The following is a 115,343-nucleotide window of genomic DNA, read 5'->3' as shown; positions in this document are numbered from 1 at the left end:
TATTGGATCACATGACAAAGCCGCATCATGTTAAAGAATTCAGGATTTATGCGGCCTTGCGAAAGAAAAGGAACTGAAATTTATTGAGATTGATTGTTAGTTGGTAATGCTGCTAACAGGGCTTGCTTTTGAGTGGAGAAATCTTTTTTTGTGATAACACCCTCATTAACAAAATCATTTAACCTATCTAAATCCTCACACAATGTTTTTATGTTTACCGTGGCTAACCTATTGTCAAGGTTCGATTCCAAGATGTAATTTTTTAGTATGTTAAATTCTTTGTTATTGATAGTTTCAAAATCTTTCAATTCTTCAATGAGTTCTAATTTTTCTACCAAAGAGCTTGTATCTAAAATAGATGGCTTAGATTCGTCTGAATGCAGGGAGGTTATCTCAGGTTGAGAGGTGGGAGCTTGCTGCTCATCTTGTTCATATGATAAAGCTTCATAAGCAGTGATAGATTCATTTAAACGGGGAAGAAACTTATCCAGAGCCTTTTTCTCAATATTGCTGAAAACATACTCTTGCTCATGATTAATATTGAATATGATTTTTGAAAATAACAGCCCTTTCTTATCGTCACACTTCGTTATCAATACTATAGGGAATTTATCGTGATGTATTTTTTTGAACAGGCTGATTCTTATGAAATGAATATTAATACTGGTCAGTAAGATCAATGTCCCTTTCTTGCCATCTAAATCACCAGATAGAACGGCTATGGCGCGTTCGTCAGTTTCCAGATGTCTAACCACATAAAGAAACTCTTTTTTTCTGCTTGATATGCCAACAGAGCTATCACCCGATAGCTTATTAAGTTCTGCCAGTAATTCAGAGTCAGATGCTGCCTTGTAATTCATCATGTGAATCATCCTTTAGATAAATATCCGATATACACAAAAAACTACTGCTAATTGAGATTGATTGAAAAAAAACATTAAACGAGAGGTTGTATGTAGAGAGTCATTAAATCTCGTGCGACACTTTTGCGACACTGTCTCACAGACACAAAAAAGCCACTCATCTAAGAGTGGCCTAATATGCTGATTTAACAGCTAAAATTTGGTGGCCCCTGCTGGACTTGAACCAGCGACCAAGCGATTATGAGTCGCCTGCTCTAACCACTGAGCTAAGGGGCCGTTGAACAGGGAGGATTATACGGCACAGTTTGATGCCAGGTCTAGCCCCAAAAATTCATATGCGTGTTTTATATACAATAATTAGTATCTTTTAATGTATTTCAGCCGATTGGAAGTAATCTGAAAATCTTTTTTAGTGATGTTGGTAGCTTTTATAATAAATATTTCTGATTGTTTTTTGCTCTCTGACCATAATGTGGTCAAGAAAATCTTGTTAGTTTCGTTTTGTGTTTTTCATTGATTTTCCAACGTTCTTATACTTTTCAAAAAAATTTGGTAAATAAATATGAAAAAACATCAGCTATCGGCTGCTATTTGGTGCCATCACCAAATAGAAGATTACTTTTTTTCGTCTATTAGCCAAATGTCCCAACAACATATTAGTGAAAGTGTTCGAGCCTATGTGACAGGGGTTGAAACGCGTTCATTGAATTTTTTGTTGGTGATTGATGTTAATTAACAGACTGCTGGAGATGTACAAAAGGGAATTCGATTACTGGAAGAGAAAACTTATGTTCCTTTTACGATTGTTGCTGTAGAGCCAGATAGTCAACTTTTAGGGGTGATTCAGCAGGCTGGATTTGTGTTGGATGCTGATAGCATAACTACAGCTATGCAACTTGATTTGATGAATTGGCAGATGGACAATGTCTCAGTCATGAAATATGACATCCGGTGTGTTGACCTCTGTTTGGATGATTGGGCTATCCCGGTAGAAAGTGCATTTGAGTCAGATGATGCTATTTCTGGACAATACCAAAAATGCCATCAGGCGGCTTTGGATGCAGGAAAGAATTTGCAACATTATGCCTTGTATATTGATGAGTTGCCGGTCTGTTCTTTAACTCTATCAAGATTAAATAATTTTGTCCGTCTTGATGAGATTAGTACGGTGGTGGGAAAACAGAGAAGAGGATATGCTTTTGCTTTGATCAATCATGTGCTGAATAAAGCTAAACAAGATGGTGCAACTGCGTGCTATTTAGATGCCTCTCACTATGGTAATGGATTGTACAGGCGTATTGGGTTTCAGCCATTGTTTGAATATCAGGGATTTAGCCGAAAATAATAAAAAAGCGCCTGCAAAAACAGACGCTTTCAGGTTTATTAGCAAACTCGTTGATTAGTCATCAAGGAAACTACGTAGTACTTCAGAACGGCTCGGGTGGCGTAGTTTACGTAGTGCTTTTGCTTCGATCTGACGAATACGTTCGCGGGTTACATCAAATTGTTTACCCACTTCTTCCAGGGTATGGTCAGTATTCATATCGATACCAAAACGCATACGCAGAACTTTCGCTTCACGTGCAGTCAAACCTGCCAGCACATCGTGAGTTGCTGCGCGCAGGCTTTCTGACGTTGCTGAATCCAGCGGCAGTTCGAGAGTGGTATCCTCGATGAAATCGCCCAGATGTGAATCTTCATCATCACCCACAGGCGTTTCCATGGAGATTGGCTCTTTGGCAATTTTCAGTACCTTGCGGATCTTGTCTTCAGGCATCATCATACGTTCTGCCAGCTCTTCCGGTGAAGGTTCGCGGCCCATTTCCTGCAACATCTGGCGGGAAATACGATTGAGTTTGTTGATGGTCTCAATCATATGCACTGGGATACGGATAGTACGTGCCTGATCTGCGATAGAACGTGTGATCGCCTGACGGATCCACCATGTCGCGTAAGTTGAGAATTTGTAACCACGACGGTATTCAAATTTATCAACCGCTTTCATCAAACCGATATTACCTTCCTGGATCAAATCGAGGAATTGCAGACCGCGGTTGGTATATTTCTTCGCAATCGAAATAACCAGACGCAGGTTGGCCTCAACCATCTCTTTTTTCGCACGGCGAGCTTTCGCTTCACCAATTGACATGCGACGGTTGATGTCTTTGACCTGTTCAATAGTCAGACCTGTCTCTTCTTCGATCTGGCGTAACTTTTGCAAGCTACGCATAATTTCTTCTTCAACTTCCAGCAATTTATCAGACCATGGCTTGTTCATTGCTTTTGCAGCGGTGAACCATGTATCAGTGGTCTCATTGCCAGAGAATAGCGTGATGAAGATTTTCTTCGGCATTTTGCACTGTTCAACACACATCTTCATGATTTGACGCTCTTGAAGACGTACGCGATCCATCATGGAACGCATGTTGTTAACCAGATGATCAAACTGCTTTGGTACCAGGCGGAATTGTTTAAATACTTCAGATAACGTTAAGATTTCTGCTGCGGAATTAGGATGACTACGACCGTATGTCTTAATCGCCTGACGAGTCAGTTCATGCTGTTCACGCAGATCCGAAAATTTCTGGCGAGCGAGTTCCGGATCGATGCTGTTATCCTCTTCGCTATCAGCATCATCATCACTATCTTCTTCTTCATCGTCATCATCATCGTTGTCCAATTCTTCCTGAGGAAGTTCTGAACCAACGTGAGTGGCGGTTGGGGCAAGGTCTTCTTCTGCGTTAGGATCAACGAAACCTGTGATCAAATCGGACAGACGACTCTCGCCGGATTCAACACGGTCGTACTGTTCCAGTAGGTAAGTAATCGCTTCAGGGTATTCAGCAACGGAGCACTGCACTTGGTTGATGCCATCTTCAATGCGCTTTGCAATGTCAATCTCACCTTCACGAGTCAAGAGTTCAACCGTACCCATTTCGCGCATGTACATGCGAACCGGATCGGTGGTACGACCGATTTCTGACTCAACACTAGATAGCACTTGCGCAGCCGCTTCCACTGCGTCTTCATCTGTGTCGTTTGTGTTTTCTGCCAACATGAGATCATCGGCATCAGGTGCTTCTTCCATTACCTGGATGCCCATGTCATTGATCATTTGGATGATATCTTCTATCTGATCAGAATCGACGATATCTTCCGGCAGATGGTCATTGACCTCAGCATAGGTCAGATAGCCTTGCTCCTTACCTCTGGTGACAAGTAGCTTTAGCTGTGACTGCGGGTTTTGCTCCATAAGACGGTATCCACACTTCAGAGTATTGGTTGGTGTCGGTCGGCGAAACAAATATGCCAACAATAATATTTAGGGGCGTTTTCATGATATTGCCGCTGCCCTCAATTGCGGCAATTGTAGGGTTACCTGCCCTACCTAATGCGGCATCTAAGCCGTGAATTCTATATCTGTGATTTTAGGTTTTGGTTTAAAACCTGTCTCACCAAGCTATATTTTTATTGAGCAATGGTTTTATCAATAATAATTTTATCGACAATAGTTTCAGCAAACCATATGAGGGAAATAAACCTATATAAGTAAGCCAAATAGTATAACCTCCAAGTTAATATAATCTTGAAGTGATATAGCTTTGCTGAGACAGATTCTTATTTCCTCGCACCAGATACTGTAATTAGTCGAACTTCTTCGCGCTCTTCTGGTGTTAGGCCTTCCGTTCTCTCTTTAGCCATTAGAAAATTAAAACGTTCATCAAGTGCTGACGCAAAAAGATGGCTCAGTGCATCGCTAAAAGTTTTTTCAGCAATCTCTTCTATCTGTATATCGTTCCATGCAGCGAGTTTTTCAAGCTGTTTAGCGTACTTATTATCGCGATATTGCTCCAACAGTTGTCCGGTGGTTAAGCCCGGTTGGGCAAGACATGTGTCGACAAGCTCTATGAATAATGGCAGTCCTGCTATCTGAGTAGGAAACATTCCCTGTAACGGGGGAACTAATGTCGCTAAATGCGGATTCTGTACCAACAATGCGATCAGTATGCGCATTGTTGTTGGTTTCAGTTTTAGCGCCTGATAAGTATTGGTATCTTTTTTGACAAGTTTCGCCAAAAATCGTTCCAATTGTGTTGTCTCAGGAGTACCTAACAGGTTTCCAAGCTCTTTAAGCAGATAGAGTCGCAGTGTTTCTCCTGGGATTTGACTGATCAGTGGCATAGCTAGTGAACTGAGCTTAGTCGCTCCTTCTGGATTACTTAAATCAACCTGCGGCAAGAGTGATTCAAACAAAAATGCAGATAAGGTTAATGCTTTTTCCATTCGCTGCTCGAATGCTTCCTGTCCTTCTTTGCGAATCAATGAATCAGGATCTTCGCCATCAGGCAAGAACATAAAACGTAATTGCCGACCATCATTTAGATAAGGCAGCGCCGTTTCCAATGTACGCCATGCGGCATCACGACCTGCTCGGTCACCATCGTAACAGCAGATAACATTATCGATTGTCCTGAAAAGTAACTGAACGTGTTCGGCTGTCGTGGATGTTCCCAGCGAAGCTACGGCATAATCAATACCAAATTGGGCTAGCGCAACAACATCCATATAACCTTCAACCACCAATAGCCTTGTCAGGGTACTGTGGCTTTGCTGTGCTTCATAAAGGCCATATAACTGGCGCCCTTTATGAAAAATTTCTGTTTCCGGTGAGTTCAGGTACTTGGGAAGCGCATCTCCCAGCACTCGACCGCCGAAAGCAATTACCCGACCACGACGATCACGAATGGGAAACATCACCCGCTCGCGGAAACGATCATAAGTGCGGCCATTGTCGTTTGTGACCAGCATTCCGGCATCGTTTAGCTGTTTACGATCTTCCGCATTATGGGCAAACCGTTTTAAGACGTTATCCCATCCCGCAGGCGCAAAACCAATGGCGAAACGTTGGATAATCTCTTCACTAAGTCCACGTTGAGCTAAATATTGTCGGGCTGATTGGGCGCTGGAAGTATTTAGTGAATGCTGATAGAAGCTATTGAGTTTCTCCATTAGCTGGTAAAGGTTTTGCCTTTGGTGACGCTCGATTTGACTGTTGCCGGAACCTGCTTCGTAGGGAACTTCCAGACCATGCATTGCTGCCAGTTCTTCGATGGATTCGACAAAGTCCAGCCTGTCATAATTCATTAAAAAATCAATGACATTGCCATGCGCTCCGCAACCGAAGCAATGGTAAAACTGCTTATCACCATTAACAGTGAATGAAGGGGTTTTTTCGTTATGGAAAGGACAACACGCTTGATGGTTTTTACCTTTTTTTTTCAAAGGCACCCTAACATCGATCAAATCAATGATATCGGTTCTTGCTAATAAGTCATTGATAAATGCGCGTGGAATTCGTCCAGCCATAAGCCCTTTTTCGCCTGTTGATGAACGAGAATAAGCCGCGCTTCCTTTGGGAAAGCACGGCCTTTAACTGCAGTAGTTTGTTAATACAATCACTAAGCGGACTGACCGCGAAGATTAGTACAAACGAGTGCGGCGTGCGTTTTCGCGAGCTAGCTTCTTAGCATGACGTTTAACAGCAGAAGCTTTAGCGCGCTTGCGCTCAGTCGTTGGTTTTTCATAGAACTCACGACGACGAACTTCTGCTAATACGCCTGCTTTCTCGCAAGAACGCTTGAAGCGACGCAGCGCTACGTCAAATGGCTCGTTTTCACGTACTTTAATTACTGGCATGTGCCTCTCACCTCAATAGAAATCGGGTTTGTCGCTGGCGTGATAGTGCCAGCCGTCTTTAAAATGGTGCGGAATTTTACTTCAATGAACACGGCCTTGTAAAGTGCCGAGGAAAATTGAAACCGATAACGCCACGGGTTATAGGCTACTTTTTTGTACGTAAAACAAGCGGCCTGATGTTGGCGTTATTAACATTAACCACACAAGATATTCAAGTAGGGCATTGATTATAGACTAAACAGAAAAAATAGCCAGCCTGTAATGGACGCAGTGGTGAGAATGTTGGTATGGAAAGCGCATCGGCAGAGAATTTAACAATAGATGGTGTTACACTGTTGCGCGTTGAAAGGAATGCGAATGTATATGACCAAACAACGAAACGTAAGATAACGAGACGAATAGTGCAATGCGAGTTTTAGGTATAGAAACGTCCTGCGATGAAACCGGAATCGCAATTTATGACGACAAAACCGGTCTGCTAGCCAATCAATTATACAGTCAGGTCAAGCTGCATGCTGATTATGGCGGCGTTGTGCCTGAACTGGCGTCCCGTGATCACATTCGTAAAACGGTTCCTTTGATTCAGGCAGCTTTGAAGGAAGCGGGTCTGACGAGTAAAGATATTGATGCAGTTGCTTACACCGCAGGGCCGGGATTGGTTGGTGCATTGCTGGTTGGGGCAACGATTGGGCGCTCACTGGCATTCGCGTGGGATGTTCCCGCTATTCCCGTGCATCATATGGAAGGCCATTTACTGGCACCGATGCTGGAAGAAAACAGCCCTGAGTTTCCTTTTGTTGCCTTATTGGTTTCAGGTGGTCATACCCAGCTTATAAGTGTGACGGGTATCGGTGAATATAAACTGTTGGGTGAATCTATTGACGATGCCGCTGGCGAGGCTTTTGATAAAACAGCAAAACTGCTTGGGTTAGATTACCCAGGTGGGCCAGTACTTGCCCGTATGGCACAGCAAGGTAAGGCAGGACGTTTTGTCTTCCCGCGTCCGATGACAGACCGTCCGGGTTTGGATTTCAGTTTCTCTGGCCTGAAAACGTTCGCAGCTAATACGATCCGCGATAACATTCATGGTCACGATATGGCTGAGGATGAACAAACCAAGGCAGATATTGCCCGTGCATTTGAAGATGCAGTCGTGGATACTTTGGCAATTAAGTGTAAACGAGCGTTGGTACAGACTGGATTCAAACGTCTGGTGATGGCCGGTGGAGTAAGTGCAAACCGAACATTGCGTACCAAAATGCAGGTAATGATGGAAAAGCTGGGAGGCGAAGCCTTCTACGCTCGACCTGAGTTCTGTACTGATAATGGAGCAATGATCGCGCTGGCTGGTATGATCCGTTTGCAAGGCGGTACTGCCGGTGAATTAGGCGTAACGGTGAAAGCGCGTTGGCCGCTAGCGGATCTTCCTGCTTTGCAAAAATGATAAAAAACGTTGCTTGATATGGGCTGAGTGCTATTTGCTACTCAGCCTTTTCATTATTCATAGGCTTTCTCTACGTCAATCCTCTTGCTGCTCTTGCTCTTTAGCGACTTGAATTTTCTCTTTATCGGTCATTTCCTGTTTCTTTTTCAATTTTTGCCAGATACGGCTTTCTTGTCCTCGCCATAGGCGTTGAATATTATCGTGATGACGTACAAGTACCAGACATGACAGCATGGCAACAGGAAACGTGAATTCAGGTTTGAACCACCAGACGTAGAAAGGTGCAATTAATGCACTGACGATGGCACCCAATGAGGAGTAGCCGCTTAACAGCACAGTTAGCATCCATGTCCCTGAGATAAGCCCCATCAGATCCCAACCGATGGCAGAAATGGCACCAAAAGCAGTTGCAACGCCTTTTCCTCCCTTGAAATGGAAGAAGACAGGATAAATATGTCCCAGACAGGCAGCAATGGCGGTAATACCTAAATAAAATGGGGAAATGTTGAGTTTGTATGCCAACCAAACTGGTATTAGTCCTTTTAGGACATCGCAAACCAGCACTGCTAATGCAGCCCATTTACCACCAATGCGCAGTACATTTGTTGCCCCAGGATTGCCGGAACCATGCTGACGGGGATCGGGAAGTCCTGCCAAGCGGCAGATCAATATCGCGCTGGATATAGAGCCACATAAGTACGCGAAGATGATCATGCCAAGCGCGATTGCACTCATAAGATATCTCCAATGAATAAGGGTCGTTTTCTTAAGTCTAACAATGGATAATACGCACATTTCGTCGGAAGTGGTATCTGGCGAACTGAAAAATGGGGAAAAGGTCGTGATGGATATCGTATTTATTGAAGAATTAACCGTAATTACCACTATTGGTGTTTATGACTGGGAACAAACAATTAAACAGAAATTAGTGTTCGATATCGAAATGGGATGGGACAACAAACTAGCCTCTTCCAGTGATAATGTTGAACACTGTCTGGATTATGCCAAGGTTAGTGAGGCGATTATTAATCATGTGGCAAGCCAACGTTTTGCTCTGGTCGAACGGGTCGCAGAAGAGGTGGCCGGTATCTTGTTGAACCAATTTCACTCTCCTTGGGTTAAGGTTAAAGTCAGTAAACCAGATGCGGTTGTACACGCAAAAAGCGTAGGTGTAGTGATTGAGAGAAATGCACGCTAATTGAAAAAGCGTCCCAGTTTAATAAATAGTCTGGGACGCTAAATTGATTGATAAACTTAATCAATCGATTGTTGTTTCCAGTCTGCGATGGCAATGTGCCGTTGACGTTCTAATTCTGTGCGAATCTCAGCTCCCTGAAATCCACGGGCAATCACTTCCTGAACACTGACTTGGCTGGCAATGGCAAATACTTTTCGCAAATAATCGGCTTGTGGGTAGGGTGAAGTTTCTGCACCTGGGTATCCACGGTTGTCTGCTTCGCTACAGGTAAGTAGTTGTTCAATGCGTTGCGGTTTACGCCAGGCATCCACGGCATTAAACAGGGTTAGCAGGGTTTCTGGAGGCAATTGTTTTATGGTATGTACCCAATGGTGATATTGCGTCACAATCGTGGCTAAATCGCGTGCCGAGTTGGGAATGCGCAGTCGTTCGCACATTTGTTGCAGCGGTATCATTTCGACATGGCTACATAGTGAAGCGAAGCGAATGTCTATCTCTTCGCTCAATTGGGTGGATATTTGTAAAACCCGCAATGAATGCAGCCCTGCATCATATTCAAGCAGAGGAACGCCAAACAGGTTATCGATCTCAGGAAAGAGTACAGCCAATGCTCCACAATCACGCAAAACCTGAAAGTAGATTTGTGGTGATTGTGAAGTGAGAGCCTTTTCAGTTTCTCGCCAAACACGCTCAGGAGTTAATGAGGACAATTCCCCATCTACGACCATCTCCGTAATGAGCGCTTGCGTCTCTGGTGCAATTGAAAAGCCTAGATGGGCAAAGCGAGCAGCAAAACGCGCCAAACGCAGCACACGTAATGGATCTTCTGTAAACGCAGGGGAAACATGGCGCAAGATACGATTTTTGAGATCATTGGCACCATGATAAGGATCGATTAATTCACCTTCACGAGTTTGTGCAATAGCGTTGATCGTTAAATCACGGCGCAGCAGATCTTCTTCCAGCGTTACATCGGGGGCGGTATAACATGTAAAACCGGTATATCCCTGACCTGATTTCCTTTCAGTACGTGCCAGCGCATACTCGTCATGGGTTTTGGGGTGCAAGAAGACAGGAAAATCCTTACCAACTTGTTGATATCCCTGAGATAGCAGCTCCTTTGGATTGCTTCCAACAACAACCCAGTCCCGTTCAGTGACGGGCAGACCCAATAATTGATCGCGAACTGCGCCGCCAACCAAATAGACTTTCACTCTTGTTTCCTTAAATCAGCTCATCCAACGATCTTTCTTTTTCCGGCGAGGGATAATGTGTGGCAATATAAGCCCCAAAATCAGGCCAATCCCCGCAACCCCACCGCCATAAGCAAACCACTGTAAGATGATCTCTCTTTGTCTATCATCCAACTGCAAATTGGCAACTTCGACCTTTTTTTCAGCCACAATTAATTTATTCTGGAGCTGGACATTCTCTTTTTTCAGATCACTGATGATCTTATCGCTGTTTGCCACTTTGTTCTGTAATTCAGCGGTACGCTTATTCCACTTATCATCAATGGTGGCCAGATTCTCAGTCAGTGTTTTGATCTCTTGTTCCATTGCAGGAAGACGCTCACTCAGGCTTGGAATGGCGCTGAGCTCACTTGCGAGTATCCAGCTTGTGCGCCCTTTATTGTCTTGAATTTGCAAGAAACCATTATCTGATTTAGGGCTGATTAATGTGACTTCTTCGCCGGCATTTAATGAACCAATAATCCGGTTTTTAACGCTTGGGCCGCTACGAATGTAAGCTGATAACTCATCGGAAACATAGCGTTTTTCTTCAGCATGTACGGATAATGGAAGAGTAAAACTCAATAACAAGATAAATAATCGATGTAGTTTTTGCATGCTGTGCTCAACTGTTCTCTGTGTATGGATCAATTAAGTGTGGATTAATCGTAATTTAAACTACCTAATGGATAGTAAAGAGTTAAGTTTGTTGGTGCAATCAGTAAACCAGAATGAATGCTATATCAACTGACCGAATACATGCCTTTTGCGGTTTTTTTTGGTGAAGTGAAAGTGATGTTTGTTGAGATAACACACTATTGTGGTTTATTTTTCTCTTCTGTGAAAAATTTTTCTTCTGGGCAAGAAAATGTGAACAGGATTAAGAAAAAATTCTGTAGTATTAATTGAGGAATAAAAAATATGAGTTCTGTAGAGATAGAATTGAAACTGTCCGTGAAGCCTGATGCTATACCGGCAGTGCGCCAGCAGTTATTTCAGTTTCCTCATGATTACACTTCACCACAACACCTGACTAATATTTATTTTGAGACGCCAGATAATCTATTGCGACGCTGGGATATGGGGCTGCGTATCCGTGGGTTTGACGGGCACTATGAGATGACCATCAAAACCGCGGGTAAAGTGCTAGGTGGGTTACACCAACGCCCTGAATTCAATATCCCTTTGCATCAACCTAAATTAGATCTGGCACTGTTCCCCGCCCATATCTGGCCTGAAAATACCGATCTTGCATATTTGCAGACACAATTGACTGAATTATTCAGCACCGATTTTGACCGTGAAAAATGGCTTGTGACGTATGGAGAAAGCGAAATTGAAGTGGTGCTGGACAGAGGAACTATTTTTTCTGGAAATAAAGATGCAGGAGATAAGACATCACCTATTTGTGAATTTGAGCTGGAACTAAAAAATGGAAATATCATCGATATTCTGTCATTGGCAAACAAACTGGCATCACAAAATGGCCTGCGTTTAGCAAATAAAAGTAAAGCTGCACGGGGATATGCACTTGTTCATGGTTTATCCCATAAAACATTACCAAAATTACCGAAAGAGTTGGAATGGCAGCAGCCATTGTCTGTGCTTCTGTCTGAAATTTTGACGCAATGGCAGGAGCAAGAAGAAGCATGGCTGGCGGGCTTGCCAGAAGGTAAAACGGAATTGGTGCAGGTTTTGCAGTGGATAATCAAATTGACTGAAAGACAGGACGAACGTTTGCCGATATTGGATTTATTGCCAGAATTAATGGCTGCTTTATCCATAGACAGTTCAGAAGCTGAAACGTTGTGCTACAGCCCATCTTGGTTGCAATGCAAGCTGGCGTTAATGCAGTGGCTACTGACTTAGTTCCGATAATCTCCTTTTATTATTAACGTATTATTAAAAAACGGTTATAAGGAAAAAACAGTTATGCGGCCACTTTCATCACCCTTAGCCCGACAATTGCAGCATATCATTGCGAATTTTCCGCCATTAGAGGAAACGCTAGAGTCCTTTTCACTTGATGAACAAGCGGTGCTGTCATTGAGTGAGTTTGTGGCGGAAAACGTGTTATCACATCCTGCATGGCTGGAGGATATTCGCCAGAATCCCCCGCAATCGGAAGAGTGGCAATATTATTCCCACTGGCTGGGGCAAGCGTTGCTGGCGGTCAATGATGAAAATGGTTTGATGCGGTGTTTACGTCTTTTCCGTCATCGGATTCTGGTCAGGATTGCATGGTCGCAGGCATTACAAAGCAGTACGACAGAACAGACATTGCAGCAATTAAGTATGTTGGCCGAAACTTTGATTATCGCTGCCCGTGATTGGCTTTATCTGCGTTGTTGTCAGGATTGGGGAACGCCTACTAATAGCGAGGGAGTGGCACAACCGCTACTGATTTTAGGAATGGGAAAATTGGGAGGCGGAGAGCTTAATTTTTCCTCTGACATTGACCTCATTTTTGCTTATCCAGAAAATGGCGTAACGCAAGGCGGGCGTCGAGAAATGGACAATTCTCAGTTCTTCACTCGATTAGGGCAGAAATTAATTAAGGTGTTGGATCAACCAACCGTAGACGGATTTGTTTATCGTGTTGATATGAGATTACGTCCATTTGGTGACAGTGGACCTTTGGTATTCAGCTTTCCGGCATTGGAAGATTATTATCAGGAACAAGGACGGGATTGGGAACGTTATGCTTTGGTGAAAGCGCGCATTTTGGGCAATGATGATCAAGTTTATTGTCAGGAATTGCGCCAGATGTTGCGTCCGTTTGTTTTCCGCCGTTATATCGATTTCAGTGCAATTCAATCCTTGCGCAATATGAAGAGCATGATTGAGCGGGAAGTCCGTCGTCGGGGATTAAAAGATAATATTAAATTAGGCGCAGGCGGGATCCGTGAAATTGAGTTTATCACTCAGGTCTTTCAGCTTATTCGGGGGGGAAGGGAGCCTAGCCTGCAATCCCGCTCATTATTACCAACATTGAAGGCCATAAATGATCTGGCTTTATTGCCAACGGAAAAATTAAAACAGCTTGAAGAAAGTTACCTGTTTTTGCGGCGGCTTGAAAACCTGCTGCAATCTATTTATGACCAACAAACACAAACTTTACCGGATAATGAATTGGATCGTGCTCGTCTCTCTTGGGGGATGAATTTTGCCAATTGGGATGAATTGATGGCAGAAACCGAACGTAAAATGAGTGCGGTGCGAAGTATTTTCCAACAGTTGATCGGCGATGAAATAGAAGAGCAGAGTGAAGAGTCCAGCCATATCCCGTTTAAGAGTTTATGGCAGGAAGCCTTGCATGTAGATGAACTTAGCGCGTTGCTTCCTCATCTTGATAAAGAAAAATTCCAGAAGATGCTTGATATAATAGCTCTTTTCCGTCGGGACGTCAGTAAGCGCACCATTGGCCCACGGGGAAGGGATGTGCTTGACCAGTTGATGCCACGTCTGTTGGTAAAAATTGTGGCCAGGGAAGATGTCAATATCGTTTTAGAGCGGATCACTTCCCTGTTGCTCAGTATTGTCAGTCGCACAACTTATCTGGAACTGATGCTGGAATCAGAACTGGTCATGATCCATGTTATCCGGCTCTGTGCGGCTTCTCCAATGATTGCCAGCCAGCTTGCACGTCATCCTTTGTTGCTGGATGAGCTGCTCGATCCTAAATCGCTATATCAACCGTTGCCGATGGAAGCTTATCGTGATGAGCTTTATCAATATTTGCTGCGTATTCCTGAGGATGATGAAGAGCAGTTGCTGGAGGCTTTACGTCAATTTAAGCAGGCACAACTATTGCGGATCGCAGCAGAAGATATTGCGGGCGTCTTGCCTGTGATGAAAGTAAGTGATCACCTGACTTATCTGGCGGAAGCCATTATTGAGGCTGTTGTGCGGCTGGCGTGGAACCAAATGGTAAAACGCTATGGCACACCTGCCCACTTATCCCAGCGGCAGGGCTTGGGATTTGCCATTATTGGTTATGGCAAATTGGGTGGCTGGGAACTCGGTTATGGCTCTGATTTGGATCTGGTGTTCCTGCTGGATTGCCCTATGGGGATAATGACGGACGGTGCTCGTCCTATTGAGGCTCGCCAATTTTATTTGCGCCTGGCTCAACGCATCCTTCATTTGTTCAATACCCGAATGACATCGGGAGTATTGTATGACGTTGATGCCCGTTTGCGGCCATCCGGTGAGTCGGGCATGTTGGTCAGTACCCTTGAATCCTTTGATGACTACCAAAAAAATGAAGCATGGACCTGGGAACACCAGGCACTGGTTCGTGCACGCATGGTTTTTGGTGATGAAAAAATGCGCCGTGATTTTGAACGCATTCGCCGTGAAACATTATGCCTTTCCCGCGATCCCGATCTTTTGCGCCAACAAGTGCGTGAGATGAGAGAAAAAATGCATCGGCATTTGGGCAGCCATCGGCAAAATCAATTTGATATCAAAGCTGATCCAGGAGGGATTACGGATATTGAATTTATTGCTCAGTATCAGGTGCTGCGTTATGCACCAGAAAATGCCAGTCTGACTCGCTGGTCTGATAATGTACGAATTTTCGAATTAATGGCGCAGCATAATATTATGGACGAGCAGGAGGCGATGGCGTTAACACAGGCTTACATTACCATGCGTGATGAATTGCATCATTTAGCGTTGCAAGCGTTATCCAGCCGAGTTTCAGTTGGACATTTTAGCCAGCAGCAAGCATTGGTACGTGATAGCTGGCAAAAATGGTTAGAACATGACCTGCGCATATAAATGATCTCAGGCAGTCACTTTTCCTGAGCGAGTTTGCTGGCACTGAGTTTGGTTATGGTAATATCCGCAACAGTTTATTTTGATACTTGGAGTATGGGATGAAAGTAACACTCCCCGATTTTCACCGCGCAGGTGTTTTGGTTGTCGGCGATGTCATGTTAGATCGCTACTGGTATGGTCCAACTAGCCGCATTTCACCGGAAGCACCGGTTCCTGTGGTTAAGGTAGAAACCATAGAAGAGCGTCCTGGAGGAGCGGCTAACGTAGCCATGAATATTGCTTCATTGGGCGCGAATTCACGTTTGGTAGGCTTGACGGGCATTGATGATGCAGCGCGGGCATTGAGTGAGAAACTCAGCAGTGTGAAAGTCCGATGTGATTTTGTTTCTGTCCCAACTCATCCAACTATCACGAAACTGCGTGTTTTATCGCGTAATCAACAATTGTTGCGTCTGGACTTTGAAGAAGGCTTCCAGAATGTAGATGCCCAGCCGCTGTTAGAAAAAATTCAGCAATCCTTACCCCATATTGGCGCGTTAGTGCTGTCAGATTATGCTAAAGGGGCGCTAAGTCAGGTTCAGGCCATGATTAAGCTCGCCAACGAAGCCAATGTTCCTGTGCTTATTGATCCAAAAGGCAGCGATTTCAGCCGCTATCGTGGCGCAACATTGCTAACGCCAAATATGTCAGAGTTTGAAGCGGTTGTAGGGCACTGTACGGATGATGATGATTTAGTGCAGAAAGGCACAAAATTGGCGCAGGATTTGGAGCTGCAAGCACTGTTGATCACGCGCTCTGAACGAGGCATGAGCCTATTGCGGGTTGGGCAGCCGCCCTTGCATTTGCCAACTCAGGCACAGGAAGTTTTTGATGTCACTGGTGCAGGAGATACTGTAATAGGTATATTGGCAACGGCATTAGCTGCCGGCAAACCGTTGAACGAAGCCTGTTACCTTGCCAATGCGGCAGCAGGTGTAGTGGTTGGCAAACTGGGAACATCCACCGTGTCACCGGTTGAACTGGAAAATGCAGTACGTGGACGTGCAGAAACCGGCTTTGGCGTAATGAGTGAAGCCAAACTGAAAGAAGCCGTTGCACAGGCACGTCAGCGTGGTGAATGTATTGTCATGACGAATGGTTGTTTTGATATCCTCCATGCGGGACATGTTTCATATCTGTCTAACGCGCGCAAATTGGGTGATCGTTTGATCGTTGCCGTTAATAGTGATGCTTCCACTAAGCGTCTGAAAGGGGAAACCCGTCCGGTAAATCCGCTGGAACAGCGCATGACCGTGTTATCGGCGCTGGAATCTGTGGATTGGGTTGTGCCATTTGAAGAAGATACACCGCAGCGCTTAATCGCGGATATCTTGCCGGATATTTTAGTCAAAGGTGGTGATTACAAGCCGGAAGAGATTGCCGGTAGTACAGAAGTTTGGGCTGCGGGTGGCGAAGTTAAGGTACTGAACTTCGAAGATGGCATTTCCACGACCAATATCATCAAAACCATTAAGAGCCAGTAAGCTTGGTATCATGTGCCGTTATGCTTTTTGATGCATAGCGGCATATCTCCTTACACAATTCTCTTCACAGTACTTCTCTTACACCACATCATTCAGCCTGCTGTGATTTTTTGTCTGCTTCTGCGAGACGAACTTCCAATTCATTCAAGCGTTGTTCCATTGCAGCCAATTTTTCACGGGTGCGCAACAAGACTTGTGTCTGAACATCAAATTCTTCACGGTTAACAAGATCTAACTTGCTCAACTGGGATTGCAGAACAGCACGCAATTTTTTTTCCACATCGTCGCCAAACTCTTTGACACCTTTCGGCATGGCGTTGTGGAGTTGGCGAGCAATTTGTTCAATTTTCTTTGGATCGAGCATGATGATCATCCTTTATGTAACGTAATTGTGTTTTATAGCGTAAGCCTATTGGTAGTATTTTAATACCCCATGACGAAAGCATAAATGATTGAGAGTCAGGTTTCATATTTGATTTTGTAGATTGCTCCTGCGGATTATTAGCGCTATAGTGAAATTGTTTATCTCAGGGCAGGGTGAAAGTCCCTACCGGCGGTAACATGAAATATCGAATGATCATTTTATGAAGCCCGCGAGCGCTCTGTTTGTCGTCATTATCTCTTGGTTGTTTTGGCATAAATTCTGGGGATAAAACAGAGGTCAGCAGATCCAGTGTGATTCTGGAGCCGACGGTGATAGTCCGGATGGGAGAGAATAACAGCATCAATCGAGTGCTCGCACTCGTCTGTTGTTTTTGTTGCCGTATTTTTGTGCAGCATGAACTCCTCAAAATTGCCCTGATTCTGGTAATCCATACATTTAGAGAGGTTTCTTTACCATGAATCAGACGCTACTTTCCTCATATGGGACACCATTTGAACGTGTTGAACGTGCGCTTGCTGCTTTGCGTGCAGGTCAGGGCGTAATGGTACTGGATGACGAAAATCGTGAGAATGAAGGTGACATGATTTTCGCCGCCGAAACAATGACGGTAGAGCAAATGGCGTTAACTATTCGCCACGGCAGCGGGATTGTTTGTCTGTGCTTGACTGAAGAGCGACGTCAGCAGTTAAAACTACCCATGATGGTAGAAAACAATTCAAGCCAATATCAAACTGCTTTCACCGTTTCAATTGAAGCTGCACAAGGCGTGACAACAGGTGTATCTGCGGCAGATCGCATTACCACGATCCAGGCCGCTATTGCAGATGATGCACAACCCAGTGATCTGAGCCGACCTGGACACGTTTTTCCTCTGCGCGCGCAACCAGGAGGGGTTTTAACCCGCCGCGGCCATACTGAAGCGACCATTGATTTGGTCAAAATGGCAGGGTTCAAACCAGCGGGAGTGCTATGTGAATTGACGAATGATGATGGTTCAATGGCTCGCGCTCCTGAAGTGATTGAATTTGCAAGACAATATAATATGCCGGTAGTGACTATTGAAGATTTAGTCGATTACCGCTTAAAAATGGCAAAGGCGGCTAGCTAATGGGCTTTTCCATATAAACGCGTAACATTTTAGCGGCGAGGGACGCGCCGTATTCGCCTGTAATACTGTTTTTTAAATTTGGATAGAGAACAAATTGGGGCAGGCAATATCGGTTATACTCACAGATTTTGAGTTGCTATGCAGTTGCATGGTAGCTTGAAAGACGGGGAGACATACGCATGTACTTTGAAGGGCTACAGTCCACACCCTGTAGCCTTTCAGTATTCCTAAGACACTTCATCATTTTTGATTGACGATATTCAAGGAAAGAATGTCTTAATCCTGTCATAATTTTTTTATCATAATCCGAATTTATTATTCGAATGTTTAATTTGTTGTATAAGGGGCGAAAATGAGTCTCCTGAGAATGCCTGCTCTGTTCATTGGTCATGGCAGTCCAATGAATGCCATTGAAGATAACTATTACTCACGCGCTTGGTTTGAACTAGGGAAAAAATTACCCAGACCAAGGGCAATTTTGGTGATTTCTGCGCACTGGTACACAAGTGGTACGGCCGTAACGGCGATGGCACAGCCCAGAACTATCCACGATTTTGGTAACTTTCCCAGAGAATTGCATGAAAAACAGTATCCGGCGAAAGGTTTTCCTGAACTGGCTGTACTGGTACAGGATATTCTTGAACCGATTGAGGTTGAAACTGATTTTGAAAAATGGGGATTGGATCATGGATCATGGGGGATATTGGCAAAAATGTATCCTGATGCCGATATTCCGGTTATCCAAATGAGCATGGATCGCAACCAACCAGCTTCTTTTCATTATGAAATAGGTAAAAAATTAGCCTTACTGCGAGACGAAGGCGTCTTAATCATGGGGAGTGGAAATATTGTACATAACCTGCCGGCCACAAAACTGGGGATAAAATCTTTTCCTTGGGCACTCTCTTTTGAGCAGTTTGTGCGTGAAAGTTTAACCAGTCTGGAAGAGCCTCATCCCCTGTTTAATGCTTTGGACAGGGAAGATGGTCAATTGTCTAACCCAACACCAGAGCACTTCCTGCCATTGTTGTATGTGATGGGAACATGGAATAAAAAAGAGCCGGTTTCAACACCCGTTGAGGGAATTGAAGACGGCTCTTTAAGTATGTTATCGGTTCAGATTGGCTGATTGAATCAATCCAAAATAATATGCGGGTAGAAGCGTGATAAATCTTGAGTAATCAACTCACGGTCTTCACGGATACAGATACCCGCAGATTGATCATCGACTAACCAGCTACCAACCAGCGTATAGTTACCATCAAATTTCGGCAATTCGTGGAACTGCTGGATGATCATGCCTTCTTCCCCATAAGGGCCATCCGCACTGGCGATTTCACGGCCATTTTCAATGATGCGAATATTGGCCCCTTCGCGGGAGAACAGAGGCTTAATGACATAGCTGTTCATGTCTGAAGGGCGTTCATCCGCAAAATAGGCAGGCAGCAAGTTAGGATGATTTGGGAACATTTTCCACAGCATTGGCAGCAGCGCCTTGTTAGAGATAATGCTTTTCCATGCTGGCTCCAGCCAACGGACACCTGCATCCGCCAGCTTGGTAGAGAACATCTCACGCAGCATAAACTCCCACGGATACAGCTTAAACAGGTTACTGATCACTTGATCCTGCAAATCAGTAAACTGCCCTTTCTCACCCAGCCCGATATCCTCAATAAACAGGAACTCTGTGGGAATATCGGCTTCCGCAGCACAATCCTGCAAATATTGGATTGTGCCTCTGTCTTCTTCAGTATCCTGACAACAGGCCATGTGCAGCAGACCAAATCCATGTTTTTCACGTAACTGGGCAAAACGCTCAATCAGCTTTTCTTGCAGGCTATTGAACTGATCGGCATTGGACGGCAGGTTGCCGGCATTAATCTGGTCTTCCAGCCAGATCCACTGAAAGAAAGCCGATTCATACAGAGATGTTGGGGTATCGGCGTTGTTTTCCAGTAACTTGGGGGATTTTTGCCATCATAGGCTAAATCCAGACGGGAATAGAGCGAAGGTTGGCTGGTTACCCATGAAGAGCGGACAAATTCCCAACAGTGTTTTGGGATCTGGAATTTGGTCAGCAATTCTTCACTATCGACCACTTTTTCCACAACCTGCAAACACATTTGGTGCAGTTCTGCGGTTACATCTTCAATTTCTTCAATTTGGTTCAGGGTGAACTGGTAATAAGCTTCTTCACTCCAGTAAGGTTGGCCATACATGGTATGAAAATTAAAACCAAACTCTGCTGCTTTTTCGCGCCAATCCGGGCGCTCGGTAATACCAATGCGTTTCATCTTTAATTAACCACCCATAGAACGGGAAGAACTGGAACTTGAGCTGGCAGACGAACGCTGCATGGCAGATTGTTTCGCCACGGATTCACCAAACCCACCACGGGTAATTGTGGTTGTAGTTGCCGGTTTTGGTGCCATTGCCGTTTTTGGTACGGTCATGCTGCGACCACCTGCGGTCGCAGGGCCATAGCTTTTACCTGTCGCATCAACAAACTTGCCATTCGCTGGGCTGGAAGCCGATTGTGATGTGAACAGCGGTTGCGATGGTGCAGAGCTGCCGCCCATTAAGCGTCCCATCATATAACCTGCCATCAAAGGCATCCAGAAACTGCTGCTACTGTTTTGTGCCTGAGCCTGGCCGACTCCCGCTTGAGCAGGGGTTTGCGTACATTGTTGTTCACCGAATTCAGCCACACACTCTTCGCGAGTTGCATATTTCGGTGCAGTTTTTTCCGCTTCTTTCAGGGCATTATTGTAGGCAGTCTTGCATTGTTCACTTTGAGAAGGATTCGCCTGGGAACACTCATCGGCATTCGTATAAAGTGATACCGTTTCATCGTTTTGTTCACAGGCAGAAAGCATGAAGACAGCACTGACAGCAAGCGCTACAGGTGTCAGGCGATAGCTTCGCCACGTTTTACGGAAAGAATCGCGGTTTATCTCTTTTGTCCGTTTCATTATCATAGGGGGCATCCATCTTGAAGGTATCTGATTAAGATTAAGAGCCGTACCCCATTTTATTGTGCTCAAGGGTGTGGCTCTCAGGGATGTGCTAAAAAGCAGCCCATAAAATCGCAGGCTGCTTTCTTTATTAGTATAGCGTTTTTAATATAACGTTTTTCAATCGAGAACGATAGGGCATTAAATCAGCGAATTGACGGCGTTTTCATCTCTTTAATAATGTTGCTGGCAGAGGTTGAAATTTGTGCACCTAACATTTTGTTCAACTCTATTACATCATTTTCATTCAAGGTGCCACGCGCCTGTTTGTTCTGTAACAGGGAAAGCAGGTAAGCGTAACGTGCTTTGGACAGATTTTGTTTAGCTTGGTACAGCTTGGTTGTCGCGTCCAGTACATCCACGATAGTACGAGTTCCCACTTGATAACCTGCTTCCATTGAATCTAACGAACTTTGCGCAGAAAGTACCGCCTGTTTGTTGGCATCAACACTACTGATAGCAGCAGAAATATTATTGGAGGAAGAATGCACTTCTTGTATTACCTTGCGGTAGGTGTTTTCCAGGTCTTGGCTGGCGCTGACAAAATTATATTTTGCCTGTTCTACCTGAGAGTAGGTAGCTCCGCCATTAAACAGAGGTAAACTCAGGGATAATTTAACCGAATTATCTCCAGTATAGTTATCTCTTCGCTCGATTCCGCGTTGATGGCTGTTAGAGATCTCTGTGTTTGCGGTTAAATTGACCGTAGGCATATAACCTGTCTGTGATTCTTTGATCTGCTCGCGCCTTAAATCCTGTGTTAAGCGCGCTGACAATAGATTCAGATTACGGTTCTCAGCTTCTTTCAGTACAGCATTAGCTAGCTCAGGCTGTTTGGTCTTGAACTGGTTAATATTCAATGAGGCCAGTTGTGGGTAGTAAATACCCGTGATCATGCGCAGTTTTTCCAACGCATTTTCTAGGTTGTTACGATAGGAAACTTCCTGCGCCTGAATGGCGTCGTATTGAGCGCGGGCATTTTGTACGTCAGTAATGGCAACTAAGCCGACATTAAAGCGTTGGGTAGTTTGATCCAACTGGCGGTACAGTGAGGCTTTTTGCGCCTCCGTATACGTTAAGGCATCAATACTATTCAGAACGTCAAAATAGGCTTGGGCGGTGTCTATAATTAATTTCTGTTGCGCGGATTGGTAATTGATATCTGCGATACCGGCACTTTTCTCAGATTGGTTTAGTTTGTTCCATTTCGCCATATCGAAGATAGTCTGAGCCAAGCTTAAGCTTGCACCTGTGTCATGAGATTCTGAATCTCTGTTGCCACGAAAGGTTTTCCCATAACTGGCGTTAGCATTCAGACCCAATTGAGGCAGTAAACTACTACGCGCTATATTAATATTTTCAACCACTGAATTGCGGTCAGCTTGTGCTTTAAGTAATTCGGGGTTTGTTTCTTTCGCCTGCTGATAAATCTGGAGCAAATCGGAGGCATGGCCCGAAGTACTAAAACCTACCAGATTCATAGCGATAAAAAGAGAGAGCAATTTTTTCATTTGCGTTCCTTGTGTGCAGCTATTTTGCTTAGGTTGCCTCTGCATAAAAACTAATACCACAGATTCTAGCAGAGAATGCCAGCAGGGTAGGGTGGCTGTTTGTGCCATATTGCCTCATTTTTCTGCTTGTTTGTATCATCAAAATCAATTTATTTAGATCAATATGAAAAAATACTTTTTAATAATAGGAAATTTTAAAAACTAATTAGGGGATTTTATGAGTAAAAATCTTGCTTCACCATATACTTTTACTAAACAAGATGTCGAAATTATTTCTCAAAAAACGCTTTATCGCGGTTTTTTTAAAATGACAGAATATCAATTCAAGCACCGTTTATTTCGTGGTGGTTGGAGTGAAACGATCAAACGTGAAGTCTTTGAACGGGGCCACGCCGGCGTTTTACTACCTTATGATCCGGTGTGTGATCAAGTTGTTTTAATTGAACAAGTCCGTATTCCGGCGATTGAAACCAGTCATACGCCGTGGTTGCTGGAAGTGATTGCCGGCATGATCGAAGAGGGAGAAGACGCTGAACAGGTCGTTCGTCGCGAAGCAGTAGAAGAGGCGGGGATTGAGGTTAAGCGCTGCCAGCCTGCATTAAGTTATCTTTCCAGCCCTGGCGGTACGACAGAGCGCATGCATATCTTTGTCGGTGAAGTCGATGCCGCCACTGCATCAGGGGTTCATGGTCTGGAAGGTGAGCATGAAGATATCCGTGTTCTGGTTGTGAGTCGTGAACAGGCTTATCAGTGGGTAGAAGAGGGCATTATCGATAATGCGGCCTCAGTCATTGCATTACAGTGGTTGGCATTGCACCATGAAAAGCTTAGGAAAAAGTGGTTGGGGAATAACGCCTAATTTACGTTGGAAAATGGGAAGTGTGCCCCAGTCAGCAGATCTTTTGCATAAAGACACGTTAAAATAATTTTTATGATCGACAGGAAAAGGAAACCTTTTGGAAAGCCTGCTTGAAGTACCTGTGGCAGAAGGAGCCACAGCCAGAATACTGCAAATCACCGATATGCACCTTTTTGCCAATAAGGAAGATTCATTGCTGGGAGTCAATACCTATCGCAGTTATCATGCGGTCTTAGATATGATTTTGCAGCAAAATCTCAATATTGATTTGATCGTTGCGACAGGTGATTTGGTACAGGATCAGACCATCAATGCCTACCAGCATTTTGCAGAAGGCATTGCTCGTTTGCCTGCACCTTGCGTTTGGTTACCCGGTAATCACGATTACCAACCAGCGATGGTTGACTCGTTGGCAGCAGCAGGCATTTCACCTTCTAAACAGATATTCATCGGGCAGCATTGGCAGTTGATTATGCTGGATAGTCAGGTACAAGGTGTTCCTCATGGTGAATTGACGGATTATCAGCTTGAGTGGATGAAAAAATGCCTGGATAAACACAATGATCGCCATGCGATTATTATGCTCCACCATCACCCGATTCCGTCTGGATGCACATGGCTGGATCAGCACAGTCTGCGTAATGCGCCGGCATTATCAGAATATTTGAAAGGCAAAACCCAGGTGAAAGCTATATTATGTGGTCACATCCATCAAGAAGTTGATGAAATGTGGAACGGCATCCGTGTTATGGCAACACCGTCAACCTGTGTGCAATTTAAGCCACATTGTACTAATTTTATGCTTGATACGGTGGCTCCGGGATGGCGTTATCTCGAACTGCCTGTGGCTGGGAATACGAAAGAAGTGGAATTGCAGACACAAGTTCACAGGCTTAAGAATAACGAGTTTTGCCCGGATTTAGATTCGGACGGGTATTAATGTCGATTTTACTTTACTTACATGGCTTCAACAGTTCTTCTCAATCAGCGAAGGCGAGTGCGCTGAAAACGTGGTTGCACCAGCAGCACCCTGAAATTGACATGCTGGTGCCGCAATTACCCCCTTATCCTGAAGATGCGGCCATCTTACTGGAAGAACTGGTAATGGAGCACGCGGGTGAAAATATCGGGCTGGTAGGCTCTTCCCTGGGCGGCTATTTGGCTATCTGGCTTTCTCAATGCTTTGGTTTACCCGCCGTGGTGGTCAATCCTGCGATACGTCCTTTCGACTTGCTTGAGAATTATCTTGGGGAAAACGTGAATCCCTATACCAAAGAGCGTTATACTCTCGAACCAAGCCACATACATGATCTTAAAGTGATGCACATTGACCCGCTGGAATCGCCTGATCTTATTTGGTTATTGCAGCAAACAGGGGATGAAGTGCTCGATTACCGTCAGGCCGTTGCTTACCTGATGCAGTGCCGACAGACGGTCGAATCTGGTGGGAACCATACTTTTATTGGCTTCGAATATTATTTCCCTCAAATCATTGACTTCTTGGGGCTAACCAGTGGCAATAGTAAAAAAATTGCCAAAAATAGGTAAGCGACTGGTATTATCAACAGTAGATCAATACTGATTGGCCCTCTAATAACGAAGCAACCGACAGAATTACAACATGACTCAATCTAGTTACAACGCAGAGGCCATTGAAGTCCTCAGTGGCCTGGAGCCAGTTCGTCGTCGTCCCGGAATGTATACTGATACAGCCCGCCCGAACCATTTGGCACAGGAAGTGATCGATAACAGTGTGGACGAAGCTCTGGCTGGTCACGCGAAGCATATTGAAGTAATCCTTCACAGCGATCAGTCTCTGGAAGTGATAGATGATGGCCGTGGTATGCCGGTTGATATCCATCCTGAAGAAAAAGTTTCTGCTGTTGAATTGATTTTGACCCGCCTGCATGCGGGCGGAAAATTTTCCAATAAAAATTACCAATTTTCTGGCGGCTTGCATGGGGTTGGGATTTCGGTGGTTAACGCCCTGTCCAAGCGCGTGGAAGTGACTGTTCGTCGTAACAGTCAGGTACACCAAATCGCCTTTGAAAATGGTGAGAAAGTACAAGAGCTGGAAGTCATCGGCAGTTGTGGCAAACGAAACACTGGAACGAGTGTCCATTTCTGGCCAGATGAAAGCTATTTCGATACGCCCCGTTTTTCTGCCACTCGCTTGACTCATTTACTGAAAGCCAAGGCGGTACTGTGTCCGGGTGTTGAGATTGTTTTTAAGGACAAACTCAACGATACCGAGCAAAAATGGTGTTATGCCGATGGGTTGACCGATTACCTGTTAGAAGCTGTCAACGGGCTGGTAACATTGCCACAAGCGCCTTTTGTCGGCACATTAAGTGGAGATACTGAAGCGGTCGATTGGGCAGTGCTCTGGCTACCGGAAGGCGGGGAATTATTGACGGAAAGTTACGTTAACCTGATCCCAACGGTACAAGGCGGTACCCATGTTAACGGCTTGCGTCAGGGTTTGTTGGATGCTATGCGTGAATTCTGCGAATTCCGCAATATATTGCCACGTGGGGTTAAACTCTCTGCCGATGATATCTGGGATCGCTGTGCTTATGTGCTATCGCTTAAAATGCAAGATCCACAATTTGCAGGTCAAACCAAAGAGCGCCTTTCTTCTCGTCAGTCTGCGGCTTTCGTTTCCGGTGTGGTGAAAGATGCATTCAGCTTGTGGTTGAACCAGCATATTCAAGATGCAGAGCAACTCGCTGAAATGGCGATTGCCAGTGCGCAACGTAGAATGCGTGCGGCGAAGAAAGTAGTACGCAAAAAGCTGACTAATGGCCCTGCTTTGCCGGGTAAATTGGCAGATTGTACGGTACAAGATCTCAATGTTACTGAACTGTTTTTAGTGGAAGGGGATTCCGCAGGTGGTTCTGCGAAACAAGCTCGTGATCGTGAATTTCAGGCGATCATGCCACTACGTGGAAAGATCCTGAACACATGGGAAGTCTCTTCGGATGAAGTGCTGGCTTCGCAGGAGGTTCATGATATTTCTGTTGCGATTGGTATCGATCCGGATAGCGACGATCTAAGCCAACTGCGTTACGGTAAAATCTGCATACTGGCGGACGCGGACTCCGACGGATTACACATTGCAACATTGCTGTGCGCCCTGTTTGTCCGTCACTTCCCGACATTGGTGAAACGCGGGCATGTGTACATGGCAATGCCTCCACTGTATCGCATCGACCTCGGCAAAGAGGTGTATTATGCGCTGGATGAAGGGGAAAAAAGCGCCATTCTGGATCGTTTGAGCCGCAAACGGGGTAAGCCGAACGTTCAACGCTTTAAAGGATTGGGGGAAATGAACCCAATACAGTTGCGCGAAACCACGTTAGATCCTAACACTCGCCGTTTGGTGCAATTGACTATCAACGATGAAAATTATCAAGAAACTCTTTCAGTCATGGATATGCTTCTGGCGAAGAAACGTTCAGAAGATCGCCGAAATTGGCTGCAAGAGAAGGGCGATTCCATCGATATCGAAATTTAGCGTCTGAATTTAGTGCATCAGATTAAGTACATAAATACAGCGCAAAGGTAGTCAATACAGATCCTGAGGAAATTAATACATGAGTGAGATAACTCACGACGGTGTTGAGCGCCAGCCGCTTCACACATTCACTGAAAACGCCTATTTGAATTACTCCATGTACGTCATCATGGACAGGGCGTTGCCTTTTATCGGTGATGGCTTAAAGCCTGTTCAGCGTCGTATTGTCTACGCGATGTCAGAACTGGGGCTGAGCAGCAGCGCCAAATTTAAAAAGTCTGCCCGTACCGTCGGTGATGTTCTCGGTAAATATCATCCGCATGGCGATGGGGCCTGTTATGAAGCTATGGTTTTGATGGCCCAGCCTTTCTCATACCGTTATCCATTAGTCGATGGACAAGGAAACTGGGGGGCGCCGGATGATCCGAAATCCTTTGCGGCGATGCGTTATACCGAATCCCGTTTGTCCAAATATGCTGAATTGTTACTGGCTGAATTGGGACAAGGAACAGTAGGTTGGGTGCCAAACTTTGATGGGACATTGCAGGAGCCTAAGTGTTTGCCTGCACGTTTGCCGAATATCTTGCTCAATGGCACCACGGGCATTGCCGTTGGTATGGCGACCGACATCCCGCCACACAATGCCCGTGAGGTGGCGAATGCACTGATTGCCATGCTGGATAAGCCTGATCTATCGCTTGATGAAGCGATGGAATATGTCAAAGGGCCGGACTATCCGACAGAAGCAGAGATCATCACGCCAAAAGAAGATATCCGCAAGATCTACAAAAATGGCCGCGGTTCGGTGCGGATGAGGGCGATTTGGTCGAAAGAAGAAGGTAACGTAGTTATCACGGCTTTGCCTCACCAGGTATCTGGCGCGAAGATATTAGAACAAATTGCCAGCCAAATGCGGGCGAAGAAGTTACCGATGGTGGATGATTTGCGTGACGAGTCTGATCATGAAAATCCAACGCGTTTGGTGATTGTTCCGCGTACTAACCGTGTGGATATCGAGCAGGTGATGAACCATCTGTTTGCAACCACCGATTTGGAAAAAAGCTATCGCGTCAATCTCAATATGATCGGTCTGGATAACCGTCCTGCGGTTAAGGGTTTGGTTGAGATCCTCAGTGAATGGCTGGTTTTCCGCCGTGAAACAGTGCGTAATCGCTTAAACCATCGGCTGGAAAAAGTGCTTAAGCGTTTGCATATTCTGGAAGGTTTACTGGCGGCATATCTTAATATTGATGAAGTTATCCATATTATTCGTAATGAAGATGAGCCTAAGTCAGTATTGATGCAGCGTTTTGACTTAACCGAAACGCAGGCAGAAGCCATTCTTGAACTGAAATTGCGCCACCTGGCGAAACTGGAAGAAGTCAAAATCCGTGGCGAACAGGATGAACTGGCGAAAGAACGTGACAAACTTCAGGCGATTTTGGGTTCTGAACGTAAGTTAAATACGTTACTGAAAAAAGAAATTATTGCCGATGCAGAAAGCTACGGTGATGACCGTCGCTCCCCACTGAAAGAGCGCACGGAAGCGAAGGCGATGAGTGATCACGACATCCTGCCATCTGAGCCTATTACTGTCATCATGTCAGAGATGGGGTGGGTGCGTAGTGCGAAAGGGCACGAGATTGATCCGGCTGGCTTGAATTATAAATCTGGTGACAGTTTCCGCAGTGCGGTGCGTGGTAAGAGTAACCAGCCCGTGGTCTTTATTGATACCACAGGACGCAGTTATTCCGTTGATCCGTTGGATTTGCCATCAGCCAGAGGGCAGGGAGAACCGTTAACGGGTAAATTGGCGTTGCCGGCAGGGGCATCGGTTGAGCATCTTTTGATGGCGCAAGAAGAACAGAAATTCTTGATGGCATCTGATGCGGGATATGGTTTTATTTGTACTTTCAACGACTTGACTGCTAAAAACCGAGCGGGTAAGGCCATGATTACTTTGCCTGAAAATGCCAAGGTGATGCAGCCATTGGCGATCAACAACGAACAGGACGATATGTTACTGGCGATTACCAAAGCGGGTCGTATGTTGATGTTCCCAGTGGCTGATCTGCCGCAACTTTCAAAGGGTAAGGGCAATAAGATTGTTTCCATTCCGGCGACACAGGCTGCATCAGGCGAAGATATGTTGGCTTGGTTACTGGTGTTGCCGCCACAATCTTCAATTACGCTTTATTTTGGTAAACGCAAGTTACTGCTTCACCCTGAAGATTTACAGAAATTCAGGGCTGAGAGAGGGCGTAAGGGAACGCTTCTGCCTCGTGGATTACAGCGCATTGAGCGCGTTGAAGTCGTTTGCAGTACAAACAATTAAGCTGCCAATTGGCAGGATAAAAGATATCAATCATCATTTCAGGCCAGTTTTATAACTGGCCTTTCAGCAAGGGGCAGCTATGCTAGCAATCATTCGGGGCATTATTGTTATTCTGTTTACGATACTGATCTTTATTTTTGGAAGTATTTACTGTTTATTCAGTCCACGTAACCCACGTCATGTTATGACTTTTGGGCGTGCATTTGGCAAGTTACATAAAGTGCTTGGCATCAAGCTGCTGGAGCGTATTCCAGAGGAGGCACGGGAATATGGACCTAGCATTTATGTCGGCAATCACCAAAATAATTACGACATGGTTACGATGTCGAATGCGGTACAGCCACGTGCAGTCACCGTAGGTAAAAAAAGCCTGATCTTTATTCCCTTCTTTGGCCAGCTTTATTGGTTGACAGGTAATATTTTGATCGACAGGGAAAATCGGACAAGAGCGCATGGTACGATTTCACAGGTTGTCAAACAGATCAAAAAAAATCGGGTTTCGATTTGGATGTTTCCAGAAGGAACGCGCAGTCGTGGCCGTGGCTTGCTGCCCTTTAAAACAGGTGCCTTTCATGCTGCCATTGCCGCAGGTGTACCTATCGTGCCGGTCTGTGTTTCTACAACTCACGATAAAATAAAACTAAATCGTTGGGATAATGGCACCGTGATTGTTGAAATGTTGCCTCCGATTGACACCACGAAATATACCAAAGAACAGGTTCGTGAATTGGCTGAACATTGCCGACAAATGATGAAAACGAAAATTGAAGAATTGGATAAAGAAGTCGAGGCACTTAATAAGCGCGGATAGCTAAATGATGGTTAATTAGCCGAATTATCAAATATGTTTTCCTGCATGTTGGACGGATTATCGCTATAGTTTTTAGATAGTTTTAGAAATTCTCTCCTATTCGCGATATGATTGCGTTTAATAAATTAACGTTTTTATTAAACGCAATCGATAGAATAATAAATCCTGATAGCCACAATATCAGAGTATCCATCTCGGTTATTTTTTTGAATTAAACAACTATTGGGAATGGTTATTCTTGTTGTGAAAATTATTTCTATCATAGAGAGATTATTCCTTCTGTGGAGACCTTCTGTGGAGAAAATATGTCACTGAGTCGGCGCCAATTTATTCAGGCTTCTGGTTTGGCAATGTGTTTAGGGGCGCTTCCTTTTGTAGTTCGGGCCAATAAAAACCAACAAACAAAATTGCCGCTCCCTCCCTTACTGGAATCCCGCAGAGGGCAACCACTGTTTTTAGCTATACAAAGAGCAACCTGGTCGTTTAATGGTCAGAATAAAGCTCAAGTCTGGGGCATCAACGGACATTATTTAGGGCCAACCATTCGGGTTCACCGAGGAGATGATGTCAAACTGATCTATAGCAATCGGCTGTCTGAACCAGTTTCAATGACAGTTGGGGGATTACTGGTGCCAGGAACCTTGATGGGTGGCTCGGCTCGTTTGATGGCGCCCGGGGAAAGCTGGTCGCCGGTGATTCCGATAGATCAAGTTGCAACGACCTGTTGGTATCATGCCAATACCCCAAATCGCATGGCGCGGCATGTCTATGCAGGCCTTGCAGGAATGTGGCTGGTGGAAGATGAAAGTAGCCGTAGCCTGCCTTTGCCAAGACATTATGGTGTCGATGATTTTCCTGTTATTTTGCAAGACAAGCGATTGGATAATTTTGGTGTACCGCAATATAACCCGCCAGCCAATCAAGGCTTTCTTGGTGATACTCTGCTGGTTAATGGTGTCGAAAATCCTTTTGTGGAAGTAGCCAGAGGCTGGATCAGGTTACGTTTCCTGAATGCATCTAATGCCCGACGATATCAATTGCAGCTCAGTGATGGTCGTCCTTTCTACATGATTGCCACTGATCAAGGTCTGCTGCCTGCTCCGGTGGCAGTACAATTATTGTCACTTGCACCGGGAGAACGTCGTGAAGTTTTGATTGATATGTCGAAAGTGGAGAGTGTTACCATTACCGCGGGGGAATCTGCTGGTGTAATCGATCGTTTGAAAGGCTTGTTTGAGCCTTCAACTAAACTGTTATCAACAACAGTATTAACCCTGAAAGCCAGTGGGTTACTTCCTTTGGTGACAGAGCAACTACCGACTCAGCTTATCGTTGATAATCCACAAATCAACTCTTCCATTCAAAGTCGTCAGATTGATTTGGGAGATTATTCTCAAGGGATTAATGGCTCACTGCTGAATGAACATCGAATCGATATCACAAGCCAACAAGACGCATGGGAACGTTGGGTCGTCACAACGTCAGTGCCCCAGCCTTTCCATATTGAAGGGGTAAGGTTTAAAGTCATCAGCCTGAATGGTAACCGTCCAGAACCACAGGATTATGGCTGGAAAGATACTGTCTGGATTGATAGTCGTGCTGAATTGCTGGTTAATATGATGCAGCCCTCTTATGAGCATTTTCCTTTCATGTATTCCAGCCAGATATTGGAGATGGCAGATCGTGGCGTTGCCGGACAGTTAGTTGTTGAACCTGCTGGTTTTTAAGTTAAATATTTTCTTTGGCTTTACTCGTTTCCAGTGCTGGTTTAGACAAAAATTCTGTTAAATTAAATAAAGTTGTTATTTTGATGCCTGATTATTAAGTAATAAGCTGTTAAACAACGGCTTGTTTAACTATTCTTGGGTAAACTAACTATTTGTTTGTAATAAATTGTTAATCATATCGACTGAGAGTAACCCTTTCCGTATAGTGTCCCAAATTTTCATACTACTTGGCTGTAAGGTGATTTAATGATTATCAGCTTGATTGCTGCGATGGCTATGGATCGAGTTATCGGTATGGAAAATGCCATGCCGTGGACTTTGCCGGGTGATTTAGCCTGGTTTAAACGCAACACACTCGCAAAGCCGGTTGTAATGGGACGAGTGACTTATGAGTCGATTGGCCGTCCTTTGCCAGGACGCTTGAATATCGTGATTAGCAGTCAACCTGCAAGTGATGATCGGGTGACTTGGGTTAACTCTATCGAAGCTGCTTTAGCAGCCGCTGGCGATGTTAAAGAAGTTATGGTGATGGGAGGAGGAAAAATTTATGAGCAGTTTATTCCTCTGGCTCATCGTATGTATCTGACTCACATTGATGCAGAAATAATTGGTGATACGAATTTCCCTGATTATGAACCTGATGAATGGAATTCAACGTTTACTGAATATCACGATGCAGATGAAAGCAATTCTCATAGCTATTGTTTTGAAATTCTGGAACGCCGAGAGTGAACTAATATTATCTTACTTACGGAGTGCTTTAAGGCACTCCGATGTCACGGCCAGGTTTATCATTTTTCAGGCTTATGATTTAGTGAATAATGAATCCTGTCTGAAATACTGCTTATCTTCCCAACGAAGCAAGGTCAATTTACCTCCCCAACAACACCCCGTATCCAGAGCATAGATGCCAGCGGGAGTGCCCTGACCTTCCAGGGCTGCCCAGTGACCAAAGGCGATAGAATAGCCTTCAGGAATGCTGCGCGGTAATTCGAACCAGGGTCTTAGAGGGGCAGGAGCATTTTCTGGTTTGGATTTACAGCTCATATCTAATTGACCATGTGGAAAACAATAACGCATGCGGGTCAAGGCATTGGTACTGTAACGTAATCGGGCAAGCCCGCTTAACTCTGGCGTCCAATTATTCGGCATATCCCCATACATTTCATTGAGAAATAAGGGATAACTGTCACTGCGAAGAATGGCTTCTACTTCACGGGCACATATTTTGGCTGTTTCCAGATCCCATTGTGGGGTGAGTCCTGCATGTGCCATGACGAGTTTCAGTTCGTCATCGACTTGCAACATTGGTTGTTTTCTCAACCAATTTATTAATTCATCAGCATCTGGCGCCGCGAGTAATTCATCCAGCAGGTCTTTCGGTTTATTGCGGCTGATTTTAGCGTAAACCGCCAACAGATGCAGATCGTGATTGCCCAATACCAGTTTAGCTGCGGAGCCGAGTTGCTTGATGTAGCGGAGTACTGCCAATGAATCAGGGCCACGGGCAACCAGATCGCCTGTTAACCATAAAGTGTCTTCACTGGGATTAAAATTGACTTGTTCTAACAAGGAACGAAATTCACGATAACAACCGTGAATATCGCCAATAAGGTATGTAGCCATAATTAATTTATCAGTGTTGGGATCGCCAATCGGAACACGGGAATGGCGACACGGAACGGGCGACCATCATGATCAATCATATTATAGTGGCCTTCCATCGTTCCCAGAGGTGTTTCCAAAATAGCGCCACTGTTGTAGCGATATTCTGTTCCCGGTGGGATCAAAGGTTGTTTTCCCACAACCCCTTCACCCTGGACTTCGGTTAGGTGACCATCACTGTTGGTAATGCGCCAGTAACGGCTAATAAGTTGCACAGGGGAATGCCCAAGATTACGAATTGATACGGTATAAGCAAACACAAAACGTTGTTGTTCCGGCTGTGATTGACTTTCTACGTAAGTACTTTGTACTTGAATATGAATTCTTGGTTCATTGAGCATAGATACCTCCTGCTACTGCAACGTCTGTTTATTTGTTTAGGCAATTTCAGGTTGAGATGATAACCAATTCGCCATCTTACAGTATTGCTCGACAGAGATGTTTTCAGCCCGCGTGCTTGGATCAACGCCCAATTCAGTTAACTGTTCAACAGAAAAAATGTTCCCAAGGCTATTGCGGATCGTTTTTCTCCGTTGGTTAAATGCCTGAGTGGTGATTCGGGCTAACATACGAATGTCCTGAACAGGATAAGGCATGCTCTTGTGTGGGATCAAACGCACAATAGCAGAATCCACTTTCGGCGCTGGTGTAAATGCCGTTGGCGGTACTTCAAGAACAGGGATTATCTGACAGTAGTATTGTGCCATCACACTTAAGCGTCCATAGGCTTTACTGTTAGGCCCTGCGACAAGACGATTCACGACTTCTTTTTGTAACATAAAGTTCATATCAGCGATAGCATCAGTATAGCTGAAAAGATGGAACATTAACGGCGTAGAGATGTTATAAGGCAAGTTACCAAATACACGCAAGGATTGTCCATGTTCTTTGGCAATCTGACTAAAATCCACTGTCATTGCATCTTGTTGAATGATTGTCAGCTTATCTTTCAGCTTGGGGTGGACATGCAGACGAGCCGCTAAATCACGGTCAAGCTCGACGACAGTCATTTTATCCATGCGTTCACCTACTGGCTCAGTCAGTGCTCCCAGACCTGGGCCGATTTCCACGATGGCCTGGCCAACCTGTGGATTCATCGCATTGACAATGCTATCAATGATAAGCTGATCGGTTAAAAAGTTTTGCCCGAAACGTTTACGGGCATGGTGCCCCTGATGGACTTTATTATTCATTACTGTTTTGTATCATTTTAATTGCTAGATTTAATGCGGTGATAAAACTACCCACATCAGCTTGACCTGTCCCCGCCAGCTCCAGAGCTGTGCCATGATCGACAGAAGTTCGGATAAATGGCAGTCCTAAGGTAATATTCACGGCTCTGCCAAAACCCTGGTATTTTAACACGGGTAACCCTTGATCGTGATACATCGAAAGCACGGCATCTGCATGATCTAAATATTTGGCTTGGAACAGTGTATCCGCAGGCAATGGGCCTTCCAACCATATCCCTTCTGCTCTCAGGCTGTCTAAGGCGGGAATGATGATATCTATTTCTTCATGTCCCATATGTCCCCCTTCACCAGCATGAGGATTCAGGCCGCACACATAAATATGAGGACGGGGGATACCGAATTTGGTTTTTAGATCATGATTGAGAATGGTGATCACTTCCCGTAGAGAATCAAACGTAATTGCTTTGGGGACATCCAGAATTGGCAGATGTGTGGTTGCCAGTGCTACCCGTAGCTCTTCCGTTGCCAACATCATAACCACTCTTGAGCATTGGCTGTGATCAGCAAAAAATTCAGTATGTCCGGTAAAAGGCACGCCTGCATCATTAATGACACCCTTATGTACCGGTCCGGTCACCAATGCTGAAAATTCTCCGTTCAGGCAACCATCGCAAGCTCTTGCTAAGGTTTCCGTGACGTAAGTACCGTTTTTCCGGTTTAACTCCCCTGCAATCGTTGGGGAGTGGAGGTTAACGGGCAGGATGGTCAGGGTTCCGGCGGTTTGTGATGAAGAAAGGTGTTCTGGAGAATAAGTTTGCAGTTGCAGAGGTAAATTCAGTTGCTTAGCACGAGAGAGCATCAGCTCTGGATCGGCACAGACAACCAATTGGATAGGCCACTCTTTTTGAGCCAAGGCAATGACTAAGTCAGGGCCAACCCCGGCAGGTTCGCCGGGGGTAATGACGATGGGTTTATTATTGTGCATCGCTACCATCTAAAATTTTCACATAAGCAGAGGCGCGTAATTCTTGCATCCAGCTTTGTGCCTCTTCATTGAATTTACGGTTGAACAGCAAGCGGTAGGCACGATCTTTCTGTGCAGCATCTGTTCTGTCAACTTTACGGCTATCCAGCAGTTGGATTAAGTGCCAGCCGAAAGAGGAGTGCACTGGTTGGCTGATCTCACCTTTTTGCAATTTCATCAACGCATCACGAAAAGCAGGATCGTAAGCACTCGGCAAATTCCAACCCAATTCTCCTCCACGCATGGCTGAACCTGGATCTTCAGAATGTTCTTTTGCTGCTTCTTCGAATGAGGTTTTGCCACTTAAGATCTCTTCCCTGAGTTTCATCAGCTCGTTGCGTGCCTGCTCATCATTCATAATAGGTGATGTTTTCAGCAGAATATGGCGAGCATTCACTTCGGTGACGGCAATAGACATCTGACCACCACGAATATCATTTACTTTCAGAATGTGAAAACCAACACCGGAACGAATTGGGCCAATAATCTGTCCCTTATGAGCAGATTGGAGCTGTGCAGCGAACAGGGATGGCAATTCTTGCAGTTTGCTCCAACCCATATTTCCCCCTTTCAGGGCTTGCGCATCACCGGAATAGGAGAGGGCTAATTTGCCGAAATCCACACCACTCTGAAGTTCAGATAAGATTTTTTTGATCGTGGTTTCCGCTTTTTCTACCTGCTCCTGGCTTGGGTTTTCTGGCAGAGGGATCAGGATCTGGCTGATATTCACCTCAGAGTCCTGACTGTTTTGGTTGCTGATTTGGTTAGCCAGTGAATCAACTTCCTGTGGCAGGATAGAGATTCGGCGGCGTACTTCATTGTTACGTACTTCTGCAATCATCATTTCCTTGCGGATCTGATTACGGTAAGCATCAAAACTCATACCCTCTGCGCTCAGATTTTGTTTTAACTGGGCAAGGTTCAAGTGATTTTGAGCCGCAATATTCGTGATCGCAGAATCTAAGGCTTGATCAGGGATAGTTATCTGCATTTGGTTTGCCATTTGCAGAACAATATCATCCATAATCAGGCGTTCAAGGATTTGGTGACGCAATGTTTTCTCATCCGGTAATTGCTGGCCTGCATGTTTTGCATTGAGTTTAACGGATTGTAAAAGGCTGTTGACGTCACTTTCCAGTACGACATCATTGTTAACAACGGCTGCGACCTTATTCAACTCTTGTGGAGCCGCCATTGCGACAGAGTTTACTGAAAACATCAATCCGAAAATCAGCGATCTCCAGTTCTTCATACATTTCCCATCATATCAATCCCGCCTTGGCGGGGTTATTTTGTTTACATTGCGTTTAGCGGTATTAGAATGCACGTTGGTATGGAAGAATACCTTGCTGCAACATTTTCTGACTACCCAAACTATGATTGTTACTTAAGCCACGAAGTTCAACATTGAATGACCATTTGTTGTCATATTGACTGCTGTCAAAGCGCCAGTCGGTGATCTTGCGTTCATAACCCACACTTACTGCCCAGCAGCAGGTGTTGTATTGCAAACCTACCATCTGGCTTGCTGGTTGCTTTTCTTTGGTATCGTAGTAATAAGCCCCTACAAACGCCCAGCGATCTGACAATGGCCAGCTTGCCACCATACCAATCTGAGAAATTCCCTGCTGGTAAGCGGGTGCGCCTCCTTTTAGTGTGGCTTGAATATAATTGCGGTCAACAAAACGATAGTTTAACTGCAACATGCGGTCAGCATCATGACGGTACTCCATTACGGCATTACTCATAGTTAAGCTGTCCAGGCGATTATCATATTGCAGCCCGCCTTTGATACCCCAGGAATCATTGATTCTCCAGTGCACATCTCCAGCCCAGGTTATCGCTCCCGTTCCTTTTTTATTTCCAATGATATCCTTGCTATCTAAAACAGACTCAGTATCTTCGGTACGCGGGCGTTCAAAGTAGTAGATTTGACCTATGGACAGACTAAAACGTTCAACTAAATCTTCATCATAGATACGGGTAGTCACGCCCGTAGTAAATTGATTGGCCGATGAAATGCGGTCTAAACCGCTGTAGAAACGATCGCGGAACAATCCGGTATAATCTGTCTGTAATAGGGAAGAATCAAAGTTATTGATGTTATTTTGATTCTTATAAGGCACATAGAGATACTGAACGCGCGGCTCCAGCGTTTGGGTGTAACCCTGATTAAAATACATGGAGCGTTCAAATACTACCTTCGCATCTGATTTAAACACGGGCAAAACACGGTTTACTGACTTCTCCAGCAGAGGATTGTTCTTTTTTGCTTCATCAGAAATATCCTGCTCGTAATGAGTGGCCATTAGTTTAAATTCATTATTGATGCTCGCCCAACCATTAGAGAGGGGTAAATTAAAAGCCGGCTCCAGATGCCAGCGGGTAGCATCAGGCCATAGGTTACCTACGCTGGTGAATTTGGCTATTTGAGCATAGGTACGAAAATCAAATACGCCCAAATCATTTTTATAATAATTGAGATCTAACTGAGGTTCGGATCGGTAGGCTCTTTTCCTATCATCAATGGTAAAAAGCTGGAATTGTTTGGTTGTTAGTGTGGCATTCCAGTTCTGTTGTGCATATCCCACACTGAATTTCTGGGTTGCGTAGCTGTCGGTACTGGAGCCATATTGTGATGTGAAATCACTGAAATAGTTTGGATCACTGACTTTGGTATAATCAGCACTGAAACGCCAAACCTGATTAAGGACACCGCTGTGGTTCCAGTAAAACAACCAACGGTTATTACTATCACGATCCAACGACGTTTTACCGAGTCTCTTATCATCGGCATATAAACGGTCGTGATCAATCCAATCCAGCGCAACTGTACCTGCACCCGCGTTGGTTAAGTAACGGAATTCATTATCCAGCTTCAAACCTCGCATCGTGATGAGATGCGGGGTAATTGTGGCATCATAGTTGGGCGCAATGTTCCAATAATACGGCAGCAGGAACTGGAAGCCCTCCTTATTGGAAAAACTGGCATTCGGGATTAAGAAACCAGAACGGCGTTTATCCCCAATAGGTAATTGCAAATACGGAGTGTAAAACACCGGCACATTGGCAATGCGAAAACGGGCATTCCAGATCTCAGCAACTTCTTCTTCACGATCGAGGATGACCTCTGAACCCACGACACTCCAGCTATCATTACCGGGTAGACAAGAAGTGAATATCCCATTATTCAAGATGGTATAGCGGTTCTCACCACGCATCATCATCTTGTCTGCATGACCACGTCCTTGACGACCAACCATCTGGTATTTGCCTTGTTCCACGTCGGTATCTTTATTGCTCAGATTTGCCCAGGCGCGTGGTCCCTTCAAAATGATTTGAGGATCATCATAGCTGACATTACCGACTGCGGTAACAGTGCGAACAGGTTCTTTATCCAGTTCTTGTGTTTGTTCAAGCCTAACCTTATCGGCTATCAGCGTTTTATTTCCCTGTTGGATATTAACATTACCAATGAACTCAACCGCATTGGGATATTCACCATGAGTATCATCGGACTGAATGTAAACTGGCAGTTTATTGGGATCGCCTGTGATAATCGGCTTATCGTAAACAGGTACACCCAACATACATTGTGCTGCAAGGTCAGCATGAGCTTGCTGACTATAAATTGCTGCCCATACCATTGTGGCCAGCAGGGTAGGATAACATTTATTCATAGATGTTTATGCGGTTCCGTCATCAGTGGCATCGTGCCGGCAAACGCTCAGAGACTAACGTAGTTGAGAGATATGAGCCAGAGTAAAGTTTAACTTTACTAATCTTGTTGTTAGGCACAGAGCTTAATGGATAGTATGATAATGCAAAATTGCGCTCAGGGCATTGGGGAATTGAAGACTATATGCAGTATTGGGGAAAATTATTCGGATTGATATTTGGGATTGCATCTGGAGCTGGTTTTTGGGGGATTGTGATTGGCTTAGTGCTTGGTCATACCTTTGACAAAATCAGGATGCAAAAATTGGGGAAAACGACTAAAGGCCCAACCCGACAGGCGCTGTTTTTCCGCAGTACTTTTCAAGTATTAGGGCATTTAACCAAAGCAAAAGGTCGGGTCACAGAAACAGATATTCAGCTCGCTACCCAATTGATGAACAGAATGCAACTGCATGGAGAAGCACGGCTTTCTGCACAGCAGGCATTTCGTGAAGGTAAACAGCCGCAATTCCTTTTGCGTGAAACAATGCGACAACTACGCCGTGCTTGCTTCGGTCGCTCTGACCTGATCCGCATGTTTCTGGAAATTCAGTTACAGGCTGCATTTGCTGATGGTGAACTGCATCCTAATGAAAGAAAAGTGTTGTTTGTCATTGCTGAAGAGTTAGGCATTTCCCGTGTTCAATTTGAACAATTCCTCGCCATGATGGAAGGTGGGCGCCATTTTGGTGGAGAGCACCAACAGCATGGGCATTATCAAGGCCATGAGCAGCAGCGTGCAACATTGGAAGATGCCTGTAAGGTATTGGGCGTCAATAAACAGGATGATGCGACCACCATTAAGCGGGCTTATCGAAAACTGATGAGTGAGCATCACCCCGATAAACTGGTGGCAAAAGGTTTACCACCAGAAATGATGGAACTGGCGAAACAGAAGGCGCAGTCCATCCAGTTGGCTTACGATTTGATTAAAAAAGAGAAGGGCTTTAAGTAGCTCTTATCCAAAAGAATCAAGAAATCTGCGTCAGAATTCGGCCTTACATTCAAAATGCATCGGTGTGCCATAAGCCGGATGAGCAATAAAGAGTTCTTGAGCATGTAGTTGCAGGCGAGGAGCCATTTCCCTTGCCTGCGTATGGGCATAGAACTTATCTCCCAAAATGGGATTACCAAGAGCCAGCATATGTACCCGAAGCTGATGCGATCGCCCTGTGATAGGCGCCAGCCTGACGCGTGTTGCCTGAGCCTCATATTCCAGTACCTGATACTCAGTTTGTGCTGACTTGCCCGTTTCAAAACAGACTTTTTGTTTCGGGCGATTCGGCCAATCACAGATTAAGGGCAGATCCACCAAGCCTTTTTCCTGCGCCAGTTTTCCCCATACCCGTGCGATATAAACTTTTTTCGGCTCACGCTCGCGGAACTGGCGTTTCAACTCACGCTCGGCGGCCTTAGTCAGCGCCACAACCATGATACCGCTGGTCGCCATATCCAATCGATGGACTGATTCGGCGGTAGGAAATTCAGCTTGTATCCGCGTCATAATACTGTCTTTGTGCTCTTCTGCTTTACCCGGCACAGAAAGTAACCCACTGGGTTTGTTGACAACCATAATGTGCTCGTCCTGGTACAGCACATATAACCAGGGATCTGTCGGGGGGTTATAAGACTCCAGCATAGTGGCTCCAATGAGTCGGAAAAACAAAACTCAGGAGCATCTTGTGGAAAGTGCTCCTGAGTTTACTACAGGTCAACTCTTTTCTCTTTCAAGCTTCCCTTTTGTCGGTGTCGACTTGAAATCTAGCGGAGAATGACAGGTTATTGACGTCTGCTTATTGATGAGAAACAACCACCAAACGAATGGCATCCAGACGCCAGTTGGCTTGGTCAAGATTGAGCAGCAGATGTTTATGCTCGGAACCGATCGCTTCCAGCTCATCATCACGGATATTCGGGTTAACCGCTTTCAGGGCTTCAAGACGCGACAATTCAGCCGACAGTACTTCATCAGCTTCTTTTTTCGCTTGCTCAATCAACACACGCGCTTGCTCTTCAATCAGAGGTTCAGATTGACGCAAAATAGCATGAACCTCTTTCTGTACCGCATTAACCAGCTTGCTGGCGTTATGGCGGTTTATCGCATTGAGTTGGCGGTTGAAACTTTCAAACTCGACCTGAGGAGCCAGATTGGTGCCTTTCAGATCCAACAAGAGGCGCACGGGGGTTGGTGGCAAGAAACGCGTCAATTGCAGGTGCTTCGGTGCCTGAGCTTCAACAACATAAATTAACTCAACCAGCAGCGTACCTACTGGCAGTGCTTTGTTTTTCAGGATAGAAACGGCGCAGCTTCCCGTATCCCCCGACAGAACTAAATCGAGACCATTGCGGATGATAGGGTGTTCCCAGCTCAGGAACTGAGTATCTTCGCGGGAAAGTGCTTTCTCACGGTCAAACGTAATCGAGCAGCCATCTGTAGGTAATCCCGGGAAATCAGGCACCAGCATATGATCGGATGGATGCAGGGCAATAATATTGTCGCAGCGATCTTCCTGATTGATCCCAATGATATCAAACAAATTCAGGGCAAAATTCACCAGATCCGTGTCGTTATCTTGTGCAGCAATCTTTTCTGCCAGTTTCTGGCCTTGCTCGCCCCCGTTGGAGTTCATCTCCAGCAAACGGTCACGCCCTTGTTCCAATTGCTGTTTAAGTTTTTCATGATGCCCGCGACATTCAGCAATAAATTCACTGAAACCAGTTTGCTCATTGGGTTTGGCAAGAAAATTGAGCAGGGTTTCATAATATTTGTCATAGATAGAACGGCCTGTTGGACAAGTATGCTCAAAGGCATCCAGCCCTTCGTGATACCAGCGCAGGAGAATGGATTGCGCAGTGTTTTCCAGATAAGGCACACTAATTTTAATATTACGGTTTTGACCGATACGATCCAGTCGACCAATACGCTGTTCCAGTAAATCAGGATTGAATGGCAAATCAAACATGACAAGCTGATTGGCAAACTGGAAATTACGCCCTTCTGAGCCAATTTCAGAGCAGAGCAGCACTTGCGCACCTTCTTCCTCAGAAGCGAAATAAGCGGCGGCACGGTCACGCTCCAGCAAGGACAAGCCTTCGTGGAACACCGCACTGCGGATGCCTTCACGTTCACGCAGAATTTGCTCCAGTTGCAGCGCAGTTTCTGCCTTGGCACAGATCACCAGCACTTTTTCATCGCGGTTTGCCATCAGGAAGCCCATCAGCCATTCTACACGGGGATCGAAATTCCACCATGTGGCATTTTCCCCTTCAAATTCCTGATAGATCCGCTCAGGATAGAGCATATCTTTGGCACGAGACTCCACGGTCTTTTTGGCTCCCATGATTTCAGAAACCTTGATTGCCGTCTGATATTGGGCTGGCAGTGGTAACTTGATCTCGTGCAATTCACGATGCGGGAAGCCTTTCACACCACCACGGGTGTTACGGAAAAGCAGTCGGCTGGTGCCGTGGCGATCCATCAGCATGGTAATCAGTTCACGACGCGCATTTTCGCTCTCTTCATCCTGATTACTGTTTGCTGCTTTCAGCAGAGGTTCAATATCCTGCTCACTGATTAGTTCAACGATGGCATTTTGCTGATCATTATTCAGAATTTCACCAGACAACAGTAACGTCACGGCATCCGCGACAGGACGGTATTGCTGTTGTTCATCAATAAACGCCTGATAATCGTGAAAGCGATTTGGGTCCAGCAGGCGCAGGCGGGCAAAGTGGCTTTCTTGCCCCAACTGCTCTGGTGTTGCAGTTAACAACAAGACAGATGGGATTTGCTCTGCCAATTGTTCGATAACTTGATATTCGCGGCTTGGGGATTTTTCGCTCCATGCCAGATGGTGAGCTTCATCCACTACCATCAAATCCCAGCTTGCTTCCAGCAGAAGTTCAAAACGTTGCTTATTGCGGCGAACAAAATCTAAGGAACAGATAATCAACTGTTCGGTTTCGAACGGATTATCACTGTCATGCAGTGCTTCGCTATATCGGCCATCATCAAACAGCGAAAAGCGCAGGTTGAAACGGCGCAGCATTTCTACCAGCCATTGATGTTGCAGGCTATCTGGTACAATGATTAACACACGTTCAGCCCGTCCGGCCATCAATTGCTGATGGATAATCATCCCGGCTTCAATGGTTTTACCCAGACCAACTTCATCTGCCAGTAATACACGTGGTGAGTGGCGTTTACCCACTTCATTGGCAATATGCAATTGGTGTGGGATCAGACTGGCACGAATGCCACGTAATCCACTTTCTGCCAGACGGAACTGCTCGCTTTGGTGTTTACGGGCGCGAAAACGCAAAGCAAAGCGATCCATGCGGTCAATTTGACCTGCAAACAGGCGATCTTGTGGCTTGTTGAACGTCAGCTTGCTATCCAGAAAAACTTCCCGCAGGCAGATATTTTCTTCTTCAGTATCCAGACGCGTACCGACATAGATCAGCAGGCCATTATCTTGTTGGACGTCATCGATCTTGATTTTCCAGCCTTCGTGACTGGTCACAGTATCGCCTATATTAAACATAACGCGGGTGATGGGGGAGTCATTGCGTGCGTAAAGGCGGTTTTCTCCGCTGGCAGGGAAGAGCAACGTTACCATGCGCGCATCAAGCGCCACGACTGTTCCTAATCCAAGTTCGCTTTCTGTATCGCTTATCCAGCGTTGACCAAGAGTAAATGGCATAAATTTTGGCTCAGTTTTCTGTTAGACAATATTATTTTATGGTTGCAGGATGGCTGCTTTTGTCGGATATCGTTCGTTATTGGTTATCGATAGGGATAGTTTTCAATTGCACTCTACAACGCCCGTTTTTCGATAAAGGGATCGCAAAAGTACAGTAGCCCATTAGAGGGACGATATGTTAATTGAAGCGGGGCAAGTCGTCACCTGCAAAAATATCCATTATTCGAAAGACATGTTCATTTGCCCTGTTAACAGGGGCATAAAATCATCTTGAATGAATGGCAAGATGGCGTCAGCAATCGGTTTTAATTGCTTATTGATATAGTGTTCATAATCGGGTGCTGAGGTTTGGTTCTCTAATGGTTCAGGGCCGGCCTGAGTGATGATGTAGCTGATCCAGCCCCCATTTTGGTACTGTAGAGGACGATGATGCTGTTGATTATATTCATCTGCCAAACGTGCTGCCCGAACATGGGGAGGGACATTGCGCTGGTAATCAGACAACTTACGGCGTAACCGCTTACGATAAATCAGACGGTCATCAAATTCCCCCGCTAGCGTTTTAGTAATATATTCACGAATATAATTCTGATGGGGTTGTTGATCAAAAATCAGAGTATACAGCTCCTTCTGAAATATTTGTGCCAGCGGCGTCCAGTCAGTCCTTACCGTTTCCAGCCCTTTGAAAATTACCTTATCACCGCTTAATCCGGCATAACGTTTTTTACTGCCTTGCTCTGCCCCGCGTACCGTTGGCATCAGGAAACGCCGATAGTGTGTTTCAAATTCCAACTCCAATGCACTCTCAAGATTGAATTCACTTTTGAGATGGTCTTGCCACCATTGGTTGACAAATTGCGTCAGAGAATGCCCGATTTGGCAGGCTTCTTCTTCTGAATGCGGGCGTTTTAGCCAGATAAATGTTGAGTCCGTATCGCCATAAATTACCTGATAGCCCTGTGATTCGATGAGTTTACGGGTTTGGTGCATAATTTCATGGCCACGCATCGTAATTGATGAAGTCAGACGAGGATCGAAAAAATGACAGCCAGAGGCACCGAGCACACCATAAAATGCATTCATAATAATTTTCAGGGCTTGGGAAAGCGGCGCATTTTGTTGCTTTTTGGCTTTTTCACGTTCATGCCAGATTTGCGTGACGATATCCGGCAGGCAATGTTGCGTACGGGAAAAAAATGCCTGACGAAAGCCAGGGACGGCGTATTTATTGTCTGGATTGGCAAGGCCTTCAACCATGCCGACCGGATCAATCAAAAACGTGCGAATAATTGAAGGATAGAGGCTCTTGTAATCCAGCACTAACACTGAATCGTATAATCCTGGAAACGAATCCATCACAAAGCCGCCTGGGCTGTTATCATCGAAGTATGTTGGCTGGACGGGCGCAACATAGCCAATACGGTGCATTTTGGGCAGATAAAGATGCGTGAATGCCGCTACAGATCCACCACTACGATCCACCGCCAACCCTGTTACCGTGGCACGTTCCAATAAGAAGGCCATCAAATCTGTTTTCTTAAAGATACGATTAACCAGAATACAATCCTGCAAATTATAATGGGCGAGGGCAGGCTTATCTTGCTGAAAGCGGCGGTTGATCTCATCCATACGGTCATAAGGATTATCGACCGCTTTTCCTTCCCCTAAAAGTTGTTGTGCCACATATTCAAGACTGAAAGAAGGAAAATTCCAGGTTGCGGTTTTCAGTGCATCAATGCCGTCAATAATCAAACGGCCTTCTGCTGAGGCGAAAAAATGCCCTGCCTTGAAACCATGTTCTCGCCATTCAAGCAAAGCCCGATTGCGCCCAAATTTTAACGGCACGTTATAGCGTTCAGCATGTTGCTGTAACACTTTCAAATCAAACTGAACCAGATTCCAGCCAATAATGGCATCAGGATCATAATGAGCCAGCCATTCATTGAGTTTTTCCAGCATCATCGGACGACTGGCAACATACTCTAATTTGAAATCAATATCCTGTTGATTATCCTGCGCTGGCCCTAACATAAATACGGTTTTCTCGCCGCATCCAGCCAAGCCAATGGAATACAACTCACCATGCTGGCTGGTTTCGATATCCAGTGACACCCATTGCAAATTTGGCCGATAGGTGGAATTGGGTTTCATTTGATAACTGCCGTCGGGTTTCTGGCTGAACCAAACGGGAGCAGTGATAAAGCGTTCCATCATAAACCTGTCCGGTGGACGGATATCGGCTTCATAGAGGGGAATATTTTGCTCTTTGAAAATTTTTTCCAAGTGTTGCAATTGATAATAATGCGGGCAATACAGCGCAGCAACAGGCTGGCGATTGAAATCTTTTAATGGCAACGCCTTTAATTCGCAATGCCGTTCCTGTGTGAGTAAAAGTTTTGCTTTAGGCAGAGCATGTTGAGGCACAAAAGCAACCGCTTTTTGACGAGGAATAGTAATGCGGCGTGCACCCGCTTCCGTTGCCAGCCAATACACTAATTCAATACCAGATGGTGCATCTTTCCAGTGACGAGTCAGAATAAAGCCTTGTTCAACATGATTTATCTGCATAATCTTTCTCTTATGAGAAACCAACCATATTTAGTCCTATAGAAATCATTTCAATGATAGCATTAATTATGGTTATTTATACAGCGTTTTGGTTGGATCATTTTCGATAGTTATGGTGACTTATTATTATTTTATTATTAATGAATTTTCCCCAGAGGGATATTAACCTTTTTAAATAATCATAATGATTAATTGTTTTTTTCGAGCTTAAGCCTCTTTTGTTGTTATTATTAATTGGGTGATATTCAACTATTTTTTACTGAGAAAATGAAACATTAACTGAATCTGGTAAATATTAATGAACAACCCGAATAAATTGACACAAACAGATATCAAAGCCTTACTATTATTTATTGCTTTTACTCTGCTGTATTTGTTACCAGGTGTTTATGGACATACCCCTTGGAAACAAGATGAAAATTACAGTTTTGGTATTATTCATACTATGTATGAAACAGGGAATTGGTTGGTAACAATGAATGCCGGTCAACCTTTTATGGAAAAGCCTCCCCTATATTATTGGACAGCTACTTCATTTATTCATCTGTTATCCCACTGGCTTCCGATACACGATGCAGCCAGAACAGCTTCTTTATTTTTTTCAGTGATCAATTTTTCCTTTTTTATTCTGTTGTCGCGTCGCATATTTGATGTCAAAAACTTTACAGACACTCGAATATGGATAGCTTTTGCTTTGTATGCCAGTGCACCTGGATTAGTTCGCCACAGCCACGATATGTTTACTGATACCTCACTGATAACAGGAACCACTATCGGGTTATATGGCTTACTGGGATTAATCAAAAACGAAAAAACAGCTTACTCTTGTTTATGGTTAATCATTGGTACGACGGTAACACTCTTATCAAAAGGGGTATTTATTCCGGGATTATTATGGATTTGCCTCGTTCTGGCTCCTATCTTCCTTAGACATTGTCGAACTAAACAATATTGGCTAAATGCTTTATTGTCAGGGATCATTGCACTGGTTTTAATCCTGCCGTGGCCGGTCATGTTATTTATTGAGCATCCTGATTTATTTAAAATCTGGCTTTGGGATAACAATATCGGTCGTTTTTTAGGGTTTTCTGTTGAAGATCTTGGGGCAAGAGGGAATTTGACCATGATCCCTGAGGCAGTGCTATTGTTTGCTTTGCCATCAGGGATATTGGCTTTTATTTTTATATTGATAAACCCAATTAAAGTTCTGTCGGATAAACATTATTTTCTGTGTGCAGCATTTGTTGTATTAGGCGTTATTCTATTACAAATATCTGCCTCTGGACGTGCATTATATTTACTGCCTTTTATTGCGCCAATGGCGATCCTGGCTACAGGGATTTTTATTAAAATACCGCAAATAATTTATAAATATTTATCTATATTCTCTTCCCTATTTTGGTCTGTTCTGGTTATATTTTTATGGGCTTGTTATTTTTTGTCACTTTCCACGGATTATCAGCATTGGTTAACGCCATTTAGCCGATGGTTGCCAATGAGTTATCAAATGCATTTTTCGGGATTTATTGTTGCTGCTGCTGCCTTGATCACTGCGATATGGATAGCTAAAAGTTGGCTCCTTTCTAAATCACCAGACTTGCGCGCTGCCCAAAATTGGGTTTTAGGTATTGCTACAGTTTGGGGATTAGTATTTACATTATTTGTTGGCTGGATTGATTACACCAAGGGATATAAAGAGGCGTTTCTTGACCTAAAGCAGAAGCTGACGGGAGTGTATAAAGAGAATGACTGTATGGCATCGTATTATATTGGGGAATCTGAAGCACCAATGCTTTATTATTTTACCCGTGTTTTGCATCAACAACAGAGTAAATTTGAAACTCCTGAAAAATGTGATTGGTTGATTGTATTATCCAAAGAAATAGAACCTGCCCCCGAAGGGATGACGTTATTTTGGCATGGACATAGGCCAAATCGCGATCGTGAGAATTTGGTTGTTTATAAGAAAGTGGAATTGGGTGACATAAAGAACAATGGATAATTTATGTTGGACTAGTGGCCGTTTAAGCGGCTACTTCATTGGCTTGTTTCCAGACGATTTCTTCCCAACGGGCGAATCTCATTTCACTGGAACGGACAAATGTTAATAAACCCGAATTCTGGATAAGAAATTGACGAGAAGCCGGTTCCAGGAGCAAAGTGTAGCGGTCAACTTGCCGGACAATTTGCTATCGAGAAGTGCTGGGCGCGGGATCTGTGGCACTTGAGTAATCGAATAGCCAGAAAACTGATTTCTCATACGTTGGGAATTTTTGTTAATTTTAAACAAGGTAAAAGTCAACGCGACTGGCTTTAACAAGCTAACGTTATAGGGTGTTAAAGTCGAGCATTTCGTAAAGTATATAGATGATTTACCTGAATTTATTGTTTTTTTTAAAATCGAACAAAGGTATATTTATGGATAATTTTAAATTAAATTTCCGAAGGTTAGTATGCATTTATTAGAGAGTAGATCTGATTATTTTGATATATCTTTCTCGAAAGCAGATTTTTCAGATTCAAATGTCGAAGATACGATCTTTGAAGCTTGTGAATTCAATCATTGTAATTTTTCTTCTGCAAAACTTTCCCGCTGTAAATTCAATAACTGTACTTTCAACCACTGTAATCTTGGTGTTATTGAGATTCCTGATACTCGATTCTATGAGATTTATTTCAATGAGTGCAAACTATCAGGTATAGATTGGACAAGGGCCATCTGGCCTAACTTCAATCTGGATTTCGAACTACATTTCACAAAATGCATTTTAACTAACTCTTCCTTCCTTGGGTTAAAATTACATAGCTTAAAGATGGAAGAATGTAGGTTAGTTGATGTTGACTTCAGAGAAAGTGATTTATCTAACTCTGTTCTAACAGGTTGCGATTTTTCGGGAAGTTTATTCAATAAGACAGTTTTACGTTCTGTCAACTTTACCTACTCATGGGGTTACAACATAGACATTTTAAATAACACTGTTGTTAAAGCAAAGTTCTCAAGATTGGAAGCTCTTTCACTTCTTGAGAGTTTAGGGATTGAACTAGTAGATTAGAGATATCTTGGTCGCGGTAGGAATAGCCGTTATAGTAAAATCATCATAACCTGACATATTCAATATGCTCCGTAAACAACTCATCAACCGAACATCTTTTTTGCCTCCTGATCGCTTTTGCTCCGCCCCATTTGTGTTCTATTGGATTCAAATCCGGACTATAAGCGGGAAGCCATTCCAGTTGACATCTGCTGTCTGCTATCGCTTGTGTCGTATCATTCCGTTTATGGAAAGATGCATTATCCATCACTATCACGGCGCCGTGTGGAAGCTTTGGCAGCAAATCTTGTGTCATCCACGCATAAAAAACATCGGCATTAATATTCTCGGTAAACAAGCTTAAGGTGACGAAGGTATTTTCGAGAATGGCACCAATGACATTGATACGGCCTTTTGCGTGCCAGTCATGCGAACCAAAACAGCGTAACCCTTTTTCCGAATAGCCATGTTGACGTGGCATCGACTGAGCAAAACCACTTTCATCCAAATACACAATCGGCCTGCCAGCCCGCTCATAGTCGCTGATGCGCTCGATAAATGCCAGACGAGCCTGAAGATCAGCACTCGTTTGTTCAAAAGTCAACGAATGCTTGTCTTTGTATGCCAATACTCTTTTTCGAAAATCTAAGCTGTAGCCCATCTCATTTTATGCCTTGTTATCTTAGGGTTAGATATTATGTCATATTGATATGATTTAGCTATAAAGGAGCAGCTATGTCATTTCAACTCACCACGAAAGTCGAGCATCGCGTGAATATAGGTGTTAGCTATTTCCTGAATGGTATTTATCAGGGATTTCACACCATTGAGCCTTGAGCCACTGAGTTGTTGTTCAAGGCCGAGGTTTTGGAATAGCTCGGTCAAAGGCGTTTGCACAATTTGTTCTGGTGTTTTGCCTTCTACGGCGGTCAGCAGAATGGCTAATAATCCTTTGACAATACGGCCTTCACTATCGCCATAAAAATGCAATCGGCCATCTGCAAATCGTTGATGCCCTAACCAAACACGATTTTCACAGCCGGATCTTTCGATATTTTGTTGTTTTAATTCACCAGCTAAAGGAGGCAGCTTTTTGGCCAGACCGATAAGCTGTCGATAACGATCTTCCCACAATTTACATTGCTGAAAGTTTTCAATAAGTTGCTGTTCTGTAATTTCTGTTCCGAATGGATGCGGAGCCAGAATGTTGTCTGAGAATTGTGTCATTGGCTATTTATCTTGCAATATATTCATCGTTTACTGATAGGACTGCATGACAGGACAATATCAATCATCCATCAGCAGCGCTAGCGCAAACTTTACGGCACTGATCAATCTATCCGCGTCTTGCTGGTTATTATAAGGCATGAACGAAGTGCGCAGACAGCCGCTGATCCCAAGAGTATCCAGCAATGGTTGGGCGCAGTGTTGGCCTGAACGCAGGGAAATATTTTGTTCTGCAATCAGTGTCGTTAAATCACTGTGGTGTATTCCGGCGATATTGAAAGCCAGCAAGCTGGAACCCGCGACACGGTAACTGATAAAACCCGCCAATGTGCTGAGTTGTTGTTCGGTGTAATCCGTCAGGGCAATCGCATGGGATTCTGCGAGCTGGATATCAATCGTTTTCAACCATTCCAGGGTTGCTGCGAAGCCGATCACGCCAACAACATTGGGTGTTCCCGCTTCAAAACGATAAGGTACTGCTTCCGGTGTGAAACCATCGAATGAGACTTGAGTCAGCATTTTGCCGCCGCCATGCCACGGTGACATCGCATTCAGCAATTCACTTTTACCATACAACACACCCAATCCATTTGGACCATACAGTTTATGGGCAGAAAAGGCATAAAAATCGATATCCAGTTGCTGTACATTGACAGGTGTGTGAACGATACCCTGAGCACCATCAACCAGAACACAGCAATCATATTGATGGGCGAGAGCAGTGACTTGTGCCAAATCTACTGCGGCACCAGTAACATTAGACATTTGGCTGATGGCAACTAAGCGGCTTTTTTCATTCAATAGTTCTGCCAGAGTATCGATTTCTGGTTGGCGCTGATTGCCAATCGTCCATTTAACGATTTTGGCGCCGGTTTGTTGCGCCAGAATCAACCACGGTAATAGGTTAGCGTGGTGTTCCTGTTCGCTGACAATGATCTCATCACCAGCGTTCAGACGAGGGCGAAAGTAACTTTGGGCAACCAGATTGATAGACTCAGTGGTTCCTTTTGTCCAGATGATATCTTCAGATAATGGTGCATTAATTAATTCCGCTACCAGTGAACGAGTTTGCTCATAACGAGCAGTCATGGCTTGCGCAGTGGCATGTTGGCTGCGGTGTACTGTTGCGCTGTGGTTCTGGTAATAGTGCTCGGTTGCCTCAATCATACATGCTGGTTTCAGTGCTGTGGCTGCACTGTCCAGAAATGTGGTGGATTGTTGCAGGGCAGGGAATTGCTGGCGGAATTTTTCTGAGTCAAAGGTTTTCATAAACGGCGCTAATTTAATCGTTGTGTGATAAAGAATAAGTTTTTCTTTAACTAAGAGAAGAGGAATTCTACAGGAGAAAGTTGGGAAAAAAAGCACCGCAATTGCGGTGCAATAAAAAATCACTATGGACAGACAGGGTAAATGTACAGGAAGTGAAAAAAAACAGTAGCTTATGCTACAAAGCCTGGTTTCCCAGACAACTTGCAAACACAACATCACAACCACAAAGCCAAAAGCTTCAATGTATCGCTACAGAGAGACTTTTCGTTCCGGCTTAGGAAGTGCGCACACTATAGGGATTTGCTGGTATATCATCAATGGACAAATTATAATGCTTCGGATTATAAAAACTAATAACTGAATGAAAAGAGTTACCGGTATCGTCACCACTACATAAGAAATGAACATGTCTAAACGTTTACCTCCACTCAATGCGTTACGCGTTTTTGATGCTGCGGCCCGTCATTTAAGTTTTACTAAAGCGGCAGAAGAATTATTTGTGACTCAGGCCGCTGTTAGTCATCAAATGAAAAGTCTGGAAGATTTTCTGGGATTAAAGCTTTTTCGTCGCCGTAACCGCTCGATATTGTTGACGGAAGATGGCCAGAGTTACTATCTCGATATTAAGGAAATTTTTACCGCCATCAATGACGCGACCCGCAAACTTCAAGCCCGTAGTGCCAAGGGAGCGTTAACGGTGAGTTTATCCCCCAGTTTTGCGATCCAGTGGTTAGTGCCTCGGCTGTCAGGTTTCAATCAGAGTTTTCCGGGGATTGATGTTCGCATTCAGGCAATAGATCGGGAAGAAGATAAACTGGCTGATGATGTCGATATCGCTATTTTTTATGGCAGAGGCAACTGGCCGGGGTTGCGAACCGATCGCCTTTATCCTGAATATTTACTACCTGTCTGTTCTCCTGCGTTACTGACGGGAGATCGCCCATTGAGAACTCCTGAAGATCTCGCTAATCATACTTTGTTGCATGATTCATCCAGACGGGATTGGCAAGCCTATGTTCGCCAGCTTGATATGCAGCAACAAATTAATGTCCAGCAGGGACCAATATTCAGCCACAGTGCGATGGTGATCCAGGCGGCTGTACATGGTCAAGGTGTTGCGTTAGCTAATAATGTTATGGCACAAAATGAAATTGATGCGGGGCGTCTTGTCTGTCCATTTAATGATGTTTTGGTCAGCAAGAATGCATTTTATTTGGTTTGCCACGATAATCAGGCAGAATTGGGCAAGATCGCGGCTTTCCGCAAATGGATACTAACCCAAGCTGCGGTTGAGCAAGAAAGGTTAGGATTTATTACCCAACACACTTAATAGTTATACCTAATAGCTGACAAACAGAAACAGGAGCTGTGTGATGAACAGTCGAGCCATGCTTATTTTTGTTGGGATCAGTGGTTTTTTCTACGTGGCATTGGGCGCGATGGGAGCACATATGTTGGCACCTATCCTGACACCACGTCAGATGGAATGGATCCATACCGGCCTGCAATACCAAGGGCTGCATACCCTCGCAATGATGGTTCTGGCAGTTTTGTTGATGCGCCAGCCTGTAGTACCGTTTGGCTGGAGTGGGATTTTTTTCACGGCGGGAATTGTGCTGTTTAGCGGCAGCCTTTATTGTCTGGCCTTTTTACCGCTAAAATTTCTGGTTTATTTGACACCAATCGGTGGGTTCAGTTTTCTCATTGGTTGGTTATGTGTATTAATTGGCGCTCTGCGTCTAAGGAAATCGGCGCTTAGCCATGAATAAAGTTGCTTTATATTGCCGCCCAGGTTTTGAAAAAGAGTGTGCGGCAGAGATTACCGATAAGGCGGGTAAAAAAGAAATTTACGGTTTCGCCCGCGTGAAAGAGAACAGTGGATATGTACTGTTTGAGTGTTATCAGCCAGATGATGCGGATCGCCTGATCCGTGAAATACCGTTTGGGGAGTTGATTTTTGCTCGTCAAATGTTAGTTGTGGGCGAATTGCTAAAAGATTTGCCACAGGAAGATCGCATTACCCCGATTGTTGGCATGTTGTTCGGCGTGATTGAGAGGGCGGGTGATCTGCGTGTCGAAGTGCCGGATACCAATGAAAGCAAAGAGTTAATGAAATTTTGCCGTAAGTTTACGGTGCCATTGCGTAATGCGATGCGTCAGGAAAAACTGTTGCTGGCAAAGGAAAATAACAGCCGCCCAGTGATTCATGTCTTTTTTATCGCTCCGGGCTGTTGTTATGTCGGGTATTCCTACAGCAATAATAACTCTCGTTTTTATATGGGTATTCCTCGCCTGAAATTCCCCTCTGATGCACCGAGCCGTTCAACGCTGAAACTGGAAGAAGCCTTTCATATATTCATTCCTTATGACGAATGGGAAGAGCGTTTGGGTAGCGGCCTGCATGCCGTGGATCTCGGTGCTTGTCCGGGAGGATGGACTTACCAGCTTGTAAAACGCAGCATGATGGTTCATTCGGTAGATAATGGCCCGATGGCTGATAGCTTGATGGAAACAGGTCAAGTAAAACATCATCGTGTGGATGGCTTTAAGTTTGAGCCGCCAGTGAAAAACATTTATTGGCTGGTTTGTGATATGGTTGAAAAACCTGCCAAAGTGGCCCAATTGATGACGGATTGGCTGGTAAAAAGCTGGTGCCGTGAGGCGATCTTCAATCTTAAGTTGCCGATGAAAAAGCGTTATGAGGAAGTCGCTCATCTATTGCAGAAAATAGAACAGCAATTGCGAGAAAATGGTGTGAATGCGCAGATTCAGGCGAAACACCTGTATCACGATCGTGAAGAGATTACCGTACACGTTCGTCGTATTTGGTCCCTGTATGCAACTGATCGGGATTATTGATACAATCCTTTATCGTTAAATATGCTGCCTTGTTGGCAGCACTATTTATCGTTTTATCGTCTTATTTCATTTATATCCTTATTTTATTTATCTTCCTCTCCAATTTAATTTTTATCACACCGTTTAATGCAATTATTTCAGTTAATGCTATCCCGAATACAATATCGTTGCTCTGATATGGAATTAATTTCAGGTTGTGTAAAAAACAATCCAATTTTAAAAGGGTGGGTAAAAAAACAGGTAAAGAGATAATTCTCTCTTAGGATCAATTTTCAGCAGATAAAAATGACTTTATTTATAACTAAATAATGTTATTTTTTTATTATCAAAAAATTTAATTAGATGGTTAATAATTAATTGCATAAATTAAATTTATTCAGTATGTATTCTAAAAAAGTATATTGATTATTTTTACACAGACAATAACTAACGCTATTTTATGCTGGAGTTTTATTTCTAAGAGAACCTTAGAAAGAATTTAAAACTATTACTCCCGTTATTATAAAAATTTCGGGTTTTAAAATGGCTGTCTTGTTTTTACAGGAGATTTATAATGACCTCAAAGAAAAAAGATACTTATTCGGGGTTATCTGATTCCCACTCTGTTCAGGATGTTAACTCGCTGCTCAAAGCCTACGTACCAAATTCGGATCCCCATATTCGTGTTGCGCATAAGGTATTAGGTGATGAAGCGCCTGATGAGCTTTTGCGTGGCCATTATAAGTGGTCCAATAAATATATTGACTCTTCTGGCACCCTGGAATTGTCATATCATTTCCTAGAGTCGGCACCTTATGTTATGCCGTATTTTGATATTTCTGGTTTTAGTGCGTTTAATGAAGAACAAAAAGAAGCGGCAAAACTTTCTTTACAATCCTGGTCTGATGTTGCCAATATTAAATTTACCGAGGTGAATAAAGAAAGTAAGGCAAATATCACTTTTGGCTTCTTTGATCATAGCGATAACGATGATTATGCATTTGCAAACCTGCCACAGGGATATAAAACAGCTTATACCTGGTATCATGCTAAAGACGATACTTTTGTAGACAATGACATCGGTGTGAATGGTTATGCCCGTCAGACTTTCACTCATGAAATTGGACATACATTAGGGCTGGAACATCCTGCCGATTATGATGCTTCTGATAAAATACGTCCAAGTTATATCAGATCAGCGGAATATTTCGAAGATTCCCGTGCTTACACCGTGATGAGTTACTTTGGTGAAAAATTTACGGGTCAAGATTTCAAATATCACTTTTCATCAGCACCTCTGCTGAATGATATTTCTGCCATTCAGGAGCTGTATGGAGCGAATATGGAAACCCGTAGTGGGGATACCATATACGGTTTCAATTCCAATACTGACCGCGACTTTATGACAGCAACCGATGCGAACAGCAAACTGGTATTTAGTGTCTGGGATGCGGGTGGTGAAGATACCTTTGATTTCTCCGGCTTTACTCAAAATCAGCGTATCAATCTCAATAAAGGCGCTTTTTCAGATGTGGGTGGTTTGAAAGGCAACGTTTCTATTGCCCGTGGTGTTGTTATTGAGAACGCGATTGGCGGCAGCGGCGACGATATTCTGGTGGGTAACAGCGCAGATAACATCCTGAAAGGCGGCGCAGGCAATGACATTATTTATGGCGGTCTGGGCGGTGATCATCTGTGGGGTGGTGAAGGTAACGATACCTTTGTTTACCTGGATGGCAAAGAATCGCTGCAAGACAATCCAGACTGGATCCACGATTTCGTCTCTGGTGAAGATAAGATCGATTTGTCTGAATTCAATTTCGGTGGTACTGGCGATATCAAATTTGTGGATTCGTTCTCAGGTAAAGCGGGCGAAGTGCTGTTCACTTATGATGAAGTGACCGAGGTAACTGATTTGGAAATCAGCCTTGGTGGTGATTTGGCGGGCAACGATTTTCTGGTGAAAGTGGTCGGTCAACCGTTAACTGAAGCAGATTTCATCGTCTAATTGATGTCATCACATTAATAGAATATTGCCGTGTTCCCCTCAGGATACGGCAATATTATGGACATGATGGAAAGGTGGAAATGGTGGATTTCTTGCTTTGTGGCTGTCGGTTTTATAGATCGAAATTGCTCTTATCGATAATTTTCTCTCTTTTTTTGGCAGGAGGATGTATGGCGAGTAGTTTGAGGCTTCCAACCGCAGGTGAGTTGAAAGGATTATGGCAACTCTCCGATGGAAATAAGCTGTGCAGTATTGAATTGACCGATGTCCGTTTACCCGAAGGCTCAATTTGGGCTTTAAAAGGTAATGCGTGTGTGACTGAGTTGATTGGGCAGCCTGTTGAAGGATGGTATCCATCTCCAGATGGCATCACATTGACTGATGATGATGGCAATAGTGTGGCTTTTTTTAGTCATGAGTCAGAACAGTGGATTGCTTACTTTGTTGATGGCAGGGAACTGGTCATGACATTCTCCCCATTTTCAGCGTATTGCCAGTGAACGATCAGCCGCTATCACGGTGTTGACCAAAATTATACGTATGGCCTTGCAGTCGTTGATCCTTGGCTTAGGTGGCTGGTTGGCAATTATCAATATTTTTATTGAAAATGATTTCTATTATCATTAGCATTCCCTCAGGGTGAGATGAGATTTCTTTAACTTTCAATAAGGAAACAGTTATGCCAGTTTTTCCATTTCAATTTACGCCATCTGGGCCTATGTCACCTATAACAACTAAGCCTTGGTCACCGACATCGATACCATCTGGACCTATGTCACCAATACCATCTGGACACTCATATGGATTTATTGGAGCCTACGACGTCATGCGTGGAATGTCTCCAGGCACATATCATAACAGAACTGACGCCGACTTATTGCCATACCGTAGTGGTATAACAATAAAAATAGCTCCATCAGGGACGAAATATACGAATGAAGCAGGTAAAGTTAGCGAATCTCGTTTTGGACATGCATGGGTTGAATTTCAGGGAGAATCTATCGGATGGGGTCTAGGTGTTGACAAAAGAGTCGGAGGAGTTGATAACCTAACATTTAGAGACTCTACGGCATACGATGCATCAAAGGTTGTCAGTGTCACATATCCATTATATTCAGAGAATGTTGTTGGTAATATAGAGAGATACATTTCTGAATTGAAAAATGGTAATTTTGATAATAACTGGGCGAAATCTTCAGGTTTCAAAAAAAATTATAATCTCCTTACCAATAATTGTATAGATTTTGTAAACTCTATTTTAGCAGTCACAGAGGTAGATAATGATGTACATTATTTAGATTATATTCAACCATTACAAGGATTAACTCCAGATGGGATAATACATCTTTTAGATTTAGATTTAAATCAAGTGAAAGAGATTATTGAACAACACATTAATGAATTTGAAAACAAAGAAACCCCACTTGTTATTGATCTCACTGGTGGTGGTATTACGACTATAGCAGAAAACGGTAACCTCTTTTTTGATCACGATAATAACGGAATTATTGAAAGCTCAGGATGGATAGAGTCAAACAGTGCATTTTTAGTATGGGATAAAAACAGAGATGGGAAAATAAACAATGGAAATGAACTGTTTGGGAATAACTCGATCTTAAAAAATGGCACCAAAGCAGATCATGGATTCGCGGCATTAGCCGATCTCGATGATAATAATGATGGTATTTTTGATCAAAATGATAGCCTGTGGAACTCATTAGAGTTATGGATTGATGCTAATCGTGATGCGATAACTGACAGCGGAGAGTTACATAAATTAAGTGAATCAGGGATTTCTTCTATCAATCTTGTGCATAAGGAAAATGGATTCAAAGATATTAACGGTAACGTCCATGAATTGGAAAGCACCGTGAACTGGGATAATGGAAATGTGACTAAGATAGTTGATGTGTATTTTGCAGTGGATAAAAATAAGATAATTGAATCAGTTACCTCTCACATTGACATAGTAGGAGTAAATGATACTTTTAGCGAGGCTATATTATGATTGGTTTATTTTTTAAAAATAAAAAGAATTTCATTTATTCCATATTATTTTTATCTTTTATGGCGCAGAGTTCAAACATGATCAAGCATAACATTCCATCGGCTATATTTAATTATCCGGATGATTTTTTATCAGCATTACCTATCCCAATGCCTAAAAATGAAAGTGAATATTTTGAGTTGGTAAATAAAGCAAATGCTGGAGATCCCGAAGCAAATTGGATGCTTGCCGTAATACAAAACACTGTAGGTAATCATCAGGAAGCCAGTGAAAGATATCTTTTATCTATTTCCAGAAATGATAAATATAAGCTAGAGTCTATGGTTAATTTAGGATTTATTCTTGAAGAAGAAAATAAATTCGCTGAAGCACGTGCTCTTTTTGAACAGGCTGGAGAAAGTGGCTATTTTGAAGGTTACAACGCTATTGGGACTAATTATTTGAATGGAACAGGCGTAAAACAAAACTTTAATAAAGCGAAGATGTATTATAAGAAAGCAAGTCAAATTGGGTGTAATGAATGCACGTATCTTATTAACAATTGGAATGATGTCGTTAAATTAAAAAAATCAGGAAAATAAATTTCGACATGAAATAAATAGCGTAATTTGATTTCATGAAAATCATCTAAAAATACGGTGGCCAAAGAAGGAGATGATAGCCGCCGTATGATGAATAAACAGCCGAGTTAAAAATTAATTATTGCTGTTTTTGTTGTTAATTATAATTGATTGCTTTTTAAGCAGGAAAAAAGAATGATAAGTAATCTCAAGCAGCAAGGGAATGAAATCACGGAGGTTATCCGTGCACGCAGCAAGGTCTTCTGGACTATTGGGTTATTCACGGCATTCATCAATTTGCTGATGCTGGTTCCCTCCATTTATATGCTGCAAGTCTATGATCGAGTACTGCCATCCAATAACGAAATGACCTTGCTGATGCTGACGTTGATCACACTGGGTATGTTCGCCATGATGGGCGGGCTGGAATATATCCGAAGTCAGGTCGTGATCCGTATCGGCAGTCAGTTTGATATGTGCCTGAACCAACGGGTTTATACCGCGTCCTATGAATCCAACCTGAAAAATGGTTCCACCGATGCAGGGCAGATGCTGAATGACCTAGCGACTATCCGCCAGTTTCTGACCGGTAATGCCCTGTTTGCCTTTTTTGATGCCCCTTGGTTTCCTGTCTATCTTTGCGTCATCTTCCTGTTCAGCCCGTATTTAGGGTTGTTGGCGCTACTTGGGGCGATCATATTGATTGTACTCGCGGTGTTGAACCAGTGGTTATCTCAAACACCTTTGGCAGAAGCCAGTAATCTTTCTTTGCGCTCAACCAATTTAGCCAGTACCAATTTGCGTAATGCCGAAGTGATTGAAGCACTCGGTATGTTACCCGCATTGCGTCATCGTTGGTTTGGCTTACATCAGCGTTTTCTCAATTTTCAGCGTATTGCCAGTGAACGTTCAGCCGCTATCACGGCACTGACTAAAACGATCCGTATGGCCTTGCAGTCGTTGATTCTTGGCTTAGGAGGCTGGTTGGCGATTGAAGGGAATATCACACCAGGCATGATGATTGCGGGTTCCATTTTGATGGGAAGAGCGTTATCGCCGATTGAACAGTTGATACAAGCCTGGAAAAGCTGGAGTGCTGCCCGCTTGTCCTGGCAACGGCTGGATAAGTTACTGAAAGCGCAACCGGAACGCAAAAGTGGCATGTCATTGCCAGCGCCTAAGGGCGCGTTGCTGATGGAAAAAGTATCAGCAATGCCACCGAGTAAAACACAGGCACTCCAGAACTCGCAAAAAAATAACCAATATGTCTTGCAGGATATCAATTTAGCCTTGAACTCCGGTGATGTGTTGGGTGTGATTGGTCCCAGTGCGTCGGGGAAATCGACGTTGGCTCGCCTGCTGGTAGGGGTATGGCCGGCGCAAGAAGGTGTTGTACGGCTTGATGATGCTGATATCTACCAATGGAACAAAGATGAGTTAGGGGCATCTATTGGTTATCTGCCGCAGGATATTGAACTGTTTGGCGGTACGATTGCGGAGAATATTGCACGCTTTAATGACGTTGAACCTGAAAAAGTCATCGAGGCGGCGAAAAAAGCCGGTGTTCATGAGTTGGTGCTTAATCTTGAGCGGGGCTATGACACGGTAATCGGTGCGGGTGGTATAGGGTTATCCGGAGGACAAAAACAACGAATAGGTTTGGCGCGTGCCTTGTATGGTAACCCCTCGCTTGTGGTGTTGGATGAACCTAACTCGAATCTGGATGATATTGGTGAAAAAGCCTTAAGTCATGCGATTGCGCAATTGCGGGAACAAGGTAAAACAGTGGTCGTTATCACACACCGACCTTCACTGCTCTCACAAACAACCAAAATTTTGCTGTTGGTACAGGGGAAAATGAAAATGTTTGGCCCTTCCCAGCAAGTGATGGCGGCGCTATCACAATCTCAGTCTTCGTCACAATCACAGTTAAAAGCGGTCGAACGTGCCTCGTAACATGATTCAGCCCTATTTCAATCCTTGGGATATTTCTATCTGGGAGTAAAGATGTCCTATCAGATTAACGCAAAGGATGCCCAAAACGAGGTGTCGGAATTATTGCCGCTGGATGCAAATCGTTACCTGCGACTAGGTTGGCTGATTATTGGGATCGGCATTCTGGGATTTTTCATCTGGGCGGCATTTGCGCCGCTCGATAAAGGGGTGGCTTCTTCTGGTATTGTCGTGGTTGATGGTAATCGTAAAACGATGCAGTCTCCGGTTAATGGCATTATCAGTCAAATTCAGGTGAAAGAAGGGGAGCAAGTGAAAGCTGGACAGGTTTTGGTTCAGCTCAGTCAGGTGCAGGTTAATGCACAAATTGATTCCCTGAAGCAGCAGCTTTACACCACATTGGCAACAGAAGCCCGACTCTTGGCCGAACAGCAAGGGCAAGATGCCATTGTTTTTCCGCCTATGTTACTGAATCAACAATCGGAGCCACGCATTAACGAGACTCTGGCCTTGCAAAAACAGCTCTTTTTATCACGTCGTGAGATGCTGCGTAGTGATCTGGCGGGAATGCAGCAGGCTGAAGAAGGACTGCATTTTCAAATCAGGGGGCTGCGGGAAGCTCTGGTGAGTAAACAGCAACAGCAAGTTTCGCTCAAGGAACAGGTGACGAATTTGCAGCCCCTGACAGAAGAGGGCTATTTCCCCCGCAACCGCTATCTGGAATTACTGCGTAACCAAAGTGAATTAAGTGGCAGTATCGCGGAAATGACCGGAAAAATTGGCCAGCTTGAAAAACAGCGGCAGGAAACGCAGCAGCGAGTTATCCAGCGTCAGGCGGATTACCAGCGTGAAGTGCGCAGCCAGTTGGCCGATGTACAGGTTCTGGCGAATGAGCTGAGAAATAAGCTGGAAACGGCACAATTTGATCGGTCGCATACTTCTATTATTGCTCCGGTGGATGGTTCGGTGGTGGGATTAAGCGTGTTTACCCAAGGAGGGGTGGTGGCTTCTGGTGAGAAATTAATGGAGATCCTGCCAACCCAGAGTGCGCTGGAAGTTGAGGCACGTTTAATGGTGAACCTGATTGATAAAGTTACTGTAGGGCAAGATGTTGATTTGATGTTTACCGCGTTTAACCAAAACCGGACGCCAAAAGTCACGGGTAAAGTAATGGTGGTGTCGGCTGACCGTTTGGTGGATGAGCGTACAAGAGAGCCTTATTATCAGATGCGATTGAAAGTCAGCCCGGAAGGCATGGAGAAACTGGCAGGGTTGAATATCAAACCGGGGATGCCGGTTGAGGTATTCGTCAAAACAGGTTCGCGTTCGTTGTTGAGTTATCTGTTCAAGCCATTAATGGACAGGACATCTACCGCACTGATTGAGGAGTAATAGGGATGTTGATATATCACAGTTTTGCCAATAGACGGACTTTATTCTCTCCCCTATTTTCCCGAACCTTGTTGCCAGCATCAGTATTACTGATGTCGATATTGATATTTCCCCGTTTTGCCAGTGCGCTTTCCTTAACGGAGGCTTATGCACTGGCATTGCAGCACGATCCGACGTTTCAGGCTGCTATCAAGGAGCAGGAAGCGGGGCAAGAAGAAAACAACCTTGGGCTGGCGGAACTGTTACCCAAGTTATCGCTTAGCTACCAGAATGCACCTAAAAACTGGCAAAAAATGGACGCACAATCTCTAGATCAGCGGGGAAGGATCGTCAAGGAAAGCCGTGATCGACAGTATGACAGCTACAGTGGTGCGATTATTTTGACCCAACCCGTGATCGATTTCGAGGCATGGGCGCGTTATCGCACCCGTCAGGCTTATGCTTTGATGAGTGATAGCCGTTTTCGGGCGGATAGCCAGCAATTGGCAGTCAGAGTGGTGAACAGTTATGTGGCCGTCGCTTATGCTCAGGATCGGTTGGCACAGGTTGCCCAACAGCGGGCAGCCTATGAGGAACAACTGGAACATAACCAGAAATTATTTTCTTCCGGTGAAGGCACCCGTACCGATGTAGCAGAAACTCAGGCGCGTTACAGCCAGATATTGGCTGATGAGTTAACGGTACAAGATGAATTAGATGCCGCCATTCGTGACTTGCAGTTATTGGTTGGCGCAGAATTACCCGCCGATTTGCCTGTTAATCGCTTATCTGACTCGCCGCGATTCAAAACCATCAAACTGGATTTAGTACACTACACCGACTGGGAACAACTGGCATTACGTCAGAATCCACAACTGGCCGTTGCCCGCCAGAGAGTTGACGTGGCGTATCACGATATTAAGCGCTCTCAGGCGGGATACCTGCCGAAACTGGAACTATATGCTTCCCATAGCGAAAATAAATCCAGTAGCGACAACAGCATCGACCAAAAATACCGGACGGATTCCATTGGATTGCGGCTGTCCATGAATCTCTTTAATGGCGGAGGGACTGTGGCGGCAGTGCGCCAATCAGCCGCAAACTATGGTAAGACTAAATTCGAAATGGATGCGCAGACGGGGGAAAGTCTCAATGCACTGCGGCGCCATTATAACGCTTGCGTGAATGGTGAAAAGCGGATACGAGCTTATGAAACGGCGGTAGAAGCGGCGGCATTACAAGTGAAAGCGACGCAAAAAAGTGTCGCTTTGGGGCAGAGAGTGAATGTCGATATATTGAATGCCGAGCAACAGCTTTATACCGCTCGCCGTGAGCTTTCTCAGGCAAAATATGACTATATGAAAGCGTGGATTGGGTTATTAGATGAATCCGGTCAACTACAGGGAAAACATATTAAGTTAGTTGCTGATTATTTTGGTTGAGATGATTGAGCCGTTGAAATGATTAAAGTGTGATACCCCATTTTCTTTATCCTTAAGCTCCGCATAACAGAAACGGGTATCACGCACGTACACCGATAGAACGCGCTATGGTTTATCGGTTAATAAGCCGCAATTGCTGCAAATTACCCTCTAGAGACAAATCAGTTCTTAACGAAGCAATTTTACGGCTGATGTAAGCTATTTCTTGGTGAGACTCCAATTTTTTTCGCCATTTATCTGGCTGGGCGTCCAGATTTTGGAATAAATTATCCAGTGAACCCGCTTGTTGCAGCAAGGTGGCGGCAGTTTTTGCGCCAATGCCCTGAATGCCGGGAATTTTACTGCTGCTAATACCTGCAAGCCCCCAATAGTCGGGAAGTTGGCTAGGTTCAACGCCAAACTCTTGCTGAACAAAAGGCAGATCCAGCCAGCGTTTTTGGAAGTAATCACGAATTTGAATATTAGGAGAAAGGAGCTGGCAATAGCCCTTATCGGTCGAAACGATGGTGACATGATGCCCGTTGTGGGCGACTTTTACTGCCAGTGTTGCGGCTAAATCATCCGCTTCATGCCCTTGTGCGTGCCAGCAAGCGACTCCCAATGCATTAAATGCCTGTTTAATTAGGGGCAATTCTTGTTGTAAGTTGTCCGGCATGGCAGAGCGACCTGCTTTGTAATCAGGGAAAAGATGGTGGCGCCAGCTATGGCTGCGTCCATCCTCATCGAATACCGCAACAGCGTGGGTTGGTGATGCGTGGGTGATTAACTGTTTTAACGCATGTTCACAGGCCAGAATACAAGGGCTTCCCTGTACTGCATGGATGCGTCGAATCAGGTTTAAAGCGTCTACAATCAAAAGGTGTATCATGGTCGTTATATTCCATCCTTGGCGCTATTCCCTGGCACCAGCCTCATTAAATTGAGAAAAGGTATCCGCGATTTATTTGATTATCTCATAACATGGTTCATAAGCAGCGCCTCCAGGGAGTTTCATGCGATCTTGCTCGACAAAATTTTGCAGGAGGTTATCCATGCGATGCATGATATCTGCATCGCCGTGGATCTTGAATGAGCCATGTTGTTCTATGGCGTGAATACCCACTTCTTTAACATTGCCTGCCACAATACCAGAAAATGCGCGTCGCAGTGCAGAGGCAAGTTTTTCAGGTGGCTGGTTTGGATATAAATTCAAGTCAGCCATGTTTTCATGGTTTGGCGTGAATGGAGATTGTAGGTCAGAGCTGATTTTCAGCGACCAGTTGAAGCTATAGGCATCTCCGGTTGCGCGGCGCTTTTCTTTAACCTTCGGCATGGCTTTTTTCATTATGCGTGCGACCTCTGCGGGAGCATCCACAATGATGTGATAGTGATTGCGCGCCCGCTCCCCCAGAGTATTAACGATAAATTCATCCAGCACCTGAAAGTAATTGGCGCTCTCTTTGGGGCCAGTCAAGACCAATGGCAGAACCTGATTTTTGTTTTCAGGATGCATCAGGATAGACAACAAATACAGCAATTCTTCTGCCGTTCCCACTCCACCAGGGAAGATAATGATACCATGGGCGATACGAACAAAAGCTTCCAGACGTTTTTCAATATCAGGCATGATGATTAGCTCATTCACCAGCGGATTAGGCGGTTCTGCCGCAATAATTGAAGGTTCTGTGATGCCGATAAAACGACTTTTTTTGTAATTTTGCTGGGCATGCCCCACTGCGGCGCCTTTCATCGGGGCTTCCATTGCACCAGGACCACAACCCGTACAGATATTCAGTTCACGTAATCCAAGCTCACTGCCTACCTTGCGGGCATACAAATATTCTTTCTCATTGATGGAATGGCCGCCCCAACAAACAATCATATTAGGCTCTTCTGAGATACGCAGTGCTTTGGCGTTGCGTAGGATAGAGAAAATGGTATTGGTAATGTGCATACCATTTCCCATATCCAGATTATGTGCCTTCTGTGCATCGGTAATTTGTCCGTGGACAAACAAAATATCGCGCAGTACTGCAAAAAGATTGGCTTGCAGAGAGCGGATAATTTTACCATCAACAAAGGCTTCTTCGGGGGGATTAATGAGTTTCAGCTTTACGCCACGCTCTCTGCGCAGTACGTTGATATCAAAATTTTGATATTTTGATAGTAACTCCTTACTGCTATCTATTTGACTACCTGAATTGAGAACCGCCAGTGAACAGTTACGGAAAAGGCGGTATAAATCACTGCTTGCGGTACGCTTAAGCATATCTACTTCAAGCTGAGAGAGTAAATCCATTGATCCTAATGGATTGACATGTGTAATCAAGAATGACTCCTTTACCCCTTGTAGGGATTCCTCAGGAATGATCTATACCCTATTGGGTATAACAGTTTGGCTAGCGGTTGCTAATTAAGCTATTTTGATTATTGGCGGGCTAACCTTCCTGTTGTTGGAATAAACACTTCGTTACTGCGCCACGGATTGATATCCAATCCTCCCCGACGAGTATAGCGTGCATAAACAGTGAGTTTTTCAGGTGCACATAATGTCATTAAGTCATTGAAAATTCGCTCGACACATTGTTCGTGAAATTCATTGTGATGCCGAAAAGAAACTAAGTAGCGTAATAGTTTTTCCTGATCGATTTTTGATCCTTGATAGCGGATCATAACTGATCCCCAATCGGGCTGGTGGGTGATCAGGCAGTTTGATTTTAGCAAATGGCTAACCAGGGTTTCCTCAACAACAGGGCCAGTTGCTGCGTTGTTAAGATAATCGCGATTGAATTGATAATCACTTATTTCAATATCCTGATTATCGATGCATTTTCCGGCAAATTCGGCAATTGGTTGTTGGCTGAAATCGTGAAGAGGATGCAGAACAACTTCAATGTTACCATTAGCACAAGCAGATAAATCGTGTTGCAGAGTTTTCTGTACCGTTTCCCAATCAGCAAAGCGAGTTTGGTTAAAGCTATTTAGATAAAGTTTAAAGCTTTTTGATTCGATAAGGTTTTCACTGGCTGCATCTAAGCTGACATGACCGATGGCAACTTGGGGAACGCCGCGTGCGTTGAGCCAGGAGAGTTCGTACATTGTCCAGATATCTGCACCATGAAAAGGGAGATTATCAGGAAACAGCCCAAGTGGCTCGCGATTCATACTGCGGGGAACCGCTTGTAATAAAGTAGGATCATAGTTATCGCGGTAGGGAGTTGATTTACCCAATGTGAGTTGGGAGAGCGCGTGATTATCTTGATATAAAGACATTAGGATTCCTTAAAGCTAAAAAATCTCATATTGAGATAGCCCTTACGACAAAGAGCGTCTTGGTGACTAAAATCATCTGTACTATATCAAGGAATCATGATGATTCGTATTTTTATTGTGCATTATCCCTTAGGTATATTGAACCAATGTCGTTGTTTATATTATTGACATGATGGCCTAAGTAAGTACCAATATTATTGAACCTAAATAGCAAATATATTTCTATATTTGCTATTTATTAAGTTCTTGCTAATTAGAAAGCAGTTAATTAGAAAACAAGGTATCCAATAATGGCGATCTAAATATATGATGTGGATCATATTTCTGTAATGTTGAAATGGTTGAAGCCCAGTTATTATCAGCAGGCAAACCATCCGTAAATGATGCAGGGATGGTTTTGGTTAATACTTCTTTATCCTCCCATGCGGTGTTAGGGCCATAAGCCCAACCTTTACTCCATTCAACACGGGCAGAGGCATAAGACCCATCAAATTCGTTGAATAGCCATTGTTCAAATTGGTGGCAAAATTCAGTGGCGTAGTGTGTTCTTGGAAAGGTTAAGACATCAAGCCAAACAGCGACATCCCATTCTGGATGATCCAAATGGGGACGAATAGCGGATAAGCTGGGAACTGTTGCTCCTGCCTGCATCACTTCAGCAGGATCATCTAATCCAGTTACCCTGACTTCAAGGGGGCCATTAATGGGATATTTCCCTTGGCTTGCATAGTGTTGTATTAATTTCTTCCATTGGGTATAAAATTTATTCAGTACAAGCTGAATATTTGTTCGTTGTGTTAATACTGCATAGCCATTTGCCGTGACACGCAATGTTGTTGGTTTTACATATAACAACAAGTTTTTACTCCAACCCCAGATATCTTTTCCATGGATTTGTAAGGCGGCACCTATCAGTTGATATTGTTTTTTACAGAAAAGAGGCGTTATCTGCGGGAAAGCAGTAAGAATATCCTCCGCGATATCCGATAGGATTGGGGGAATCTTATCGGAAAATGGGTAGTTATAGGGAGCTTTAACTTCAGTACTGGAAGCTGGTTTGGTTGGTGCTACATTCCAGACTTTTAGCCACGGTGATTGTGTAAAAGGGAATAAAATTATTTCGGTTCTACCACTCTTATCCAAAAAATAACTCAACGTCCGCTTTTCTTTTGCATTTTCTGGCAGGGAAAATAACTCATCTGCTGGGATATCGGTGAAGCTTTGGCAGCGAAGGTGTTGATTTTTACCTGCCTGAAATTGTACTTCTAAAACCAAGGCGCAACCAACGTGCGTTAATAGAGGGGCACAATCAGGTTCATCTCGTTCAAAACGTTTAACAATATATTGCTGAGTTTCTTTATCCCATACAACAGCGGACAGGGATAATATCGTATTACTGAGGGAGCCAAATATATGCCCAGGCAGTGGAGTTTCGTCAACAGCTTTAATGGCTGTTCCGTGCCCGTTTATTGCGAGAACTGCGCCAAGTGTTAAATCACCAGGAGCAGGGGTGGCAGTAAAGCCCAACTCTTGTTCTTCCATTCGGGTCATTAATGTTTCCATCAATACACCAGTTTGTGCAGTCACTATAGAAAATTGAGAGCGATGTTCGATATTAACATGAGTGAAATGAGAGGAAAGATCCATCAACATAATACGATTTTTGAAATTTTGCCCTGATTTCAATATCAGTGGTGACCAATTATGTGATTGCCCGATGGGTCTTAATTTATAATTCTCTTTCCATGCCCAATTGACAACAGAAATAACCTCTTCAATGGTTTTTGGTATACAGCATGGTATATTATTGGCGTGAATTTCTCCTGACCAATTTTTAAAGTTAATCATTTTCCAGATTACTTCTTGGGGAAAATGAGGTAGGTCATATTCTATTTCGTTAATGACCTCTTTTTGTAAAGAAATCTCTTCTTTTTTCAGTGGATCGGTTGATGACATGTTCTATTTCCTCAGTTTTTAATTTGCAGGGAGGATTTTTAATATAAATTCAATGGTATATTTATTTGTTAAGAATTATTTTATGGAAATGAAATGAAAAACATAATTTGAATGTTAGATTAATACTATAAATTGATAAATGGTAGATGTAAAAATATATCTGTTATTTATTTGATAACGTTATAACCTGCATTTTTTAATACGAAATCTATAGGATATAAAATAAAAAGCCATGATAAATTTTATAATTTATTGAAATAGATGGTAACATCATCCTTATAAAGCCTGAAAATGTGGATGATATAATCATATGACTTTTAATGTAACAGAGGCACTCTCTGACTTTACCCGACGTTATGTTGAATTATGGCAAGAGAAAACAGGGTTTCCACCAGCCAGCAGTGAGTTGTATGGCATACCTTCGCCCTGCATCGAGCGGACGGGAGATGATGTGGTGCATTGGCTTCCGCGGTTGTTTTCTGCCCAAGAAAAGCTTAAGTCGGAAAAACTGAGCAAGGTAGAAACAGCACTGGAGATCCGTTTGCAGGACTCCATCCATGATTACTATGTGATGCAGTTTGCCGGTGATATGGCTGCCAGTTTTGAAGGGCAAAATTTCAGCCTGATTCAGGTATGGAGTGAAGATGATTTTATTCGCTTGCAGGAAAACCTGATTGGCCATCTGGTTACACAAAAACGATTAAAACTCTCTCCTACCGTTTTTATTGGGACAACTGATTCCGCTATGGGATTGATCTCTATATGTAATTTGACAGGACAAGTGATTTTAGAACAGTTTGGTAGTCATGAAAGGAAAACTTTATCCGCAGATTTGGCCAGTTTCCTTTCGGTTATCAATCCTGTTGTATGTGATTGATTGCAGATATTGATAGGCTTTTTTGTAAGAGATATCTCACATTTTATGTGAGATATCTCTTTTAATCATAGTGTGAATATTATTCATTGAGATTATTTTTATTTTATATCAATAACATGAGTGAAGTTACCTTAGTGTGATTTTTTCATATCTCTCTACGATGCTTATTCAGTTACTTGTTTCAACAGGCTAGATCGTAGATCCTTTCACTGTTCCGCAAGGAACTACTACAAAACAATAACCAGGGAATAAATCCATCGGGAAGATGGTGCAAGGGATGATTAGGTACAGGCAGGAACGCTAAAAACTATCAATATAATGATTGAATAAAGGATAACTGACAAGGATGTATTTTGTCAGGGAAATCAGCAGGAAGCACCCCAAATAGCAGGATTGCTATGACAGCCACTCAAGAGGAGAGAGAAAATCTCTCCTCTTACTTCACTTCTATTTGCGGTTAACTATTTGCTGTTAACTATCGTCGCAATTTTTCCTATCGTAACTTTTCCGCTGAAATCGTATCAATGATACTCTTACGTCCCAATGACACGGTGACAATTTTTGTTACCTGAGCAACAGACAAGTATCAGACGAAACATCATGAGTATCGAGAAACAAGTTCTACGTAAATTGCAATTAATTGAAGCTACCATGAAAACGGTAGGTGTATGGCAAAATTACCCGCCTAAACCAGAAGCCTTTGAAAGTACCAAACCTTTTTCCATTGATACAATGTCAGCAGAAGAGTGGCTCCAGTGGGTATTAATCCCAAGGATGCGCGCCTTGATAGAACAACAAGCTTGTTTGCCAACCGCATTTGCCATCGCTCCGTATTTTGAAGAAGCTTATAAAGAAGAAGTAGAGCGTTTTTTGCCTTTACTTGAACACTTACGGGCATTAGACAAGCTGTTTACGCAGGATGCTTGATATGCTGGAGATTATTTATCAGGATAAGCATATCGTCGCAGTGAATAAACCGGCTGGATGGTTGGTTCACCGGAGTTGGCTGGCGCGCCATGAAACTGTTTTTGTGATGCAGACATTGCGTGATCAAATTGGACAGCATGTTTTCCCTGTCCACCGTCTGGACAGGCCAACATCGGGCGTTTTATTAATGGCGCTTTCAAGTGAAGTCGCCAGAACACTTGCACAACAATTTGAATTCCACAATATACAAAAAACGTATCACGCAGTTGTGCGGGGTTATGTTGAAGGTGATGATATTATCGACTATGCCCTGATGGAACAGTTGGATAAAATTGCGGATAAATTTGCTGATACAGATAGAGAAGCGCAACCAGCCGTTACTTATTATCGTTCATTGGCAAAAGTTGAGTGTCCGGTTGAGATAGGGCGCTATCCAACATCTCGTTTCAGTTTGTTGGAGTTGATGCCAAAAACTGGCCGTAAGCATCAATTGCGGCGGCATATGGCACATATTCGGCACCCGATCATTGGGGATAGCACACACGGCGATTTGCGACAAAATCGAGGAGTTGCTAAATATTATCAGACAGGCAGATTAATGTTGCATGCCAGCCACCTTCAACTCAAGCATCCTGTGACAGGAGAGAGCCTTCTCCTCACTGCGCGCTGGGATCAACCATGGCAGAATTTGCTTGAGCAATTTGGCTGGCAAGGTATTGCACCTGATCTGGAATGTCTGACTATTCATGAATGAACGCAGTATCAAACCGATTAAAGAGATCAATATCTATGGCAAAGATTGGTGTTTTCGTTGGTACAGTTTATGGCAATGCGTTAGCGGTTGCAGAAGAAGCACAGCAGATACTTGAGCAGCAGGGTCATAAGGTTGAAGTTTTTGAAGAGGCAACCTTAGAACAATGGCAAAAGTATTTGCAGGAAGTTGTTTTAGTGGTCACTTCGACAACGGGGCAAGGTGATCTGCCTGACAATATCCAGCCGCTCTATACAGAATTAACTGATAACTTGGGCTACCAGCCCGATTTGAGCTATGGCGTGATTGCGTTAGGTGACAGCAGTTATGACACTTTCTGTGGTGGTGGCCGTACTTTTGATGAACTGTTACAAGAACAGGGAGCCAAACGAATCGGTGAGGTGCTACTGATTGATGCCATTGAGGTAGCTGAACCTGAAGTCTTTGCTCAAGACTGGATTGAGGAGTGGGGAACTTTGTTGTAAGGAAACGCTATACTACACCGCTTATGCCTTATAGGCTTGGAAAATTGAGGAAAATAAGCGGTGTATGACAAACTGACATAATTACTTACGGGTCAGCTTTTCCAAATCAGCTTCAATTTCTGCAATCTTATTTGCAACGACATGTTCAAGGTGGCGTAAGTCGTCGAGGATTTTGCGTTGCAAATCCACTTCGATTTGATCATGTTTGCAAATCTGATCTAGCTCTTCAATGACATAGCGTAGGTTAGTGTTGATCTCCTTGACCTCTTTATAACCCTGCCTTGAGTGTTCGTCAGAGATGGTTTTTAACTGGCGTGGATACTTAAATTTAACGCTCTTGGCGAAGAATTCGCCTTTATCCTTGCGGAAATAAATCTTCAGAATGTCGTTATTCGCTTCCTGACGGAGACTATAGCGATCAATATCTTCAGGATGTGTTATCCCCAAACTTTTCAAATTATCGTACATAGCGCGCCACCTAGTCATCTAAATGAAATGGAAAGGCCAAAAATAGTGGATTTATTATCCATTTCGTCATTGTTAAAAGTCAATTGGATAATGGGGATTGAGGAAATACTACCCGAAACAGGTTAGTTTTCAGTAGAAAAATAGAACAACAATAGAATAATAAAGTAAAATGTTTTCTTATTGAACTTAAGACTCAAGCAAACTAATATCACGTCAAGAAATATTGATCAATTTGGTCACTGTGTTATCCATTTTAGGTAAGTAGAGCTGAGAGGACAATATGCCAAAAAGATTGGTGGATCCTGAGAAGATTAATGCAGTTTTTGCTCATTTGAACGAAGGCTCAGATAATCATGCCCTCTATATCTCATTAATGGGTGGAACAGATGTCACAAATCAGATAAGAGGATTAGTACTGTCTCCTGGTTATCGCATGGTTCGTGTTGATGGTCGATTGGGAGAGTGGATCAGTCAGTCTCATTTTGAATTAGCTTTAATTAATGATGTCTCTAAAGAGGTTGTCTATTACAACAGAGTGGTTATACAGCCGGATGTTGTATTGAATTGCCGTCCTGTAACACAAATTCTTGTGTGGCGAATTAGGATACCTCAACATCGGGCTGTTTTACGTGACTTAGCGGGTAAGGTATTTTTTGATTACTTAATTGAAAGGTATGATGTCATTGTATCAGATATGAATCAAACAACTGACGGTATGGCTTTTTGGCAGGATCGGATGTATGACGCATTGGCATATAATATGCATGTTTATTCTTATGACATGATTTCTGGTGAGTTGCACAAAATTCTGACCCAAGATGATGTTAGTAGCCAAGAAATTTGGTTATGGGGCGATCCTGAACATTACCGAAATAGATTGGCAATCATTTCTAAAAATGAGTTACCTATTCAGTAGAATTGTTTCAGTAATTTAGTTTTCACATACGAAAAATTGTTTTTTCCGGATCTACGATTAAGCGGCCATATATTTATATAGCCGCAGGGTAATTCTGTGAACTTATTTATGAAATAGAAAGTTCATACCGTTAATCAATATTTCTTAGCAGTTCATTAAGACCGACTTTACCACGGGTCTTAGCATCAACCTTTTTCACGATAACAGCGCAATACAGGCTATAGCTGCCATCTTTCGACGGAAGATTACCGGATACGACGACGGAACCCGCGGGTACGCGCCCATAATGGATTTCGCCGGTTTCGCGATCATAAATCTTGGTGCTCTGGCCGATGTAAACACCCATTGAGATCACAGAGCCTTCTTCGACGATAACGCCTTCTACAATCTCAGAGCGTGCGCCGATAAAACAGTTGTCTTCAATGATGGTTGGGTTGGCTTGCAAGGGTTCCAGGACACCGCCAATACCAACCCCACCGGATAAGTGAACATTTTTACCGATCTGAGCACAGGAGCCGACTGTTGCCCAAGTGTCTACCATTGTGCCTTCATCCACGTAAGCACCAAGGTTGACGTAAGAGGGCATCAATACGGTATTACGGGCGATATAAGCGCCCTGACGGACAGCCGCAGGAGGCACGACACGGAATCCTTCTTTTTCAAAACGTGCCTGATCATAGTCAGCAAATTTCATTGGCACTTTGTCGAAATAGCGGCTTTCAGCACCTTCCATCACTTGGTTGTCATTAATGCGGAAGGAAAGCAATACCGCTTTTTTCAGCCATTGATGAGTTACCCACTCTCCGTCGATTTTTTCAGCGACACGCAATTTGCCGCTGTCCAGCATTTGAATAACCTGATTAATGGCATCGCGAGTTGCACTATCAACGGTAGTTGGGGTGATGTTAACGCGGTTTTCAAATGCATTTTCGATAGTAGCTTGTAATTGCTGCATAAGTATGCGGTTCCTAATTTCTGTTAAGAGAATCTTGTTGTAGTTTATCCTGTGTATCGAGGGCTTCTGTCAACCTTTCTGATAATTCATCCTTTATTTTTTTATGTAATGCGTTTTGATCTTTATCCGCTAATACAAAAAAGTCCTCCACGCGTTCACCAATGGTCGTAATGCGGGCGCCATGTAAGAAAACACCCAATTCGGCAAAAATATTGCCAACTCGTGCCAATAATCCAGGTTGATCCAATGCAACCAACTCCATATAAGTACGGCGAGCGTTTTTTGTTGGTAAAAAGTTAACTTTGGTTGGGACATTAAAATGGCGCAACTTTGCGGGCAGGTTGCGAGCCTTTAGTACTTTAGGATGTGGATCGTTCACGACTTTCAATAAGGCACGACGGATAGGTTCGTGACGATCAAATGCCAGCGGATGGCCGTTGGGATCTAAAACAACAAAGGTATCCATCGCCATCTCATCACGATTGGTGAAAATTTGGGCATCATGGACACTTAAATTACGCTTGTCCAATTCCCCAACAACGGCAGCAAAAAGCGAAGGTCTATCTTGGCACCAAATAAAAATTTCTGTGCCACCGTGGGAGAATGCGGTACTGATCAAAACCATGGGTTCCTGAGAAGGATGATGGATTAAGTGGCTGGCGTGCCACGCTAATTGATCAGGAGTGTGGCGCAGGAAATAATCGGCATGACAACGGTTCCAGATATTGTGTAAACGTTGTTCGTCGATATTTTCTTGACGCAGAAGCGCCAATGCTTGTAAGCGATTGTTACGGATACGTTCCCGTAAATCAGGGGTATTTTGAATACCTTGGCGCAATTGGGTTTCAGTAGCGAAATAGAGTTCACGTATCAGGCTCTGTTTCCAGCTATTCCACAGTTTAGCGTTGGTAGCACAAATATCTGCAACGGTCAGGCAGACTAAGTAATTAAGGCGATTTTGGTTTTTAACCTGGCTGGCAAATTGTTGGATGATTTCTGGATCTTGAATATCCCGACGTTGTGCAGTCACTGACATTAGCAGATGGTCGCGAACCAGCCATTCCACTAATTCTGCTTCGTGGTTTGTCAGACCATGCTGTTGTGCGAAGATGAAGGCATCTTTGGCTCCAAGCTCAGAATGATCGCCGTTGCGTCCTTTAGCGATATCATGGAAAAAAGCCGCCAGTCGCAATAGTTCTGGTTGAGGCAGACGTGGATAAATTTCAACACACAGAGGATGGATCACACGGTTGTTTTCATCGGCAAAACTTTCCAGTTTTTGCAGTACGCGGATAGTGTGTTCATCAACGGTGTAAGCATGAAAAAGGTCAAATTGCATCTGGCCGACAATATGACTCCAAAATGGCATATAAGCCCCTAAGACACTATGTATATGCATAGGGAGTAACGCCCCAGCAACCGCATGGGGATGGCGCAGAATATCCATGAAAATTTTTCGTGCTTCGGGGCGTTCGCACAATGGCGTGGTCAGATTTCTACGGGCATAGCGAAGCTGGCGCAATGTGGTGGAATAGATCCCCTTAATTTCACGATGCGCAGCCATGTGATAAAACATTCTCAATATTGAAGTGGGATCACGGCTAAACAACGTTTCATCGATAAGATCGATAAGGTTTCCTCGTAATTGAAACTCGGTGTTCAAGGAACGTGGTTTTTCATTGGGTTGCAATGCCAAAATGGCTTCATCAAACAGTTGCAGCAGCATGTTATTCAGCTCACTGACGCGGCGAGTCATGCGATAGAAATCTTTCATCATTCGCTCGACAGGCTGGTTTCTTTCCCCTTCATAGCCGAGTAGCTGGGCAACACTGAACTGACGTTCGAACAGCAGCCGATTATCATAACGGGTCACAACCAAATGAAGCGCAAAACGGATGCGCCAGAGAAAATTCTGGCATTCGTTCAATTCATTGCGTTCTTCTTGGGTCAGGAAACCAAAATTGACCATCTCATCTAAGGAAGTGGCGCCAAAATGGCGATGAGCGACCCAAAGTAACGTGTGAATATCGCGTAACCCACCTGGACTGCTTTTGATATCAGGCTCCAAATTGTAACTGGTGCTGTGATAGCGTTGATGGCGTTCTTGTTGTTCAGTAATTTTGGCTGCGAAAAATTGAGCGGATGGCCAGAAATCATCACTGAAAATATATTTCTGCAAGCGTAGAAATAGGAGTAAATCCCCACAAATCAAGCGGGACTCAATGAGATTAGTCGCGATAGTCGGGTCGGAAAGCCCTTTTTGCTGGCATTCTTCGAATGTCCTGACACTGTGGCCGACTTCAAGATGAATATCCCAAAGTAGGGCAATGAACTGCCCAAGACGAGTTGATTGCTCTTCAGTCAATGGCAATTCGCTCAGAATCAATAGGTCAATGTCAGAGAGAGGATGCAGTTCGCGGCGACCGTAGCCACCTACCGCAATCAGGGAAAAGGAATCGATCTGATCAAATCCCTGTTCCTGCCATAATCGCTTAAGAAGTTGATCAATATAGTCACTGCGGGTGTAAATCAGTGCGTCCGGTGAGATCCCTGCCTTGAATGCATGCTCAAGCCATAGCTGGAATTCATCAATATGCTGTTTAAGTGCAGGAAATTGCAGATCATCGTGGGAAAACTCCGCAGGAGAAAGGGGCGGAACGGGTGCTTGCGCTAAGGATATATCAACCGGCATATGCAGAAACCTATTTTGAGAAAGCCCGTGAGGAAGCAGACTATGGTGACCAGATTACTGAGAAAACTATAGGATGAACAGGGTATTATTGACAGAGATTAAAGCTCCCCGTGGGTTGAAAGTAGCAGGGAGCTTATTGATTAAATTTAATAAATTGTGTTAGCTGGCAATTATGCGTTCACTAATACCGCTGTGATCTGCGCTTCTTCTTCCTGGCGCCATGTCATGATTTCACAACCATTATCGGTAACAACAATAGTGTGCTCGTACTGTGCAGACCAACCGCGATCTTTGGTTTTAACTGTCCAGCCATCTTTCATGGAGCGGATACGAAAATCACCGGCGTTAACCATCGGCTCAATGGTGAATGCCATACCTTTTTGCAATACTACACCGCCATCATCAGCATCGTAATGCAGAACATGAGGTTCTTCGTGGAAACCTCTGCCGATACCGTGGCCGCAGTATTCGCGGACAACAGAGTAATCGTGACTTTCTACAAACTGCTGAATTGCCTTGCCAATGGTACGCAGACGGATGCCGGGCTTCACCATTTTCAGGGCAAGGTACAGGCTTTCTTGTGTTACGCGGCACAGACGCTCCCCCTGAATAGTGGGCTTGCCGACGATAAACATTTTAGAAGTATCACCGTGGAATTCATCTTTGATGACTGTCACGTCAATATTGACGATATCTCCTTCTTTCAGGACCTTATCATCGCTTGGAATACCATGACAAACCACGTCATTGACGGAGATACATACGGATTTAGGGAATCCGTGGTAGCCCAGACAAGCTGAGATGACCTGTTGTTTTTCGGTAATGTGCTTGTGGCAGATACGATCAAGTTCACCTGTAGTGACACCGGCTTTAACGTAAGGCGCAATCATTTCCAGAACTTCGGCGGCCAGACGTCCGGCAACCCGCATTTTCTGAATGTCTTCTTCTGTTTTGATAGAGATAGCCATAAAATGGGTCCATTTAAGTCGGAAAATCACCGACTACTTGATATTAATTAAGGAAAGTGTTGCCGGTAATGGTATCAGCCCACCGAATGGATGCCAATATAACCCGCATCGGTAACGTAATAAACATTACGGTAACAGCGGTAGCCGTAACAAATGTTGGAGTCTGATGGTGGTTTATGGTATAAAGCGCGCCGGTATTCTGCGTAATTGTTGCTGATGTAATGCAATTCGTCAGGGATACTAAATAAACTCATTATGTGTAAATAACACACACGGATCGGCACATACACCGGGGTGCTCTTATGCGGTTAACTCATTTATATGAATCATCTGCAGCCAAGGAGTCGGTGTCATGGGATCTGTGGAGGCATAACCCCAATTAACTTTATAGAGGTCTAAAATGGCAACTGTTTCCATGCGCGATATGCTGCAAGCGGGCGTTCACTTCGGTCACCAGACTCGTTACTGGAACCCAAAAATGAAACCTTTCATCTTTGGTGCTCGTAACAAAGTTCATATCATCAACCTGGAAAAAACTGTTCCAATGTTCAACGGTGCTTTGGCAGAGCTGAACAAAATCGCTTCCCGTAAAGGTAAAATTCTGTTTGTTGGCACCAAGCGTGCTGCTAGCGAAGCAGTAAAAGAATCAGCATTGAGCTGTGACCAATACTTCGTTAACCACCGTTGGTTGGGTGGTATGCTGACTAACTGGAAAACTGTTCGTCAGTCAATCAAACGTTTGAAAGATCTGGAAATTCAGTCTCAGGACGGTACTTTTGACAAGCTGACTAAAAAAGAAGCGCTGATGCGTTCTCGTGAGCTTGGCAAACTGGAAAACAGCCTGGGCGGTATCAAAGACATGGGCGGCCTGCCTGATGCTCTGTTTGTTATCGACGCTGAACACGAACACATTGCTATCAAAGAAGCAAACAACCTGGGTATCCCTGTATTCGCTATCGTTGATACCAACTCTGATCCAGATGGCGTTGACTTCATCATCCCTGGTAACGACGACGCAATCCGTGCAGTTAAACTGTACCTGACTGCGGCAGCTACCGCTGTTCGTGAAGGTCGTTCCCAAGATCTGGCTGTTCAGGCTGAAGAAGGTCTTGTAGACGCAGAATAATAAGGCCTGCTCATTTTGTTTGAGCCCTTATTGACCAGGTATTGAGATATATTGGTTAGGGGGCCTGTTATGGCCCCCTTTACCTATCTGGTATAGAACTATTATCTGATATAGAACTTTCCACGCGGATATTATCTTCCCGCGAGACACATCGAGGAATAAAACAAATGGCTGACATTACCGCTGCTCTGGTAAAAGAACTGCGTGAGCGTACTGGCGCAGGCATGATGGAATGTAAAAAAGCACTGGTTGAAGCAAATGGTGATATCGAACTGGCTATCGATAACATGCGTAAATCAGGTCAGGCAAAAGCGGCTAAGAAAGCAGGCCGTGTTGCTGCTGAAGGTGTTATTCTGGTTGAAGTTGCGGCTGATGCTAAATTCGCAGCTATCGTTGAACTGAACTGTGAAACTGACTTCGTTGCTAAAGATGCTGGTTTCCTGGCGTTCGGTAAAGATGTTATCACTTCTGTTGTGGCAGACAAAAATGCTGACATCGACGCACTGAAAGCGAAGTTCGAAGAACAGCGCACTGGCCTGGTAGCGAAAATTGGTGAGAACATCAACATTCGTCGCGTTGCTATTCTGGAAGGTGAAGCGGTTGGTTCTTACCTGCACGGTTCCCGTATCGGTGTTCTGGTTGTAGCTGAAGGCGCAAACGAAGAACTGATCAAACACGTCGCAATGCACGTTGCGGCAAGCAAGCCAGAATACGTGAATCCAACTGACGTTCCTGCTGACGTTGTTGAGCGTGAGCATCAGATCCAGTTGGAAATCGCAATGCAGTCTGGCAAGCCTCGCGAAATCGCAGAGAAAATGGTTTCTGGCCGTATGAACAAATTCACCGGCGAAATCTCTCTGACTGGCCAGAACTTTGTGATGGACCCAAGCAAATCTGTTGGCGATCTGCTGAAAGAAAACAATGCTAAAGTTATCAACTTCATCCGCTTCGAAGTTGGTGAAGGTATTGAGAAAGTTGAAGCTGATTTTGCAGCAGAAGTTGCTGCAATGAGCAAACAGTCTTAATTTTCTTAAACGGAGCCGCCGGTTGGCGGTTCTGTTTTATCTCATGATGAATTTTTACATCTAGGCTGTATAGCGTGGATGTGTAGTAGTTGAGTAAATCATAATCTATCCCCAATAATCCTTATCTGCTTAGGACTGAACACCATGGCAACCAATGCAAAACCCGTATATCAGAGAATCCTGCTTAAGCTCAGTGGAGAAGCCCTGCAAGGCGCAGAAGGTTTTGGTATCGACGCCAGTGTCTTAGACCGCATGGCTCAGGAAATCAAAGAACTGGTTGAGCTGGGTATTCAGGTCGGTGTCGTTATTGGAGGAGGTAACCTGTTTCGTGGTGCCGGTTTGGCAGAAGCAGGGATGAACCGTGTAGTAGGCGACCACATGGGCATGTTGGCGACTGTGATGAATGGTCTGGCAATGCGTGATGCTTTGCACCGCGCCTATGTGAACGCTCGTTTGATGTCTGCCATCCCACTGAATGGCGTATGTGACAATTATAGCTGGGCTGAGGCGATCAGCTTACTGCGTCACGGTCGTGTTGTTATTTTCTCTGCAGGCACTGGTAACCCGTTCTTTACGACCGATTCCGCTGCATGTCTGCGTGGCATTGAAATCGAAGCGGATGTTGTGTTAAAAGCAACCAAAGTTGATGGCGTTTATTCTGCTGATCCTGCAAAAGATCCTGAAGCCGTTCTCTACAATAAGCTCACTTATCAGGATGTATTGGAGCGTGAATTGAAAGTGATGGATCTGGCGGCCTTTACACTGGCTCGTGACCATAACCTGCCAATTCGTGTCTTTAATATGAACAAACCAGGTGCCCTTCGTCGTGTTGTGATGGGGGAAAATGAAGGTACGTTGATTTCTCACGGCTGATTTTTCACCGTTCGTGCTCAGAGACATTGGTGAAATTTGACGGTATGATCAGCGTCCTGATGCGCCAAATTTAATGACACTGGGTCACATATATCGTAGCGTACTCGGTTCACTTATCTATGATGTATGCGATGTGACCTAAAAAATAACCATCTCCCAAGGGTTTGTAACGTGATTAATGAAATCCAGAAAGACGCACAAGACCGCATGGAAAAAAGCGTCGAAGCACTGAAAAATCAAATTAGCAAGGTTCGTACTGGCCGTGCTTCTCCTAGCCTGTTGGATGGCATCAGCGTTGAATATTATGGCGCTGCAACTCCACTGCGTCAGATTGCAAACGTCGTTGCAGAAGATGCCCGTACTTTGGCGATCACCGTATTTGATCGTTCTATAACCGCGGCGGTTGAAAAAGCGATTATGGCTTCTGATCTGGGACTGAACCCATCTTCTGCCGGAACCATTATTCGTGTTCCATTGCCACCATTGACAGAAGAGCGCCGCAAAGATCTCATTAAAGTTGTGCGTGGAGAAGCGGAACAGGGTCGTGTTTCCATCCGTAACATTCGCCGTGATGCGAACGATAAGGTCAAGGCACTGTTGAAAGACAAAGAAATCAGTGAAGATGAAGAACGTCGTTCACAAGATGAAATTCAGAAACTGACTGACAGCTTCATTAAGAAAATTGATGAAGCGCTGGCAAACAAAGAAACTGAGTTGATGGATTTCTAATTGCCGTTTCATGCATACAGCGCCGCAGCTTTTGCGGCGTTGTTCTTATCCTGGATATTACACTTCGTATCACATTTCTTTCTCAAGCGATGGACATAGCGATCTGCACCGCTCAAACTATAACGATTTTCTGTTGCGATTTTCCATTGCAATTTATATCAGTAGCATACTTAGAGTATTAAAATGAAACGGTTAACTATTCTTGGCTCAACGGGTTCGATTGGGAAAAGTACGCTTTCTGTTGTCCGCAATAACCCGAAGAAATTCAGTGTCATCGCACTGGTTGCCGGGAAAAATATTGAAGTCATGGCACAACAATGTTTGGAATTTCACCCTCAATATGCAGCAATGGCGGATGAGCAGTCGGCAAAAGCTTTGCGTCAGTTATTGCAGGAGCAAGGAAGCCAAACTGAAGTGCTGTTTGGTAAAGACGCTATTTGTGATTTAGCTGCATTGGAAGACGTCGATCAGGTCATGTCAGCTATTGTTGGCGTCGCAGGTTTATTGCCGACTTTAGCCGCTATCCGCAAGGGCAAACAAGTTCTGCTGGCTAACAAAGAATCTTTGATTACCAGTGGCCGTCTGTTTATGGATGCAGTTGTCCAATATAAAGCGCAATTGTTGCCAATTGATAGCGAACATAATGCCATTTTCCAAAGTTTGCCGGAGGGCGTTCAGCATAATCTTGGCAAGGCAACTTTAAAAGATCATGGTATTTCCAGCATTATTTTAACGGGTTCGGGCGGGCCATTCCGCAAAACGTCTTTGGAGAAGCTGCCCAACGTGACTCCGGATGAAGCATGTGCTCATCCTATCTGGTCAATGGGACGCAAAATTTCTGTCGATTCTGCCACCATGATGAACAAGGGATTGGAATATATCGAAGCGCGTTACCTGTTCAATGCATCAGCAGATGAAATGGAAGTATTATTGCATCCCCAATCGGTCATTCATTCGATGGTTCGTTATCAGGATGGTAGCATCATCGCGCAACTGGGAACGCAGGATATGTGCACCCCAATCGCTTATGCGATGGCTTATCCTAATCGAATTCCATCTGGTGCAAAGCCATTAGATTTTACTGAATTGAGCATGCTCACTTTTGAATCCCTGGATTATCAGCGTTATCCTTGTTTAAAACTGGCGATTGAGGCTTGTCACCAGGGGCAGGCGGCAACAACGGCGTTGAATGCAGTAAATGAAGAAACCGTTGATGTTTTTTTGCAAGGTGGGATCCGTTTCACAGATATTGCGACAATCAATCGGTCGGTCGTTGAAAAAATAAATGTATCTGAACCCCAAAGTATCGAAGAAGTCTTAGAAATCGACAATATAGCGAGGGTCTTAGCGAAAGAAGTCATAAGCACCTTTGCCAAATAGCAAGTTTTATTGATAAGTATAGGTTTGCGTTTTGGCAAATGATATAGTTCGCGGGTAAATTACAGTTGCTATAATAGTCATTTCAATGACTTGGTGCTTGCATTCTAATCATAGATAAGCATAGGTATGTCAGAGACAAAGGCTTTCTTTAGTCGTGCCAGAAATAGCCGTGCTATCCGTGGTAATTGTTGACACGTGACACGATTTTTTTCATGTGGAAGTGATTGAGTTTACCAAAAGTCAGCTTAGTTATTTAAGGATTATTTTGAGTGATATCTCCCAGTGATAGTGACTCATTGCCGATATTACCCAGACATGTCGCCATCATTATGGATGGTAATGGTCGCTGGGCAAAAAAACGAGGCAAATTGAGAGTCTTTGGCCACCGTGCAGGAATTAAAGCCGTACGCAGTGCCGTGAGTTTTTCAGTGAAACATAATATTAACTCACTAACGCTATATGCTTTTAGCAGCGAAAACTGGAATCGCCCACAGCAGGAAGTGAGTTCATTGATGGAGTTGTTTGTTTTTGCTCTCGATAATGAAGTAAAAAACCTGCATAAACACAATGTGAAATTGTCTGTGATTGGTGATATCAGTCGTTTTAGCTCACGGTTGCAGGAGCGTATCCGCCGTTCTGTTGAATTAACAGCGGGCAATACCGGATTGCAGCTTAATATTGCCGCTAACTATGGTGGTCGTTGGGATCTGGTGCAAAGTTTTAAACAAATTGCTGAAAAGATTGCAGCCAATGAATTGGCTCCTGAAGAGATTACCGAAGCTACAGTTGATAATTTCATCAATTTAAGTCAGCAGCCTGAAGTTGATCTGGTCATTAGGACTGGCGGTGAACATCGTATCAGTAACTTCCTGCTATGGCAGATAGCTTATGCAGAATTCTATTTTACCGATATACTTTGGCCTGATTTTGATGAAACTGTTTTTGAAGGTGCGATTAATGCCTTTGCCAAACGAGACCGCCGATTTGGCGGAACAACAGACGATGCCGAAGTGGGATCATAGGAGGATAACTTGCTGAAGTACCGTCTTTTAACTACGTTGATATTGATTCCACTTGTGATTGTAGCGCTGTTTTTTCTCCCCCCAGCCGGTTTTGGGCTGGTTGTCATTGCTGTTTCAGCACTTGCTGCATGGGAATGGGGACAATTTGCAGGTCTTTTCACTCAAGTTAAACGTATTACGCTGGCTGTGTTACTTGCTGTAGGGTTATTGGCCTTGCAGTATTCTTTGTCGGACTTTTCTCATCTCATTGAAAAACCACAAGTTGCATACTTATTGTGGGCTGGCATGCTTTGGTGGATAGCCGCCATTTTATTGGTGGTGACTTATCCGGCTTCAGCTTCTATCTGGAAAGTGTCGGTTACCTTGCGACTGCTGTTCGGGGTTCTGACTATCGTGCCATTTTATTGTGGGATGATGGTACTGCGTACCCAGGGCTATGAAAATAACCCCTATGATGGTGCATGGTGGTTGCTGTACGTCATGCTGTTAGTGTGGGCTGCCGATTCAGGTGCTTATATTTTTGGCCGTACAATGGGTAAACATAAAATGGCACCAAAAGTATCTCCAGGCAAAACGCTTGAGGGGTTGGTTGGTGGGTTATTAACGGCTGCACTGATTTCGTGGTTGTTCGGTAAATTTGCCCCTGTCCCCGCGATGCCAGAACATTTGTTGCTGATTTCTACGGTGGTGGTGATTGCCTCGGTTTTTGGTGACTTGACTGAAAGTATGTTCAAACGGGAATCTGGGATCAAAGACAGCAGTCAATTGATTCCAGGGCATGGTGGTGTCATGGATCGGGTTGATAGTTTAACTGCGGCAGTTCCGGTGTTTGCTGGGCTGGTTATGTTGATTTCTTCTGGATTTATTCTCTGAAGGTACGTAATGGATATTCTCTGGAATCTGGCTGCATTTATTGTTGCTTTGGGTGTTCTCATCACTGTGCATGAGTTTGGTCATTTTTGGGTTGCCAGACGATGCGGTATCTATGTTGAACGCTTTTCCATCGGATTTGGCAAAGTGCTTTGGCGTCGTACAGATAAACAGGGAACCGAATACGTTATCGCTCTTATCCCCCTTGGCGGTTATGTCAAAATGCTTGACGAGCGGGTTGGAGAAGTTGCTCCCGAACGTCGTCATATGGCATTTAATAACAAAACGATTGGCCAGCGTGCGGCTGTTATCAGCGCTGGGCCAATTGCAAATTTCATTCTGGCAGTGATCGCTTATTGGCTGGTTTTTGTGATAGGCGTGCCATCTGTGCGTCCGGTAGTGTTGGATGTTAAGCCAAACTCGATTGCTGCACAGGCAAATATTTTGCCTGGAATGGAACTAAAAGCCGTTAATGGTATCGAAACTCCTGATTGGAATTCAGTACGTCTTGCTATGGTAGGTAAGGTGGGGGCGACATCGGTAACGATGGATGTCTTGCCTCTGAATGCACTTGATAGTGTTCAAAAAACACTGGATTTAAGTCAATGGACCTTCGATCCATCCAGGCAGGATGTTTTGCTGTCTTTGGGAATGATGCCCGTTGTACCGCGGCTTAGTTCGCAAGTAGAAAAAGTTTATCCTGCTTCAGCCGCTGAAAAAGCGGGTTTACAAAGTGGGGACAGGATCGTTAAAGTCAACAATCAAGATGTAGATGTATGGCACACTTTTTCATCTTTTGTCAGGAAGAATCCTGATGTTCCTCTAAAATTGGACGTTGCGAGAGCTGGTGGAATGATCTCCCTGTCTCTGACTCCTGAAGTCAGGAAATTATCCAACGGTCGTGAAGAAGGGTTTGCTGGCGCCGAATTGAAAGTCATTCCACTAGCGGATGAATACAAGGTTATTCAGCAATATGGACCTTTTTCTGCTATTTATGAGGCAGGAGACAAGACTTGGCAATTAATGAAGCTGACTGTCAATATGATCGGCAAATTGATTGTAGGTGACTTAAAACTTAATAACCTGAGCGGCCCGATTTCCATTGCCAAAGGTGCCGGAGTATCGGCTGATTCTGGCTTGGTGTATTATTTAATGTTTCTGGCGCTGATTAGCGTCAATCTTGGGATCATTAATTTGTTCCCATTACCTGTACTAGATGGTGGACACTTGCTTTTCCTTGCTATCGAAAAGATCAAGGGAGGGCCAGTCTCCGAGCGTGTACAAGACTTCAGTTATCGCATTGGTGCTATGTTACTGGTGTTATTAATGGGGCTTGCACTTTTCAATGATTTCTCTCGCTTTTAAGGCGGGAGACCGGTTAGGAAAACGCATAACAACGATGGCGATGAAAAAGTTGCTCATAGCGTCGCTGCTGTTCGGCAGCGCCACTGCATACGGTTCAGACGGATTCGTGGTTCGGGACATTCACTTTGATGGTCTTCAACGTGTCACCGTTGGTGCAGCATTACTGAACATACCAGTTCGGGTGGGTGATACGGTTAGTGACGAAGATATTAGCCGCACGATTCATTCATTATTCGCAACTGGAAACTTTGAAGATGTTCGTGTCTTACGTGATGGCAATTCACTTGTTGTTCAGGTAAAAGAACGGCCAACCATCGCCAGCATTACGTTCACCGGCAACAAATCGGTGAAAGATGACATGCTCAAGCAAAACCTTGAAGCTTCTCGTGTTCGTGTTGGTGAAGCCCTTGACCGTACTATGCTGTCTAATATTGAGAAGGGACTGGAAGATTTCTATTACAGTGTTGGTAAATACAACGCGACAGTAAAAGCGGTTGTCACGCCACTACCCCGCAACCGTGTTGATTTGAAGCTTGTTTTCTCTGAAGGCGTTTCTGCCAAGATCCAACAAATTAATATTGTTGGCAATAAAGCCTTCTCAACCAACGAATTGCTTAATCAATTCCAACTTAGGGATGATGTTCCCTGGTGGAATATGACGGCTGATCAGAAATACCAGAAACAAAAATTGGCAGGTGACCTTGAAACCTTGCGCAGTTTCTATCTAGACCGAGGTTATGCGCGTTTCAATATTGACTCGACTCAGGTTAACCTGACGCCAGACAAGAAAGGTATTTATATCACTGTCAATATCAAAGAAGGCGATCAGTACAAAATCGCAGATGTTGATTTGAATGGTAATTTAGCTGGTTACCAGTCCAAAATCGAAGAATTGACTAAAATCGAACCAGGCTCGCTGTATAACGGTGCAGAAGTAACCAAGATGGAAACTGCCATCAAAAATCTGCTTGGTCGTCACGGTTATGCTTATCCTCGCGTAATGACACAACCTGAAATCAACGATACCGATAAGACGGTTAAGCTACATGTGAATGTTGATGCTGGCAATCGCTTCTACGTGCGTAAAATTCGTTTTTCAGGCAACGATGTGAGTAAAGATTCAGTATTACGCCGTGAAATGCGTCAAATGGAAGGCTCTTGGCTGGGGAGTGATTTGGTTGAACAGGGTAAAGAACGCCTAAATCGATTAGGGTATTTTGACTCTGTTGATGTGGAAACGGAACGTGTACCGGACAGCCCAGATCAGGTGGATGTGGTTTACAAAGTCAAAGAACGTAATACTGGTTCTATGAACTTTGGTGTTAGCTTCGGTACAGAAAGCGGCATGGGTTTCCAGGTTGGCCTCCAACAAGCCAACTGGTTGGGAACGGGGAATTCCGTCAGCATCAACGCCAGTAAAAATGATTATTCAACCTCGGCCGATTTATCCATGACTAACCCTTACTTTACCGTGGATGGTGTAAGTTTGGGGGGGCGGATGTTCTATAACGATTTCCGCGCCGATGATGCTGATCTTTCGAATTACACTAATAAAGCTTACGGTACTGAGGGAACGCTCGGCTTCCCATTGAATGAAAATAATGGCCTGTCATTTAGACTGGGTTATATACATAACTCTCTGTCTAACATGCGACCACAGCGTGCGATGTGGCGTTATTGGAATAAAATGGATAAGTATCCAAATTTTAAAGACAAGGCACAATTTGACTCCAATGATTTCACCGTCACCGTAGGGTGGGTTTACAACAATCTTGACCGTGGTTTCTTCCCAACATCTGGCCTGAAATCATCTCTGGATACGAAAGTGACAATTCCTGGCTCAGATAACCAGTTTTATAAAGTCACCTGGAACTCAGCAGCTTATTATCCACTGGATGATAATCGCTCATGGGTGCTGATGGGACGCACACGTCTGGGATATGGCGGCGGTTTTGGCGGTAAGGAAATGCCATTCTATGAGAACTTCTATGCCGGTGGTTCCAGTAGTGTTCGTGGCTTCCGGTCGAATAATATCGGTCCGAAAGCGGTTTATTTAGATGAAAGTAGTAAACCAGAGAAAAATAGCCCATCCCGCGATGCCGTAGGTGGTAATGCGACGGCAGTTGTTAGTTTCGAACTGATTACCCCGACACCGTTTTTGGATGCTAAATATGCTAACTCCTTGCGGACTTCGCTATTTGTGGATGCGGGAACCGTGTGGGATACCAACTGGGATAAGACTGAAGCTGGAGTGCCAGACTATAGTAAGCCAAATAACATCCGGGTTTCGGCCGGTATTGCTTTGCAATGGATATCACCATTAGGGCCATTGAGCTTCTCTTATGCGAAGCCAATTAAGGAATATGCAGGTGATAGAGCAGAGCAGTTCCAGTTTAATATTGGCGGAGTTTGGTAATTATTAATCATTTTTGGTAAAAATCGCCCTATTATTAGATAGAGCGATATGAAGAGTGGATCCCAGGTTCAAAAAGGTAAATGACACAGCTCAATGGGATAGGCTCTAAAGTCTTCCAATCTGTAAAAATAGCGTAGGTCAAAGGAGTTTATAGTGAAGAAAATATTGTGTGCAGCAAGTTTGGGTCTAGCATTAGCGTTCTCTGCGGGTGTACAGGCGGCAGATAAAATTGCTTTAGTGAACGTTGCTGAGGTTTTCCAACAGTTACCTGCCCGTGAAGCTGTGGCAAAACAATTGGAAAATGAGTTTAAAGGCCGCGCAACCGAATTACAGCGTATGGAATCTGATCTGCAAACTAAGATCCAAAAATTACAGCGTGATGGCTCAACCATGAAAGCCAGTGAACGCGAAAAATTGGAAAAAGAAGTGATGGCGAAACGTGATGACTTTGCTCAGAAAGCGCAAAGTTTTGAAAACGACAACCGCCATCGTCAAATGGAAGAGCGCAGTAAAATTCTGAACCGTATCCAAGATGCAGTTAAAGTGGTTGCCGGCAAAGAAGGTTACGATGTTGTTCTGGATGCGAGTACAGCAGTGTATTCTGCATCTGGTAAAGATATCACTGCAGAAGTACTGAAACAGGTTAAGTAAGTAGATGGTTTCAATTCGATTGGCTGATCTCGCTCAGCAGTTGAATGCGCAATTGCGCGGTGATGGCGATATCGTCATCACCGGTATTGCACCGATGTATTCAGCAAATAACGAGCAAATTACATTTTTATCTGACAGTCGTTATACTGACAAGCTTGCTACCTGTCAGGCTGCGGCAGTTGTATTGCGCGAAGCAGATCTCCCTTACTGCAAAGTTGCCGCGTTAGTTGTTAATGATCCTTACCTTGCCTATGCACACATGGCGCAAATTATGGATACAACACCGAAACCTGCACAGGATATCCACCCATCAGCAGTTATTTCCTCTGAGGCGGTACTGGGCAAAAATGTGGCGGTGGGTGCCAATGCGGTTATCGAATCCGGCGTTATGCTTGGTGATAATGTTATCGTTGGTGCGGGTTGTTTTATTGGAAAAAATGCGCAGATTGGTGCAGGAACCCGTCTTTGGGCCAATGTATCGATATACCATAATGTTGAAATTGGTGAGTCGTGTCTAATCCAATCGGGGACTGTTATAGGTTCTGACGGTTTTGGTTATGCCAATGAGCGTGGAAATTGGGTTAAAATTCCACAGCTAGGCACAGTAGTCATCGGAGATCGCGTTGAAATCGGCGCTGGCACGACAATTGATCGCGGCGCATTGGATAACACTGTCATCGGTAATGGTGTTATCATAGACAACCAATGTCAGATTGCCCACAACGTGACAATTGGAGACAACACCGCAGTGGCTGGTGGAGTCATTATGGCGGGCAGTTTGAAAATTGGCCGTTATTGTATGATTGGTGGAGCTAGTGTCATCAATGGGCACATGGAAATCTGTGACAAAGTAACCGTGACTGGTATGAGCATGGTGATACGCCCAATTACAGAGCCTGGCGTATATTCGTCGGGATTCCCGTTACAACCGAACAAAGTTTGGCGCAAGACTGCCGCTTTAATCATGAACATCAATGAGATGAATAAGCGCTTGAAGTCAGTTGAACGCCAACTGAAAGGTGAAAACGAGTAATCATACCCGAATCTTGGATAGACATTTTTGATTAAACGTTTTTTGTTAGCATTTTTGGTTGTGCTTTTGATTTTTGCGGCCTGCCTGATAACTCTGAATTTGGAGTTAACGCAGGCCGTGTCGTTAATATTATGATTCTTATATGACAGGAAGAGTATTTAGATGAGTGATAATCATACTCTGCAAATTGAAGAGATTTTAAATTTACTTCCTCACCGTTACCCATTTTTGTTGGTAGACCGTGTGTTAGATTTTGAGGAAGGTAAATTTTTGCGCGCAGTCAAGAATGTATCATTTAATGAACCATTCTTTCAGGGACATTTCCCTGGTAAGCCTATTTTTCCTGGTGTTTTGATCCTTGAAGCAATGGCTCAAGCGACGGGCATTCTGGCGTTCAAAAGTGTTGGATCACTGGAGCCAGGTGAATTGTATTACTTTGCAGCGATTGATGGCGCTCGTTTCAAGCGTCCGGTTCTGCCAGGTGATCAAATGATCATGGAAGTAGAATTTATTAAAGAACGTCGCGGAGTTGCGCGTTTCAGGGGCGTAGCGAAAGTCGATGGAGAAGTGGCTTGCGAAGCTGAAATGATGTGTGCTCGCCGTCGTGAGGCTTAATCCATGATTGATCAAACCGCTGTTATCCATCCCTCTTCCATTGTTGAAGAGGGAGCTGTTATTGGTGCCAATGTTCGCATTGGCCCATTTTGTTATATCGGGGCCCAAGTTGAGATTGGTGAAGGGACTGAATTGAAATCCCATGTTGTGGTTAATGGGATAACCAAGATTGGCCGCGATAACCAGATTTATCAATTTGCTTCCATCGGTGAGGTCAATCAGGATCTCAAATATCAGGGGGAGCCTACCTGCGTTGAAATTGGTGACCGTAATCGTATCCGTGAAAGTGTTTCTATCCACAGAGGCACTGTTCAGGGTGGCGGAGTGACTAAAGTTGGCAGTGACAACCTGTTGATGATTAATGCCCATATTGCCCATGACTGTATCGTTGGTGATCGTTGTATCATTGCGAATAATGGTACATTAGGCGGGCATGTTATTCTGGGTGATTACGTCATTATTGGTGGAATGACAGCCGTGCATCAATTCTGTCAAATTGGTTCTCACGTGATGGTCGGTGGTTGTTCCGGCGTTGCCCAGGATGTTCCTCCTTACGTCATTGCACAAGGGAATCATGCGACACCTTTCGGATTGAATATCGAAGGCCTGAAGCGTCGTGGGTTTGACAAAGAATCGCTGCATGCGATCCGTAATGCCTATAAGGCACTTTATCGCAGCGGAAAAACGTTAGAAGAAGCCAGACAAGAAATTGATCTTCAGGCAGAAAATAACACGCATGTGAAAGTATTCAGTGATTTTCTGGAAAATTCCTCAAAATCCAGCCGTGGCATTATTCGTTAATAAGTAGATGAAGGATACTCCTTTGACTACCTTTTCTTCTGTTGATAATCAGCGCCCGCTGACAATTGGTTTAGTCGCCGGAGAAACATCCGGTGATATCCTTGGGGCAGGGCTGATTCGCGCATTGAAAACAAAAATTCCGCACGCCCGTTTTGTCGGTGTTGCTGGCCCTCTTATGCAGGCAGAAGGTTGTGAAGTCTGGTATGAGATGGAAGAGCTGGCAGTAATGGGGATCGTTGAAGTTTTGGGACGTTTGCCCCGTTTGCTGAAAATACGCAGAGACTTAACCGCACGTTTTACCGCCTTGAAGCCGGATGTGTTTATTGGCATTGATGCTCCTGATTTCAATATCACCTTGGAAGGCCGACTGAAACAGCAGGGGATTAAAACGATCCATTACGTTAGCCCATCAGTATGGGCATGGCGTCAGAGACGCGTGTTTAAAATTGGTCGGGCGACGGATTTGGTATTAGCATTTTTACCTTTTGAAAAAGCTTTTTACGATCGATTTAACGTTCCGTGCCGATTTATTGGGCATACGATGGCAGATGCAATACCTTTGCAACCGGATAAAGCCGCCGCCAGAAAAATTTTGGGTATTCCAGAGGTTGCGCACTGTCTGGCGATCTTGCCCGGCAGTCGTCATGCTGAAGTTGAAATGCTCAGTGCTGATTTCTTAAAAACCGCACAATTATTGCAGGGAAAATTTTCCGACCTGCATGTATTGGTTCCATTAGTTAATGCCAAACGGCGTGAACAGTTCCTGCAAATTAAAGATGAGATAGCTCCGAATCTGCGGCTCCATTTATTGGAGGGGAAAGCGCGCGAGGCCATGATTGCCAGCGATGCCACTTTACTTGCATCCGGTACGGCAGCACTGGAGTGTATGCTGGCCAAATGCCCGATGGTGGTAGGCTATAGAATGAAACCTTTTACATACTGGCTGGCAAAACGCTTGGTGAAAACACCTTATGTTTCCTTGCCTAACCTGCTGGCAGGCAAAGAATTAGTCAGAGAGTTACTACAGGATGAATGCGAACCACAAGCGTTATCAGAGGCGTTGTTACCTCTTTTGCAAGGTGGTGCAGATGTGGAAACGTTGAAACAAACGTTCTTGCATCTACATGAGAGCATTTGCTGTGATGCCGATGAACAGGCTGCGCAAGCTGTTCTGGAATTAGCGAGAAGATAATGGATTTTATTTATCCACAGGCGAATTTGATTGCCGGTGTTGATGAAGTTGGGCGTGGCCCATTGGTAGGTGCTGTTGTCACTGCGGCGGTTATTCTTGATCCGGCTAAACCCATTGCAGGCTTAATGGATTCAAAAAAACTCACGGAAAAACGCCGTGAGGCGCTGTATTTGGAAATAAAAGAAAAAGCCTTGTGTTGGAGTCTCGGTCGTGCAGAGCCGGACGAAATAGACCAGCTCAATATCCTCCACGCCACAATGCTTGCTATGCAAAGAGCGGTTGAAGGGTTGGCACTCACACCGGATTATGTCCTGATTGATGGCAATCGATGTCCGGCATTAGCTATGCCAGCTCAAGCCGTCGTTAAGGGGGATAGCCTGGTTGCAGAAATAAGCGCCGCTTCTATTCTTGCCAAAGTAACACGTGACAGGGAAATGACAGAGCTGGATAAACAGTTCCCTGACTACGGATTTGCGAAACATAAAGGTTATCCTACGCCCCTTCATCTGGAAAAATTGGCTTCTTTGGGCGCTACGCAGCATCATCGTAAGAGTTTTGCGCCAGTTAAACGGGCGCTAGGTCTTGGATAAAAATCTGGGATAAGTATCTGGACAGACTATGACAGAACCACGTTTTGTACACTTACGTGTTCACAGTGATTATTCAATGATTGATGGCTTGGCTAAGACCGGCTCATTGGTGAAAAAAATCGCCAAATTGGGAATGCCGGCTTTTGCGATCACGGATTTTACCAACTTGTGTGGATTGGTGAAGTTCTATGGCAGTGCCCACGATGCCGGTATCAAGCCAATTATTGGTGCGGATTTTTATGTGGAAAGTGATTTATTGGGCGATGAATATGCCCATCTGACGATCCTTGCCCGTAATAATGAAGGTTATCAAAACCTGACCTTGCTGATCTCTGAGGCTTATCAAAAAGGTTATAACGCAATTGGTCCCACTATCAAGCGGGAATGGCTGGTCAAATACAAAACCGGATTGATCCTACTGTCGGGTGGGCGCATGGGAGACGTGGGTAAATTCCTGCTGCGTGGCAATCGTGTGATGGTGGATCACTGCCTCGATTTTTATCAGGAACATTTTCCTGACAGCTATTACCTTGAGTTGATCCGCACTGGACGTCAGGATGAAGAAAACTATCTTCATGCTGCTGTGGCGCTGGCGTCAGAAAAAAATCTTCCCGTTGTGGCAACCAATGACGTTTGTTTTCTTGAGAGTGAGGATTTTGAAGCCCACGAAATTCGGGTTGCTATCCACGATGGTTATGCCCTGTCTGATCCGAAACGCCCTAAAAATTACAGCCCTCAGCAATATCTACGCAGTGAACAGGAGATGTGTGAGCTTTTTTCAGACATTCCTGAAGCGTTACAAAATAGCGTAGAAATTGCTAAACGCTGTAATGTCACAATCCGTCTTGGTGAGTATTTTCTGCCGCAGTTTCCGACGGGAGAAATGAGCACTGAAGATTTTCTCATTGAAAAATCCAGGCAAGGGCTGGAAGAACGTCTGGAGTTTCTCTATCCCGATCCGGAACTCAGGGCGCAGAAACGTCCAGAATATGATGAACGCCTCGATATTGAGCTGAACGTTATCAACCAGATGGGATTCCCTGGTTACTTCCTGATCGTGATGGAATTTATCCAATGGTCAAAAGATAACGGTGTTCCCGTTGGCCCAGGACGAGGTTCTGGTGCCGGCTCCCTTGTCGCTTATGCGTTAAAAATTACCGACCTCGATCCGCTGGAATTCGATCTGCTGTTTGAACGTTTTCTTAACCCTGAACGTGTTTCTATGCCCGATTTTGACGTCGATTTTTGTATGGAAAAACGTGATCAGGTTATCGATCACGTAGCAGACATGTATGGACGAGATGCGGTATCACAGATCATCACTTTTGGTACGATGGCGGCGAAAGCGGTTATCCGCGACGTTGGGCGTGTCCTTGGACACCCATATGGCTTTGTGGATCGAATTTCCAAACTGGTGCCTCCTGATCCCGGCATGACACTGGAAAAAGCCTTTGCAGCCGAGCCACAGCTACCTGAAATTTACGAAGCGGATGAAGAGGTTAAGGCGCTGATCGACATGGCGCGCAAACTGGAAGGTGTCACACGTAACGCAGGTAAGCATGCTGGTGGTGTTGTCATTGCACCAACCAAAATTACTGACTTTGCACCGATTTATTGTGATCCTGAGGGGCTGAACCCAGTTACCCAGTTTGACAAAAACGATGTGGAATATGCCGGCTTGGTTAAGTTTGACTTCCTTGGCCTGAGAACCCTAACCATCATCAACTGGGCACTTGAGATGGTGAATGCACGCCGTGCTAAGAAGGGTCTGGAACCGATTGATATCACGGCTATTCCGCTGGATGATCAAAAAAGTTTCGATATGCTGCAACGCTCTGAAACCACGGCCGTGTTCCAGCTTGAATCGCGCGGAATGAAGGATTTAATCAAGCGCCTGCGTCCTGACTGTTTTGAAGACATGATCGCATTGGTGGCACTGTTCCGTCCTGGGCCGTTGCAATCAGGTATGGTAGACAACTTTATCGACCGTAAACATGGGAGGGAAGAACTCTCCTATCCTGATGTTGAATGGCAGCATGAATCCTTAAAACCCGTATTGGAGCCAACTTACGGTATCATTCTGTATCAGGAACAGGTGATGCAGATTGCACAGGTTTTAGCCGGTTATACCCTTGGCGGGGCAGATATGTTGCGCCGTGCAATGGGTAAGAAAAAACCAGAGGAGATGGCTAAACAGCGGTCAGTATTTGAAGAGGGGGCGGTAAAACAGGGCGTTGATGGTACGCTCGCCATGAAAATCTTCGATTTGGTGGAGAAATTCGCGGGTTATGGCTTTAACAAATCTCACTCAGCAGCTTATGCGTTAGTTTCTTACCAAACCTTATGGTTGAAAGCGCACTATCCGGCAGAATTTATGGCTGCTGTGATGACTGCGGATATGGATAACACCGAAAAAGTCGTTGGGCTGGTGGATGAGTGTTGGCGCATGGGGCTGAAAGTTCTTCCTCCTGATATTAATAGCGGCCTGTACCATTTCCATGTCAATGATGATGGAGAAATTGTCTACGGCATTGGTGCGATTAAAGGTGTGGGGGAAGGGCCGATTGAAGCGATTATTGAAGCCCGACAGCAAGGGGGGCATTTCAAAGAGCTATTTGACCTGTGCGCACGCGTTGATATCAAAAAGATAAACCGCCGTGTGATGGAAAAGCTGATTATGTCCGGTGCCTTTGATAGGTTAGGACCACATCGTGCGGCATTGATGTCCTCTCTGGAAGGTGCTTTGAAAGCTGCGGATCAACATGCCAAAGCCGAAGCCACAGGTCAAACAGATATGTTTGGCGTATTAGCTGAAGAACCAGAGCAAGTTGAGCGTTCATATGCCAGCACACCAAAATGGCCAGATCAGGTGGTATTAGATGGTGAGCGGGAAACGCTGGGTTTGTACTTAACTGGACACCCAATTACAGGTTATTTGAAAGAGATTGAACGATATACCAATGGATTACGTCTAAAAGATGTGAACCCGACACCTCGTGGTCAGGTAACAACTGTGGTAGGTTTGGTATTAGCTTCCAAAATAATGACAACCAAACGGGGAAACCGGATTGGTATCAGTACATTAGATGATCGTTCAGGACGTCTGGAAATCATGCTGTTTTCTGATGCATTGGAAAGGTATCAGCATTTATTAGAACAGGACAAGATTTTGATTGCTACCGGACAAGTCAGCTTTGATGACTTCAGCGGTGGGCTTAAAATGACAGTTCGTGAACTAATGGATATCAGTGAGGCACGTGAAAAATTTGCACGTGGGCTTGCTATCTCGTTATCAGACAGGCAAATTGATGAACAATTATTGAGCCGTCTCCGTGGTGCATTGGAGCCACACCGTTCAGGTACAATACCGGTTCATCTTTATTACCAGCGGGTAGATGCCCGCGCCCGTTTACGATTCGGGGCGACATGGCGGGTAACGCCAACAGACACCCTTTTGACCGATCTGCGAACTCTGCTGGGTAATGAGCAGGTAGAATTAGAATTTGACTAGAATAGGAACATTATGAGTCTGAATTTTCTGGATTTTGAACAGCCAATTGCCGAGCTGGAAGCGAAAATTGATTCGCTTACCGCAGTTAGCCGTCAAGATGAAAAGCTAGATATCAATCTGGATGAAGAAGTCCAGCGTCTGAGGGAAAAAAGCCTAGAGCTGACTCGCAAAATTTTCGCTGATTTAGGGGCATGGCAAATTTCCCAGCTATCACGTCATCCACTGCGCCCTTATACATTGGATTATATTCAGCGCATATTTACGGATTTTGAAGAATTAGCGGGTGATCGTGCCTATGCTGATGACAAGGCCATTGTGGGAGGGTTAGCGCGTATTGATGGTCGTCCTGTCATGGTGATAGGCCATCAGAAGGGGCGTGAAACCAAAGAAAAAATCCGCCGCAATTTTGGTATGCCATCACCGGAAGGTTATCGCAAGGCATTGAGATTGATGGAAACAGCCGAACGTTTCAAATTGCCAATCATTACTTTCATTGATACGCCTGGCGCATATCCTGGGGTAGGTGCAGAAGAGCGAGGTCAGTCAGAAGCCATTGCCCGTAACCTGCGTGAAATGTCCCATCTTTCTGTCCCTATCATCTGTACAGTGATTGGCGAAGGGGGTTCTGGTGGAGCGTTAGCGCTTAGTGTTGGTGATAAAGTCAATATGTTGCAATACAGCACCTTCTCTACTATCTCTCCTGAAGGCTGTGCTTCCATTTTGTGGAAAAGTGCTGAAAAAGCACCATTGGCGGCTGAAGCAATGGGGAATACAGCTCCACGTCTGAAAGAGTTGAATCTGATTGATACTGTCATTCCTGAGCCATTGGGCGGAGCGCACCGCCACTATGAAGAAATCGCTGAAACATTGAAGACTCAACTGTTGGCTGATCTTTCTGAATTGAGCGAACTGGACAGTGAAGAATTAGTCAACCGTCGTTATGAACGTTTAATGCAGTACGGTTATTGCTAAGATCTGAAAATTTTTAATCGCTAATCGCAGGTGGAAATACGGAGAAGTGATAACTCTCTGATTTTTCCACCTGTTTTGTTGTTTGTAAGGGCGAAATCATTACGGCATATATAATCTAATATTATCATGCCCAATAACATTGGGATGGAATAGGTGCCTTGTGGGCTGGGCTTTAAAATAATAAGTTGAGTTTTTCTATGGCCAAATATAAATATATTATTTATGCGTTTTCCTGCGTGTTTATCTGGAGTTTTATTCCTGCTATATCGCGTTTTGGTCAGAAAGAGATGGATCACTTCCAATATTTATTCTGGTCAAATATTTTGTCTGTTTTAGCGGTATTTGTCGTTGCCCTCATGATGGGGAGAAATTGGAAAGGAATTTTATTCATTCCTTTGCCCGTTATGCTTAAAGTTCTGATCTTAGGTGCTTTGGATTGTTTCTTCTATTTGCTGCTTTACTATGGCTATTCCATTGAAAATGGTGTTGCTGTGTTGGTAATCCAATATAGCTGGCCGTTAATGATTATTGGATTATCATTTTTCCTGTTTAAAGAAAAATTGACGATCAAGCAAATGATTGGCATTGCAATGGGCTTTATGGCTGTTGTGATCACGTTCACGAAAGGAAATATTACCGAGATTGCGGTGGAACATCCACAGGCATTGTTGCTGGTATTTAGTGGAGCATTTTGTTTTGCATTAATGTCAGTATTATCGAAGCAGTTTGCTATTGATCCCTATATTAGTACATTTTGGGTATTTCTCTGTTCTACCTTAGTTTCCGCGGTATTTATGTTTGCTTTCAGCAGCATTAACTTGCCTGTCAGTGATTCTCTGATGCCAACATTACTTAACGGCATCATACTGAATGGGGTTTCTTATATTATTTGGTTTAAGGCCATGAATGGCCCTGATTCCCATAAGGTTGCCTCAATCCTATTTTTATCGCCCGTCTTGTCGATGATGTGGATCATATTGTTTTTTGGTGATGCGTTTGTCCCTGCCTATGTGATTGGGTTAGTGTTGGTGATTATTTCTGGATTACTCTGTATCAGTGCTAAAAGAAAGAATTCCGAACAAAATGAATTGATGGATGATCTGATTGAGGATTGATCAGGCAAATGAAAAAAGGTTTGGTTCCATAATGGCAAATATTCATGATCTTTTATTTATGACATTGGCAGAACAAATTGGTCAGCATAAAAAGATTTTGGTCGGATTTAGCGGTGGATTGGATTCCACCGTATTGCTACATTTACTTGTTCGTTTGCGAAATCAATCTTATCAACTGAATAGTGAACGAATGATGTTAAGGGCAATCCATATTCATCATGGCTTAAACCCAAAGGCGGATTTATGGGTCGAACATTGTCGCCAGATTTGTGCTGACTGGCAGGTAGATTTCCGAACCGAAAAAGTCCAGCTTAATACTCGCCAGAATGGGATTGAAGCTGCGGCGCGAAATGCACGTTATCACGCATTCCAACGTGAGTTACAGCCGGATGAAGTTTTAATAACGGCGCAGCATCTTGATGATCAGGCAGAAACGTTTTTATTAGCACTGAAACGGGGCAGTGGTCCGGCAGGATTATCTTCCATGCCTGCCAGAATGCCATTTGCGGGAACGACATTGATTCGCCCATTGCTAAATGTAAGTCGTGCAGAATTGGAAGAGTACGCACAGACACAAAAATTACAGTGGGTAGAGGATGACAGTAATCAAGATGAGCGTTATGACCGTAATTTCCTGCGACTGAATATCATGCCGTTACTCCATCAGCGTTGGCCTCATTTCTCACAAGCCGTTTCCCGCAGTGCCAGCTTGTGTGGCGAGCAAGAACAATTGCTGGATGAATTACTGAAAGAATCTTTGGATTCATTGATTACAGCGGAAGGTTCGATCTCTATTCCTCCTCTGGAAGACAGTTCTGAAGTAAAACGAAATGCGTTGTTGCGGCGATGGCTCAATCAGTGTGGGGTAAAAATGCCGGCACGCGAGCAGCTTCAACGCATTTGGTCAGAAGTGGCACTTGCCAGACAAGATGCGGAGCCGCGTTTTAGATTAGGGCAATATGATATTCGTCGTTATCGGCAGCAACTTTGGCTACTTCCCCAATACCAGGATCTGGCGGGAACGATTCTTGAATGGGATTTACAGCAGGCATTGACGTTACCAGATGAATTGGGAACGCTGTTTTGTTCTAAAGAAAACGGTATTACAGTGAGAAAGCCAAACAGTAATGAGCAAGTGACAATTCGTTTTGGTTTTCAGGGTAATAGTGTTCGGGGTAATAATGTTCGGGGCAATATTAGCATTGTGGGACGACAACATTCCCGTCACAGTAAAAAACTGTGGCAAGAGTTTGGGATTGCGCCTTGGCTTAGGGAAAGAATTCCTTTGCTCTATTACAACGAAAAACTGATAGCCGCATTGGGGGTTTTCATCACAAAAGAAGGGCAAAATTTGCCGGATGACGAAGGAATTTCAGTTCAGTGGAAGACAATTGCACTTCATATTTAATGGTATAGTTGGTCACGTAGTGGTAGACGTTACTGATTGGGTTTTGGAAATTTCTTTTTACATAAAAAGTCCTTATATAAAATAAGGACTTTTGGCAGAAGATCCTAATCGTTATTGGCGATCAGATTTAAGAATGCTCGATAACAATCGTTCCAATCTCTGGATTGCTGAAACTGATAATGTAATCTAACCTTAATTCACGGGTTCCTTCATTTGAATCGATGAGAAGATATTCAATTTTTTTTCTTAAAATCAGTTTATTAGCTTTTCCTTCAAATGTTTCACCATCTCGCAATTGGAGATGCAAATGTAGCTGACGTTGGCATGCCAGCTCAAGGTTATCGTAATCATCACAGTTAATGGGTTGATATTCTTCGTTATCTATAGACATATTTGCTCACCACTATTTTGCTTACCACATGTTAGTGGCGGTTATCGTGCCGCCCGTGATTGACCCAAATCAAATGCAAAATGCTACTTACGACTATAGCACAGTAAGCTTCTCGTGATGACTGAATAAGTCGGTGGGAATGTCGTTAAAACAGGAAGCAGATTAAACTTGCATCTTACCATTACGCCATAAAATAAAGTCATGCTATTTGATTGCTCTCTCCGTGCATTTCGCAACTCAGTGGAGTAATGTCAATCTTGTTATGTACACCTTATGCTTAACTTGAAATCAAAGGGTTATCTTTTGAATTTATTGGATCGAATGATGAATAAAAAAATATTGCTTGTATTGTTGGTTGCTGGTGTGTTCACCGCTGCGGGGTGTCAAAATACTTCCGTAACTCAGGAGAGCTTTGTATCTCAGGAAAAGTATCAGCCAACAGAGAAAGTGTTTAGTGGTGTTGTGCCTTGTGCCGATTGTGCAGGTATCGAGACTACCTTACAACTTGCTAAAGATGGGACATATATATTGGGGCAAACCTATTTGGAAGCCAAACATGAGGAAAATACTTTCTTTGAAACAGGTCATTGGGTGATAAATGGTAAAAAGATTGTCTTAAGTGATCAAGACGGTCAAAAATCTTATTATCAGATGAAAGGCGAAAACTTAGGTTTGCTGGATATCAACGGTGATCCCATTCAATCAAGTTTCAATTATGAATTAGATAAAATCAAACCGAAAAAGCTGACCGGAGAATACAGCTATTTTGCTGATTCCGCTCTCTTTACGGAATGCGGTACAGGAAAGCGTTATGATGCTGCGGAAAATATCGATTTAGAACGTGGCTATAGCGCCATGGGAGTAGAAGGTGGAACCCCTGTTTATGTGGAAGTAGAAGGCTACTATACGCTTCGCCCTTCAATGGAAGATGGGCTGTTTGAGCATGCAATCGTTCAAACAGGTAAAATTCGTTTTGATAAAACCTCTTCCTGCCATACTAAAAAATAATAGATAATAGCGGTGCATAACTCATTGAAAAACCTGCGTAATGAATACGCAGGTTTTCTTAATTAACGCTGACAAACAAAATTAAGCTTGTTGAATATGACCCTTCAAGTAATCAACAATATCTTCCAGTTTCAGCATTTGCTTATCACCAGTGCGGCGGTGTTTATATTCGATCTCACCGTTATCTAGGTTACGATCACCGATAACCAGAGTATGTGGTACACCGATCAGTTCCATATCAGCAAACATAACGCCAGGGCGTTCTTTGCGATCGTCGAAAATGACATCAATGCCGCTGGCACGTAAGTCTGCATATAATTTTTCAGCAACTTCTTTCACGCGGTAAGATTTGTGCATATTCATTGGCAGAATAGCCACCTGGAATGGGGCGATAGCATCTGGCCAGATAATACCACGATCATCGTGGTTCTGCTCAATGGCCGCTGCAACGATACGGGTGACCCCAATCCCATAGCATCCCATAGTGATAATTTGATTATGCCCATCTTCATTTTGCACAGTGGCTTTCAGGGCATCAGAGTACTTGGTGCCTAATTGGAAGATATGACCAACTTCAATACCACGCTTGATTAACAGCGTTCCTTTACCATCAGGGCTGGCGTCTCCTTCAACGACATTACGGATATCAGCCATTTCTGGTAGAGGTAAATCACGCTCCCAGTTAATGCCGAAATAGTGTTTGTCATCAATATTGGCGCCAGCACCAAAATCACTCATGACAGACACGCTACGGTCAATAATGATAGGCATAGGCAGGTTGACTGGACCTAAAGAGCCAGGGCCTGCTTTCACAATGGCACGGATTTCTTCTTCGGTAGCGAAAGTCAGCGGGCTGGCTACCATAGGCAATTTTTCTGCTTTGATCTCATTTAATTCATGATCACCACGTACCAGCAAGGCAATGAGTTTATGTCCGCTTTCTTCTGCGGCATGAACGATCAGAGTCTTAACGGTTTTTTCAATTGGCAGATCAAATTGTTCGACCAGCTCAGCAATCGTTTTGGCGTTTGGTGTATCGACCAGTCGCATCTCTTCAGACGGAACCGCTCGCTCCTGAGAGGGCATCACAGCTTCTGCCAACTCAATATTAGCCGCATAGTTAGAATCGGTAGAGAAAACGATATCATCTTCACCACTGTCTGCCAGAACCTGGAATTCATGAGAAGCACTTCCACCGATTGAACCCGTATCAGCCAGAACTGCGCGGAAATCTAAGCCGATGCGGGTAAAAATCTTACTGTAAGCATCGTACATCTTATCGTAAGTCTCTTGCAGGGACTCTTGGTTGGTGTGGAAAGAGTATGCATCTTTCATGATAAATTCACGTGAACGCATAACACCAAAACGTGGGCGAACTTCATCACGGAATTTGGTCTGGATTTGGAACAAATTCAGCGGAAGCTGCTTATAGGAAGTAACTTCGTTACGAACCAGATCAGTAATCACTTCTTCATGAGTTGGTCCCAAAACGAAAGGGCGTTCACCGCGATCAACAAAACGCAGTAATTCTGGGCCATATTGTTCCCAACGGCCACTTTCCTGCCACAAATCTGCTGGCTGAACTACTGGCATGGAAACCTCAACCGCTCCCGCATTATTCATCTCTTCACGAACAATGTTTTCAACTTTTCTCAATGCGCGGACACCGGTTGGCATCCAGTTGTATAGGCCTGAAGCGAGTTTACGGATCATTCCAGCACGAAGCATCAGTTTATGACTGACGACTTCTGCATCAGCAGGCGTCTCTTTTAAAGTAGAGAGCAGATATTGGCTAGTACGCATAGTAAGTTTCCATTGGATAGCGAAAAATAAAGACAAATCGCTAGTCTACCAGCGAGCTTGCGATGTCAAAAGGAGTTTTAATGGTGTTCAATAGAAACCACTTCTGTTATGGCATTAAAAACTCGCCAGCGGACGTTAAAATCCAAGAGATGAGCGGCGTATATACGGTCTTCCTGCGCTTTTTTACGGTAGGCAGGACGAGGATCTTGAGCCAATACTTGGCTGATAAAGCGTCTCAAATGAGGGTAATGGGTTTTGTGGGATAAAAGTTGGTATTCTGCTTCTGGTGAGAAGTTAACTGCCATGTCTGCTGCGGGAGCTGTCTGGGCGAAACCAGCCTTGGCTTCTGGACGTGATTCGGCAAAAGGCAGGTAGGGCTTGATGTCGATAACCGGTGTACCATCCACCAAATCCAGGCTACCAAGTTCCAAAATGACGCGGTTGTTCTCGCATTGAATATCTCTCAATTCCACCAATGACATGCCGATTGGGTTGGGGCGGAAGGTTGAACGGGTGGCAAAAACCCCCATTTTGGCGTTTCCTCCCAAACGGGGTGGGCGCACCAATGGATTCCAGCCACTATCCATGGTTTGATGGAACACAAAAATAATCCATAGATGACTGAATTGCTTCAGCCCGCGTACTGCATCAACCTGATTGTAAGGCGCAAGTAATTCTAGCTGCCCTGTACCATCTTCAACCAAACCCGGTTGACGGGGAATGGCAAATTTCTCTTTATAGGGAGAATGAATGGTTCCTATTTGCGTAAAATGAAAATCTGCCATGAGCACTTTTTTATAATAATTTAGACACAGTTATTTATTGGTTGTTAGTAATGCAGTTCCTTCGCAAATGGCAATTTGGTAGCAGCCTTGGCCAGGTAAAATCGCACATTGATGAAGTAAGACCGCGTTTGCGTTTAGATAAGATGCTTTTGTCAGCATATTTTGCCGTGCAGTGGCGATACTGGCGGGAGAGTCTTGCAGCGTATTACGGCAGGATTCTCCGGCTACAATACCTAACTCTTTAAATGGTAAACCTAAAAGTTCATCTGGCTTAGTATATAGACGGACATAAGAGGGCATCTTATTTTTCTTGATGGACTGATGTTTCAACTCCGGTTCCGATATACCAGATTTATTGGACTGGGTTGGCAATGAAGTACACCCAGTTATAAAGAGCGCTATGAAACAGATAGGTAACACACGCATTGAGTTGAATCCTTGTATTGTAATAGCGTCAGTGAGAATAAAAATGGGTGGATAAAAGTATCCACCCAATGATTTTAATCTTGAACGACTGAATAGGAAAGATTACCAGCCTTTTACTGCACCACCTTTGAAGACTTCATCGGCTTCTTTTGCTACTTCTGGAGATTGGTACGCTTGCACAAATTTTCGTACATTTTCTGCGTCCTTATTATCTTCGCGGCTGACAATAATATTGACGTAAGGTGAATTTTTATCTTCAACAAAGATCCCATCTTGCTCTGGTGTTAAACCAATCTGTCCCGCATAAGTGTTATTGATAATCGCGAAAACAATCTTTTGGTCATCCAGTGAACGTGGCAATTGTGGTCCTTCCAACTGTACGATATCTAAGTTCTTAGGATTGCCGGTAATATCCAAAATCGTTGGCAGCAGACCAACACCCTCTTTCAGAGTGAGAAGACCTTGTTTTTGTAATAACAGTAGAGCGCGGCCTTGGTTAGTCGGATCGTTGGGGATGGCAATTTGAGAACCATCTTGCAATTCATCCAGTGACTTAATTTTTTTGGAGTAGGCTGCCATTGGGAAAATGAAAGAGTTACCAACAATTGCCAATTTGTAGTTACGTTCTTTCACTTGTTGATCTAAAAAAGGCTTATGCTGGAAGACATTCACATCGATATCACCCTTACTCAATGATTCATTTGGCAGAACGTAATCATTGAATGTTGTCAGCTCAACATCAAGGCCATATTTATCTTTAGCCACTTGTTTAGCAACTTCAGCAACTTTAAGTTCAGGTCCTGCAATAACACCAACTTTGATATGGTTTGGATCGCGTTGTTCCTGTCCGCAACCAGCAAGAATCAATGTACCTAATAATGCGCTGATTGTAGCAATGGATTTCAATTTTACTGACATATTTTCACCCCTATTGAATACTGATTTATAACCTGTCTTATCAAGTTACTGCGTACTACTAATAATGAGGCTCTTATTCCCTTCATTTTTCAAGTTGTTGATTTGCAGACTGAAGCTTGAAATTTGTTGGGTGTAGGTATAAGCCTTGTCACCTTGTTGAAATAATTTATTTACGATTAACGGCTTTCACTAAACGATCACCGCTGAACTGAATCAAGAACACTAAAACAACCAATAATGCTAATACGGTATTCATCACTGTCGCATCGTAGCCAATATAGCCATATTGATAGCCAATTTGGCCGAGGCCACCGGCACCAACAGCTCCACCCATTGCAGAATAGCCAACCAATGTAATTAAAGTGATGGTTGCGGCATTAATCAAACTAGGCAATGCCTCTGGCAATAAGATCTTTTTGACAATCTGAAACGGTGTTGCTCCCATTGCACGTGCGGCTTCAATTAAACCAGTCGGAATTTCCAATAATGCATTTTCTACCATGCGGGCAATAAACGGAGCCGCCCCTACGGTCAGAGGAACAATTGCTGCCTGCAAACCGATTGATGTTCCTACAATCAGACGGGTAAATGGGATCATCCATACCAATAAAATAATAAAAGGTATTGAACGCGTGATATTTACCAATGCAGAAAGTATACGATAAAGTGTAATATTTTCAACTACTTGACCAGGGCGAGTAAAATATAGAAGCACACCCGCAGGCAAACCAATAACAAAGCCAAAGAAACCAGAGACGAAAGTCATAACGAGGGTTTCCCAGACTCCTTTAGCCAATAATAAAATCATTCCTTCAGACATAACCGAGAACCTCTACTTTCACATGATGCTCTTCTAAAAATGCAATTGTTGATTTGATGCTATCGCTTTCCCCATCTAATTCAGCCAGCATAACCCCAAACTTAACACCACCGGCGTAGTCAATTTGGGAACTTAATATACTGATGTCGATATTAAAGCGGCGAACGGCTATCGAGATTACAGGTGCATCAACTGATTTACCTGTGAACTCCAGCTTCAATAATGGACTGCGATCAGGGGCAGATTCCGGTTGCAACTTCTGTAAGTAATCTTCAGGAATATCCAAATGCAACGTAGATTTGATAAATTCTTGCGCAACCGGTGTCTTAGGATGCGAAAATATTTCGCTCACAACATCTTGTTCGATCAATTGACCACCACTGATGACGGCAACTTGATCACAGATACGCTTCACGACATCCATTTCATGGGTAATGAGCAGAATGGTCAAACCCAGTCGACGGTTAATGTCTTTTAATAATTCCAGAATAGAGCGAGTTGTTGCTGGATCCAGAGCGCTGGTGGCTTCGTCACACAAAAGTACTTTGGGAGAATTTGCCAGAGCCCGTGCAATAGCAACACGCTGCTTTTGACCTCCAGATAAATTGGCCGGATAAGCGTCATGCTTTTCAGCAAGTCCAACTAATTTTAGTAATTCGTTAACCTTGGCCTTTATTTCAGCTTTTGGCGTGTTATTAAGTTCCAAAGGTAACGCGACGTTGTCAAACACGGTTCTGGATGATAATAAATTAAAGTGCTGAAAAATCATACCAATATGACGACGTGCATGCGTTAGTTCACGTTCTGAAAGAGAAGTGAGATCCTGCCCTGCCACTAATACCTGACCAGAAGTCGGCCGTTCAAGCATATTCACACAGCGAATTAAGGTACTTTTGCCTGCACCGGAAGAACCAATAACACCATATATTTGTCCTTGTGGGACATGTAGATTGATATCTGAAAGCGCTTTTATCGTGCGCGTTCCTTGTTGAAATATCTTATTTATCTGAGTCAGTCTTATCATTTTTTTTCTTATTAGATGTAAAGATGAATGACTTGAGAACATTTCAACAAGTCATGAATTAAAGTGGATGTTAAGGCGTCTAGACGTCTAAGTCAACTGGAAATAAATTAAATGCTGCATTCTCAATCAGTAATAAATCATGCGATACTGCCCACTTGGTACATTCTTGGAGTAATCAGGTGACTCAAGGTATTCCCGCCGTATTTTTAGATCGTGACGGCACGATTAACATTGATCATGGCTATGTACATGAGATAGATAATTTTCAATTTATTGATGGTGCTATTGAAGCCATGCTTGAATTGAAAAAAATGGGCTACGCACTGGTCTTAGTTACCAACCAGTCAGGCATTGCACGCAAGATTTTTACTGAAGATCAATTTATGCAATTAACAGAATGGATGGATTGGTCATTGGCGGATAGAGGTGTTGATCTTGATGGCATCTATTATTGTCCGCATCATCCTGAAGCAGAGGGTGAAGAATATAAGAAAAGCTGTGACTGTCGTAAGCCACAACCAGGTATGTTGTTAGATGCACAGAATGCATTACATATCGATATGTCCTCTTCTTATATGGTAGGAGACAAAATAGAAGATATGTTGGCAGCTAAAGCTGCGAAAGTTGGAACCAAGGTTCTCGTTCGTACAGGAAAACCGATAACAGAAGAAGCGGAACAAGCTGCGGATTTGGTGGTTAATAGCTTGTCAGACGTGCCAAATGCAATAAAAAATAGGCAAAAATAACCTTTTGGATTAAATTGTGAGCGGTTAAATAAAAAATCACAAAAAAGACTTGCCTAAATTAGAAGGCTCCCTATAATGCGCATCCGTTGTCCCGACAAACACACAAACCTGTTGAGATGACAACGTGAAAAGCCCGAAAAAATAAGGCTTGACACGGTAAGAGGAAAGCGTAAGATACGCAGCCTCGCAACCCGGCAGAAACAGCCGGTTGCCAACGCTCTTTAACAAATTAATCAGACAATCTGTGTGGGCGCTCGCAAGACGCTATCTCAGCCGAAAGGCAAAAAAAGATTAAAGTCTTGAAGAGTGACTGACAGTTAATTCATTACGAACTAACAGTAAGATTCTTTGAGCATCAAACTTTTAATTGAAGAGTTTGATCATGGCTCAGATTGAACGCTGGCGGCAGGCCTAACACATGCAAGTCGAGCGGCAGCGGGGGAAAGCTTGCTTTCCTGCCGGCGAGCGGCGGACGGGTGAGTAATGTCTGGGGATCTGCCCGATGGAGGGGGATAACCACTGGAAACGGTGGCTAATACCGCATAACCTCTTTGGAGCAAAGTGGGGGACCTTCGGGCCTCACGCCATCGGATGAACCCAGATGGGATTAGCTAGTAGGTGGGGTAAAGGCTCACCTAGGCGACGATCCCTAGCTGGTCTGAGAGGATGACCAGCCACACTGGGACTGAGACACGGCCCAGACTCCTACGGGAGGCAGCAGTGGGGAATATTGCACAATGGGCGCAAGCCTGATGCAGCCATGCCGCGTGTATGAAGAAGGCCTTCGGGTTGTAAAGTACTTTCAGCGGGGAGGAAGGCGCAAGGTTGAATACACCTTGCGATTGACGTTACCCGCAGAAGAAGCACCGGCTAACTCCGTGCCAGCAGCCGCGGTAATACGGAGGGTGCAAGCGTTAATCGGAATTACTGGGCGTAAAGCGCACGCAGGCGGTCAATTAAGTTAGATGTGAAATCCCCGGGCTTAACCTGGGAATGGCATCTAAGACTGGTTGGCTAGAGTCTCGTAGAGGGGGGTAGAATTCCACGTGTAGCGGTGAAATGCGTAGAGATGTGGAGGAATACCGGTGGCGAAGGCGGCCCCCTGGACGAAGACTGACGCTCAGGTGCGAAAGCGTGGGGAGCAAACAGGATTAGATACCCTGGTAGTCCACGCTGTAAACGATGTCGATTTGGAGGTTGTGGCCTTGAGCTGTGGCTTCCGGAGCTAACGCGTTAAATCGACCGCCTGGGGAGTACGGTCGCAAGATTAAAACTCAAATGAATTGACGGGGGCCCGCACAAGCGGTGGAGCATGTGGTTTAATTCGATGCAACGCGAAGAACCTTACCTACTCTTGACATCCACGGAATTCTGCAGAGATGCGGAAGTGCCTTCGGGAACCGTGAGACAGGTGCTGCATGGCTGTCGTCAGCTCGTGTTGTGAAATGTTGGGTTAAGTCCCGCAACGAGCGCAACCCTTATCCTTTGTTGCCAGCACGTTATGGTGGGAACTCAAGGGAGACTGCCGGTGATAAACCGGAGGAAGGTGGGGATGACGTCAAGTCATCATGGCCCTTACGAGTAGGGCTACACACGTGCTACAATGGCGGATACAAAGAGAAGCGACCTCGCGAGAGCAAGCGGACCTCATAAAGTCTGTCGTAGTCCGGATTGGAGTCTGCAACTCGACTCCATGAAGTCGGAATCGCTAGTAATCGTAGATCAGAATGCTACGGTGAATACGTTCCCGGGCCTTGTACACACCGCCCGTCACACCATGGGAGTGGGTTGCAAAAGAAGTCGGTAGCTTAACCTTTTGGAGGGCGCTGACCACTTTGTGATTCATGACTGGGGTGAAGTCGTAACAAGGTAACCGTAGGGGAACCTGCGGTTGGATCACCTCCTTAACCAACGATGGTGAAATGTGAGTGTTCACACAGATTGTCTGATAGAAGAAGAGACGGGCTCGGTATAGGCTTGTAGCTCAGGTGGTTAGAGCGCACCCCTGATAAGGGTGAGGTCGGTGGTTCAAGTCCACTCAGGCCTACCAACTTTTTTTGTCCGATTCGATGGGGCTATAGCTCAGCTGGGAGAGCGCCTGCCTTGCACGCAGGAGGTCAGCGGTTCGATCCCGCTTAGCTCCACCATCCTCTTCTTAAATAACAAAAAGTATTTCAGAACACATTAAAAACAGTGTGTTATGGAATATTTGCTCTTTAACAATCTGGAACAAGCTGAAAATTTGAAACAATCGATGTTGTTGAACGATAACATTGATGAGTCTCTCAAAAACTCCAGTCCGAAGACACCTTCGGGTTGTGAGGTTAAGCGACTAAGCGTACACGGTGGATGCCTAGGCAGTCAGAGGCGATGAAGGACGTGCTAATCTGCGAAAAGCGCCGGTGAGCTGATATGAAGCGCTATCAGCCGGCGATGTCCGAATGGGGAAACCCAGTGCAATCCGTTGCACTATCCTTGCCTGAATTCATAGGGTAAGGAGGCGAACCGGGGGAACTGAAACATCTCAGTACCCCGAGGAAAAGAAATCAACCGAGATTCCCCCAGTAGCGGCGAGCGAACGGGGAGGAGCCCAGAGCCATCAGCGATAGGCGTGTCAGGAGAACGGTCTGGAAAGGCCGGCAGTAAAGGGTGAAAGCCCCGTATCCGAAGACATGCCTATTGTGAGCTCAACGAGTAGGGCGGGACACGTGGTATCCTGTCTGAACATGGGGGGACCATCCTCCAAGGCTAAATACTCCTGACTGACCGATAGTGAACCAGTACCGTGAGGGAAAGGCGAAAAGAACCCCGGCGAGGGGAGTGAAAGAGAACCTGAAACCGTGTACGTACAAGCAGTGGGAGCCTTGATTTATCAGGGTGACTGCGTACCTTTTGTATAATGGGTCAGCGACTTATATTCTGTAGCAAGGTTAACCGAATAGGGGAGCCGCAGGGAAACCGAGTCTTAACTGGGCGTTAAGTTGCAGGGTATAGACCCGAAACCCGGTGATCTAGCCATGGGCAGGTTGAAGGTTGGGTAACACTAACTGGAGGACCGAACCGACTAATGTTGAAAAATTAGCGGATGACTTGTGGCTGGGGGTGAAAGGCCAATCAAACCGGGAGATAGCTGGTTCTCCCCGAAAGCTATTTAGGTAGCGCCTCGTGAATTCATCTTCGGGGGTAGAGCACTGTTTCGGCTAGGGGGTCATCCCGACTTACCAACCCGATGCAAACTGCGAATACCGAAGAATGTTATCACGGGAGACACACGGCGGGTGCTAACGTCCGTCGTGAAGAGGGAAACAACCCAGACCGCCAGCTAAGGTCCCAAAGTCATGGTTAAGTGGGAAACGAAGTGGGAAGGCTCAGACAGCCAGGATGTTGGCTTAGAAGCAGCCATCATTTAAAGAAAGCGTAATAGCTCACTGGTCGAGTCGGCCTGCGCGGAAGATGTAACGGGGCTAAACCATGCACCGAAGCTGCGGCAGCGACATTTAGGTGTTGTTGGGTAGGGGAGCGTTCTGTAAGCCGGAGAAGGTGAACTGTGAGGTTTGCTGGAGGTATCAGAAGTGCGAATGCTGACATAAGTAACGATAAAGCGGGTGAAAAACCCGCTCGCCGGAAGACCAAGGGTTCCTGTCCAACGTTAATCGGGGCAGGGTGAGTCGACCCCTAAGGCGAGGCCGAAAGGCGTAGTCGATGGGAAACGGGTTAATATTCCCGTACTCGGTGTGGCTGCGAAGGGGGACGGAGAAGGCTATGTCATCCGGGCGACGGTCGTCCCGGTTTAAGCGTGTAGGCTGGCATCCCAGGGAAATCCGGGGTGCTTTAAGGCTGAGGCGTGATGACGAGGCACTATGGTGCTGAAGTGACAGATGCCCTGCTTCCAGGAAAAGCCTCTAAGCATCAGGTCACATTGAATCGTACCCCAAACCGACACAGGTGGTCAGGTAGAGAATACTCAGGCGCTTGAGAGAACTCGGGTGAAGGAACTAGGCAAAATGGTGCCGTAACTTCGGGAGAAGGCACGCTGGCGTTAGGTGAAGGGACATGCGCCCGGAGCCGAGGCCAGTCGCAGATACCAGCTGGCTGCAACTGTTTAATAAAAACACAGCACTGTGCAAACACGAAAGTGGACGTATACGGTGTGACGCCTGCCCGGTGCTGGAAGGTTAATTGATGGGGTTAGCCGCAAGGCGAAGCTCTTGATCGAAGCCCCAGTAAACGGCGGCCGTAACTATAACGGTCCTAAGGTAGCGAAATTCCTTGTCGGGTAAGTTCCGACCTGCACGAATGGCGTAATGATGGCCAGGCTGTCTCCACCCGAGACTCAGTGAAATTGAACTCGCTGTGAAGATGCAGTGTACCCGCGGCAAGACGGAAAGACCCCGTGAACCTTTACTATAGCTTGACACTGAACCTTGAGCCTTGATGTGTAGGATAGGTGGGAGGCTGTGAAGTGTGGACGCCAGTCTGCACGGAGCCATCCTTGAAATACCACCCTTGAATGTTTGATGTTCTAACGTAGGCCCGTGAACCGGGTTGCGGACAGTGTCTGGTGGGTAGTTTGACTGGGGCGGTCTCCTCCCAAAGCGTAACGGAGGAGCACGAAGGTTAGCTAATCACGGTCGGACATCGTGAGGTTAGTGCAAAGGCATAAGCTAGCTTGACTGCGAGAGTGACGGCTCGAGCAGGTACGAAAGTAGGTCTTAGTGATCCGGTGGTTCTGAATGGAAGGGCCATCGCTCAACGGATAAAAGGTACTCCGGGGATAACAGGCTGATACCGCCCAAGAGTTCATATCGACGGCGGTGTTTGGCACCTCGATGTCGGCTCATCACATCCTGGGGCTGAAGTAGGTCCCAAGGGTATGGCTGTTCGCCATTTAAAGTGGTACGCGAGCTGGGTTTAGAACGTCGTGAGACAGTTCGGTCCCTATCTGCCGTGGGCGTTGGAAGATTGCAAGGGGCTGCTCCTAGTACGAGAGGACCGGAGTGGACGCACCACTGGTGTTCGGGTTGTCATGCCAATGGCACTGCCCGGTAGCTAAGTGCGGAAGAGATAACCGCTGAAAGCATCTAAGCGGGAAACTTGCCTTAAGATGAGTCTTCCCTTGTCCCTTGAGGACACTGAAGGAACGTTCGAGACGAGGACGTAGATAGGCTGGGTGTGTAAGCGTTGCGAGACGTTGAGCTAACCAGTACTAATGAACCGTGCGGCTTAACCTGACAACACCGAAGGTGTTTTGGGCATGAGAGAAGACAGTTTCAGAGAAAAAACAGCTTGTTCGGGATTGAAAACAGGATTTGTCTGGCGGCAAGAGCGCGGTGGTCCCACCTGACCCCATGCCGAACTCAGCAGTGAAACGCCGTAGCGCCGATGGTAGTGTGGGGTCTCCCCATGCGAGAGTAGGGAACTGCCAGACATTCAATCAGTCAGAGAAGCCATCCGTCACCGGATGGCTTTTTTGCGTTTGCAGCACCCGCCATATCATGTCAACTCCAGCCTGTTCCTGATTTTTTCTTCCTTATTCTGATTACCATTTTCTATATAACAAAATGAAATAATTTCAATTTGAGTACAATAACTCGACATTTACCTTCCATTTTGGTTAAATTTGGCTATCTAGAAGTCTAAATGTATAAATTATAATAGTCGAGGTTTCGAGCAATGCCAATTCGTGTACCAGATGAATTACCTGCGGTAAATACTCTTCGCAATGAAAACATCTTTGTTATGACATCAACGCGTGCCAGTATTCAGAATATTCGTCCACTGAAGGTATTGCTACTTAACCTAATGCCAAAGAAGATAGAAACTGAAAATCAGTTTATTCGACTATTATCTAACACACCGCTTCAAATCGACATTCAATTGCTACGTATCGATAG

General features: G+C 44.4%; 94 protein-coding genes, 3 tRNA genes, 3 rRNA genes, 2 pseudogenes and 1 riboswitch (1 of these 103 only partly in view). Of the genes and pseudogenes, 63 read left to right on the top strand and 39 right to left on the bottom strand.

Annotated elements, in window-relative coordinates:
- Positions 1-80: 80 nt before the first annotated feature.
- Positions 81-863, bottom strand: coding sequence for a PH domain-containing protein (locus Xish_RS05620; RefSeq protein ID WP_099117070.1), 783 nt, complete (start codon positions 861-863; stop codon positions 81-83).
- A 200-nt stretch (positions 864-1,063) separates the two neighbouring features.
- A tRNA-Ile gene (locus Xish_RS05615) sits at positions 1,064-1,139 on the bottom strand.
- 286 nt (positions 1,140-1,425) lie between these two features.
- Here Xish_RS05615 and Xish_RS18895 point away from each other — a divergent pair.
- A complete protein-coding gene (locus Xish_RS18895; RefSeq protein ID WP_244185939.1) occupies positions 1,426-1,599 on the top strand; it encodes a hypothetical protein in 174 nt (57 codons plus the stop codon).
- Between the two features lie 123 nt (positions 1,600-1,722).
- Positions 1,723-2,208 (top strand): GNAT family N-acetyltransferase, encoded by a 486-nt coding sequence (locus Xish_RS18890; RefSeq protein WP_244185937.1) that lies wholly within the window; start codon positions 1,723-1,725, stop codon positions 2,206-2,208.
- Between the two features lie 54 nt (positions 2,209-2,262).
- On the opposite strand, the gene rpoD is transcribed toward Xish_RS18890, so the two are convergent.
- The 3 genes from rpoD to rpsU form a co-directional block, all read right to left on the bottom strand.
- On the bottom strand, positions 2,263-4,116 hold the full coding sequence (gene rpoD, locus Xish_RS05610; RefSeq protein ID WP_099117069.1) for an RNA polymerase sigma factor RpoD: 1,854 nt from the start codon (positions 4,114-4,116) through the stop codon (positions 2,263-2,265).
- 365 nt (positions 4,117-4,481) lie between these two features.
- Positions 4,482-6,230 carry a DNA primase gene (gene dnaG, locus Xish_RS05605; RefSeq protein ID WP_099117068.1) on the bottom strand — a complete coding sequence of 583 codons (1,749 nt, stop codon included), beginning with the start codon at positions 6,228-6,230 and terminating at the stop codon, positions 4,482-4,484.
- 114 nt (positions 6,231-6,344) lie between these two features.
- Complete coding sequence (rpsU, locus tag Xish_RS05600) at positions 6,345-6,560, bottom strand: 30S ribosomal protein S21 (RefSeq protein WP_001144069.1); 216 nt, start codon at positions 6,558-6,560, stop codon at positions 6,345-6,347.
- Between the two features lie 406 nt (positions 6,561-6,966).
- On the opposite strand from rpsU, the gene tsaD reads away from it, so the two are divergent.
- Positions 6,967-8,004 (top strand): tRNA (adenosine(37)-N6)-threonylcarbamoyltransferase complex transferase subunit TsaD, encoded by a 1,038-nt coding sequence (tsaD, locus tag Xish_RS05595; RefSeq protein ID WP_099117067.1) that lies wholly within the window; start codon positions 6,967-6,969, stop codon positions 8,002-8,004.
- Between the two features lie 75 nt (positions 8,005-8,079).
- On the opposite strand, the gene plsY is transcribed toward tsaD, so the two are convergent.
- Positions 8,080-8,739, bottom strand: coding sequence for a glycerol-3-phosphate 1-O-acyltransferase PlsY (gene plsY, locus Xish_RS05590; RefSeq protein WP_099117066.1), 660 nt, complete (start codon positions 8,737-8,739; stop codon positions 8,080-8,082).
- 109 nt (positions 8,740-8,848) lie between these two features.
- On the opposite strand from plsY, the gene folB reads away from it, so the two are divergent.
- On the top strand, positions 8,849-9,202 hold the full coding sequence (gene folB, locus Xish_RS05585; RefSeq protein WP_099118682.1) for a bifunctional dihydroneopterin aldolase/7,8-dihydroneopterin epimerase: 354 nt from the start codon (positions 8,849-8,851) through the stop codon (positions 9,200-9,202).
- Positions 9,203-9,258: 56 nt separating this feature from the next.
- Here the strand turns inward: folB and Xish_RS05580 are convergent, their stop codons facing one another.
- Both Xish_RS05580 and Xish_RS05575 read right to left on the bottom strand, forming a co-directional pair.
- Positions 9,259-10,416, bottom strand: a complete 1,158-nt coding sequence (locus tag Xish_RS05580) for a multifunctional CCA addition/repair protein (RefSeq protein ID WP_099117065.1) — start codon at positions 10,414-10,416, stop codon at positions 9,259-9,261.
- Positions 10,417-10,431: 15 nt separating this feature from the next.
- Positions 10,432-11,052 carry a TIGR04211 family SH3 domain-containing protein gene (locus Xish_RS05575; protein ID WP_099117064.1) on the bottom strand — a complete coding sequence of 207 codons (621 nt, stop codon included), beginning with the start codon at positions 11,050-11,052 and terminating at the stop codon, positions 10,432-10,434.
- 303 nt (positions 11,053-11,355) lie between these two features.
- On the opposite strand from Xish_RS05575, the gene Xish_RS05570 reads away from it, so the two are divergent.
- The 3 genes from Xish_RS05570 to hldE all read left to right on the top strand — a co-directional run bounded on the left by Xish_RS05570 (position 11,356) and on the right by hldE (position 16,742).
- The gene (locus Xish_RS05570) at positions 11,356-12,303 is read left to right on the top strand and encodes a CYTH domain-containing protein (protein ID WP_099117063.1); all 948 of its coding nucleotides are present in this window, start codon (positions 11,356-11,358) and stop codon (positions 12,301-12,303) included.
- 63 nt (positions 12,304-12,366) lie between these two features.
- Entirely contained in the window at positions 12,367-15,219 is a 2,853-nt protein-coding gene (gene glnE, locus Xish_RS05565) for a bifunctional [glutamate--ammonia ligase]-adenylyl-L-tyrosine phosphorylase/[glutamate--ammonia-ligase] adenylyltransferase (RefSeq protein ID WP_099117062.1), read from the top strand.
- A gap of 98 nt (positions 15,220-15,317) precedes the next feature.
- On the top strand, positions 15,318-16,742 hold the full coding sequence (hldE, locus tag Xish_RS05560; RefSeq protein WP_099117061.1) for a bifunctional D-glycero-beta-D-manno-heptose-7-phosphate kinase/D-glycero-beta-D-manno-heptose 1-phosphate adenylyltransferase HldE: 1,425 nt from the start codon (positions 15,318-15,320) through the stop codon (positions 16,740-16,742).
- 88 nt (positions 16,743-16,830) lie between these two features.
- Here hldE and ubiK read toward each other — a convergent pair whose 3' ends face one another.
- A complete protein-coding gene (gene ubiK, locus Xish_RS05555; protein ID WP_099117060.1) occupies positions 16,831-17,106 on the bottom strand; it encodes a ubiquinone biosynthesis accessory factor UbiK in 276 nt (91 codons plus the stop codon).
- A gap of 155 nt (positions 17,107-17,261) precedes the next feature.
- Positions 17,262-17,463: riboswitch (FMN riboswitch) on the top strand.
- Positions 17,464-17,581: 118 nt separating this feature from the next.
- Between ubiK and ribB the strand changes: the two genes are divergently transcribed.
- A complete protein-coding gene (gene ribB, locus Xish_RS05550; protein ID WP_099117059.1) occupies positions 17,582-18,235 on the top strand; it encodes a 3,4-dihydroxy-2-butanone-4-phosphate synthase in 654 nt (217 codons plus the stop codon).
- A 352-nt stretch (positions 18,236-18,587) separates the two neighbouring features.
- Entirely contained in the window at positions 18,588-19,364 is a 777-nt protein-coding gene (ygiD, locus tag Xish_RS05545) for a 4,5-DOPA-extradiol-dioxygenase (protein WP_099117058.1), read from the top strand.
- A gap of 5 nt (positions 19,365-19,369) precedes the next feature.
- On the opposite strand, the pseudogene Xish_RS05540 reads toward ygiD, so the two are convergent.
- The 3 genes and pseudogenes from Xish_RS05540 to tolC all read right to left on the bottom strand — a co-directional run bounded on the left by Xish_RS05540 (position 19,370) and on the right by tolC (position 22,760).
- Positions 19,370-20,529, bottom strand: a pseudogene (locus Xish_RS05540) (glutathionylspermidine synthase family protein).
- Between the two features lie 6 nt (positions 20,530-20,535).
- Positions 20,536-21,207 (bottom strand): DUF1190 family protein, encoded by a 672-nt coding sequence (locus Xish_RS05535; protein WP_208614841.1) that lies wholly within the window; start codon positions 21,205-21,207, stop codon positions 20,536-20,538.
- Positions 21,208-21,395: 188 nt separating this feature from the next.
- Positions 21,396-22,760 (bottom strand): outer membrane channel protein TolC, encoded by a 1,365-nt coding sequence (tolC, locus tag Xish_RS05530; protein WP_099117056.1) that lies wholly within the window; start codon positions 22,758-22,760, stop codon positions 21,396-21,398.
- 217 nt (positions 22,761-22,977) lie between these two features.
- Between tolC and nudF the strand changes: the two genes are divergently transcribed.
- From nudF to folA, 8 genes are all read left to right on the top strand, one after another.
- The gene (nudF, locus tag Xish_RS05525; RefSeq protein ID WP_099117055.1) at positions 22,978-23,619 is read left to right on the top strand and encodes an ADP-ribose diphosphatase; all 642 of its coding nucleotides are present in this window, start codon (positions 22,978-22,980) and stop codon (positions 23,617-23,619) included.
- A 97-nt stretch (positions 23,620-23,716) separates the two neighbouring features.
- On the top strand, positions 23,717-24,559 hold the full coding sequence (cpdA, locus tag Xish_RS05520; protein WP_099117054.1) for a 3',5'-cyclic-AMP phosphodiesterase: 843 nt from the start codon (positions 23,717-23,719) through the stop codon (positions 24,557-24,559).
- Positions 24,559-25,167 (top strand): esterase YqiA, encoded by a 609-nt coding sequence (gene yqiA, locus Xish_RS05515; RefSeq protein ID WP_099117053.1) that lies wholly within the window; start codon positions 24,559-24,561, stop codon positions 25,165-25,167. Before cpdA ends, yqiA begins: the two co-directional genes overlap by 1 nt.
- Positions 25,168-25,240: 73 nt before the next feature.
- Entirely contained in the window at positions 25,241-27,136 is a 1,896-nt protein-coding gene (gene parE / locus Xish_RS05510; protein WP_099117052.1) for a DNA topoisomerase IV subunit B, read from the top strand.
- A gap of 79 nt (positions 27,137-27,215) precedes the next feature.
- Complete coding sequence (gene parC / locus Xish_RS05505) at positions 27,216-29,471, top strand: DNA topoisomerase IV subunit A (protein WP_099117051.1); 2,256 nt, start codon at positions 27,216-27,218, stop codon at positions 29,469-29,471.
- A gap of 79 nt (positions 29,472-29,550) precedes the next feature.
- Positions 29,551-30,282 carry a 1-acylglycerol-3-phosphate O-acyltransferase gene (locus Xish_RS05500; RefSeq protein WP_099117050.1) on the top strand — a complete coding sequence of 244 codons (732 nt, stop codon included), beginning with the start codon at positions 29,551-29,553 and terminating at the stop codon, positions 30,280-30,282.
- Positions 30,283-30,587: 305 nt separating this feature from the next.
- Positions 30,588-32,009: a cell division protein FtsP gene (ftsP, locus tag Xish_RS05495; protein WP_099117049.1), complete on the top strand. Its 1,422-nt coding sequence runs from the start codon at positions 30,588-30,590 to the stop codon at positions 32,007-32,009.
- A 246-nt stretch (positions 32,010-32,255) separates the two neighbouring features.
- Complete coding sequence (gene folA / locus Xish_RS05490; protein ID WP_099117048.1) at positions 32,256-32,741, top strand: type 3 dihydrofolate reductase; 486 nt, start codon at positions 32,256-32,258, stop codon at positions 32,739-32,741.
- A gap of 72 nt (positions 32,742-32,813) precedes the next feature.
- Here folA and apaH read toward each other — a convergent pair whose 3' ends face one another.
- The 6 genes from apaH to lptD form a co-directional block, all read right to left on the bottom strand.
- Positions 32,814-33,635: a bis(5'-nucleosyl)-tetraphosphatase (symmetrical) ApaH gene (apaH, locus tag Xish_RS05485; RefSeq protein ID WP_099117047.1), complete on the bottom strand. Its 822-nt coding sequence runs from the start codon at positions 33,633-33,635 to the stop codon at positions 32,814-32,816.
- 2 nt (positions 33,636-33,637) lie between these two features.
- Positions 33,638-34,015 (bottom strand): Co2+/Mg2+ efflux protein ApaG, encoded by a 378-nt coding sequence (apaG, locus tag Xish_RS05480; RefSeq protein ID WP_099117046.1) that lies wholly within the window; start codon positions 34,013-34,015, stop codon positions 33,638-33,640.
- Positions 34,016-34,051: 36 nt separating this feature from the next.
- Positions 34,052-34,867, bottom strand: a complete 816-nt coding sequence (gene rsmA / locus Xish_RS05475) for a 16S rRNA (adenine(1518)-N(6)/adenine(1519)-N(6))-dimethyltransferase RsmA (RefSeq protein WP_099117045.1) — start codon at positions 34,865-34,867, stop codon at positions 34,052-34,054.
- Entirely contained in the window at positions 34,860-35,852 is a 993-nt protein-coding gene (pdxA, locus tag Xish_RS05470) for a 4-hydroxythreonine-4-phosphate dehydrogenase PdxA (RefSeq protein ID WP_208614810.1), read from the bottom strand. Before pdxA ends, rsmA begins: the two co-directional genes overlap by 8 nt.
- On the bottom strand, positions 35,842-37,143 hold the full coding sequence (gene surA, locus Xish_RS05465) for a peptidylprolyl isomerase SurA (protein WP_099117043.1): 1,302 nt from the start codon (positions 37,141-37,143) through the stop codon (positions 35,842-35,844). Before surA ends, pdxA begins: the two co-directional genes overlap by 11 nt.
- A 64-nt stretch (positions 37,144-37,207) precedes the next feature.
- On the bottom strand, positions 37,208-39,571 hold the full coding sequence (gene lptD, locus Xish_RS05460; RefSeq protein ID WP_099117042.1) for an LPS assembly protein LptD: 2,364 nt from the start codon (positions 39,569-39,571) through the stop codon (positions 37,208-37,210).
- Between the two features lie 182 nt (positions 39,572-39,753).
- On the opposite strand from lptD, the gene djlA reads away from it, so the two are divergent.
- A complete protein-coding gene (gene djlA / locus Xish_RS05455; RefSeq protein WP_099117041.1) occupies positions 39,754-40,563 on the top strand; it encodes a co-chaperone DjlA in 810 nt (269 codons plus the stop codon).
- Positions 40,564-40,593: 30 nt separating this feature from the next.
- Here the strand turns inward: djlA and rluA are convergent, their stop codons facing one another.
- The 3 genes from rluA to Xish_RS05440 form a co-directional block, all read right to left on the bottom strand.
- Positions 40,594-41,247, bottom strand: coding sequence for a bifunctional tRNA pseudouridine(32) synthase/23S rRNA pseudouridine(746) synthase RluA (gene rluA, locus Xish_RS05450; protein ID WP_099117040.1), 654 nt, complete (start codon positions 41,245-41,247; stop codon positions 40,594-40,596).
- A 154-nt stretch (positions 41,248-41,401) separates the two neighbouring features.
- Entirely contained in the window at positions 41,402-44,311 is a 2,910-nt protein-coding gene (rapA, locus tag Xish_RS05445; protein WP_099117039.1) for an RNA polymerase-associated protein RapA, read from the bottom strand.
- Positions 44,312-44,530: 219 nt separating this feature from the next.
- On the bottom strand, positions 44,531-46,879 hold the full coding sequence (locus Xish_RS05440; protein ID WP_099117038.1) for a DNA polymerase II: 2,349 nt from the start codon (positions 46,877-46,879) through the stop codon (positions 44,531-44,533).
- A gap of 298 nt (positions 46,880-47,177) precedes the next feature.
- Between Xish_RS05440 and Xish_RS05435 the strand changes: the two genes are divergently transcribed.
- From Xish_RS05435 to Xish_RS05425, 3 genes and pseudogenes are all read left to right on the top strand, one after another.
- Positions 47,178-48,881, top strand: coding sequence for an ArnT family glycosyltransferase (locus tag Xish_RS05435; RefSeq protein ID WP_099117037.1), 1,704 nt, complete (start codon positions 47,178-47,180; stop codon positions 48,879-48,881).
- 165 nt (positions 48,882-49,046) lie between these two features.
- A pseudogene (locus Xish_RS19320) lies at positions 49,047-49,196 on the top strand (IS982 family transposase); the annotation flags it as partial.
- 136 nt (positions 49,197-49,332) lie between these two features.
- A complete protein-coding gene (locus Xish_RS05425; protein ID WP_099117036.1) occupies positions 49,333-49,932 on the top strand; it encodes a pentapeptide repeat-containing protein in 600 nt (199 codons plus the stop codon).
- A 43-nt stretch (positions 49,933-49,975) separates the two neighbouring features.
- Here Xish_RS05425 and Xish_RS05420 read toward each other — a convergent pair whose 3' ends face one another.
- The 3 genes from Xish_RS05420 to csdA form a co-directional block, all read right to left on the bottom strand.
- Positions 49,976-50,572 (bottom strand): IS630 family transposase, encoded by a 597-nt coding sequence (locus tag Xish_RS05420; RefSeq protein WP_244185936.1) that lies wholly within the window; start codon positions 50,570-50,572, stop codon positions 49,976-49,978.
- A 77-nt stretch (positions 50,573-50,649) separates the two neighbouring features.
- Positions 50,650-51,138, bottom strand: a complete 489-nt coding sequence (gene csdE / locus Xish_RS05415; protein ID WP_099117035.1) for a cysteine desulfurase sulfur acceptor subunit CsdE — start codon at positions 51,136-51,138, stop codon at positions 50,650-50,652.
- 60 nt (positions 51,139-51,198) lie between these two features.
- The gene (gene csdA, locus Xish_RS05410; RefSeq protein WP_099118680.1) at positions 51,199-52,407 is read right to left on the bottom strand and encodes a cysteine desulfurase CsdA; all 1,209 of its coding nucleotides are present in this window, start codon (positions 52,405-52,407) and stop codon (positions 51,199-51,201) included.
- Between the two features lie 406 nt (positions 52,408-52,813).
- Between csdA and Xish_RS05405 the strand changes: the two genes are divergently transcribed.
- From Xish_RS05405 to Xish_RS05360, 10 genes are all read left to right on the top strand, one after another.
- Complete coding sequence (locus Xish_RS05405; protein WP_099117034.1) at positions 52,814-53,737, top strand: transcriptional regulator GcvA; 924 nt, start codon at positions 52,814-52,816, stop codon at positions 53,735-53,737.
- 43 nt (positions 53,738-53,780) lie between these two features.
- Entirely contained in the window at positions 53,781-54,176 is a 396-nt protein-coding gene (locus Xish_RS05400; RefSeq protein ID WP_099117033.1) for a DUF423 domain-containing protein, read from the top strand.
- Positions 54,169-55,266, top strand: a complete 1,098-nt coding sequence (gene rlmM / locus Xish_RS05395) for a 23S rRNA (cytidine(2498)-2'-O)-methyltransferase RlmM (protein WP_099117032.1) — start codon at positions 54,169-54,171, stop codon at positions 55,264-55,266. Before Xish_RS05400 ends, rlmM begins: the two co-directional genes overlap by 8 nt.
- A gap of 553 nt (positions 55,267-55,819) precedes the next feature.
- Positions 55,820-57,253, top strand: a complete 1,434-nt coding sequence (locus tag Xish_RS05390; protein ID WP_099117031.1) for a serralysin family metalloprotease — start codon at positions 55,820-55,822, stop codon at positions 57,251-57,253.
- A gap of 170 nt (positions 57,254-57,423) precedes the next feature.
- Positions 57,424-57,753 (top strand): AprI/Inh family metalloprotease inhibitor, encoded by a 330-nt coding sequence (locus tag Xish_RS05385; protein WP_099117030.1) that lies wholly within the window; start codon positions 57,424-57,426, stop codon positions 57,751-57,753.
- A 179-nt stretch (positions 57,754-57,932) separates the two neighbouring features.
- Positions 57,933-59,261: a hypothetical protein gene (locus Xish_RS05380; protein ID WP_099117029.1), complete on the top strand. Its 1,329-nt coding sequence runs from the start codon at positions 57,933-57,935 to the stop codon at positions 59,259-59,261.
- The gene (locus Xish_RS05375; protein ID WP_099117028.1) at positions 59,258-59,842 is read left to right on the top strand and encodes a tetratricopeptide repeat protein; all 585 of its coding nucleotides are present in this window, start codon (positions 59,258-59,260) and stop codon (positions 59,840-59,842) included. Before Xish_RS05380 ends, Xish_RS05375 begins: the two co-directional genes overlap by 4 nt.
- Positions 59,843-60,016: 174 nt before the next feature.
- Positions 60,017-61,777, top strand: a complete 1,761-nt coding sequence (locus tag Xish_RS05370; protein ID WP_099117027.1) for a type I secretion system permease/ATPase — start codon at positions 60,017-60,019, stop codon at positions 61,775-61,777.
- 51 nt (positions 61,778-61,828) lie between these two features.
- On the top strand, positions 61,829-63,166 hold the full coding sequence (locus tag Xish_RS05365; RefSeq protein WP_099117026.1) for an HlyD family type I secretion periplasmic adaptor subunit: 1,338 nt from the start codon (positions 61,829-61,831) through the stop codon (positions 63,164-63,166).
- Positions 63,167-63,171: 5 nt separating this feature from the next.
- Positions 63,172-64,587, top strand: coding sequence for a TolC family outer membrane protein (locus Xish_RS05360; RefSeq protein WP_099117025.1), 1,416 nt, complete (start codon positions 63,172-63,174; stop codon positions 64,585-64,587).
- Between the two features lie 112 nt (positions 64,588-64,699).
- Here the strand turns inward: Xish_RS05360 and xni are convergent, their stop codons facing one another.
- The 4 genes from xni to Xish_RS05340 form a co-directional block, all read right to left on the bottom strand.
- Positions 64,700-65,455, bottom strand: a complete 756-nt coding sequence (gene xni, locus Xish_RS05355; protein ID WP_099117024.1) for a flap endonuclease Xni — start codon at positions 65,453-65,455, stop codon at positions 64,700-64,702.
- A gap of 72 nt (positions 65,456-65,527) precedes the next feature.
- Positions 65,528-66,895, bottom strand: a complete 1,368-nt coding sequence (gene ppnN / locus Xish_RS05350; protein WP_099117023.1) for a nucleotide 5'-monophosphate nucleosidase PpnN — start codon at positions 66,893-66,895, stop codon at positions 65,528-65,530.
- A 98-nt stretch (positions 66,896-66,993) separates the two neighbouring features.
- A complete protein-coding gene (gene queF / locus Xish_RS05345; RefSeq protein ID WP_099117022.1) occupies positions 66,994-67,839 on the bottom strand; it encodes an NADPH-dependent 7-cyano-7-deazaguanine reductase QueF in 846 nt (281 codons plus the stop codon).
- A 264-nt stretch (positions 67,840-68,103) separates the two neighbouring features.
- On the bottom strand, positions 68,104-69,795 hold the full coding sequence (locus tag Xish_RS05340) for a cholesterol oxidase substrate-binding domain-containing protein (RefSeq protein WP_099117021.1): 1,692 nt from the start codon (positions 69,793-69,795) through the stop codon (positions 68,104-68,106).
- A gap of 310 nt (positions 69,796-70,105) precedes the next feature.
- On the opposite strand from Xish_RS05340, the gene syd reads away from it, so the two are divergent.
- The 4 genes from syd to Xish_RS05320 all read left to right on the top strand — a co-directional run bounded on the left by syd (position 70,106) and on the right by Xish_RS05320 (position 72,835).
- Positions 70,106-70,672, top strand: a complete 567-nt coding sequence (syd, locus tag Xish_RS05335; protein WP_099117020.1) for a SecY-interacting protein — start codon at positions 70,106-70,108, stop codon at positions 70,670-70,672.
- Positions 70,673-71,272: 600 nt separating this feature from the next.
- Positions 71,273-71,599, top strand: a complete 327-nt coding sequence (locus tag Xish_RS05330; RefSeq protein ID WP_099117019.1) for a YqcC family protein — start codon at positions 71,273-71,275, stop codon at positions 71,597-71,599.
- A gap of 1 nt (position 71,600) precedes the next feature.
- Entirely contained in the window at positions 71,601-72,353 is a 753-nt protein-coding gene (gene truC, locus Xish_RS05325) for a tRNA pseudouridine(65) synthase TruC (protein WP_099117018.1), read from the top strand.
- Between the two features lie 35 nt (positions 72,354-72,388).
- A complete protein-coding gene (locus Xish_RS05320) occupies positions 72,389-72,835 on the top strand; it encodes a flavodoxin (RefSeq protein WP_099117017.1) in 447 nt (148 codons plus the stop codon).
- A gap of 81 nt (positions 72,836-72,916) precedes the next feature.
- On the opposite strand, the gene Xish_RS05315 is transcribed toward Xish_RS05320, so the two are convergent.
- Positions 72,917-73,303, bottom strand: a complete 387-nt coding sequence (locus Xish_RS05315; RefSeq protein ID WP_099117016.1) for a DUF3461 family protein — start codon at positions 73,301-73,303, stop codon at positions 72,917-72,919.
- A 280-nt stretch (positions 73,304-73,583) separates the two neighbouring features.
- On the opposite strand from Xish_RS05315, the gene Xish_RS05310 reads away from it, so the two are divergent.
- Positions 73,584-74,219, top strand: coding sequence for a hypothetical protein (locus tag Xish_RS05310; protein WP_099117015.1), 636 nt, complete (start codon positions 73,584-73,586; stop codon positions 74,217-74,219).
- Between the two features lie 130 nt (positions 74,220-74,349).
- Here Xish_RS05310 and dapD read toward each other — a convergent pair whose 3' ends face one another.
- The 3 genes from dapD to map all read right to left on the bottom strand — a co-directional run bounded on the left by dapD (position 74,350) and on the right by map (position 78,834).
- Positions 74,350-75,174, bottom strand: coding sequence for a 2,3,4,5-tetrahydropyridine-2,6-dicarboxylate N-succinyltransferase (dapD, locus tag Xish_RS05305; protein WP_099117014.1), 825 nt, complete (start codon positions 75,172-75,174; stop codon positions 74,350-74,352).
- A gap of 13 nt (positions 75,175-75,187) precedes the next feature.
- Positions 75,188-77,866, bottom strand: a complete 2,679-nt coding sequence (gene glnD / locus Xish_RS05300) for a bifunctional uridylyltransferase/uridylyl-removing protein GlnD (RefSeq protein WP_099117013.1) — start codon at positions 77,864-77,866, stop codon at positions 75,188-75,190.
- A gap of 170 nt (positions 77,867-78,036) precedes the next feature.
- Positions 78,037-78,834, bottom strand: a complete 798-nt coding sequence (map, locus tag Xish_RS05295) for a type I methionyl aminopeptidase (RefSeq protein WP_099117012.1) — start codon at positions 78,832-78,834, stop codon at positions 78,037-78,039.
- Between the two features lie 400 nt (positions 78,835-79,234).
- Here map and rpsB point away from each other — a divergent pair, with 400 nt between their 5' ends.
- The 19 genes from rpsB to tilS all read left to right on the top strand — a co-directional run bounded on the left by rpsB (position 79,235) and on the right by tilS (position 101,528).
- Entirely contained in the window at positions 79,235-79,960 is a 726-nt protein-coding gene (gene rpsB / locus Xish_RS05290; protein ID WP_074023440.1) for a 30S ribosomal protein S2, read from the top strand.
- Positions 79,961-80,127: 167 nt separating this feature from the next.
- A complete protein-coding gene (gene tsf, locus Xish_RS05285) occupies positions 80,128-80,985 on the top strand; it encodes a translation elongation factor Ts (RefSeq protein ID WP_099117011.1) in 858 nt (285 codons plus the stop codon).
- Between the two features lie 144 nt (positions 80,986-81,129).
- Positions 81,130-81,858 carry a UMP kinase gene (gene pyrH / locus Xish_RS05280; protein ID WP_099117010.1) on the top strand — a complete coding sequence of 243 codons (729 nt, stop codon included), beginning with the start codon at positions 81,130-81,132 and terminating at the stop codon, positions 81,856-81,858.
- A gap of 171 nt (positions 81,859-82,029) precedes the next feature.
- Positions 82,030-82,587 (top strand): ribosome recycling factor, encoded by a 558-nt coding sequence (gene frr / locus Xish_RS05275; protein ID WP_099117009.1) that lies wholly within the window; start codon positions 82,030-82,032, stop codon positions 82,585-82,587.
- A 183-nt stretch (positions 82,588-82,770) separates the two neighbouring features.
- Positions 82,771-83,967: a 1-deoxy-D-xylulose-5-phosphate reductoisomerase gene (gene ispC / locus Xish_RS05270; protein ID WP_099117008.1), complete on the top strand. Its 1,197-nt coding sequence runs from the start codon at positions 82,771-82,773 to the stop codon at positions 83,965-83,967.
- A 329-nt stretch (positions 83,968-84,296) separates the two neighbouring features.
- Positions 84,297-84,989 (top strand): polyprenyl diphosphate synthase, encoded by a 693-nt coding sequence (uppS, locus tag Xish_RS05265; RefSeq protein ID WP_244186107.1) that lies wholly within the window; start codon positions 84,297-84,299, stop codon positions 84,987-84,989.
- A gap of 9 nt (positions 84,990-84,998) precedes the next feature.
- The gene (gene cdsA / locus Xish_RS05260; RefSeq protein WP_099117006.1) at positions 84,999-85,862 is read left to right on the top strand and encodes a phosphatidate cytidylyltransferase; all 864 of its coding nucleotides are present in this window, start codon (positions 84,999-85,001) and stop codon (positions 85,860-85,862) included.
- Positions 85,863-85,871: 9 nt separating this feature from the next.
- Positions 85,872-87,224 (top strand): sigma E protease regulator RseP, encoded by a 1,353-nt coding sequence (gene rseP / locus Xish_RS05255; protein WP_099117005.1) that lies wholly within the window; start codon positions 85,872-85,874, stop codon positions 87,222-87,224.
- Positions 87,225-87,258: 34 nt separating this feature from the next.
- Positions 87,259-89,640 (top strand): outer membrane protein assembly factor BamA, encoded by a 2,382-nt coding sequence (bamA, locus tag Xish_RS05250; protein ID WP_099118679.1) that lies wholly within the window; start codon positions 87,259-87,261, stop codon positions 89,638-89,640.
- A gap of 153 nt (positions 89,641-89,793) precedes the next feature.
- Positions 89,794-90,291: a molecular chaperone Skp gene (gene skp / locus Xish_RS05245; protein WP_099117004.1), complete on the top strand. Its 498-nt coding sequence runs from the start codon at positions 89,794-89,796 to the stop codon at positions 90,289-90,291.
- Between the two features lie 4 nt (positions 90,292-90,295).
- Positions 90,296-91,324 (top strand): UDP-3-O-(3-hydroxymyristoyl)glucosamine N-acyltransferase, encoded by a 1,029-nt coding sequence (gene lpxD, locus Xish_RS05240; RefSeq protein ID WP_099117003.1) that lies wholly within the window; start codon positions 90,296-90,298, stop codon positions 91,322-91,324.
- Between the two features lie 162 nt (positions 91,325-91,486).
- Complete coding sequence (fabZ, locus tag Xish_RS05235; protein WP_092517739.1) at positions 91,487-91,939, top strand: 3-hydroxyacyl-ACP dehydratase FabZ; 453 nt, start codon at positions 91,487-91,489, stop codon at positions 91,937-91,939.
- Between the two features lie 3 nt (positions 91,940-91,942).
- Complete coding sequence (gene lpxA, locus Xish_RS05230) at positions 91,943-92,740, top strand: acyl-ACP--UDP-N-acetylglucosamine O-acyltransferase (protein ID WP_099117002.1); 798 nt, start codon at positions 91,943-91,945, stop codon at positions 92,738-92,740.
- Between the two features lie 7 nt (positions 92,741-92,747).
- Positions 92,748-93,932, top strand: coding sequence for a lipid-A-disaccharide synthase (lpxB, locus tag Xish_RS05225; protein ID WP_099117001.1), 1,185 nt, complete (start codon positions 92,748-92,750; stop codon positions 93,930-93,932).
- Positions 93,932-94,522: a ribonuclease HII gene (gene rnhB / locus Xish_RS05220; protein ID WP_099117000.1), complete on the top strand. Its 591-nt coding sequence runs from the start codon at positions 93,932-93,934 to the stop codon at positions 94,520-94,522. The genes lpxB and rnhB overlap by 1 nt, the downstream gene beginning before the upstream one ends.
- 28 nt (positions 94,523-94,550) lie before the next feature.
- The gene (gene dnaE, locus Xish_RS05215; protein ID WP_099116999.1) at positions 94,551-98,033 is read left to right on the top strand and encodes a DNA polymerase III subunit alpha; all 3,483 of its coding nucleotides are present in this window, start codon (positions 94,551-94,553) and stop codon (positions 98,031-98,033) included.
- A gap of 12 nt (positions 98,034-98,045) precedes the next feature.
- Positions 98,046-99,005 carry an acetyl-CoA carboxylase carboxyl transferase subunit alpha gene (accA, locus tag Xish_RS05210; RefSeq protein ID WP_099116998.1) on the top strand — a complete coding sequence of 320 codons (960 nt, stop codon included), beginning with the start codon at positions 98,046-98,048 and terminating at the stop codon, positions 99,003-99,005.
- Positions 99,006-99,202: 197 nt separating this feature from the next.
- Positions 99,203-100,120, top strand: coding sequence for a DMT family transporter (locus Xish_RS05205; RefSeq protein ID WP_099116997.1), 918 nt, complete (start codon positions 99,203-99,205; stop codon positions 100,118-100,120).
- 31 nt (positions 100,121-100,151) lie between these two features.
- Positions 100,152-101,528 carry a tRNA lysidine(34) synthetase TilS gene (tilS, locus tag Xish_RS05200; protein ID WP_099118678.1) on the top strand — a complete coding sequence of 459 codons (1,377 nt, stop codon included), beginning with the start codon at positions 100,152-100,154 and terminating at the stop codon, positions 101,526-101,528.
- A gap of 127 nt (positions 101,529-101,655) precedes the next feature.
- On the opposite strand, the gene rof is transcribed toward tilS, so the two are convergent.
- Positions 101,656-101,919 (bottom strand): Rho-binding antiterminator, encoded by a 264-nt coding sequence (rof, locus tag Xish_RS05195; RefSeq protein ID WP_074020298.1) that lies wholly within the window; start codon positions 101,917-101,919, stop codon positions 101,656-101,658.
- Positions 101,920-102,240: 321 nt separating this feature from the next.
- Between rof and nlpE the strand changes: the two genes are divergently transcribed.
- A complete protein-coding gene (nlpE, locus tag Xish_RS05190; protein ID WP_341865751.1) occupies positions 102,241-102,927 on the top strand; it encodes an envelope stress response activation lipoprotein NlpE in 687 nt (228 codons plus the stop codon).
- Positions 102,928-103,008: 81 nt separating this feature from the next.
- Here the strand turns inward: nlpE and proS are convergent, their stop codons facing one another.
- From proS to metN, 6 genes are all read right to left on the bottom strand, one after another.
- Positions 103,009-104,730, bottom strand: coding sequence for a proline--tRNA ligase (gene proS / locus Xish_RS05185; protein ID WP_099116996.1), 1,722 nt, complete (start codon positions 104,728-104,730; stop codon positions 103,009-103,011).
- A 77-nt stretch (positions 104,731-104,807) separates the two neighbouring features.
- Complete coding sequence (tsaA, locus tag Xish_RS05180) at positions 104,808-105,515, bottom strand: tRNA (N6-threonylcarbamoyladenosine(37)-N6)-methyltransferase TrmO (RefSeq protein ID WP_099116995.1); 708 nt, start codon at positions 105,513-105,515, stop codon at positions 104,808-104,810.
- Between the two features lie 30 nt (positions 105,516-105,545).
- Entirely contained in the window at positions 105,546-105,941 is a 396-nt protein-coding gene (rcsF, locus tag Xish_RS05175) for an Rcs stress response system protein RcsF (protein ID WP_099116994.1), read from the bottom strand.
- Between the two features lie 102 nt (positions 105,942-106,043).
- On the bottom strand, positions 106,044-106,859 hold the full coding sequence (locus tag Xish_RS05170; protein WP_099116993.1) for a MetQ/NlpA family lipoprotein: 816 nt from the start codon (positions 106,857-106,859) through the stop codon (positions 106,044-106,046).
- Between the two features lie 166 nt (positions 106,860-107,025).
- Positions 107,026-107,679, bottom strand: a complete 654-nt coding sequence (locus tag Xish_RS05165; RefSeq protein WP_099116992.1) for a methionine ABC transporter permease MetI — start codon at positions 107,677-107,679, stop codon at positions 107,026-107,028.
- Positions 107,672-108,703: a methionine ABC transporter ATP-binding protein MetN gene (gene metN, locus Xish_RS05160; RefSeq protein ID WP_099116991.1), complete on the bottom strand. Its 1,032-nt coding sequence runs from the start codon at positions 108,701-108,703 to the stop codon at positions 107,672-107,674. The genes Xish_RS05165 and metN overlap by 8 nt, the downstream gene beginning before the upstream one ends.
- A gap of 179 nt (positions 108,704-108,882) precedes the next feature.
- Between metN and gmhB the strand changes: the two genes are divergently transcribed.
- The 7 genes from gmhB to metA all read left to right on the top strand — a co-directional run.
- Entirely contained in the window at positions 108,883-109,449 is a 567-nt protein-coding gene (gene gmhB, locus Xish_RS05155) for a D-glycero-beta-D-manno-heptose 1,7-bisphosphate 7-phosphatase (RefSeq protein WP_099116990.1), read from the top strand.
- A gap of 364 nt (positions 109,450-109,813) precedes the next feature.
- Positions 109,814-111,356: ribosomal RNA gene (locus Xish_RS05150) — 16S ribosomal RNA — on the top strand.
- Between the two features lie 66 nt (positions 111,357-111,422).
- Positions 111,423-111,499: transfer RNA gene (locus Xish_RS05145), tRNA-Ile, on the top strand.
- Between the two features lie 21 nt (positions 111,500-111,520).
- Positions 111,521-111,596: transfer RNA gene (locus Xish_RS05140), tRNA-Ala, on the top strand.
- A 175-nt stretch (positions 111,597-111,771) separates the two neighbouring features.
- Positions 111,772-114,680: ribosomal RNA gene (locus tag Xish_RS05135) — 23S ribosomal RNA — on the top strand.
- A gap of 81 nt (positions 114,681-114,761) precedes the next feature.
- Positions 114,762-114,877: ribosomal RNA gene (rrf, locus tag Xish_RS05130) — 5S ribosomal RNA — on the top strand.
- Together the 16S, 23S and 5S rRNA genes with 2 tRNA genes alongside form the textbook arrangement of a ribosomal RNA operon.
- Before the next feature lie 245 nt (positions 114,878-115,122).
- Positions 115,123-115,343 carry the start of a homoserine O-acetyltransferase MetA gene (gene metA / locus Xish_RS05125; RefSeq protein ID WP_099116989.1) on the top strand. Its footprint extends 709 nt past the window's final position, so only the first 221 of its 930 coding nucleotides appear in the window; it begins with the start codon at positions 115,123-115,125; the stop codon falls past the right edge of the window.

This window comes from Xenorhabdus ishibashii (assembly GCF_002632755.1).
In the GTDB taxonomy this organism is placed as follows: domain Bacteria; phylum Pseudomonadota; class Gammaproteobacteria; order Enterobacterales; family Enterobacteriaceae; genus Xenorhabdus; species Xenorhabdus ishibashii.
The sequence above is the reverse complement of the archived record's forward strand: the minus strand, read 5'-3'. Positions and strand labels throughout refer to the sequence as shown.

Bases quoted from the DNA above. Each gene is read 5' to 3' on its own strand.
- queF (WP_099117022.1), bottom strand. From the start codon at position 67,839: ATGTCTTTATATCAAGATAATCACGCGCTCTCCCAACTCACATTGGGT.
- uppS (WP_244186107.1), top strand. From the start codon at position 84,297: ATGGATGGTAATGGTCGCTGGGCAAAAAAACGAGGCAAATTGAGAGTC.
- parE (WP_099117052.1), top strand. From the start codon at position 25,241: ATGACTCAATCTAGTTACAACGCAGAGGCCATTGAAGTCCTCAGTGGC.
- Xish_RS05370 (WP_099117027.1), top strand. From the start codon at position 60,017: ATGATAAGTAATCTCAAGCAGCAAGGGAATGAAATCACGGAGGTTATC.
- csdE (WP_099117035.1), bottom strand. From the start codon at position 51,138: ATGACACAATTCTCAGACAACATTCTGGCTCCGCATCCATTCGGAACA.
- Xish_RS05315 (WP_099117016.1), bottom strand. From the start codon at position 73,303: ATGTACGATAATTTGAAAAGTTTGGGGATAACACATCCTGAAGATATT.
- rsmA (WP_099117045.1), bottom strand. From the start codon at position 34,867: ATGAATAATAAAGTCCATCAGGGGCACCATGCCCGTAAACGTTTCGGG.
- dapD (WP_099117014.1), bottom strand. From the start codon at position 75,174: ATGCAGCAATTACAAGCTACTATCGAAAATGCATTTGAAAACCGCGTT.
- tsaD (WP_099117067.1), top strand. From the start codon at position 6,967: ATGCGAGTTTTAGGTATAGAAACGTCCTGCGATGAAACCGGAATCGCA.
- lpxA (WP_099117002.1), top strand. From the start codon at position 91,943: ATGATTGATCAAACCGCTGTTATCCATCCCTCTTCCATTGTTGAAGAG.
- apaG (WP_099117046.1), bottom strand. From the start codon at position 34,015: ATGCTCAATGAACCAAGAATTCATATTCAAGTACAAAGTACTTACGTA.
- djlA (WP_099117041.1), top strand. From the start codon at position 39,754: ATGCAGTATTGGGGAAAATTATTCGGATTGATATTTGGGATTGCATCT.
- truC (WP_099117018.1), top strand. From the start codon at position 71,601: ATGCTGGAGATTATTTATCAGGATAAGCATATCGTCGCAGTGAATAAA.
- Xish_RS05570 (WP_099117063.1), top strand. From the start codon at position 11,356: ATGAGTTCTGTAGAGATAGAATTGAAACTGTCCGTGAAGCCTGATGCT.
- rnhB (WP_099117000.1), top strand. From the start codon at position 93,932: ATGGATTTTATTTATCCACAGGCGAATTTGATTGCCGGTGTTGATGAA.
- Xish_RS05385 (WP_099117030.1), top strand. From the start codon at position 57,424: ATGGCGAGTAGTTTGAGGCTTCCAACCGCAGGTGAGTTGAAAGGATTA.
- map (WP_099117012.1), bottom strand. From the start codon at position 78,834: ATGGCTATCTCTATCAAAACAGAAGAAGACATTCAGAAAATGCGGGTT.
- surA (WP_099117043.1), bottom strand. From the start codon at position 37,143: ATGAAGAACTGGAGATCGCTGATTTTCGGATTGATGTTTTCAGTAAAC.
- tsf (WP_099117011.1), top strand. From the start codon at position 80,128: ATGGCTGACATTACCGCTGCTCTGGTAAAAGAACTGCGTGAGCGTACT.
- Xish_RS05425 (WP_099117036.1), top strand. From the start codon at position 49,333: ATGCATTTATTAGAGAGTAGATCTGATTATTTTGATATATCTTTCTCG.
- csdA (WP_099118680.1), bottom strand. From the start codon at position 52,407: ATGAAAACCTTTGACTCAGAAAAATTCCGCCAGCAATTCCCTGCCCTG.
- tsaA (WP_099116995.1), bottom strand. From the start codon at position 105,515: ATGGCAGATTTTCATTTTACGCAAATAGGAACCATTCATTCTCCCTAT.
- accA (WP_099116998.1), top strand. From the start codon at position 98,046: ATGAGTCTGAATTTTCTGGATTTTGAACAGCCAATTGCCGAGCTGGAA.
- Xish_RS05620 (WP_099117070.1), bottom strand. From the start codon at position 863: ATGATGAATTACAAGGCAGCATCTGACTCTGAATTACTGGCAGAACTT.
- rpsU (WP_001144069.1), bottom strand. From the start codon at position 6,560: ATGCCAGTAATTAAAGTACGTGAAAACGAGCCATTTGACGTAGCGCTG.
- Xish_RS05310 (WP_099117015.1), top strand. From the start codon at position 73,584: ATGCCAAAAAGATTGGTGGATCCTGAGAAGATTAATGCAGTTTTTGCT.
- rapA (WP_099117039.1), bottom strand. From the start codon at position 44,311: ATGCCATTTACTCTTGGTCAACGCTGGATAAGCGATACAGAAAGCGAA.
- dnaG (WP_099117068.1), bottom strand. From the start codon at position 6,230: ATGGCTGGACGAATTCCACGCGCATTTATCAATGACTTATTAGCAAGA.
- folA (WP_099117048.1), top strand. From the start codon at position 32,256: ATGATTATCAGCTTGATTGCTGCGATGGCTATGGATCGAGTTATCGGT.
- Xish_RS05500 (WP_099117050.1), top strand. From the start codon at position 29,551: ATGCTAGCAATCATTCGGGGCATTATTGTTATTCTGTTTACGATACTG.
- Xish_RS05170 (WP_099116993.1), bottom strand. From the start codon at position 106,859: ATGTCAGTAAAATTGAAATCCATTGCTACAATCAGCGCATTATTAGGT.
- ftsP (WP_099117049.1), top strand. From the start codon at position 30,588: ATGTCACTGAGTCGGCGCCAATTTATTCAGGCTTCTGGTTTGGCAATG.
- rof (WP_074020298.1), bottom strand. From the start codon at position 101,919: ATGTCTATAGATAACGAAGAATATCAACCCATTAACTGTGATGATTAC.
- xni (WP_099117024.1), bottom strand. From the start codon at position 65,455: ATGATACACCTTTTGATTGTAGACGCTTTAAACCTGATTCGACGCATC.
- Xish_RS05340 (WP_099117021.1), bottom strand. From the start codon at position 69,795: ATGTCATCAACCGATCCACTGAAAAAAGAAGAGATTTCTTTACAAAAA.
- fabZ (WP_092517739.1), top strand. From the start codon at position 91,487: ATGAGTGATAATCATACTCTGCAAATTGAAGAGATTTTAAATTTACTT.
- Xish_RS05205 (WP_099116997.1), top strand. From the start codon at position 99,203: ATGGCCAAATATAAATATATTATTTATGCGTTTTCCTGCGTGTTTATC.
- Xish_RS05330 (WP_099117019.1), top strand. From the start codon at position 71,273: ATGAGTATCGAGAAACAAGTTCTACGTAAATTGCAATTAATTGAAGCT.
- pdxA (WP_208614810.1), bottom strand. From the start codon at position 35,852: ATGCACAATAATAAACCCATCGTCATTACCCCCGGCGAACCTGCCGGG.
- nudF (WP_099117055.1), top strand. From the start codon at position 22,978: ATGAGTAAAAATCTTGCTTCACCATATACTTTTACTAAACAAGATGTC.
- Xish_RS05405 (WP_099117034.1), top strand. From the start codon at position 52,814: ATGTCTAAACGTTTACCTCCACTCAATGCGTTACGCGTTTTTGATGCT.
- rpoD (WP_099117069.1), bottom strand. From the start codon at position 4,116: ATGGAGCAAAACCCGCAGTCACAGCTAAAGCTACTTGTCACCAGAGGT.
- dnaE (WP_099116999.1), top strand. From the start codon at position 94,551: ATGACAGAACCACGTTTTGTACACTTACGTGTTCACAGTGATTATTCA.
- rlmM (WP_099117032.1), top strand. From the start codon at position 54,169: ATGAATAAAGTTGCTTTATATTGCCGCCCAGGTTTTGAAAAAGAGTGT.
- Xish_RS05380 (WP_099117029.1), top strand. From the start codon at position 57,933: ATGCCAGTTTTTCCATTTCAATTTACGCCATCTGGGCCTATGTCACCT.
- plsY (WP_099117066.1), bottom strand. From the start codon at position 8,739: ATGAGTGCAATCGCGCTTGGCATGATCATCTTCGCGTACTTATGTGGC.
- hldE (WP_099117061.1), top strand. From the start codon at position 15,318: ATGAAAGTAACACTCCCCGATTTTCACCGCGCAGGTGTTTTGGTTGTC.
- Xish_RS18895 (WP_244185939.1), top strand. From the start codon at position 1,426: ATGAAAAAACATCAGCTATCGGCTGCTATTTGGTGCCATCACCAAATA.
- rseP (WP_099117005.1), top strand. From the start codon at position 85,872: ATGGATATTCTCTGGAATCTGGCTGCATTTATTGTTGCTTTGGGTGTT.
- Xish_RS05375 (WP_099117028.1), top strand. From the start codon at position 59,258: ATGATTGGTTTATTTTTTAAAAATAAAAAGAATTTCATTTATTCCATA.
- Xish_RS05575 (WP_099117064.1), bottom strand. From the start codon at position 11,052: ATGCAAAAACTACATCGATTATTTATCTTGTTATTGAGTTTTACTCTT.
- parC (WP_099117051.1), top strand. From the start codon at position 27,216: ATGAGTGAGATAACTCACGACGGTGTTGAGCGCCAGCCGCTTCACACA.
- apaH (WP_099117047.1), bottom strand. From the start codon at position 33,635: ATGGCTACATACCTTATTGGCGATATTCACGGTTGTTATCGTGAATTT.
- glnE (WP_099117062.1), top strand. From the start codon at position 12,367: ATGCGGCCACTTTCATCACCCTTAGCCCGACAATTGCAGCATATCATT.
- Xish_RS05400 (WP_099117033.1), top strand. From the start codon at position 53,781: ATGAACAGTCGAGCCATGCTTATTTTTGTTGGGATCAGTGGTTTTTTC.
- lpxB (WP_099117001.1), top strand. From the start codon at position 92,748: ATGAAGGATACTCCTTTGACTACCTTTTCTTCTGTTGATAATCAGCGC.
- rluA (WP_099117040.1), bottom strand. From the start codon at position 41,247: ATGCTGGAGTCTTATAACCCCCCGACAGATCCCTGGTTATATGTGCTG.
- bamA (WP_099118679.1), top strand. From the start codon at position 87,259: ATGGCGATGAAAAAGTTGCTCATAGCGTCGCTGCTGTTCGGCAGCGCC.
- folB (WP_099118682.1), top strand. From the start codon at position 8,849: ATGGATATCGTATTTATTGAAGAATTAACCGTAATTACCACTATTGGT.
- rpsB (WP_074023440.1), top strand. From the start codon at position 79,235: ATGGCAACTGTTTCCATGCGCGATATGCTGCAAGCGGGCGTTCACTTC.
- Xish_RS05165 (WP_099116992.1), bottom strand. From the start codon at position 107,679: ATGTCTGAAGGAATGATTTTATTATTGGCTAAAGGAGTCTGGGAAACC.
- Xish_RS05535 (WP_208614841.1), bottom strand. From the start codon at position 21,207: ATGAAACGGACAAAAGAGATAAACCGCGATTCTTTCCGTAAAACGTGG.
- lpxD (WP_099117003.1), top strand. From the start codon at position 90,296: ATGGTTTCAATTCGATTGGCTGATCTCGCTCAGCAGTTGAATGCGCAA.
- proS (WP_099116996.1), bottom strand. From the start codon at position 104,730: ATGCGTACTAGCCAATATCTGCTCTCTACTTTAAAAGAGACGCCTGCT.
- Xish_RS05390 (WP_099117031.1), top strand. From the start codon at position 55,820: ATGACCTCAAAGAAAAAAGATACTTATTCGGGGTTATCTGATTCCCAC.
- ygiD (WP_099117058.1), top strand. From the start codon at position 18,588: ATGAGTCTCCTGAGAATGCCTGCTCTGTTCATTGGTCATGGCAGTCCA.
- Xish_RS05420 (WP_244185936.1), bottom strand. From the start codon at position 50,572: ATGGGCTACAGCTTAGATTTTCGAAAAAGAGTATTGGCATACAAAGAC.
- syd (WP_099117020.1), top strand. From the start codon at position 70,106: ATGACTTTTAATGTAACAGAGGCACTCTCTGACTTTACCCGACGTTAT.
- metN (WP_099116991.1), bottom strand. From the start codon at position 108,703: ATGATAAGACTGACTCAGATAAATAAGATATTTCAACAAGGAACGCGC.
- Xish_RS05440 (WP_099117038.1), bottom strand. From the start codon at position 46,879: ATGCAGATAAATCATGTTGAACAAGGCTTTATTCTGACTCGTCACTGG.
- Xish_RS05365 (WP_099117026.1), top strand. From the start codon at position 61,829: ATGTCCTATCAGATTAACGCAAAGGATGCCCAAAACGAGGTGTCGGAA.
- tolC (WP_099117056.1), bottom strand. From the start codon at position 22,760: ATGAAAAAATTGCTCTCTCTTTTTATCGCTATGAATCTGGTAGGTTTT.
- Xish_RS05320 (WP_099117017.1), top strand. From the start codon at position 72,389: ATGGCAAAGATTGGTGTTTTCGTTGGTACAGTTTATGGCAATGCGTTA.
- Xish_RS05435 (WP_099117037.1), top strand. From the start codon at position 47,178: ATGAACAACCCGAATAAATTGACACAAACAGATATCAAAGCCTTACTA.
- glnD (WP_099117013.1), bottom strand. From the start codon at position 77,866: ATGCCGGTTGATATATCCTTAGCGCAAGCACCCGTTCCGCCCCTTTCT.
- ubiK (WP_099117060.1), bottom strand. From the start codon at position 17,106: ATGCTCGATCCAAAGAAAATTGAACAAATTGCTCGCCAACTCCACAAC.
- Xish_RS05360 (WP_099117025.1), top strand. From the start codon at position 63,172: ATGTTGATATATCACAGTTTTGCCAATAGACGGACTTTATTCTCTCCC.
- rcsF (WP_099116994.1), bottom strand. From the start codon at position 105,941: ATGCGTGTGTTACCTATCTGTTTCATAGCGCTCTTTATAACTGGGTGT.
- ribB (WP_099117059.1), top strand. From the start codon at position 17,582: ATGAATCAGACGCTACTTTCCTCATATGGGACACCATTTGAACGTGTT.
- ispC (WP_099117008.1), top strand. From the start codon at position 82,771: ATGAAACGGTTAACTATTCTTGGCTCAACGGGTTCGATTGGGAAAAGT.
- pyrH (WP_099117010.1), top strand. From the start codon at position 81,130: ATGGCAACCAATGCAAAACCCGTATATCAGAGAATCCTGCTTAAGCTC.
- yqiA (WP_099117053.1), top strand. From the start codon at position 24,559: ATGTCGATTTTACTTTACTTACATGGCTTCAACAGTTCTTCTCAATCA.
- lptD (WP_099117042.1), bottom strand. From the start codon at position 39,571: ATGAATAAATGTTATCCTACCCTGCTGGCCACAATGGTATGGGCAGCA.
- tilS (WP_099118678.1), top strand. From the start codon at position 100,152: ATGGCAAATATTCATGATCTTTTATTTATGACATTGGCAGAACAAATT.
- nlpE (WP_341865751.1), top strand. From the start codon at position 102,241: ATGATGAATAAAAAAATATTGCTTGTATTGTTGGTTGCTGGTGTGTTC.